The sequence below is a fragment of the Nitrosomonas sp. PY1 genome, from assembly GCF_022836435.1.
Taxonomy (GTDB): domain Bacteria; phylum Pseudomonadota; class Gammaproteobacteria; order Burkholderiales; family Nitrosomonadaceae; genus Nitrosomonas.
Map to the genome: position 1 here is coordinate 2,249,189 of NZ_BQXC01000001.1, position 115,343 is coordinate 2,364,531.

Annotated in this window: 103 protein-coding genes and 4 tRNA genes (1 of these 107 cut by a window edge); 46 read left to right on the plus strand and 61 right to left on the minus strand. The window is 43.7% G+C overall.

The features are described from left to right. Window positions 1-93: 93 nt before the first annotated feature. On the minus strand, window positions 94-693 hold the full coding sequence (locus W03_RS10455) for a hemolysin expression modulating protein (RefSeq protein WP_244073081.1): 600 nt from the start codon (window positions 691-693) through the stop codon (window positions 94-96). A 314-nt stretch (window positions 694-1,007) separates the two neighbouring features. On the opposite strand from W03_RS10455, the gene W03_RS10460 reads away from it, so the two are divergent. Next, a complete protein-coding gene (locus W03_RS10460; protein WP_244073083.1) occupies window positions 1,008-2,564 on the plus strand; it encodes an adenylyltransferase/cytidyltransferase family protein in 1,557 nt (518 codons plus the stop codon). 487 nt (window positions 2,565-3,051) lie between these two features. Next, window positions 3,052-4,527 carry a CARDB domain-containing protein gene (locus tag W03_RS10465; protein WP_244073085.1) on the plus strand — a complete coding sequence of 492 codons (1,476 nt, stop codon included), beginning with the start codon at window positions 3,052-3,054 and terminating at the stop codon, window positions 4,525-4,527. A gap of 71 nt (window positions 4,528-4,598) precedes the next feature. Here the strand turns inward: W03_RS10465 and W03_RS10470 are convergent, their stop codons facing one another. Next, on the minus strand, window positions 4,599-5,822 hold the full coding sequence (locus tag W03_RS10470) for an MraY family glycosyltransferase (RefSeq protein WP_279600094.1): 1,224 nt from the start codon (window positions 5,820-5,822) through the stop codon (window positions 4,599-4,601). Window positions 5,823-5,898: 76 nt separating this feature from the next. Here W03_RS10470 and W03_RS10475 point away from each other — a divergent pair, with 76 nt between their 5' ends. Beyond that, window positions 5,899-6,927 carry an IS1595 family transposase gene (locus tag W03_RS10475; protein ID WP_244070736.1) on the plus strand — a complete coding sequence of 343 codons (1,029 nt, stop codon included), beginning with the start codon at window positions 5,899-5,901 and terminating at the stop codon, window positions 6,925-6,927. Here W03_RS10475 and W03_RS10480 read toward each other — a convergent pair. From W03_RS10480 to W03_RS10515, 8 genes are all read right to left on the minus strand, one after another. Further along, a complete protein-coding gene (locus W03_RS10480) occupies window positions 6,924-7,328 on the minus strand; it encodes a hypothetical protein (protein ID WP_244073087.1) in 405 nt (134 codons plus the stop codon). The two genes, W03_RS10475 and W03_RS10480, sit on opposite strands and share 4 nt — an antisense overlap. 604 nt (window positions 7,329-7,932) lie before the next feature. Next, complete coding sequence (gene pgl / locus W03_RS10485) at window positions 7,933-8,622, minus strand: 6-phosphogluconolactonase (protein WP_244073089.1); 690 nt, start codon at window positions 8,620-8,622, stop codon at window positions 7,933-7,935. Window positions 8,623-8,631: 9 nt separating this feature from the next. After that, complete coding sequence (locus W03_RS10490) at window positions 8,632-9,279, minus strand: HAD family hydrolase (protein WP_309296103.1); 648 nt, start codon at window positions 9,277-9,279, stop codon at window positions 8,632-8,634. 2 nt (window positions 9,280-9,281) lie between these two features. Next, window positions 9,282-10,211, minus strand: a complete 930-nt coding sequence (locus W03_RS10495; protein ID WP_244073736.1) for an NAD(P)-dependent oxidoreductase — start codon at window positions 10,209-10,211, stop codon at window positions 9,282-9,284. An 11-nt stretch (window positions 10,212-10,222) separates the two neighbouring features. After that, window positions 10,223-11,158, minus strand: coding sequence for a phosphoglycerate dehydrogenase (locus tag W03_RS10500; protein WP_309296104.1), 936 nt, complete (start codon window positions 11,156-11,158; stop codon window positions 10,223-10,225). Continuing rightward, window positions 11,155-11,925, minus strand: a complete 771-nt coding sequence (locus W03_RS10505) for an HpcH/HpaI aldolase/citrate lyase family protein (protein ID WP_244073091.1) — start codon at window positions 11,923-11,925, stop codon at window positions 11,155-11,157. The genes W03_RS10500 and W03_RS10505 overlap by 4 nt, the downstream gene beginning before the upstream one ends. 16 nt (window positions 11,926-11,941) lie before the next feature. After that, entirely contained in the window at window positions 11,942-12,691 is a 750-nt protein-coding gene (locus tag W03_RS10510) for a 3-deoxy-manno-octulosonate cytidylyltransferase (protein ID WP_244073093.1), read from the minus strand. A gap of 211 nt (window positions 12,692-12,902) precedes the next feature. Then, window positions 12,903-13,316: an acyl-CoA thioesterase gene (locus W03_RS10515; RefSeq protein ID WP_244073095.1), complete on the minus strand. Its 414-nt coding sequence runs from the start codon at window positions 13,314-13,316 to the stop codon at window positions 12,903-12,905. A gap of 369 nt (window positions 13,317-13,685) precedes the next feature. Here W03_RS10515 and W03_RS10520 point away from each other — a divergent pair, with 369 nt between their 5' ends. Continuing rightward, window positions 13,686-13,973: a hypothetical protein gene (locus tag W03_RS10520; RefSeq protein WP_244073097.1), complete on the plus strand. Its 288-nt coding sequence runs from the start codon at window positions 13,686-13,688 to the stop codon at window positions 13,971-13,973. A 267-nt stretch (window positions 13,974-14,240) separates the two neighbouring features. After that, window positions 14,241-15,074 (plus strand): ferritin-like domain-containing protein, encoded by an 834-nt coding sequence (locus W03_RS10525; protein WP_244073099.1) that lies wholly within the window; start codon window positions 14,241-14,243, stop codon window positions 15,072-15,074. A gap of 5 nt (window positions 15,075-15,079) precedes the next feature. On the opposite strand, the gene metW is transcribed toward W03_RS10525, so the two are convergent. From metW to W03_RS10555, 6 genes are all read right to left on the minus strand, one after another. Further along, entirely contained in the window at window positions 15,080-15,694 is a 615-nt protein-coding gene (gene metW, locus W03_RS10530) for a methionine biosynthesis protein MetW (protein ID WP_244073101.1), read from the minus strand. 18 nt (window positions 15,695-15,712) lie between these two features. Continuing rightward, window positions 15,713-16,840 carry a homoserine O-acetyltransferase gene (locus tag W03_RS10535; protein WP_244073103.1) on the minus strand — a complete coding sequence of 376 codons (1,128 nt, stop codon included), beginning with the start codon at window positions 16,838-16,840 and terminating at the stop codon, window positions 15,713-15,715. Between the two features lie 73 nt (window positions 16,841-16,913). After that, the gene (gene ptsP / locus W03_RS10540; RefSeq protein ID WP_244073104.1) at window positions 16,914-18,641 is read right to left on the minus strand and encodes a phosphoenolpyruvate--protein phosphotransferase; all 1,728 of its coding nucleotides are present in this window, start codon (window positions 18,639-18,641) and stop codon (window positions 16,914-16,916) included. Beyond that, window positions 18,638-18,907, minus strand: coding sequence for an HPr family phosphocarrier protein (locus tag W03_RS10545; RefSeq protein WP_244073106.1), 270 nt, complete (start codon window positions 18,905-18,907; stop codon window positions 18,638-18,640). Before W03_RS10545 ends, ptsP begins: the two co-directional genes overlap by 4 nt. Beyond that, window positions 18,897-19,301, minus strand: a complete 405-nt coding sequence (locus W03_RS10550; protein WP_244073108.1) for a PTS sugar transporter subunit IIA — start codon at window positions 19,299-19,301, stop codon at window positions 18,897-18,899. The genes W03_RS10545 and W03_RS10550 overlap by 11 nt, the downstream gene beginning before the upstream one ends. 120 nt (window positions 19,302-19,421) lie before the next feature. Continuing rightward, window positions 19,422-20,708, minus strand: a complete 1,287-nt coding sequence (locus W03_RS10555) for an HlyC/CorC family transporter (RefSeq protein ID WP_244073110.1) — start codon at window positions 20,706-20,708, stop codon at window positions 19,422-19,424. A 290-nt stretch (window positions 20,709-20,998) separates the two neighbouring features. On the opposite strand from W03_RS10555, the gene zapD reads away from it, so the two are divergent. Then, on the plus strand, window positions 20,999-21,754 hold the full coding sequence (zapD, locus tag W03_RS10560) for a cell division protein ZapD (RefSeq protein ID WP_244073112.1): 756 nt from the start codon (window positions 20,999-21,001) through the stop codon (window positions 21,752-21,754). 119 nt (window positions 21,755-21,873) lie between these two features. Then, window positions 21,874-24,639: an FxSxx-COOH system tetratricopeptide repeat protein gene (gene fxsT, locus W03_RS10565; RefSeq protein WP_244073115.1), complete on the plus strand. Its 2,766-nt coding sequence runs from the start codon at window positions 21,874-21,876 to the stop codon at window positions 24,637-24,639. A gap of 147 nt (window positions 24,640-24,786) precedes the next feature. Here fxsT and W03_RS10570 read toward each other — a convergent pair whose 3' ends face one another. From W03_RS10570 to W03_RS10600, 7 genes are all read right to left on the minus strand, one after another. Then, window positions 24,787-25,347: a DUF4437 domain-containing protein gene (locus tag W03_RS10570; RefSeq protein ID WP_244073117.1), complete on the minus strand. Its 561-nt coding sequence runs from the start codon at window positions 25,345-25,347 to the stop codon at window positions 24,787-24,789. Between the two features lie 309 nt (window positions 25,348-25,656). Next, window positions 25,657-26,451: a class I SAM-dependent methyltransferase gene (locus tag W03_RS10575; protein WP_244073119.1), complete on the minus strand. Its 795-nt coding sequence runs from the start codon at window positions 26,449-26,451 to the stop codon at window positions 25,657-25,659. A gap of 2 nt (window positions 26,452-26,453) precedes the next feature. Beyond that, window positions 26,454-27,728, minus strand: coding sequence for a cytochrome c (locus tag W03_RS10580; RefSeq protein WP_244073121.1), 1,275 nt, complete (start codon window positions 27,726-27,728; stop codon window positions 26,454-26,456). Next, window positions 27,725-28,447 carry a cytochrome c4 gene (locus W03_RS10585; RefSeq protein ID WP_244073126.1) on the minus strand — a complete coding sequence of 241 codons (723 nt, stop codon included), beginning with the start codon at window positions 28,445-28,447 and terminating at the stop codon, window positions 27,725-27,727. The genes W03_RS10580 and W03_RS10585 overlap by 4 nt, the downstream gene beginning before the upstream one ends. A 344-nt stretch (window positions 28,448-28,791) precedes the next feature. Then, the gene (locus tag W03_RS10590) at window positions 28,792-29,319 is read right to left on the minus strand and encodes a hypothetical protein (RefSeq protein ID WP_244073128.1); all 528 of its coding nucleotides are present in this window, start codon (window positions 29,317-29,319) and stop codon (window positions 28,792-28,794) included. A gap of 772 nt (window positions 29,320-30,091) precedes the next feature. Next, entirely contained in the window at window positions 30,092-32,209 is a 2,118-nt protein-coding gene (locus W03_RS10595) for an AAA family ATPase (RefSeq protein ID WP_244073129.1), read from the minus strand. Window positions 32,210-32,403: 194 nt separating this feature from the next. Next, a complete protein-coding gene (locus W03_RS10600) occupies window positions 32,404-33,453 on the minus strand; it encodes a Fic family protein (RefSeq protein ID WP_244073131.1) in 1,050 nt (349 codons plus the stop codon). 207 nt (window positions 33,454-33,660) lie between these two features. Between W03_RS10600 and W03_RS10605 the strand changes: the two genes are divergently transcribed. Next, window positions 33,661-36,057 (plus strand): fatty acid cis/trans isomerase, encoded by a 2,397-nt coding sequence (locus tag W03_RS10605; RefSeq protein ID WP_244073133.1) that lies wholly within the window; start codon window positions 33,661-33,663, stop codon window positions 36,055-36,057. A gap of 91 nt (window positions 36,058-36,148) precedes the next feature. On the opposite strand, the gene W03_RS10610 is transcribed toward W03_RS10605, so the two are convergent. Further along, window positions 36,149-38,500, minus strand: a complete 2,352-nt coding sequence (locus W03_RS10610) for a heavy metal translocating P-type ATPase (RefSeq protein ID WP_279600074.1) — start codon at window positions 38,498-38,500, stop codon at window positions 36,149-36,151. 603 nt (window positions 38,501-39,103) lie between these two features. Here W03_RS10610 and W03_RS10615 point away from each other — a divergent pair. After that, window positions 39,104-40,207, plus strand: a complete 1,104-nt coding sequence (locus W03_RS10615; protein WP_244073134.1) for an ADP-ribosylglycohydrolase family protein — start codon at window positions 39,104-39,106, stop codon at window positions 40,205-40,207. A 58-nt stretch (window positions 40,208-40,265) separates the two neighbouring features. Here W03_RS10615 and W03_RS10620 read toward each other — a convergent pair whose 3' ends face one another. Both W03_RS10620 and W03_RS10625 read right to left on the minus strand, forming a co-directional pair. Beyond that, window positions 40,266-41,156 (minus strand): DUF5677 domain-containing protein, encoded by an 891-nt coding sequence (locus W03_RS10620; RefSeq protein WP_244073136.1) that lies wholly within the window; start codon window positions 41,154-41,156, stop codon window positions 40,266-40,268. Between the two features lie 355 nt (window positions 41,157-41,511). Beyond that, complete coding sequence (locus W03_RS10625; protein WP_244073138.1) at window positions 41,512-42,570, minus strand: TIGR02281 family clan AA aspartic protease; 1,059 nt, start codon at window positions 42,568-42,570, stop codon at window positions 41,512-41,514. A 235-nt stretch (window positions 42,571-42,805) separates the two neighbouring features. Here W03_RS10625 and W03_RS10630 point away from each other — a divergent pair. The 7 genes from W03_RS10630 (at window position 42,806) to W03_RS10660 (ending at window position 47,288) form a co-directional block, all read left to right on the plus strand. Further along, window positions 42,806-42,882: transfer RNA gene (locus W03_RS10630), tRNA-Arg, on the plus strand. A 99-nt stretch (window positions 42,883-42,981) separates the two neighbouring features. Then, entirely contained in the window at window positions 42,982-43,581 is a 600-nt protein-coding gene (locus W03_RS10635; protein WP_244073140.1) for a riboflavin synthase, read from the plus strand. Between the two features lie 28 nt (window positions 43,582-43,609). Then, the gene (gene ribBA / locus W03_RS10640) at window positions 43,610-44,722 is read left to right on the plus strand and encodes a bifunctional 3,4-dihydroxy-2-butanone-4-phosphate synthase/GTP cyclohydrolase II (RefSeq protein WP_244073141.1); all 1,113 of its coding nucleotides are present in this window, start codon (window positions 43,610-43,612) and stop codon (window positions 44,720-44,722) included. A gap of 60 nt (window positions 44,723-44,782) precedes the next feature. Beyond that, a complete protein-coding gene (gene ribH, locus W03_RS10645; RefSeq protein WP_244073143.1) occupies window positions 44,783-45,268 on the plus strand; it encodes a 6,7-dimethyl-8-ribityllumazine synthase in 486 nt (161 codons plus the stop codon). After that, window positions 45,261-45,770 carry a transcription antitermination factor NusB gene (gene nusB, locus W03_RS10650; RefSeq protein WP_244073145.1) on the plus strand — a complete coding sequence of 170 codons (510 nt, stop codon included), beginning with the start codon at window positions 45,261-45,263 and terminating at the stop codon, window positions 45,768-45,770. The genes ribH and nusB overlap by 8 nt, the downstream gene beginning before the upstream one ends. A 5-nt stretch (window positions 45,771-45,775) precedes the next feature. Next, entirely contained in the window at window positions 45,776-46,744 is a 969-nt protein-coding gene (gene thiL, locus W03_RS10655; protein WP_244073147.1) for a thiamine-phosphate kinase, read from the plus strand. Further along, window positions 46,728-47,288, plus strand: coding sequence for a phosphatidylglycerophosphatase A (locus tag W03_RS10660; RefSeq protein ID WP_244073149.1), 561 nt, complete (start codon window positions 46,728-46,730; stop codon window positions 47,286-47,288). The genes thiL and W03_RS10660 overlap by 17 nt, the downstream gene beginning before the upstream one ends. A gap of 102 nt (window positions 47,289-47,390) precedes the next feature. Here the strand turns inward: W03_RS10660 and W03_RS10665 are convergent, their stop codons facing one another. The 3 genes from W03_RS10665 to W03_RS10675 all read right to left on the minus strand — a co-directional run bounded on the left by W03_RS10665 (window position 47,391) and on the right by W03_RS10675 (window position 50,563). Then, window positions 47,391-48,071, minus strand: coding sequence for an OmpA family protein (locus W03_RS10665; RefSeq protein WP_244073151.1), 681 nt, complete (start codon window positions 48,069-48,071; stop codon window positions 47,391-47,393). Window positions 48,072-48,155: 84 nt separating this feature from the next. Next, the gene (gene mutL / locus W03_RS10670) at window positions 48,156-50,000 is read right to left on the minus strand and encodes a DNA mismatch repair endonuclease MutL (RefSeq protein WP_244073153.1); all 1,845 of its coding nucleotides are present in this window, start codon (window positions 49,998-50,000) and stop codon (window positions 48,156-48,158) included. A gap of 179 nt (window positions 50,001-50,179) precedes the next feature. Continuing rightward, window positions 50,180-50,563, minus strand: a complete 384-nt coding sequence (locus tag W03_RS10675; RefSeq protein WP_244073162.1) for a calcium-binding protein — start codon at window positions 50,561-50,563, stop codon at window positions 50,180-50,182. Between the two features lie 422 nt (window positions 50,564-50,985). On the opposite strand from W03_RS10675, the gene W03_RS10680 reads away from it, so the two are divergent. The 4 genes from W03_RS10680 (at window position 50,986) to W03_RS10695 (ending at window position 55,880) form a co-directional block, all read left to right on the plus strand. Then, the gene (locus W03_RS10680) at window positions 50,986-51,939 is read left to right on the plus strand and encodes a S49 family peptidase (protein ID WP_244073163.1); all 954 of its coding nucleotides are present in this window, start codon (window positions 50,986-50,988) and stop codon (window positions 51,937-51,939) included. A 194-nt stretch (window positions 51,940-52,133) separates the two neighbouring features. Further along, window positions 52,134-53,381 carry a lipoprotein-releasing ABC transporter permease subunit gene (locus W03_RS10685; RefSeq protein WP_244073165.1) on the plus strand — a complete coding sequence of 416 codons (1,248 nt, stop codon included), beginning with the start codon at window positions 52,134-52,136 and terminating at the stop codon, window positions 53,379-53,381. Further along, window positions 53,374-54,072 carry a lipoprotein-releasing ABC transporter ATP-binding protein LolD gene (lolD, locus tag W03_RS10690; protein ID WP_244073166.1) on the plus strand — a complete coding sequence of 233 codons (699 nt, stop codon included), beginning with the start codon at window positions 53,374-53,376 and terminating at the stop codon, window positions 54,070-54,072. Before W03_RS10685 ends, lolD begins: the two co-directional genes overlap by 8 nt. A 98-nt stretch (window positions 54,073-54,170) precedes the next feature. Then, the gene (locus W03_RS10695; RefSeq protein ID WP_244073167.1) at window positions 54,171-55,880 is read left to right on the plus strand and encodes an ABC transporter ATP-binding protein; all 1,710 of its coding nucleotides are present in this window, start codon (window positions 54,171-54,173) and stop codon (window positions 55,878-55,880) included. 129 nt (window positions 55,881-56,009) lie between these two features. Here the strand turns inward: W03_RS10695 and W03_RS10700 are convergent, their stop codons facing one another. From W03_RS10700 to adk, 5 genes are all read right to left on the minus strand, one after another. Further along, entirely contained in the window at window positions 56,010-59,267 is a 3,258-nt protein-coding gene (locus W03_RS10700) for an Ig-like domain-containing protein (protein ID WP_244073169.1), read from the minus strand. 314 nt (window positions 59,268-59,581) lie between these two features. After that, complete coding sequence (locus W03_RS10705) at window positions 59,582-60,718, minus strand: hypothetical protein (protein ID WP_244073171.1); 1,137 nt, start codon at window positions 60,716-60,718, stop codon at window positions 59,582-59,584. A gap of 305 nt (window positions 60,719-61,023) precedes the next feature. Next, window positions 61,024-63,084 (minus strand): sodium-translocating pyrophosphatase, encoded by a 2,061-nt coding sequence (locus W03_RS10710; RefSeq protein WP_244073173.1) that lies wholly within the window; start codon window positions 63,082-63,084, stop codon window positions 61,024-61,026. Between the two features lie 222 nt (window positions 63,085-63,306). After that, complete coding sequence (locus W03_RS10715; RefSeq protein WP_244073175.1) at window positions 63,307-64,566, minus strand: 6-phosphofructokinase; 1,260 nt, start codon at window positions 64,564-64,566, stop codon at window positions 63,307-63,309. 146 nt (window positions 64,567-64,712) lie between these two features. Continuing rightward, window positions 64,713-65,366, minus strand: a complete 654-nt coding sequence (gene adk, locus W03_RS10720; protein WP_244073739.1) for an adenylate kinase — start codon at window positions 65,364-65,366, stop codon at window positions 64,713-64,715. Between the two features lie 219 nt (window positions 65,367-65,585). Between adk and recA the strand changes: the two genes are divergently transcribed. The 3 genes from recA to alaS are packed head-to-tail and all read left to right on the plus strand — an operon-like array spanning window position 65,586 to window position 69,724. Further along, window positions 65,586-66,617, plus strand: a complete 1,032-nt coding sequence (gene recA / locus W03_RS10725; RefSeq protein WP_244073177.1) for a recombinase RecA — start codon at window positions 65,586-65,588, stop codon at window positions 66,615-66,617. Then, window positions 66,617-67,087, plus strand: coding sequence for a recombination regulator RecX (gene recX / locus W03_RS10730; RefSeq protein ID WP_244073180.1), 471 nt, complete (start codon window positions 66,617-66,619; stop codon window positions 67,085-67,087). Before recA ends, recX begins: the two co-directional genes overlap by 1 nt. Window positions 67,088-67,126: 39 nt before the next feature. Beyond that, window positions 67,127-69,724 carry an alanine--tRNA ligase gene (gene alaS / locus W03_RS10735; protein WP_244073190.1) on the plus strand — a complete coding sequence of 866 codons (2,598 nt, stop codon included), beginning with the start codon at window positions 67,127-67,129 and terminating at the stop codon, window positions 69,722-69,724. Window positions 69,725-70,015: 291 nt separating this feature from the next. Here the strand turns inward: alaS and W03_RS10740 are convergent. The 3 genes from W03_RS10740 to hemF form a co-directional block, all read right to left on the minus strand. Next, window positions 70,016-70,092, minus strand: a tRNA-Met gene (locus tag W03_RS10740). Between the two features lie 283 nt (window positions 70,093-70,375). Next, window positions 70,376-71,623, minus strand: coding sequence for a dicarboxylate/amino acid:cation symporter (locus W03_RS10745; protein WP_244073192.1), 1,248 nt, complete (start codon window positions 71,621-71,623; stop codon window positions 70,376-70,378). Between the two features lie 40 nt (window positions 71,624-71,663). Next, window positions 71,664-72,560 (minus strand): oxygen-dependent coproporphyrinogen oxidase, encoded by an 897-nt coding sequence (gene hemF, locus W03_RS10750; RefSeq protein ID WP_244073194.1) that lies wholly within the window; start codon window positions 72,558-72,560, stop codon window positions 71,664-71,666. Between the two features lie 279 nt (window positions 72,561-72,839). Here hemF and aroC point away from each other — a divergent pair, with 279 nt between their 5' ends. The 6 genes from aroC (at window position 72,840) to W03_RS10775 (ending at window position 75,974) form a co-directional block, all read left to right on the plus strand. Next, window positions 72,840-74,006: a chorismate synthase gene (gene aroC / locus W03_RS10755; protein ID WP_244073196.1), complete on the plus strand. Its 1,167-nt coding sequence runs from the start codon at window positions 72,840-72,842 to the stop codon at window positions 74,004-74,006. Window positions 74,007-74,202: 196 nt separating this feature from the next. Beyond that, a tRNA-Arg gene (locus tag W03_RS10760) sits at window positions 74,203-74,279 on the plus strand. 82 nt (window positions 74,280-74,361) lie between these two features. Further along, window positions 74,362-74,437, plus strand: a tRNA-Phe gene (locus tag W03_RS10765). A gap of 394 nt (window positions 74,438-74,831) precedes the next feature. Continuing rightward, window positions 74,832-74,966, plus strand: coding sequence for a hypothetical protein (locus W03_RS13405; RefSeq protein ID WP_279600075.1), 135 nt, complete (start codon window positions 74,832-74,834; stop codon window positions 74,964-74,966). Between the two features lie 112 nt (window positions 74,967-75,078). Beyond that, complete coding sequence (locus W03_RS10770) at window positions 75,079-75,252, plus strand: hypothetical protein (RefSeq protein WP_244073198.1); 174 nt, start codon at window positions 75,079-75,081, stop codon at window positions 75,250-75,252. A gap of 347 nt (window positions 75,253-75,599) precedes the next feature. Then, window positions 75,600-75,974, plus strand: coding sequence for a hypothetical protein (locus W03_RS10775; RefSeq protein WP_244073200.1), 375 nt, complete (start codon window positions 75,600-75,602; stop codon window positions 75,972-75,974). Window positions 75,975-76,090: 116 nt separating this feature from the next. On the opposite strand, the gene W03_RS10780 is transcribed toward W03_RS10775, so the two are convergent. The 5 genes from W03_RS10780 to W03_RS10800 form a co-directional block, all read right to left on the minus strand. Next, entirely contained in the window at window positions 76,091-77,473 is a 1,383-nt protein-coding gene (locus W03_RS10780) for an NAD(P)(+) transhydrogenase (Re/Si-specific) subunit beta (protein ID WP_244073202.1), read from the minus strand. After that, entirely contained in the window at window positions 77,474-77,782 is a 309-nt protein-coding gene (locus tag W03_RS10785; protein WP_244073204.1) for an NAD(P) transhydrogenase subunit alpha, read from the minus strand. A gap of 105 nt (window positions 77,783-77,887) precedes the next feature. Further along, window positions 77,888-79,015 carry a Re/Si-specific NAD(P)(+) transhydrogenase subunit alpha gene (locus W03_RS10790; protein WP_244073205.1) on the minus strand — a complete coding sequence of 376 codons (1,128 nt, stop codon included), beginning with the start codon at window positions 79,013-79,015 and terminating at the stop codon, window positions 77,888-77,890. A gap of 246 nt (window positions 79,016-79,261) precedes the next feature. Continuing rightward, window positions 79,262-79,723 (minus strand): Fur family transcriptional regulator, encoded by a 462-nt coding sequence (locus W03_RS10795; RefSeq protein WP_244073207.1) that lies wholly within the window; start codon window positions 79,721-79,723, stop codon window positions 79,262-79,264. 78 nt (window positions 79,724-79,801) lie between these two features. Continuing rightward, a complete protein-coding gene (locus W03_RS10800; RefSeq protein WP_375792720.1) occupies window positions 79,802-81,202 on the minus strand; it encodes a M16 family metallopeptidase in 1,401 nt (466 codons plus the stop codon). A 92-nt stretch (window positions 81,203-81,294) separates the two neighbouring features. On the opposite strand from W03_RS10800, the gene ftsY reads away from it, so the two are divergent. The 4 genes from ftsY to rpoH all read left to right on the plus strand — a co-directional run bounded on the left by ftsY (window position 81,295) and on the right by rpoH (window position 84,865). Continuing rightward, window positions 81,295-82,320 (plus strand): signal recognition particle-docking protein FtsY, encoded by a 1,026-nt coding sequence (gene ftsY / locus W03_RS10805; protein WP_244073209.1) that lies wholly within the window; start codon window positions 81,295-81,297, stop codon window positions 82,318-82,320. 28 nt (window positions 82,321-82,348) lie between these two features. Then, entirely contained in the window at window positions 82,349-83,002 is a 654-nt protein-coding gene (gene ftsE / locus W03_RS10810; protein WP_244073211.1) for a cell division ATP-binding protein FtsE, read from the plus strand. Next, window positions 82,999-83,907: a permease-like cell division protein FtsX gene (gene ftsX, locus W03_RS10815; protein WP_244073213.1), complete on the plus strand. Its 909-nt coding sequence runs from the start codon at window positions 82,999-83,001 to the stop codon at window positions 83,905-83,907. Before ftsE ends, ftsX begins: the two co-directional genes overlap by 4 nt. Window positions 83,908-84,010: 103 nt before the next feature. Beyond that, window positions 84,011-84,865, plus strand: a complete 855-nt coding sequence (gene rpoH, locus W03_RS10820; protein ID WP_244073215.1) for an RNA polymerase sigma factor RpoH — start codon at window positions 84,011-84,013, stop codon at window positions 84,863-84,865. Window positions 84,866-85,077: 212 nt separating this feature from the next. Here rpoH and W03_RS10825 read toward each other — a convergent pair whose 3' ends face one another. Next, the gene (locus W03_RS10825) at window positions 85,078-86,022 is read right to left on the minus strand and encodes a LysR family transcriptional regulator (RefSeq protein ID WP_244073217.1); all 945 of its coding nucleotides are present in this window, start codon (window positions 86,020-86,022) and stop codon (window positions 85,078-85,080) included. 129 nt (window positions 86,023-86,151) lie between these two features. On the opposite strand from W03_RS10825, the gene W03_RS10830 reads away from it, so the two are divergent. The 3 genes from W03_RS10830 to W03_RS13410 all read left to right on the plus strand — a co-directional run bounded on the left by W03_RS10830 (window position 86,152) and on the right by W03_RS13410 (window position 87,688). After that, on the plus strand, window positions 86,152-87,021 hold the full coding sequence (locus W03_RS10830) for a pirin family protein (RefSeq protein WP_244073220.1): 870 nt from the start codon (window positions 86,152-86,154) through the stop codon (window positions 87,019-87,021). A gap of 45 nt (window positions 87,022-87,066) precedes the next feature. Then, complete coding sequence (locus tag W03_RS10835; RefSeq protein WP_244073222.1) at window positions 87,067-87,450, plus strand: DoxX family protein; 384 nt, start codon at window positions 87,067-87,069, stop codon at window positions 87,448-87,450. 103 nt (window positions 87,451-87,553) lie between these two features. Next, on the plus strand, window positions 87,554-87,688 hold the full coding sequence (locus W03_RS13410) for a hypothetical protein (protein WP_279600076.1): 135 nt from the start codon (window positions 87,554-87,556) through the stop codon (window positions 87,686-87,688). Between the two features lie 164 nt (window positions 87,689-87,852). On the opposite strand, the gene glmS is transcribed toward W03_RS13410, so the two are convergent. The 13 genes from glmS to hrcA form a co-directional block, all read right to left on the minus strand. Further along, entirely contained in the window at window positions 87,853-89,703 is a 1,851-nt protein-coding gene (gene glmS / locus W03_RS10840; protein ID WP_244073223.1) for a glutamine--fructose-6-phosphate transaminase (isomerizing), read from the minus strand. 54 nt (window positions 89,704-89,757) lie between these two features. Next, a complete protein-coding gene (gene glmU / locus W03_RS10845) occupies window positions 89,758-91,152 on the minus strand; it encodes a bifunctional UDP-N-acetylglucosamine diphosphorylase/glucosamine-1-phosphate N-acetyltransferase GlmU (RefSeq protein ID WP_244073225.1) in 1,395 nt (464 codons plus the stop codon). 243 nt (window positions 91,153-91,395) lie between these two features. Further along, window positions 91,396-91,818, minus strand: a complete 423-nt coding sequence (locus tag W03_RS10850) for a F0F1 ATP synthase subunit epsilon (protein ID WP_244073227.1) — start codon at window positions 91,816-91,818, stop codon at window positions 91,396-91,398. Window positions 91,819-91,836: 18 nt separating this feature from the next. After that, complete coding sequence (atpD, locus tag W03_RS10855) at window positions 91,837-93,216, minus strand: F0F1 ATP synthase subunit beta (protein ID WP_244073229.1); 1,380 nt, start codon at window positions 93,214-93,216, stop codon at window positions 91,837-91,839. A gap of 29 nt (window positions 93,217-93,245) precedes the next feature. Beyond that, on the minus strand, window positions 93,246-94,130 hold the full coding sequence (atpG, locus tag W03_RS10860; protein ID WP_244073231.1) for a F0F1 ATP synthase subunit gamma: 885 nt from the start codon (window positions 94,128-94,130) through the stop codon (window positions 93,246-93,248). 3 nt (window positions 94,131-94,133) lie between these two features. Further along, on the minus strand, window positions 94,134-95,675 hold the full coding sequence (gene atpA, locus W03_RS10865) for a F0F1 ATP synthase subunit alpha (protein WP_244073233.1): 1,542 nt from the start codon (window positions 95,673-95,675) through the stop codon (window positions 94,134-94,136). A gap of 11 nt (window positions 95,676-95,686) precedes the next feature. Beyond that, the gene (locus tag W03_RS10870; RefSeq protein WP_244073235.1) at window positions 95,687-96,223 is read right to left on the minus strand and encodes a F0F1 ATP synthase subunit delta; all 537 of its coding nucleotides are present in this window, start codon (window positions 96,221-96,223) and stop codon (window positions 95,687-95,689) included. Beyond that, on the minus strand, window positions 96,223-96,699 hold the full coding sequence (locus W03_RS10875) for a F0F1 ATP synthase subunit B (protein ID WP_244073237.1): 477 nt from the start codon (window positions 96,697-96,699) through the stop codon (window positions 96,223-96,225). The genes W03_RS10870 and W03_RS10875 overlap by 1 nt, the downstream gene beginning before the upstream one ends. A 53-nt stretch (window positions 96,700-96,752) precedes the next feature. Then, window positions 96,753-97,037: a F0F1 ATP synthase subunit C gene (atpE, locus tag W03_RS10880; protein WP_244073238.1), complete on the minus strand. Its 285-nt coding sequence runs from the start codon at window positions 97,035-97,037 to the stop codon at window positions 96,753-96,755. A gap of 57 nt (window positions 97,038-97,094) precedes the next feature. Continuing rightward, a complete protein-coding gene (gene atpB, locus W03_RS10885; protein ID WP_244073239.1) occupies window positions 97,095-97,904 on the minus strand; it encodes a F0F1 ATP synthase subunit A in 810 nt (269 codons plus the stop codon). A 37-nt stretch (window positions 97,905-97,941) separates the two neighbouring features. After that, window positions 97,942-98,316, minus strand: coding sequence for an ATP synthase subunit I (locus W03_RS10890; protein WP_244073241.1), 375 nt, complete (start codon window positions 98,314-98,316; stop codon window positions 97,942-97,944). Window positions 98,317-98,469: 153 nt separating this feature from the next. Next, a complete protein-coding gene (hemH, locus tag W03_RS10895; protein WP_244073242.1) occupies window positions 98,470-99,555 on the minus strand; it encodes a ferrochelatase in 1,086 nt (361 codons plus the stop codon). Window positions 99,556-99,638: 83 nt separating this feature from the next. Further along, window positions 99,639-100,658 (minus strand): heat-inducible transcriptional repressor HrcA, encoded by a 1,020-nt coding sequence (gene hrcA / locus W03_RS10900; protein WP_244073244.1) that lies wholly within the window; start codon window positions 100,656-100,658, stop codon window positions 99,639-99,641. A 260-nt stretch (window positions 100,659-100,918) separates the two neighbouring features. On the opposite strand from hrcA, the gene W03_RS10905 reads away from it, so the two are divergent. The 5 genes from W03_RS10905 to W03_RS10925 all read left to right on the plus strand — a co-directional run bounded on the left by W03_RS10905 (window position 100,919) and on the right by W03_RS10925 (window position 106,313). Further along, the gene (locus W03_RS10905) at window positions 100,919-101,791 is read left to right on the plus strand and encodes an NAD kinase (RefSeq protein ID WP_244073246.1); all 873 of its coding nucleotides are present in this window, start codon (window positions 100,919-100,921) and stop codon (window positions 101,789-101,791) included. Window positions 101,792-101,812: 21 nt separating this feature from the next. Further along, on the plus strand, window positions 101,813-103,504 hold the full coding sequence (gene recN / locus W03_RS10910; RefSeq protein WP_244073248.1) for a DNA repair protein RecN: 1,692 nt from the start codon (window positions 101,813-101,815) through the stop codon (window positions 103,502-103,504). Window positions 103,505-103,876: 372 nt separating this feature from the next. Further along, on the plus strand, window positions 103,877-104,878 hold the full coding sequence (locus W03_RS10915; protein WP_244073250.1) for a zinc-dependent alcohol dehydrogenase family protein: 1,002 nt from the start codon (window positions 103,877-103,879) through the stop codon (window positions 104,876-104,878). Window positions 104,879-105,000: 122 nt separating this feature from the next. Continuing rightward, window positions 105,001-105,795, plus strand: coding sequence for a thymidylate synthase (locus tag W03_RS10920; protein WP_244073252.1), 795 nt, complete (start codon window positions 105,001-105,003; stop codon window positions 105,793-105,795). Then, complete coding sequence (locus W03_RS10925) at window positions 105,792-106,313, plus strand: dihydrofolate reductase (protein ID WP_244073254.1); 522 nt, start codon at window positions 105,792-105,794, stop codon at window positions 106,311-106,313. The genes W03_RS10920 and W03_RS10925 overlap by 4 nt, the downstream gene beginning before the upstream one ends. A gap of 83 nt (window positions 106,314-106,396) precedes the next feature. Here the strand turns inward: W03_RS10925 and W03_RS10930 are convergent, their stop codons facing one another. From W03_RS10930 to apbC, 3 genes are all read right to left on the minus strand, one after another. Then, window positions 106,397-107,575 (minus strand): type III PLP-dependent enzyme, encoded by a 1,179-nt coding sequence (locus W03_RS10930; RefSeq protein WP_244073255.1) that lies wholly within the window; start codon window positions 107,573-107,575, stop codon window positions 106,397-106,399. A gap of 421 nt (window positions 107,576-107,996) precedes the next feature. After that, entirely contained in the window at window positions 107,997-108,563 is a 567-nt protein-coding gene (gene dcd / locus W03_RS10935; protein WP_244073257.1) for a dCTP deaminase, read from the minus strand. Window positions 108,564-108,599: 36 nt separating this feature from the next. Then, on the minus strand, window positions 108,600-109,688 hold the full coding sequence (apbC, locus tag W03_RS10940; RefSeq protein ID WP_244073259.1) for an iron-sulfur cluster carrier protein ApbC: 1,089 nt from the start codon (window positions 109,686-109,688) through the stop codon (window positions 108,600-108,602). 119 nt (window positions 109,689-109,807) lie between these two features. Between apbC and metG the strand changes: the two genes are divergently transcribed. From metG to W03_RS10955, 3 genes are read left to right on the plus strand one after another with little or no spacing between them, the layout of a single operon-like run. Further along, window positions 109,808-111,922 carry a methionine--tRNA ligase gene (gene metG, locus W03_RS10945; protein ID WP_244073260.1) on the plus strand — a complete coding sequence of 705 codons (2,115 nt, stop codon included), beginning with the start codon at window positions 109,808-109,810 and terminating at the stop codon, window positions 111,920-111,922. A gap of 22 nt (window positions 111,923-111,944) precedes the next feature. Continuing rightward, complete coding sequence (locus W03_RS10950) at window positions 111,945-112,301, plus strand: DUF4440 domain-containing protein (protein WP_244073263.1); 357 nt, start codon at window positions 111,945-111,947, stop codon at window positions 112,299-112,301. Between the two features lie 37 nt (window positions 112,302-112,338). Next, the gene (locus W03_RS10955) at window positions 112,339-113,088 is read left to right on the plus strand and encodes a YggS family pyridoxal phosphate-dependent enzyme (RefSeq protein ID WP_244073264.1); all 750 of its coding nucleotides are present in this window, start codon (window positions 112,339-112,341) and stop codon (window positions 113,086-113,088) included. Here the strand turns inward: W03_RS10955 and W03_RS10960 are convergent. Together W03_RS10960 and W03_RS10965 are read right to left on the minus strand one after the other, a co-directional pair. Then, window positions 113,067-113,681, minus strand: coding sequence for a hypothetical protein (locus W03_RS10960; RefSeq protein WP_244073266.1), 615 nt, complete (start codon window positions 113,679-113,681; stop codon window positions 113,067-113,069). The two genes, W03_RS10955 and W03_RS10960, sit on opposite strands and share 22 nt — an antisense overlap. Window positions 113,682-113,721: 40 nt before the next feature. Next, complete coding sequence (locus W03_RS10965) at window positions 113,722-114,261, minus strand: glutathione peroxidase (protein ID WP_244073268.1); 540 nt, start codon at window positions 114,259-114,261, stop codon at window positions 113,722-113,724. A 165-nt stretch (window positions 114,262-114,426) separates the two neighbouring features. Here W03_RS10965 and W03_RS10970 point away from each other — a divergent pair, with 165 nt between their 5' ends. Both W03_RS10970 and W03_RS10975 read left to right on the plus strand, forming a co-directional pair. After that, the gene (locus tag W03_RS10970) at window positions 114,427-115,266 is read left to right on the plus strand and encodes a neutral zinc metallopeptidase (protein WP_244073269.1); all 840 of its coding nucleotides are present in this window, start codon (window positions 114,427-114,429) and stop codon (window positions 115,264-115,266) included. Between the two features lie 74 nt (window positions 115,267-115,340). After that, window positions 115,341-115,343, plus strand: the beginning of a protein-coding gene (locus W03_RS10975; RefSeq protein ID WP_244073278.1) for a tellurite resistance TerB family protein. Its footprint extends 801 nt past the window's final position; only the first 3 of its 804 coding nucleotides appear in the window; its start codon is at window positions 115,341-115,343; the stop codon falls past the right edge of the window.

Consider the following 115,343-nt stretch of genomic DNA (forward strand, 5'->3'; position numbering starts at 1 on the left):
CAAAGGTAATTGCCGTCACAAAGAATCAAGGAATCAAGAATACTAGGACTAAAAAACTCTAAATCAACAGAGAGTTTATCGTTGCAGATAAATCTAAATATTAAAAACAATCATATCGGCGGTTATGTCCTCAAACTTCACGCCCACCAATTCAATCGAAGCAGCAGATCCAAAATCAAAACGGGTACCAGCTCCATCGCTTGTAGTCCCGCTGATGCCAGTGATGTAAGGAACTAAATCCGATAATTGATCAATACCCTCAATATGGAAAGACAGCCAATCTTGTCCAATTGTGAAATCACTGATTCCAAAATGTCCTAACGCATAAAAATCAAACGTGTCATTACCGTCACCACCAGTTAATCGATCGTAACCATAACCTGCACGTAGGGTATCGTTACCACTGCCGCCATACAGTTTTTCCGTACCTTCTCCGCCATCCAAGTCATCGTCACCATCATCGCCTTTTATGATGCCATTCCCTAGACCTTCTTTCAATGTATCGTTACCGCCACCCCCCACTAGTTCGTCATTGCCAGAACCGCCTTCCAAAAAATTCTCAAACTCATCGCCCGTGATGAGTAGATCGTTCGCTGTAAACCCGGCAGACCCTAATCCCTCAAAAGGTATCCCTTCTATATATTTGATAGATCCTGAGCTTAAGTTAGGGCGCTGTACTTGAGTAATCGCCATAGTATTTTCTCCTCTAAATTCTCGGTTGCAGCCAAACTATTTTTCCATAAAAAAGAACTAAACTGCGTTCAACTCAGTAAGCAAAAGTAATCTCTATTGAATTGCGCATCCAGCTTCGATGGCATTGATCGACAACCGAGCGATATAATTAATCGGTATAAGTGCTTCACGTATATATTTTTGCTACGTAAATTTCTTCCCATCGAATAATAACAATAATGAGAATTATTACCATTATAACACAATATTGATTAAGATACAATGTATGTTAATCGCGCAAAAACACAATCTACTGCCATTTAAAATTTAACGCCATGAATGACAAACTGAAGGATTCATTACTTGAAGCAAGAAATTTGATTGCAGATGGAAAATATAACGATGCGAATAATATTTTAGTGCCTTTAAAGAAAGAGCATCCTGATTCCATTGATGTTGCGCGCATGTGGTGCGCTCTGGCCATGCGTACCGATCGCATCGCAGAGGTTCTTATCGATGCAAAAAAAATATATGCACGGGCACAAAGTGATTTTCATAAAGCGCAGTGGGCGCACATACTGGGTACAGCCAATTTTTTATCGTTGGATTTACCGACCGCACAGGTACGCTTCATAGACTCCATCAACCACTTACTAGCCTATGCAAAATCCGGCAAAGTGCCTCGCCAACAGGAAAACTCTCAACTGATCGATAACGACGGAATAAACGGAGGCAATATTTTTGCGTCTGGAAAAGCGGAAGCATTGCTGTGGAAAACCTGCGCAGAGCTTGCCAAACAGAATGTTCCTGCATTTCCGTTTGCCGGTACATTATTGGGTCTGGTTCGCAATGGCCGTTTACTCGATTTTGACAAGGATTTAGACATTGCCATTTGGATGGAATACTGGCCTGCATGTTGTAACGTCCTAGAACAAACTGGCTGGGTCAAAGTACCAATGCGTATTCAATATTCAAATTATCAGGATTATGTTCATTCTGAACTGGGTATCACCTTAGACGTTTGCGGTCTACAAAAACACTCATCCACAAATACAATTACCGGTGGATTCTCTTTACCTAACCATCCACCAGAGTACCAACGTGTTTCAGTTTTCCCCTTTTTCGATTTGACACAATATGCTACCGATCATGGCACCGCGTGGTTTCCACAACAACCCGAAAAAATCCTCACGGCATTTTATGGTGACTGGCGCACACCGAATCCACATTGGGATACGGTTGTTTCAGCACGTAACTTACAAAAATTCTCCTTATTGATACGCTGCTACGCTTATCATCGAATGGCGCAATATTGGCTCACCGGAGATCTAGCAAAAACATGGTGTTATGCACATCAGATCACACTTAAAGACCCCGATGATGTGCTGGCATTACGTACTCGACAATGGATGGAACAAGCAATGAATCGCTTGAATCGAGAAATTCCAATTTGGCCAAGGAACCGGCTACAAAAACGCGTTTATACTCGCATGGTAGCTGACCTATTTCATCCTGGACACATCAATTTTTTACAAGCAGCGCGGGCATTGGGCACGCATTTAACCGTTTGCGTGGTTTCAGATCAGCGTGTTCTGGAAAATAAAGGAAAACTCCCCGTGATGAATCAAGCGGAACGCGCTGCAGTTGTTGCAACCTGTCGGCATGTCGATGCTGTCACGACAGAAACACCCAGCGACGTCAGTTTAGAGTTTATGCAACAGCATGGATTTAATATTTATACTTTTGCCTGTGCCACAGAACGAGAAAGGAGCAATAAATACGAGCTTTGCAAAACGTTACCCGCTGACATGATTCATGAACTTCCTTATACACCCGATATCTCGACCACAGATATCATCCGTCGCGTCGTATCTAGCAACGATAATAAATAATACTCATAAATTAAATAATTAACCTCTATTACTTGGCGTATTAGTTTTGCATCACCACTTTCCTTCATAGACTTAATTTCTAAAAAACATTTCCGTATATTTGAATATCATCAGAAAAACAATTCAAGTTTATCCAAAAACCATTTCCCATCATTTGTATGAATCGACAAAATTAGTAATTGAGTGACAATTACCGTCTATTTCTAACAATTCCAATCTGCACAATAACTCATCACAATAATTCGATATGCTATTTCGGTTAACCATCACCCTTGAGTAATAAGGCGCTTCATCACAGCCAAAGAAACACCAAGAACATCACTCAACCAATTGATATCTAATAATTTTAAGTTATTAGATAAAAGCTAATCTCTCAAAAAATCACACGATCCATTCTGCTCGCTTTCTACTTGGCATGATTAATGCATTTAGTTAATCGATAAAAAAATTATCTCAACTACTTGTCATTAATCAGATTGGAGGAATCATGAAAAAATACAATTTATGGCTGCTAGCAGGACTGATAAGCGGATCCATTATGCATGCAACAGTTGCAGCGGAAACCAAATCAATCGGACCTAAGCCCATTATCAGCACGGACATCGCCAAAGGTACGTTATTTGTAAAACCGAATGGAACTGGCACGACCTGTTCGCTAGCACTTCCATGTGATATTTGGAATGCTGTGCTGAAAGCAAAGGCTGGGGATGTGGTATTCTTACGAGGTGGTACCTATAGTCTTTACAAAAACCTAAGACTCTCGAATACCGGCACGGCCACAGCACCTGTAATATATGAAAATTATCCGGGAGAACTAGCGGTATTTGATGGAAGCCAACATGCAAAGGGCACAAATATCTACATAGGTGTTAATGGTCGATTTGTACATGTACGCGGAATTGAGATTAAGAATATGCCTGTTAAAGGGATTTGGGTTAACGGATCAGACAATTTAGTGGACGGTGTGTATGCGCATCATAATGGTCTAAGCGGTATTCAAATTACGACCTACGGGGATGGTACTGGAGGTGCGAGAAATACCATTCGTAACAGTACTTCAGCTTACAATTCTGGGGTTGGCATTTATGATTCCATGTATAGCAACGGAGGAAACTCTGACGGTATTGCGGTTTCCACCGGAATAGACAACCGCATTGAGAATTGCTTGGTGCATCACAACTCTGATGATGGTATCGATACCTGGATGTCAGTCAATACCTATGTCGGATATAGCATCGCGCATTCAAACGGTGCGGGTGACGGGGATGGCAATGGCATTAAAGGTGGCGGTGTTTATCCAAGTGCCAATACAGTTGTTGATCATAATATTGCTTATTCCAATAGAGCCAGAGGTTTTACGAACAATGCCGGTGTCAACGTTAGGTTTACCCATAATACTTCATGGAATAATAAGATGGCCGCTTTTGCTTTTGATCCCCATACCATTGTTGATAAAAATATTGCGGTGGCAAATGTTATAAAATGGGGTACTGGTATTGAGCAAGATAACTCATGGCAGCGCGCTGGAAACGTTGTTTTTGTCAGCACAGACAGCGGCTCAGCAGACTTTCTAAAACCCGCCATTAATGGAGAATTCGAAGATATCGGAGCTCTGGTCAACGCTGAAATTTATCGCCCTGCACAAACCCCTGATCTTGTTATCTCACAAATTTCATATAGTAACGGTATCTTTACTGCCATAGTGAAAAATCAAGGCACAGGGGATGTTCCTTCAGGTATTACCATTGGTGTTGGATATTTTGTTGATGGTCAATGGAAAACATGGGGAGGAGTATGGGGCCCTTTAGCTGCAGGTGAATCAGTTACGATAGGCACAAAAGGAGGCTCTTACGTAATCCCCAGCGGAACACACACAATCACAGCTTATACCGATGATCAGAATAAAATTCCAGAATCGAATGAAAATAATAACAAGCTTTCAAAAACACTCACGTTACCCTGATGTCTAGGAAATACATCCAGTGAGATAGCATCAAAAAAAGGAATTGGGAAGGATTTTCATACGCAACAATTCTACGGCATATGAAGATACTTCCCTTTCTCAATATAACTATCAGAGTCATTTTCCTGTCGAGTATGAAATGGGTTATTATTTTTCCCTAGTGCAGTTACTTCAAATGTCAAAGCCTGTGGACCTAAACTGCGTCGATCTACTTGTCGCGATTCCCCAAAAGGACTTCCATTACTATAAACCCTGAGATCGGAATCTCTATTACGCGCACAAAGACGACGCAATAGAATACCTTGCTTTTCCTCTAAACTAAGCTGTAACGACGAAATCCTCTGATTTAGTTTATCCTCCGAAAGATAGTCATCTTTAGTAAGCCAAATATTAAGCGTAATGGCAAAATGCTTGCCGAAATCACGACGCACTGATAATTGTTCAAACACTCTTATGGAAAAATTAGAATTAGAGCCCAATTCTTCATTCATTATTCTTGCCATCTTTTCGGTTTCATTCGCAGTAAAAAAACCAGAGAAAGTTCCATCACTTGCTGCCGGTGCGCGCCCCAACCGTGTTCTAAGTAAAATACGCAGAAAACGCACCATAGATATAAATCGCCATGGATGCAATGTTAGATAGAGATAGCCCGAAAACATTAAAACAAAACCCAGTAGCATCCAATTTTCACTAACACCAAAATACAATCCCAATAAGCCTATTAACCCGAAGAAAATATGTAAAATTACAATAAGAGCAATAATTTCCGTAACAAAGAAACCTGACTTTAAGAATAAATGATGCAAATGCAAATGATCCGGCATAAAAGGTGATTTTCCCAGAAACATTCTACGCAACATAACACTAACGGTGTCCAAAAGAGGAATAGCAAAGAGCCATGTCGCAGTGATTGGAGTCATTGCCGGTGTTGGACCCTGTGAAAGATCAACAAGCAGCCAACATAGCACTAACCCGACAAGCATGCTACCGTTATCACCCAGAAAAACGCGCGCACTACGCTTTGAAGCATAGCGCAGGTTGTGATACAAAAATCCCGACAAACCACCTGAGAGTGCGCAAACCAGTAAAAGATCATCCTGATTACCGGCTTGAAATGCCACAATCCCTATTAGTACTAAGCTTGCTAGAGAAATAGATCCCGATAATCCATCCATACCATCAATCATGTTGATCGCATTGATTCCACCGATTAATGCAATTACAGTAAAAATTACTGCAATCCAGTGAGGTAATTGAAGAAGCTCATCTGAAAATAAATGGCCGAGTGAATGAATAACCCGTGCTTATCCGGTTGTCTCCCAAGCCCACTACCGGTAGTATGTTGAGCATCTGCGCCAACCTGAGGTGGTCATGGTTATCGACGTGCTTGAGCGAGACGATTTGCCGTTCCCTCGCTCGCTTCCTGATTTTCAGCGACTGTTCCCGAACGAAGCGGCCTGCGCGGCCTATCTTGAGCGCGCCCGATGGAGCGACGGATTCGTTTGTGACTACTGCGGCACACTCGGAGAGCCTTATCGCTTCGCCAATCGCCCCAGCGTTTGTCGGTGCCGTCACTGCAACCGAGACACGAGCCTCACTGCGGGCACCGTCATGGAACGCACCCACACACCTCTCTCCGTATGGTTCTGGGCAGCCTACTTGGTTGCCAGCCAAACACCCGGTATGTCTGCTGCCCAATTCCAGCGGCAACTCGGGCTGTCGCGTTATGAGACTGCTTTCCAGATTCTCCACAAACTGCGGGTCGGCATGGTGCGTCCCGACCAAGATCGGATTGGTGGCAACCCCTTCGATGCCGTCGAGGCCGATGAAACCTACGTCGGAGGACGTACTCGCGGCAAGGGTCGAGGCGTTCACGACATGGTTCTCGTCGCCGGTGCGGTCGAGGTTAAACAGCGCAAGCACGGTGGCAGCCTCAATAAGCGGAGGACTGGGCGTTACGCCGGACGTGTTCGGCTCGCTGTGGTGCCAGACCGCAGTGCCAAATCGTTGGGCGGTTTCATTGAGCGCGTCGTTACGCCAGGCGCCACCATCATTACCGATGACTGGAGCGGCTACGCGGCGCTTGAAAAGCGAGGGTATCTTCATACCGCCGTTGCGGAACGTGGCGACATGCAAGTTGCCGAAACTTTTCTGCCCATCATTCACCTCGTGTTCTCCAATCTCAAAACATGGTTACGTGGCATTCACCACGGCGTCAGCCCGCAACACCTGCAAGCCTATCTCAACGAATTCACGTTTCGATTCAACCGCCGTTTCTACCCTTTCAACGCATTCCGTTCCCTGCTTGGCATTGCTGGTGATGTCACTGCGCCGACGTATGCTGAACTTTATACAAAAAAATCACGGCCCACTACTACATCTAGCTACCTTGGGAGTTAACCGGATAAGCACGGAATAACCATATCTCCATTCATAACTATAACGAGCGCAACGCCACCTTGCACAACAAAGCGAAATTTATAAGAAAGCCTAATCGTATCGTCTATAAACCCAGTGACAAATAAAATGGTCGCACAAATACCCAACACTATCCATTTAGATGAAGTTTCGGCTTCTATCGGATAAAATACCAGCAACACAAATAATAAAACCGTCAATAATCCTATACCACCGACAAAAGGGGTATTTGCCTCATGAAGCTTATGCCCGTCTCCGGGACGATCCACTATTCTAAAGATGCCTACAAGATGAGTAGCGACATGAATAGTTATCGCAGATGTAATTGAGCAAAATAGAAATAGTGAAAACAATTCCAGAACACCAAGATTGTCCATATTCATTTCAGTGCTTCCCTTTTTATTAAGGTAAAGATTTTATGATTTTTTCTTGTTTAAGGAAATCTTTTCAATATTCACTAACAGGCCCCTCTTACTTTAAACATAAGAAATTGATTAATATAATATATATTTGACGCTCTCAAAGAAACATGATGAACACCAGAGCTTGAGTAGCATAATTGAATATTATTAATATTTAGTGACTTCTTTACTTCTGATAATTTCAATTTGAAGATACTCATTTCATTCAATACGTAATGATTTTTTTGAAAAAATTTAAGACTCGATTCTGAGTCGAATGGAAAAACATGGGGCTTTCTTTGGCAGTAACTTCAACGCAACTCTTATCACACAGAATGTGATCAATTAATTTCATTTAAATTCCAATTAACAATGATAGTTGCATTATTAAGATGCACGATAGTAAATTTGGTCTAACAAAATACGACGAGTTACCTGAAAACGAATCATAGTAAAAAAAGAATACAAATTAGAAAAACAAAACAAAACAAATCGGAATCCTACCAGAATTTTTACACATAAGATCCCTAAGGAACCTGAAAAACACAAACGCAAACCTATGATTTGTGTTTTTCCACGAATACGTTTAGTCTTTCGTCGTAAAAATATCTATTTGTGAGCGTGCGTATTGCAATAGCCGTGCAATCGGCAGTTTTGAATCAATATCTTCACTCAACTGATTCAGTAACTGTTGTTTAGCTTTGCCAACAACAACTAATGCAATGTGGTTGCTTTGCCCTAATAAGGGTAGTGAGAGACTCACTCGAAGCGATGGAGCAATAGGAGGAGCAACGGCCACACAATGCTGCGTTGCGAGCAAATCGAAATGCATGCCGGGAAATAGAGAAGCAATATGCCCATCTTTGCCCATCCCCAAAACTGTGAGACTGGATGGTTTCGGTAGCTTGCTCAAGCGTTGATTGATAGTCTTTACCGCAGTAAAAGGATTATCGTGATCTGTCTTAAGGCCAATAAAAGATGTGTTTTGGGGTAAATAATTCAGAAAATGCTTTTTCACCAGATTCTCATTGGATTGCTCATCGGTTACATCGACCCAGCGCTCATCGCTGAGTGTAATGACAATCCGTTCCCAAGATAAAGAACGTTTTGCTAAATTAGGCAGATATTCGCGTGGTGTATTCCCGCCAGGCACAACGAGGGAAGCAAGCGATTTTTCTCGAAGTGCTCCTTCCAAAACATCACTGGCATACTCAGCAAAAGCTTCACTCAGCTGTTTCATGCTAGAAAAATCGTGCCGTTGCGGTGAAAATTTCATCTTTATTTTTCAGATAACCAACTCACGTAAATCTGGAACAGTTTCAACATGCGCCGGAAAAGGACTAAGCTCCCCTGGAAAAACGCGCCCCAGAAAAACGGTGTTGTTCGCCGCAGCGCCCTCATAATCCGTCATGGCATCACCGATTACAAGCACGTTCTTAGGGTGAAGCGCATGCTTAATTAAAATTTCCGCAATAATATTTTTTTTTGATTCTGGTGAACCACGTACTTCTTTGAAATAAGAATTCAGCCCGCGGCGCTCTACGATAACCTTTAATTCATTTTCTGGTGTACCAGAAGCAATAAATAATGGAATTTTCTTGGCTTGCTGCCTTATTAGCTCGATTGCTCCCGGAACGCCCTCGGCTGCAATGACTGCTTCAACAACTAATTCAGAAAAACGACTATCCAGTTGTTTTTCTTCGACTTCTGTAAGGGGGGGCTTATTAAGATAGTATTCTTGGAAGTATCTAAATTTATGATAGCGCGATACGCCACCGTTTTGCATGTGAAACTCCACTACTTTGGTAACGATATCTTCACCATAGGATCGATACAAGTTTGCAAAAGCCTGTGTTTTGATTTTACCCGATTCCACCACCACGCCATCAAAATCAAAAATAATTGCCTGCCAGTCGAAACGCTGCATGCTCATGACTAAGCCTTATTATCTGTCAGGCTTGGTAATGAATCATCAGATTCATCCCCATGATGCAATTCCTGATGAATTTCGCGTAAGCAGTCCAATAAACCCTGACCAAGGTCAACATGCTCATTCAACACTAACTTACGACCAATACGCGGATGAAAAGTATACGGTGTGATCTCGTAATGATGCACCACATTAGCTTCATCAAAATGCAGTTCTACCGACCACGGCAGGATTTCCGAAATCATCGTCATAACATCCTTGATACGCATTTTCTCTTGCCCGGTCAATATTAGGTGCCGATTAGCAAATTCAGGCGCCAAGACTTGTACACTCATACGAGCAGCATCTTCCACATGAATGTATTCACGCATGGCCTCACCACTGCCTTTGTAAGTAATTGAGTGATTTTTAACCGCTTCAAACAGCATACGGTAAATACCGTTACGCTTATCGGCGCGCCTTCCATACAAGGAACCGTAGCGCAGTATGTTGTAATCCAAACCGTAACGTTCGTGATAAGTTTCCGTGAAACGTTCGGCAGCTTGTTTACTGGCTCGATAAAATGAACCGGACTCAGAATACACATACACGCTGCTGGCAAATACAAATCGACGCGCACCAGCAATGCGAGCGGCTTCTAATACATGCATATTACCCAAAACATTAATAGTTACAGTAGGAATCGGCTTGTTGTGCGCTTCGTCAATATCTGCAATGGCGGCAAAATTATAAACAATAGAACAATCTTTTGCGGCCTCGATCACTTGATCAAGATCCATAATATCGCCGATAATCATTTCCTGATCAGGCTTTAGATAGGGTGATGCACTACGATCAAAAAGCCGCACTTGATAACCCGCGGCAGACAAAACGTCAGCCACATGACTCCCCAGAAAACCGCTAGCGCCGAATACAATGACTCGCTCGTTAGCTATCATTTTATTGCTCATTGAATAGCACTCATTTTAATGAGCTCCTGGAAAAGATTTTCTGCAGCTTCAATTTCCATACGTTGCCGGGATTCTCGAGCAAGTGAACCGACATGCGAGGTCAAGATAATATTATTGCAATTATTCAATTCACCTGTGTAAGGTTCTTGCTCAAATGTATCTAACGCAGCCGCGCTAACTCTGCCACTATTGAGCGCTTCAGCCAATGCGCACTCATCAATGAGTCCTCCTCGTGCCGCATTGATAATCATTGCTTCGGGTTTCAATGACGCGAACGCTTTTTTGTCGAGCAAATGGTGTGTTTGCGGCGTATAGGGCAGATGTAAAGTAATGATATCCGCAGAGCTCAGTAACTCCTCTAACGATACCAATGCGATCCCCTGCGGTACCTGTGTAACAAATGAATCATGTGCGATCACCTTGGCCTCAAAAGCCTGGCACAGCTTAGCAACACGGCGACCAATATGACCAATACCAACAATACCCACTGTTTGTGCCGCTAGCAATCGGCCTTGTAGCCTTGGCCATTCGCCTTTACGCACCACCTGATCGATCGAATTGATTTGTCGCAATAACGACAACATCAACCCCATGGTAAGCTCTGCAACAGCCTGAGCTGGTGCTTCTGGCGTGTTCAACACAGCAATTCCGTGTTTCTGTGCAGCATTCAGATCAACACTATCCAATCCAGCACCACAACGAGAAACAACCTTGAGTGTCGGGGTTGCTTGAAAAACACGCTCAGTCAGCGGTTCGATACCGGCAATCAAGCCAATTGCTTCACCATGCAGCAATTCGATGATCTCATCTTCCGACAGTTTACGTCGGTGCGGATTGGTGACAATGCGAAAACCTTTTTGTATCAGTTGCTGCAATGGTAAATTATGATCGATATCGAACGAAGAAGTAGAAATAACCAGTGTTTTCATCATTTTTTCAGTGTTGCGCGAATACTCTGTAAATGTGTTCGGCAAATCGAATCCAAAATCCGGATATCCAGACTGTAACCAAGAAAATTAAACCCCGCTTGAATACGTTGCTGTAGCGCTTGTGGATCTGGTTCAATAACATGAATACCCCCCGCTTTTTTGGCGCGATGCCCCGCTTGCATAACCTGAGTAATCGCTGCCTGCACATCGGGATGATTAAGATCGCCTGGCCGCCCCATCGAGCCCGACAAGTCATAAGGTCCAATGATATATCCATCCACGCCGGGCACAGCAAGAATGTCATCAATCGCTTTGACTGCATCGACATGCTCGATCATGACAATAACAACCGCATTATCCTCCAACCATTGTCGATAAGATTGAAAGCTATTGCCATAACCCTGTGCGCGAGCCAAGCCGACACCGCGCTGCCCACGTGGCGGATAATATACACCACTGACAGCAGCCTCAGCATCTGCGGCGGATTTAATCATAGGTACCATGACGCCAGTAGCGCCGGCATCCATAACACGTTTGATCAAATCCGGATGATTAGAAGTCAAGCGCACGATAGCTGGGCACTGCTTGCCATCAAGCGCCTGAATGAGCGCCTGCACTTCGCTCAGTTCGAGCACGCTATGCTCCGTATCTAGTACTATCCAGTCAAAACCGGCCGCAGCCATAATCTCGGCGATCGAAGAATGTCCTAACGTAACCCAAGACCCTATTGTCAACTCGGATCGATTCAAGCGTGATTTTAGTGACGACATAGAAGGCTCCAAAAAACTAATATTGCGATAACAAAGGGTCACCACTCATAAGCTTCTCGACTTTCTGTAAATCTGCCAGAGTATCGACCGCTTGCGTGTTAAACTCGGTATGAACCATTTTAACCGAAAGACCATGTTCTAATAAACGCAGCATATCAATAGATTCAAGCTGCTCCAATGGGGTCGGCGACAAGTTTGTATATTGAAACAATACCTCTCGGCGGAATGGAATGATGCACACTTGTTTGTAGACCTCTGTACTGGCGAAACCCGATTTCGCCAATGATGGAATTGGACGGCGAGACATATACAGTGCATCGTTCTGTCTATTCATGACCACTTTAATCGTATTGAAATCCATGTAATCCGCTTCGTTATCAATTTTACATACCAAATTTACGCAACCCAATTCAGGATCGTTTCCAAATGGTGCAATCGCCGCGTCAATCATATCTGGATGCGTCATGGGTTCATCGCCTTGCACCATCACAATCAAATCCGCCTCCAATTTTTCAACGGCTTCAGCAACGCGATCACTGGCGCGTTCATGCGTATCAGCTGTCATGATCACTTGCGCGCCGAACTCCTGTGCAACTTGGCGAATTTCTTCATCGCATGTGGCAATATACGTTGCATTCAAGGATTTGCTCATTGCAACTCGTTTATAGATATGCTCAATCATGGGGCGCCCCAAAATCTTGGCAATTGGTTTTCCTGGGAAACGCGAAGAACCCATACGGGCAGGTATGACAGCAATTGTTTTCATGAGAATAAAGTACGAAGAATGTGTGAGAATACAAAAAATTGAACCAAAATAATTTCAGGAATTATCAGGTTTTTCCCCCGGTTTGAGCAATAACTTTATTAAGAATGCTGTCAATTTTTCATAAGTTCATGCTACCGATAACACGATCGTCATAACAGCGTCATGAAAATCATGACTCATCCATAGCGCTCTAGATCATTCCTATAAGGAATCATCTATCTTTCGGCACCTCTCTCGGTTTTCCTTGGTTATCAACCGCCACATAAGTCAGTACTGCCTCTGTAACCTTGATGCACACCTCGCTGGCACCTTCACGTACGCCTCGCTGCGCATACACTTCAACGCTTACGGTAATTGACGTGCGACCTATCTTTTGAATATCCGCATAGAAGCTGACAATATCACCCACAAAAACAGGTTGCCTAAATACGAAGGAATTGACCGAGATCGTTACTACCCGACCGCAAGCCCGTCGAATTGCAGGAATAGTTCCTGCCGTATCGACCTGAGACATAATCCAGCCACCGAAAATGTCTCCCGCAGCGTTAGTATTCGCTGGCATCGGTACAGTACGCAAAACGGGTTGTTTATCGGGTAAACATACATGCAATGATGAGTCGGTCATAGTATTATAAATATCAGTTAGTTAGTTTGTCGAAAAACACCCTAGGTATAAGCAATTTGAGCCAAAAACCACCTCAACCTCAGATAAAAGCTACTTTGCTATCCTGATACATTTGGCATTTTGCTATTAATGTTCAGCACCTTTATTTTGCGCGTCTAGCCTAGGATTAGAGGATAGATTGATTTGCAATAAGCTGAAATTTTACCATGCCAAACTCTTTCTGTGCTTGCATCGGTGCAATCCTGCTTTCGGTCAAGATACAAATCCGATATGCTAAACTAGACATTAGAGAGTAGTATATTTTCCACGCCTATCAATAGGATAAAGATAGAATAGATTTTGTTTTAGTTATACACAAGGAGAATAAAAATGAAAAAGATTTTGATTTTAGCTATGCTTCTTTTGTCTTATCCAGCGCTAGCACAACCGTTTATCGTAGACGCAGAAACGGGTGAATACTTAAGCAACATGGGTGTTGATGTGATGAATCCCAACTCGACAAACGATCCAATGGAGCAATACAATAATCCAACACCTCCAGATCCGATAAGCAATCCGATGGATAATTACGACACCCCCATGCTCCCTGGAAACACAGAGAACCCTTACGGCAGCGACAGCGATTACAGCCCTAGCTCAAAAGGCTACTATCGGTGATAGTATAAATTCTCCACCTATATATTCCCCAATCGTAAAGAAGATTTGTATCTGATTTATCGATTATTTACAGATCACAATTAGAGAATATGTAATGAAATAGTCTATTGGGATTTGTGCTCTGAATGCTAACAAGCAGAAAGATGCACCAAATGAAAGAGCCGCTATATGTGGCTCTTTTTATTTCTAAAATATAGTGCGTAAAATATGCGCAGCAAATTCAAAAAACAACTCGCCCATTAATTGACTCCGCATTCATCATTTGAAATGAAATCGTTATTTGAGATTGCTGAAGAATGCCTATTGGTCAGCGATATTCAGCGAAAAATTCACTTAACCCAACAAGCTTTTCAACTATGGCAAAACAATCAGTTATCGCCTGATTCGATGCTCCCACCCAGAGCTATTACTCAGCCAGGTCTTCCCAACAAACCTACCCTGGTAGCACCCGGTAAAGTACCGAGAAGACATTTAGGGACGCGAACTGGGCTAATTGCGCTGATTCACGCTATCGCCCATATCGAATTCAATGCAATTAATCTCGCCTGGGATGCGGTGTATCGTTTCCGCGGTCTACCCAAACCGTATTATCACGACTGGATTCAAATTGCCACGGAAGAAGCTCAGCATTTTCAGTTATTGCATCAACGATTGCTCGAACTCGGTAGCGATTATGGTTTATTGCCGGCTCACAATGGATTGTGGGATATGGCAATGCGCACAGCATCTGATCCGATGGTACGTATGGCGCTAGTACCGAGGGTTTTGGAAGCACGGGGATTAGATGTGACACCCCAAATGATCCAAAAGCTGCAACAAGTAGGCGACAAAAAAACAGCCACCATCCTTGAAGTCATTTTACGCGATGAAATCGGGCATGTGGCAATTGGATCACATTGGTTTAAGTACTTCTGCGAACAACGTGGATTAGATTCCGAACAAACTTTCCGCGAATTGCTTGATCGTTATTTCACCGGACAAATTGTCGGTCCGTTTGATTATCAAATCAGAATGCAGGCTGGTTTCAGTTTGAATGAGTTAAATACTCTGCAAAGTATCGCCAAGTCGAAGGAAAAACCACTCGGCACAACAATGACTTAACAATATTATTTTGAACGCTCAAAGCGATAAAAAGCTAGCATACCCATCAAATTTGGCAAGATGTGTACAGGGCTGTAATTACTCATGACACGACGTTCGATAATACGCGCATTGCACCGACGGCAAAGCTTCTCGAAATCATTCAAGGTGCACAAATGAATATTCGGTGTGTCATACCAGTGGTACGGTAACGCTTTTGATATGGGCATTCTACCCAAAACAACTTGTAAGCGATTGCGCCAGTAACCAAAATTTGGAAAAGAGACAATCCCCTGTTTTCCGACGCGCAACATTTCCTGAATAATATCCTCAGTATGGCGCATTGCCTGCAATGTCTGCGATAAGATGACATAGTCGAACGAATCTGATTCAAAACTCGACAAACCGGACTCCAAATCATTCTGAATAACATTAATTCCGTTATAAAAACAACTGAGTAAGTTTTTATCATTGATTTCTACGCCATATCCAAAAACGTTACGCGATTCACGCAAATAACGCAGCAATGAACCATCACCACAACCCAGATCGAGCACTTTCTTTCCTGGCTGAATCCATTCAGCAATAGCAGCCAAATCCGGACGTAAAGCAACGACTGAAAGGGAATGGGTGTCATTCATGACTTTTATATAGTCCGTCTAAACCGCAATATTGTTTAAGTAAGCGCGCACCAGCTCATGGTAATGATCGTTTTCCATGAGAAAAGAATCATGTCCTTGATTGGAAGCAATCTCTGCATAGCTTACGTTAAGATTGTTATCAAGCAATGCTTTGACAATTTCCCTCGAACGTTCTGGAGAAAAACGCCAATCCGATGCGAATGACAAAATCAGGAAACTCGCCTTAACGGCCCGGAAAGCGGCGCTTAAATCGCCATTGTATGCATCTGCAGGATTGAAGTAATCGAGTGCTTTAGTCATGAGCAAATAAGAGTTTGCATCGAACAAATCGGTAAATTTATCGCCTTGATAGCGCAAATAGGATTCAATTTCAAATTCCACATCATAATCGAATGAAAACTCATCTTTTCTCAGGCTGCGCCCGAATTTTGCCGCCATTGAGTCATTGGACAAATAAGTAATATGCCCAAGCATGCGCGCCAAGCGTAAGCCGCGTCGCGGTAACGTGTCATAGGCATAATAATTACCCCCATGAAATTCTTGATCAGTCAAAATCGCTTGTCGAGCAACATCGTTGAATGCAATATTTTGCGCGGTTAGATTTGCTGCTGCAGCGATGACCAAAGCGTGTCGCACTTTCTCGGGATAATCGAGCGTCCACTGCATTGCTTGCATGCCGCCCAGGCTTCCCCCTATGATAGCTGCAAATTGCGTGATCCCCAAATGCTGGGATAGCTTCTCCTGTGCTTCCACCCAGTCTTCTACAGTCACCACCGGAAAGCTGGCTCCGTAAGGCTTTCCTGTTTTACTATCCATGCTTGTCGGCCCAGTCGATCCATGACATCCACCGAGATTGTTCACGCCAATCACAAAGAAGCGCTTGGTATCAACGGGTTTGCCGGGACCCACCATGTTATCCCACCAGCCAAAGCTTTTATCTTTATCGGCATACACACCGGCAATGTGATGATTGCCCGATAGTGCATGACAAATCAGAATCGCATTGGATTTAGCTGCATTGAGTTCCCCGTAAGTTTCGTACACCAGATGATAACTATCCAGCATTGCACCGCTTTTTAATTGCAATGGCCTATCAATGTGAACATATTGAGGTGTTACCACACCCACCGATTTTGTATCTTGCATGAGATGATAGGAGAAACTCCGAAACAATGATTCCGTTTTAACTGAGCATTATAGCGTCAAAGATCTACTCAGACTAATTATTCAGCTTTGCTAACAAAGCCTTTATCTTGTCGGATCGATCAGCTTTAACGATCTTACACACTAATGGAGTGATATCGGGCATGTGGCTCTTTAGGATTTGATCCTTCACTGTCAATACCTGAGCCGGATACATAGAAAACTGCTGTAACCCAAGACCGAGCAAAAGACGCGTGAATCGTTTATCTCCTGCCATTTCCCCACAAACAGAAACTGGCTTATTAGCACGTTTTGCGCCTTTGATAATATGCGAGAGCAGCCATAAAATGGCCGGATGCAAAGGATCGTATAAATGGGCTACGGTATCATCGATACGATCAACAACCAGGGTATATTGAATTAAATCATTCGTACCAATCGATAAAAAATCCAATTTTCGCATAAAAATATTCAAACTCAAGGCTGCTGCTGGAATTTCGATCATACCTCCGACTTGAATCTGCTCGTCGAATGGAATTTTTTCGTCACGCAAACTGTCTTTCGCAACCTTAATCAAATTCACCGTCTGATCAATTTCTGCCGCATGTGAAATCATAGGAATCAGGATGCGCACATTACCATAATGCGAGGCCCGTAAAATAGCCCGCAGTTGCGTATGAAACATTTTCGGCTCAGCCAGGCTCATGCGGATCGCGCGCAGGCCTAGCGCAGGATTAGTTGCAACCTGTGCAGCATCATTAAGACTTTTGTCCGCGCCCAGATCATATGTACGGATGGTGACAGGGTGTTGGCGCATCTCTGTCGCAACAGTACGGTAGGCCTCAAATTGTTCATCTTCAGTCGGCCGATCATCGCGATTCAAAAACAAAAATTCACTCCGAAATAAGCCAACTCCAGTAGCTCCGCTCGCTTTAACTTGCTGCATATCTTCAGGTAATTCGATATTGGCATATAGCTCTACCGGCGTACCGTCAAGTGTAACTGCAGCAACACTTTTGAGACGGTTCAGCTTTTTCTTTTCTAATTCAAGCTGCCCTTGGCGCAAACGATACTCATCCAGAATCGACTTATCTGGATTAACAATAATAATTCCTTGCGTACCATCAACAATCAGATAATCATCTTCCAGCATCAACTGATGCGCATGATGCAGTGCCACGATAGAAGGGATATTCAGACTACGCGCCACAATCGCGGTATGTGAAGTCGGGCTGCCGAAATCGGTTAGAAACGCGACAAACTGATGCTGCTTATAATGCATCACATCCGCAGGACTCAGATCGTGCGCAACCAGAATGCTGTCGCCCGCATGTTTCGGCGCTACCGGCAAATACCCTGAATGCCCCATCATTGCTTTGAGCACACGTTCGACAACCTGCGTCACATCAGCTTTACGCTCACGTAAATAGGCGTCCTCGATTGCCTCGAATTGCGATATCAATACGTGCATTTGCTGTGACAATGCCCATTCTGCATTGCAATAGGTTTCTGCAATCATAGTATGGGCGGCTTCGGATAACGTCGGATCATCCAAAATCATCAAATGCAGCTCTAAGAATGCCGTAAATTCAGCGCGTGCCGGCCCGTCAGGAACCGATTTCTGCAATGTTTCAAACTCCTTGCGAACAACTGAAAAAGCACTATTCAAGCGCGCAATTTCTTTTTCAACCTGCTGACTAGGAACCAGATAATGAATGATCTCCAAAGCAGATGGCGCCGCCAAGTGCGCGTGCCCAATCGCTATACCTTCAGATACGCCGATACCCTGCAGGATAAAGCTCATTCACCCTCGCCAAAATAGTCTTCAATCAAGTCCGATAAGGCTACCATCGCTTCCACTTCGTCGTCGCCAATTGTCTCTAATTGTATGCGTGAGCCTTTACTAGCAGCGAGCATCATCACTCCCATAATACTTTTTGCATTGACACGACGGCCATTACGGGTCGCCCATACTTCGGATTTAAATTGACTAGCTAGCTTGGTAAGCTTTGAAGAAGCTCGGGCATGCAGCCCCAATTTGTTAATAATTTCGACTTCTTTAATTTGCATGATCAGAACCCGGATTGACATGAACCACACCCTGTTGTCCGCCGCTAAGCGCTTTTTCAACCACCACCGTCAAAGGCTCATGACGATAGGTCAAAACACGCACCAGCATAGGCAAGCTTGCGCCGGCGATACACTCCACTTTCCCTGCTTGCGTTAAACTCGTACCGACATTGCAAGGCGTAGCGCCATATATGTCACTGAGTACCAACACGCCTTCTCCACTATCCAATTCCCGAATCAATGCGCTTGCTTTCGCAGAAATAGCATCGGGTTGATCTTGTTTAAATACGCCCAAATGACTGAGTTGCGGCAATGGCATCCCCATAACGTGCGTAGCACAGCTAATCAAGTTCTCCCCCAGATTCTCATGGGTAATAAGTAAAATACCGATCATTTACGTTTAACAATTATGAAGATTATTTACGATACTAAAACTATAACAAGACAGCAGTATTTCACAAGGCAATTCGTTATTCAAAAATAACTAAGATATAACAAAGAAACAAACCAATCATCAGGATTCGGAATCATCTACTTTTGCATTGGTAAAAACGGGATAAATTTTGACGGTTTTAACGACACGGTTTTTGGTTTGGATAATTTCCATAGGATAATTAGCAATACTTAAGCTCACCCCCGCTTCGGGTATATCTTGGAAGTGCTCTACAATCAAACCATTGAGTGTTTTTGGCCCATCTAATGGAAACTGGAAATTCAATTTCCGATTTAAATCTCGCAACAGCGTACTTCCTTCGACAATGATACTACCATCCCCTTGCTTTAAAAAAGTACTCATCTGAGTCGGCGCTTGCGTAGTAAATTCACCGATAATCTCTTCCATGATGTCCTCTAAAGTCACCAGCCCCAGCCATTCGCCATACTCATCCACCACCAATCCGATACGCATCTGGTTTTCCTGGAATAATTGCAATTGAGAAAACAAACGCGTCCCAGAAGGAATAAAGTAGGGTTTATGAAGCACTTTCTCAATCATTTCCGCCGTAATTTTGCCATTTTGCATTTGATTTAATATCTTGCGTACATGAATAATGCCAGTAATGTTATCCATGCGCTCCCGGTACACCGGAAGCCGTGTATGGTGACACGTTAACAATTGGGTTTGAATAGTTTCATCATTATCACTGATATCAATGGCTTCAACCCGACTTCGCGGCACCATGACATCGTCGACTGTGATTGTTTCTAGATCGAACAAGTTCAACAGCATACTTTGATGCTTATGTTGAATAAAATACCCACCTTCCAACACCAAGGTTTTGAGTTCTTCGATACTGATTTTCTGCTCTAATTGATTTTTTTCCGGATTTAAACGAAACAGTATCAGTAAACCGCGCACAAACAAATTGACGAACCAGACAACAGGGTAACAAATGGTCAATAAAGGCGTTAACACATAGCTTGCAGTCAAGGCGATGCGCTCAGGATATGCTGCTGCGATTACTTTGGGTGTTATTTCACTAAAAATCAGAATAGCAAATGTTACCGCAACCGACCCCAAAAACAACGCTAAATCATTATGACCAAATAACATGGCAACAATAACTGCTACCAGTGTCGCTGAAGCAGTATTAAGCAGATTATTGCCCAGCAAAATAACGCCCAACAACCGATCCGTATGATTCAGTAGTTTGATGGTCAAACGCGCACCACGATGGCCTTGTTTTGCGAGATATCGCAAACGATAGCGGTTGATTGCCATCATGCTGGTTTCAGATAAAGAAAAGAAACCCGATAAAATGAGTAAAAAAACCAATGCCATAAGCATGGTATACAACGACATCTCTTCCAAGAAGCACCTTTATACTATAATAAGGCTGTTAGCATTGAAAACTACAATGAGCTACTATGAATGATCTATATTTTGGGTAGTTGCTACTGTTTGTCAATCATAATCAAAAAATCGACGAGCATGCAATATGAATCCTCAAAACTGAACCAGTGGCCTGCTAGATCATATCAGCAATCATTATAAGACCATGCGCTAATACCCGATATCTCATTACTATCTGAATGTTTTTGCTTTGATCAAGGCATCTGTTATCAACTTTTTGCTGGGAACAAGAATCTACTGTGATTTGTTACGAACATCCACTTAATGAGCGTATACGCACTTTACTGCGGCTTGAAAATTTATTTAGCAGAATTGATTTCTTTTTATCCAAAGATACCCCTATTGAACATCACGCTGCATTAATTGCCTTATTTGAAGTTCTAGAAATCACTACGCGCGCAGACATCAAATCCGATTTGCTACAAGAACTTGAGCGGCAAAAGCATCTTCTTGAAGCGCTGCGAAAAAACCCCAATGTTGATGAAGAAACGCTGAATATCGCACTAGGCAACATAAGGAGCACTTTTAGAGAAATGCTGGATTTGCCCGGCAAAGTTGGCGAGCATTTGCGTGAAAATGACTGGCTAATGTCCATCAAGCAACGCATGGTCATACCAGGCGGTTGCTGTGTTTTCGATTTACCCTTTTATCACTATTGGCTAAACCTCGACACCGAAAAGCGACGTCAAGATTTTAAAGTATGGTTGGGACCATTCCAACCCGTGCGCAATGCATTCGAGATCGTACTATATTTATTAAGAAAAAGCGGCAGGACGATAAAACTCACTGCTCATCAAGGCGTTTTTCAGCAAACAGGCGCAGAATATGCCGCCCATATGTTGAGACTCGATTTAAGTGAGGAACTTCCTTGCATACCGGAAATTAGCGCCAATAAATATGCTTTGAATATCCGCTTTATCTCGGTCAAGTCAACACAAAAAAATAAGACTTACGAAAATGATGTAGCGTTCGAGCTTACTTTTTGTAATTTGTAGAAGTAGCATTTGATGCACGTATTAGGGTTTTTTATTGTTTTAGTGGCGCACCAAGCAAGTGATTCAAATTCATTAAATTTTAAGAATGGGATTTTGCAAAGATCTCAAATTCGTAAAAAATGCCTCAGGTCAGTATTTTCATATCCACGGTTAGCGCTGAGTTTCACAGCTACCGAGATGCGTTGCGGCATGATCTCGACCGCCCCAACGTTACAGTCAAAGTGCAAGAAGATTTTATCGCTACCGGCACAGAAACTTTAGCGATGTTGGATGAATACATCAGTAGGTGCAATGCGGTGATTCATTTGGTAGGCGATATGACTGGCGCAATGGCGCAAGCGCCTTCTCTGACGTTTATTCGAGAACGTTATCCGGATCTCGCCGAACGGTTTCCGTCGCTTCAATCATTTCTGGCTCCGGATGCGCAAGCGCTTTCCTATACGCAATGGGAAGCCTGGTTGGCGTTGTATCATCGCAAGATGCTGATTATCGCTGCGCCCGAAGCCGGCGCGATACGTGATGAGCAATATGCGTTGATCGAAGCGCAGCGCAATCATCAACAGCAACACCTCGAGCGCCTAGCGACTGTGGAGCGCTATCCTGGAATCCGGTTTGCCAACGCAGATCAGCTATCGATAGCAGCACTGCGTTCTAAATTGCAGGAGATTCTTGCATCAGTAGCGCCACTCAAGAAATTCAGCAACCTTCTACTACTTAGCATCGGTGAATTGTTCAAAGGCAGAGCCGCTTTGTTGGACAAATTAAACCGTAGCCTAGGCTCCGTTCCCGATTCTGCTGATACGATGGTTGTCGCGCGTGTGTTGAGCGGGCTTGGCGGTATCGGCAAGACGCGCATCGCCATTGAATATGCGTGGTGTCATGCTAAGGAATATGCTGCCCAATTGTTTGTGAGTGCTAATAGTGTGGAGGCATTGCACCGCAATCTCGCTGGATTATGCAAAACTCTCGAACTGGAAGAGCGGTTCGAGACCGATGAGGGTCGGCAGCACGATGCTGCGCTGCAATGGTTGCAACAGCATCCGGGCTGGTTGTTAATTTTTGATAATGTCGACACGGAAGAAGTCGCCATTGCTGTTGAAAACTTGCTGCCGAAATTGTCTGGCGGCCACTTGCTGGTGACCAGCCGGCTGACTAACTGGAGCGGTAGTTTGGAGGTATTGTCCGTAGACACCCTATCCATCGATGCTGCTACCGAGTTTCTGTTGGACCGCACCGATACCAAGCGGCGCAAACAACCCGATGACCATGTGCAAGCCAGCGCGCTGGCGGAAACACTCGATGGCTTGGCTCTGGCATTGGAGCAAGCCGGTGCATATATCATGCATAACAGTCTTTCTTTTTCCGGTTATCTGCAGCAGTGGTCTAGTCAGCGTGAAATCGTGCTGACCTGGCATCAGGCACGCCAGATGCAGTATCCGACCAGTGTTGCCGTGACGTGGCTGACTAGCTTTGATCAACTCAGCGAATCCGCTCGAGAATTGCTGCAACATGTGGCATGGCTAAGCCCTGCGCCGATTCCGGAATCACTGCTTGAGGTACCGATACCGGATGGCCGGAATGAAGCCAATCCACTGACTGCGCTCGCCGAACTAGCGTCCTACTCATTAGCCACGCGTGCCACTGACAATCCAAGCTTCAGCGTACATCGCCTGGTGCAGGAGGTAACCCGCCGCCAGCTTGAAGATTCAACACATATCTGTCTAACCGAAGCGCTGCGATGGATCAATGCGGCTTTTATTGGATTCCCCCAAGACGTAAGAAACTGGCCTGTCCTCGATCCACTGCAACCGCATGTTCAGGCTGTAATCACATACGCTGATCAGGCTGGAATCGCAACACCGGTCTCGCGGCTGATGAATGATCTAGGTTTGATGTATTTAACTAAGTCACTCTATAAAGAAGCCGAACCGTTGATTCGCCGCGCGCTAGCCATCGACGAGGCGAGCTTGGGAGCGGATCATCCCAACGTCACCCGTGACCTCCACAATCTGGCGGTACTGTTTAAAGACACCGATCGCTTGACTGAAGCCGAATCGTTGATGCGGCGTGCATTGGTGATCAATGAAGTAAGTTTTGGGAAAAATCATCTCAATGTTTCCGTCATTCTCAGTGGCCTATCGCTAGTGCTTCAGAAAACCTATCATCTGGATGAAGCCGAATTATTGATGCGACGTGCACTGGCGATCATTGAGGCGAATTTCGAAAAGGATCACCCAATCATTGCCGACGCTCTCAGCAATCTGGCACAACTGCTTACTCAAATCAACCGCCCGACTGAAGCCGAGTCACTGATGCGGCGCGCATTGGCGATCGATGAAGCGAGTTTTGGAGAAAATCATCCCAACGTCGCACGCGACCTCCACAATCTGGCGCTATCACTTCAGGCAACCAACCGCCCGACTGAAGCCGAATCATTGATGCGACGAGCGCTAGCAATCGATGTGACAATCCTCGGGAAAGATCATCCTCGCGTCGTACACGGCTACAAAAACCTGGCGTCACTGCTTCAATACACTAACCGTTTGACTGAAGCCGAATTGCTGATACAACAAGCGTTGGCAATCGATGAGGCAAGCTTCGGAAAGGATCACTCCAAAATTACCCTCCATCTCATTCATCTAGCTATACTGTTTAAGGACGCCAATCGTCTGGCTGAAGCTGAATCATTGATGCGACTCGTTTTGTCACGCAATGAGGCGAGTTTTGGAGAAGATCATCCCAATACCGCCATTTGTCTCAACAACTTGGCGATAATATTTAAAGACACTAACCGCCTGACTGAAGCCGAACCGCTGGTGCGGCGTGCACTGGCGATATTCATCAAACGCCTGGGTGTGAACACCCCTATTCGCATACTGCCATGAGCAACTACACCGACTTGCTGCAGAAGCTAGGTATGACGGAGATGAAATTAAAACGAAACTATCGACGGAGTTGAAGTGTTGATGCGATATATAATCGCATCACTCGAACTGATATGCATTGAGGGATTCTTCCTACTCAGCGAGCGTTTAATGATTGCGAATTTCCGGCAATGGAATTTTCTCTACTTTCGGCATAGGGTGGAATTTCACTTCGAACGGCTTCTCATATCGAACATAGAACATACAAGGCTGATCCTTGCAGATCAATGCATGTGGCACATTTTCAGGTAAGCTGATGAAAGTCGGTGCTTTCATATCGACCGTATTGCCGTCAGCATTGACATAGCTGAAATCACCTTGAATCCACACATACGTTTCTGTAATGGGATGGCTGTGCGCCGGAAAAGTATAGTTTGCGGGTAGACGCACGACAGCCTCAGTCGGCTCTGTTTTGAAATCACCACGTAGAATCGCTATTTCCGCACCCTCTGGCACCTGATCCGATTTCATGGATTTCCAGGTGAGCCGACTGAAATCAATCAAGAGTTGTCCCGCGCCAAACGATAGCGGATTTTTATTACTCGCATCGCCATTTGCGGCAAGTGCAGATTGCGCAGAAAATAATGACACACTCAAAAAAGCCACAAGAAATACCCAACTAATCAACGAAGTGGAGGTATTGTAAAAGTCTCTGATTATTTTTTTCATCAACGAATCTCCAGAATTTTTAATCACAAAATTATTTTATAACATAACCGTTGCAAGACTATTCACTTTTGTTGCAGGCTCTTAAGAATCTGGTTGGCTATTGAAATCCAGATAAATTCTGATAACTTGATGCGTTTTCTGTAAAAAAACTAAAAGGCAAAAGTGTTCTGTAATACCAGATCCATCGCTATGGAATCGTTACCGTGCAAAGACCTCCTATAGTCTACCGGACAACCTGCTAGCTTGACTTTATGCTTTCGGATAATGCCAGCAAATCTTTTTTGAGTAATGGCACGACGGCGTTCAAATTTAGGGCTTTTCCGTTTCAAACAATATGGCTTGCATTGGATAGCGCATGGGATTTGAGCCATATTCTTTTTTAAACGCTTCTGTCAACGCCTCAGCAATCTCATCAGGATTAACGCCGCCGCGGTCTCTGATTTCAAAAAGGAGCGGTGAATACACCAGCGCGCGTGCAAAAGCAGATACATCGAGAATATCGTATTCATGACGCTGAACCGAAATCACTATGGGATCAAAGCCAATATGTATCAGTTGTTCTTTGAGTGGATCGATTTTGTGACAGGAAACGGGATCGAACAGAAATCGAGGTGTATCCGTCGGAAAGAATTGCGTTAAAACTTCAAAGCTTAGGCTAGCGAACGGATTGTACCGTTCCGAATCCCAGACACGGAAGAAATAACGGCCTCCACGTTTCAACACTCGGTACACTTCCCGAAATGCCGCTGCTTGGTCGAAGAACATGATTCCGAACTGGCAAACTACCGCATCGAACGCTTCGTCATTGAACGGTAGCGACGTGGCATCTGCATTTTGAAACATGACTTGCTCGCCGGAGAGAAACTTTGTACGCGCAAGATCCATCATCGAATCGCTGATGTCAATCGCAGTCAAATGCGCGTCTTTAGCTAGCAGGTTACGCAGATGCCGAGTGACAATGCCGGTACCAGCAGCAATCTCAAGCACATTGCGAGGCGATTGTTCTGCAATGCGCCGTGCGGTATCTAATCCGTAGTGATCGAAAAGTACGGGCCCCAGATCACGATCATAAGGAATAACGACTTCATCAACATAACCTGCCATAGCTAGTTCCCTCGGCTTCTATCGACGTCTTCCGGACTAACTAGGCTGCCGAGATTTCCCCACGCATTCCTGATATAAGACACTACCCAGGCAATTTCAGTATCTTGAATGAAATGTTGATAAGGTGGCATACCGTGAGGACGTGGATTACCGCTTGTTGCAGGAGGGTATCCGCCATACAGCACGCTGCGGATCGTGTTCAGCGGAGAACTCATGGTCACGCTGCGATTTCCAGCCAGAGGAGGATAAATTTTAGGTACGCCTTGCCCTGATTCACCGTGACAATCCTGGCAGTGCTGTTCATACACTTTCTCCCCGAGAGCCACATATTGGCGTACGTGTTCCGGCATTTTCGGAATTTTTCGTGGTGCTTCGTCACTGTCCCGCTTATCGCCCAGAGATTGAAGATAAACCGCTATCGAACGCATATCGTAGTCCGACAGATGTTGCAGACTTTGCCGGACGATCGTCGCCATAGGACCAGAAGTCACTGCGTGACTGTTGATCCCTGTCGACAGCAATTCGACGATATCATCGATTGACCATTCACCCACTCCGGCTTCCACCGGCGAGATCAGAGAAGGCGCGTACCAATGGGTTCCCATTATTTCTCCCCCAGTCAGCTTGTCATTCTGGCTTGCTCCCCATACATTACGGGAAGTATGACAAGCGTTACAGTGTCCGAGCCCTTGAACCAGATAATTACCTCGATTCCACTCATCACTCTTGGATTGGTCGGGTTGGTAAACACCTTCTTTGAAATACCATGTTCGCCATAGAAACAGAAGCGACTGATTATCGTAAGGTGAACGTATCGTATGTGATGGATTGGTCTGTACAACAGAAGGTAGCGAGCGCAAATAGGCAAAGATCGCATCGGCATCTTGCCGAGTAACCTTAGTATATTCAGTATACGGAAAAGCAGGGTACAGATAACGGCCATCCCTAGATTTGCCAAAATGCAGTGCCTGCCAGAAATCTTCCTCGTTCCAACGACCAATCCCCGTTTCATTATCCGGCGTTATATTCGGTGTAACGAATTGACCGAAAGGCGTATTCAACCTTCGGCCACCCGCATAGGGTTCACCCCCCCGTGTTGTATGACATCCCATACAATTGCCTGCAAGGGCAAGATACTCCCCGCGCTGAACTTGTTCTTCATTCGAATCAATCAGCGTCTGGGCCGATGCCATCTGTAGCATCGACAGCAAGCCACCCACAACAAAAATAATGACCCACTGCTTACTTGTAATCCCTACTTCATTCATACATTTCATTGCGTCACACCCTCACTCTCCGACAAGATACTCTGGCAGCGCTGCACCAGTTCCGGGGTAAGCACGTCCGCTCCGGCTAATTGCCCCGATACGGGCTGACCAGGCAACCACAACGCTATTGCATTGACTTCTTCCTGAGTTAATTTTTTGGCGATTTTCGACATGCAATCAGGCGTCTGTCCACGCATGATTCCACCATTGCGCCAGCCACCGAACTGTGCAGCCAAATAGGCATGGGGCAAGCCAAGCAACCCCGGAATATAGGGTCGCACTCCCATCAGTGCCTCTCCATGACAAGCACTGCATGCCGGAAGGTCGCGTGCGGGATCGCCGGAGTTAATCAGCGTTTCCACAGAACGGACTTCCGCGGATGACAGAGTGTGCACTACTGGTTCCGGATAAGTATAGGGTAAGGAAGCAAAGTACTGTGCAATTTCCAGCATATATTCGTCTGACATATTTTCAAGCAAAATAGCCATTGGCTGATAATAGCGCTTGCCATCACGAAAATTACGCAATTGATTGTAAAGATAACCGGCTGGTTTACCTGCAATACGCGGGAAATAAGCATCTCGATTAATTTTGTCAGCATCTCTATGACAGATGATACAAGCCTTTACCCGATCATCCAACGTATCAGGTTTTTCAGATGGCATCGATTCGGCAGCGCCTGCCAAACCCGAAAACATCGACAGTAAGATCAAAACAGAAAACTTCATTGACACGAAAATCCCTAAAAATAATCAAAATACTGGCAACGTTACGTTCAATTGTTCTCGTTGCAGCCTATACACGGGTGACAGTAACCTTCCAGATCTACTATTAAAACCACAAGATTTCACAATCTAACGATTCTCACGGTAACCATTCTACTCAATTACCGTTCTACCCGCTAACACCGTTCTATTTACTACACTTTCTTTCTCATTCTTTTGTTAGCTGCTGTTTCAATAAGAAATTGTGTAATTGACAAGAACCGTCAATAAAGTTTATCTCATATTATGCAACTTTGAATTCCGAAAGTTCCGCATACTGTCGATTACTTGCTTCAAGAAAACCTATCTTAATAAGGTTTACCTTCTACCATTAATGGAATCATTTTAGTAATTTCATAACGATCAAGAGCCCGGATTTTATTTTCTATTTGAATATACCGAACCGTTTTTACACCGGAAAGAACTTTGGCAAGTTTGGGAACGTACGATTGTTTTAGCTGAATTTCCGCTGTATCAACTTTAAATACCTCGTCAAGTAATTGCCTAGCTTTCTCATTGGTTAAAGTATTCGCATTGTAAATGATAGCGTATTCATTTATTACCTTAGCCAATTGATCGTTGATCTTCTGCAAATCTTTTTGGTAGGCATCATAGATTGGCCAAAAGCCCTTGGCTTCAGCATCTGTTAAATCCATATTCTCTGCAACCAATAATTTTTTGTCAGCACTAATTTTTTCTTGCAGGATCTTCATATTTTCACTCGCGCTATCCGCAAAAGCTGTGGATGCCGGAATCAAAACTACTGATACCAAAACAAAAATCAAAAAATTAAGATTTATTTTATTCACGATATTTGCCAAAGAAGCTATTTTCATTATTGATTATCCTTGTTATGTTTAGAATATTGAAATATAAAAGTAATTGAAGCTTTCCCTTTGCAATTTAAATCAGAGCATCTTTAACCCAGATAAAATCGCTGAAAAACCTTCATCATTTTACAAAGAAAAAAACTCTCGCAAAATACTTGTTTGAGTCGTATTTGATTTTCAGAAGGTTATGAATAAGAATCTACCGCATGAGTTGGTTCTTTCAGTTGGCGATAATATGTCATTTCAGATTCATCCGGTGAAATATTTCCAATTCGCTCTAATAACTGGCGATCATTGAATTAATTCACGCTCCCAAAATGGTAAATTCAGTTTCATCGATAGCACACCAGGAATCGCGATACTTGTTCAAATCAGCATACCTGATTGGAGCGACAGAAGACTGAAGGATGAATATACTGCCAAACCAGATACTGAAGATGCAAAAAACTCAAATGGAGATTATGTGGGAAATCTGGAAAATGGTAATGAGCAATTATCAAAGAGGATAAATCATTATATCAACCAAGTTTATGGTATTAGCAGGTATAACTTTCTGGGGTGACAAATTAAACCGTAAAGGGCGGCCAATTTAACCGGTATCAACATCCCTGATCCATCTCTGCACTTCTTACCCAGGTTCGCAATGTTTCCGCTGTACAGCCAATCTTCAATGCGATCGATTTGATTCTCTCCTCTCAAATCATTTTATCTCCGGAAAACCAGGGCGATTCAATTGTATGGTTACGCTTGGGGCAGGGAGAAGTGCTGATCCCCTAATTCAAGCGCTCTGCCCATTCCCTCCGAGCAGTCGGTCACATTCGTCGATAACATATTCAGGAATGCTTTCAAATTCGTGCGGATTCAACTGCATGACATATTCATTCTCAATGTGGTAGGACTCGTTGACGAATTTTGTGATGACATGATTGTCATGTGTTCCTCTGATGATACGGAATAGCTGTATTTTTTCATACCCTACCTGAGAGGCATAATATTTTGCCTTCATAGTTTCCGCGTTACTGACTTCCTGAATGAGCGCATCGTAATCAAAACCAGGAATTCGCGCCTTGATCTTGTTCTGCGCAGTATTCATTTCTTCAGCCGTCATCTCAACATCGTCATTTGTTAATCGCACTGTTGGGTTTTGCCGCCTCTTAAAAAGGCTCGCCAACAAATTATATTCCAAGCCTTTCTCGGCAAGAATTTCGTAGTAGCGACGCAAATAAATCAATTTAAGGATAGGGTCTGTGAGTCTGGCAATGTTCTCTTCACAGATTACAGCGAATGTCTTAATGTCTTCACTGCGTATCGGTATTTCCTTTACGTTTCCATTTTTTGACGTGAGGAATGAGGCTATTGAATGTGAGCTTTGAAATACTTTCGCCGTGCTTTTAATAGCGTCAATAGCTGGTTCGATGTCATGCGTTAGCATGATGGTTGTGCGGCCTTTCAGGCTTGCTTTTCCTCGAAACAATTCATGCAAGATCGCAAATTTTTTATTTTTATCGAACGATGAAATCGGATCATCAAGAACAACAATATCTGGGTTCTCTGATAGCATCTGGTGCATAAAAAGAACCAGTGAAAACGCATTCTTCTCGCCATAGCTTAGATGCTTTGACGCTGATTCAATGTGCTGATTTAGGTCATCATGTGTGAGCTTCATCTTATAAGAATCTGGCTCAGGCATGATCAATACAGAGTATTTGTACCCTGCCGATTTCAGAAAGTTATTTATGCTTTCCTGGTTATCATCAATCGTCTTTGCAATTTTTGCTTTGTGTTTGTTCACTCTGCCTTTAAGGGTTCCTACTTCTTTCAGCAGCTCTTCGAGCTGCGAGTTGATTGGATCAATCACCTTGCGTGTCTCTTCAGAATCCAATGTATCAATCATGCCAAGATCGATATTCAAGAGCTTAATTTCATCTTCAATCTTGTCCACATCACGCAACGTAAAAAACGAGATTGTGCGAAGCCCCTCTAACTTCTCGATTAGCGCATCAATGTTTCCTTTAAGTCCGCTCAGAAAACTTCTCTCTGGGGCTGTTAGCTCAATCTTTGCTTTGGTAATTTTATCAAGATTCTCCTGACACTTCTGGCTAAAGTATTTTCCCAATCGCTCTATAATCGCCTTGAGCGTATTCATGTGGCTTACAGATTTTTCATCATATTCCTTCGCCACAGCTAACGCGGTTTCCTTTTGCGGCCCTGGTGGAAGTGCCGTTGAGCAATAGGGGCAAGTGTCGCCCAGCTTAAGAAACTCATTGCCTTTAATTTGCCAACCTATCCATTTTGACGGATCAGGGCTTTTGATAAATGTTTCAAATGGCTTTAGTGAATCCGGTATATTTTCTATTTTGTTTCCTGAGCCGTATGCCTTAATTAGCTTGCTCGATTTTGGAAGCGACCCGTCTTTGTTGGGGGTGCCAAAAGCATCGCGTAGCTCTTTTAGGTCTTTGATTGTTTGTTCAATCTCAGCATTAGAAGAGAAAGTCTTTCTGATGCCTTCAAAAAGTTTTTCAATCTCAGTCATTGAATCCTGATACTCTTTTGTTTTTATAAAAATATCGAAGCTATTTTTTATGACTTCGTCCTGCTGAAATACAAATTGGTTTACATATTCTTCATCAAAAACAAGTGCCGAAGAAAGACCTTCGACGCCGCTAACCATTGGTTTTTCCGCATTCGCATTTCCCCTATTCTTAAACGGAACAAGTTGTTCTAGCGTTCCGTCTTTCCGGATTTCTGCGACAATAGCCTTGGCTATTGTGCTTTTTCCAAGCCCATTAGAGCCGAACTTGATATTGAGACTTCCTTTAACAAGTCTTATCTCAGCACACTTGATGCTGTTGCAGTTTTTTATGGTTACATGAAGGTTTTGGGCGGATTGTGTCATTTTCTGTTCCCTTTTTAGTTAAAACGAAAACTGCGCCTGCATTCGTTCATCAAGGAAGCGCAGCTTGCGCATAGTCCAGCATACCTCAGTCTACCAGGGATAGAACAAGCAGTCGTGTCACCATCCACCATTTCAAGACCGGCATTTAAACCTTCTTTTTGTGTCAAACATACCGACTTTAATTCTGATATCTCTTATGACTGTCTGTACCATGTAGATCGCCCACCGCCATGCCGGACAAGGAAGCCTTTTTCCACCAATGAGCCAAAAGTTGCCTTCAATGTGTTCGGGCTTGCGCCTGTCTCGCGCACCATATCGCGGGTCGCGACGCGGCCATGGTCACGCACATAATCCAGGATTTTGACGGCCAATTCGGGCAAGACGGCCAGGGCGTTCTTTTCGCGCTCCACTTTCGTGGCTAGGCGGCGCTTCTGCTGCTGCAAAGCCCGCATGAAAAACATAAGCCAGGGTTGCCAATTCGGGGCTTCACTGCGAATTGTGCCTCGGGTCTGACGCAAGGCGAGATAATACCCCTCATTGCTGTTCTCAATCACGCTTTCGAGCGACGAATACGGCACATAAGCATATCCGGACTGCAACAAGAGCAAGGTTGTGAGAATGCGGCTCAGGCGGCCATTTCCGTCCTGAAACGGGTGGATTTCAAGGAACACCACAACGAACACGGCAATCATCAGCAAGGGGTGAATGCGCTTCAGCTCACGGGCATCGCGCAGCCAGGTAACAAGTTCGGTCATCCAGCGCGGTGTATCGAACGGCGTAGCCGTCTCGAACACGATACCGACCATTTTTCCGTCTGCGTCAAAAGCGCTCACATCATTGCGCAGGGTTTTATATTCGCCCCTGTGCCGTTCGTCCTTTTCACTGTAGCGCAGAAGGTCGCGGTGAAGCTGTTTGATATGGTTTTCGGTGATGGGAATATCCTGCCAGGCCTGGAAAATCGTTTCCATGGCCTCGGCATAGCCAGCAATTTCCTGCTCGTCGCGTGTCTCGAATTTCTTGATTTCCAGCTTGCCAAGCAGGTGTTCAACCTCGCGGTCACTGAGCTTATTACCCTCAATACGCGTTGAAGAGCCGATGCTTTCAATCGTGGCGATGCGGCGCAGGGCATTCAACCGATCCGGTGCCAAAGTGCCAAGGGCGCGCCAGGCGCCCTTAAACTCGTCTATTTCAGACAGTAAGGCCAGTAGTTCAGGCGTTATTTGGATAGCGTCGGTTTTGATCATACCTGAATATATACCTGATTATGCCGGAATAGATAATTGCATTCCCGATCATAAAGGCATCGCTGTCAAAAATGGAATCTATGTGTTTAGGCAGCGAGTGGATTTGCAAAGGTTTCGTCAAATTTACGCAGTTGTGTAGCGATCTGTAATATGCTATAGATCGCACTGCGAAACGATTCGTTATTTAGTAAAATCTTCTCAATTTATTTGAATGATGTTTTTTTATTCATGCGAGCAGTTTATCCATATATACCCATCATAGCTTTGTTTTTTGTATTGTCTGCTTGTCAAAACTATCTAGATACGGTTTCTGGTAGCAATCAGATTCCTGCTCCCGCAGTACTGCCGGCACCTATTGAACGTGCGGTTTCTTATTCACAAGAAATTCGACCCATCGTCGAAGCAAAGTGTTTGTCGTGTCATAGTTGTTTTGATGCGCCATGCCAGCTAAAGCTAGAGAACGCCGAAGGGTTGTTGCGTGGCGCCTTTCGTGAGTCGATCTATGGCGGAGCGCGGACTGAGGCCATGTCACCAACCCGATTGGGCATTGACGAACTGACTGTTTCCGGGTGGCGCAAACGCGATTTTCATTCGGTTTTGCAATCTGACGATACACAATCCGAACCTTTGTTAGCGAGAATGATATCGTTGGCGAAACATTATCCCCTTCCTCCCAACAGTAAAATACCCGAATCGATTGAACTGGGCATCACTCGAAAAAATCAATGTGCTTCCAGCGAGAAATTTTCCGATTATGCGCGTGATTATCCATACGGAGGCATGCCTTTTGCAGTTACCGGTCTGAGCGATCAAGAATATGCACTACTGGCCGGATGGGTCAAACAAGGCGCGGTGATTACCGATGAGCCCATTACGCTTACCGATGATGAGAATGAGTCACTCCAGCAGTGGGAGTCGTTTTTCAATCGCGACGATAATCGCGGTAAGCTAGTGATGCGCTGGCTGTATGAGCACTTATTCATGGCAACGCTGTATTTTCCGGATTTGAATGGAGATCTGCGTTTTTTTGAGATGGTCCGTTCATTGACGCCGCCCGGCAGGGAAATCATTCCGATCCCTACCGTATTTCCCAATGACGATCCTGAGCAACCGTTTTTTTATCGTATACGCCCGATTTCCGGCAGCATTCTGCACAAGCGACGAATTCCGTATCCGCTTAGCCAGGCTAAGCAACGCCGCATCGATGAATTATTTTTCAGCCAGGATTGGCCGTTGGAAGACTTACCGGGGTATAGCTATGCTGAACGGGTGAATCCGTTTGCAACGTTTGCGGCTATTCCGGCACATGCCCGTTATCGCTTCATGCTGGACAATGCTGAATATTATGTGCGAAATGTCATACACGGGCCGGTATGCCGCGGCCAGATCGCCACCGATGTGCTACGCGACCGTTTCTGGGTTTTATTCCAGAACCCGGAATCCGATCCTTTTGTCACCGATAATGCCTATCAACATCAAGCTATCCCGTTATTGGAGATGCCTGGACAAAACGACGATCTGCTAGCGATGGATACAGAATGGTTTCGGTATCTCGAGCATCACAACAAGTATTTGGCGCAGCGCCGCAGTCAGTATGTATTGCAATACCCCGATGGCGCATCGCTGGATCATGTCTGGAACGGCGACGGTCGAAATACCGATGCGTTACTAACCATTACCCGTCACTACAATAGTGCCTCGGTTGCCAGGGGACTGATCGGAGATATTCCTCAAACGCTATGGCTCATGGATTATCCGCTGTTGGAGCGCACTTACTACATATTGGCGGTAAATTACAACGTGTTCGGCAATGTCGCGCATCAACTGTTGACCAGACTGTATTTCGATCTGATCCGCAACGGTTCGGAACAAAATTTTTTGCGCTTCATGCCTAATGGTCAACGCACGGCCATTCTACATGACTGGTATCAAGATTCGGGTAAATTGAAATTTGGCATTTTTTACGAAGACGTGGACGACACATCACCTTCGGCGGAGCGTTTCACAACTGAAAACCCAAAGCGGGAGCTTGCATCGCGGTTGCTCCAACGTTTTGAATCCGTTAATGCAATGGCAAGCGATCCTATCAATCGTTGTCAATTGATGAACTGTATCCGCCCAGATCAGCCACTTTGGATACAAAAAGCAGATCGGGCGTTGTCTACCATTGCAGCCCGCCCGGCAGCCGACCTGGCTGGCATAAACCAATTACCGGAAGTAACATTCGTGCGAGTCAAACATGATCAAGACAAGCGTACGGTCTATACGTTGTTGCGGGATCGTGCGCACAGCAACGTTGCATTTATGCTGGGCGAGGAATTGAGATACCAACCTGAAAAAGATCGTCTAACAATATACCCCGGCATTATCGGCAGCTACCCGAATTTCATTTTTGATGTACCTGACTCGGATATCGAAGAATTTACATTACTACTTGGTGCAGCCAAAAAAGAGAAACACTTCGAACATATTGTGAGCACATGGGGAGTACGGCGCACGCATCCGCAATTCTGGGAAATTTTGCATGATGTCACCGACTGGCAAAAAGAGCGCGAGCCTCATATAGCAGGTATTTTTGATATCAATCGCTATGAAAATTTTTAAATCGGAAAAGCAAATAATGTGCTAAGTACCTTCAATGTTTACTGTTATCCAGAGTGATCATTATCTCGGATCACCCCTTTTCTGATATCAGCTACAACTTGACTGCACGCAACCGCAATGCATTCCCGATTACACTGACCGAAGAAAGCGCCATTGCCGCCGCAGCAAAAATCGGCGACAACAAGATACCGAAGAATGGATACAGTACCCCGGCCGCGATCGGTATACCAGCAGCATTGTAGATAAAAGCGAAAAACAGGTTTTGGCGAATATTACGCATGGTTGCTTCGGATAAGCGTCGTGCTCGAACAATACCCAGCAGATCACCGCGAAGCAAGGTTACACCCGCGCTTTCAATCGCAACATCGGTACCCGTACCCATGGCAATACCAACGTCAGCGGTAGCCAAAGCCGGAGCATCGTTGACGCCATCCCCTGCCATGGCGACTACTCGTCCTTGCTCGCGCAACCGTTTTACAATCGCCGCTTTCTGGTCGGGTAACACTTCCGCTTCCACTTCATCGATACCCAGTTGCCGAGCGACTGCTTCAGCCGTAATACGGTTGTCTCCGGTCAGCATGACAATACGGATGCCATCGGCATGCAAAGCATCGATAGCGGCGGGTGTCGATTCCTTTACCGGGTCGGCGATGGCGACAATACCGGCAATCGCTCCATCGATTGCCACGAAGATCACTGTTGCTCCATTCTGACGCAGCTCATCGGCTTGCGTTTCCAGCACCTGGGTATCGATATCCAGTTCTGCAAGAAACTTGGTGTTGCCCAAAACAATCCGATGACCATCGACATTGCCGAGTACGCCTTTGCCAGTGGGTGAGTCAAAATCGGTTGCCTTAGTCAACCCAATCGAGCGCTCTTTGGCTGCGGCTACGATAGCGGCAGCCAAAGGATGCTCGCTTCCTTGTTCCAAACTGGCCGTGAGGCGCAATAACTCAGCTTCGTCGATCTCGCTGGCAGTATGAATTTCCGTAACGCGAGGTTTGCCTTCGGTCAATGTACCGGTCTTATCAATCACGATCGTATCGATCTTTTCCATACGCTCCAATGCTTCGGCATTTTTGATCAAAATACCCTCGGTCGCGCCCCGTCCGACGCCAACCATGATTGACATCGGCGTCGCCAGACCCAGCGCGCATGGACAAGCAATGATTAGCACGCTAACGGCTACGATCAAGGCATAACCCATAGCTGGCGGTGGTCCCCAAACAGACCAGATGGCAAAGGCAAGCACGGCGACCAGAATGACTATCGGTACAAACCAGCCGGCCACGATGTCTGCCAGGCGCTGAATCGGTGCACGTGAACGCTGTGCTTCCGATACCATGCGAACGATCTGCGCCAGCATGGTATCACGCCCAACTTTTTCTGCACCCATGACAAAGCTACCCTGACCGTTGATGGTACCGCCAATCACCTGGTCTCCGGGTTGCTTGCGAATCGGCATGGATTCCCCAGTCACCATCGACTCATCGATATTCGAATTGCCTTCGATTACTTTACCATCGACGGGCACCCGGTCGCCGGGACGAACTCTCAAGCGATCGCCCGCTACTACCTGATCCAGATTAATCTCCTCTTCCCTATCGGCATCGACAAGGCGGCGGGCAGTCGTCGGTGACAAATTAAGCAAGGCTTTGATCGCGCCAGAAGTACGCTCGCGCGCACGTAATTCCAGCACCTGACCCAATAACACCAGCACAGTGATAACCGCTGCGGCTTCGAAATAAACTGCGACCGACCCATCGCTGCTGCGAAAAACATCAGGAAAGAGATCAGGCGCAACGGTCGCAATAATGCTATAGATCCATGCCACGCCGGTTCCCATCGCAATCAATGTGAACATATTCAGCGCGCGATTCTTGATCGATTGCCACCCACGCACGAAGAACGGCCATCCTGCCCACAGGACAACCGGTGTCGCCAATGACAGTTGTATCCAATTGGAAGTCTGCGTGGATATTAGGTGCGTAAGTCCGATTAAATGACCGCCCATTTCCAAAATAAAAACCGGCATAGCTAGCACTAGGCCAATCCAGAAACGACGAGTCATATCGGCGAGTTCCGGACTAGGCACATCATCAAGCGACACTTCCGCTGGTTCCAATGCCATGCCGCAAATCGGACAACTTCCCATACCGATCTGCCGAACTTGTGGATGCATCGGACAAGTATAGATAGCGTCGGATGGGGAATCATCGATTGAAGTCTTTCCTGACAAATAGGTAGCGGGTGCAGCCACGAATTTATCGTGACAATGGGCAGAACAGAAATAGTAACTCTGTTCATCATGCTCAGCGCGATGCTTCGCTGTATGTGAATCCACCGACATACCGCAAACGGGATCGATCGCTATAGCACGGTGATTCGCGTGATGGTGATGGTTGTGGTCATGCTGCTTATGTTCGTGATGTTCGTGCGCCATAACTTGAAATCCTTTTCGTTTAGAACGAGTGATTCGGTACTTTTGCAGTCGATCGTATCTTGATACTGATAGTCAATCGCAAACGCCAACCATTAGTTGGACCTATTAAAAATATAAATATCCAGAATTAAATAGGTTGTCAAGCTGTTAAAACCTGTGGCGCCAATATTTGAAGCAATTATTGAGCATTGATGACCGCTATTTTTCTTAACTATGCGTCACGACTGATCAACAGAAAATGTTATTTTTAACCGCGCGAAGTTTCAATCAATTAAAACACGTAAGGCGTATCATGATCCGTGAAATACTTTGCAAAAATGGGGAAAAACTCATTGGCATCGCCGCTTTAGTATGAGATGGATTGAATTAAAAGCAAGCGCTATCCCGGCCTGGAATTTTCGGATATGCTGAAAGAAATTGAACTTGAGAACATTCAAATTCACCAAGCTTTCAGCTACTATAATCTTATCTGTAAGAATTCTGGTGTTGTTTACGGTATTCCGAGAAATACAGTAAATAAATACATACAAAACCCACCAAGCCTCGGAAATTTACTCCGAAAACAATATCCATCCGCAGTTCAAAAATTGAATAAGGATCATCATGACGAACACAATCACACAAGAAGAACGCGTCACCGGCGCCATTATGGGTGCTTTTATCGGTGATGCCCTGGCTCTCGGCCCTCATTGGTATTATGATCTCGCTGAACTTCGGCGCGACTATGGGGAATGGATTACTGACTACACCGACCCCAAGCCTGGTCGATATCATAGTGACCGCAAGGCAGGCCAACTCTCTCAAGCAGGCATCATCCTCACTCTTATGCTTGAATCTCTCGTCGAACATGGCGGATATCATGAAGCGGATTTTTGCCGCCGAATGGATGGGGAGTTGTTTCCGTTTCTCGACGGTACACCGATGAATGGACCGGGCGGCTACACCAGCCAATCCATCCGGGAAGCATGGCGCCGCCGCGTAGAGCAAAAATTACCTTGGGGACAAACCGGCGGGCACGCGGATGACACGGAAGCAATTGAGCGCACGCTGGCGCTGGCGGTTCGCTACGCATTTCGGCCTACTGAGCTTGCTACCATAGTCGCAAACAATACTCGCCTGACCCAAACCGATGACACCGTAATCTCAATGACCGTAGCCTATGCAGCGGTGCTAGGTATGTTAGTGCAAGGGCATGCATTAGATAAAACATTATCTGGAAAATTAATGCGATTGGTAAAAACTGGAAAGCTGCCTTTTCATGCCGTTACTTTTGGCGATTTTCAACCGCCTAACCCGGGTGACCCTGATCCTCCCCGTGCCGGGCGATTCGCTTCTCCCGATGCTTTGCTCACGCCATCCTATATGGCTGAAGCTGCGGCAGACGCAAATATTCGCATAGAACCGGCGTGGAAAGTGTCGATTGTGTATGGCATGCCCTGCGCCATTTATCATCAACTTCCCGCTGCCTATTATCTTGCCGCTCGTTTCCAAAACGATTTCGAATCCGCCGTGCTTCATGCGGTCAATGGTGGTGGGCAGAATCAAGCACGCGCCATTCTTACGGGTGCGCTTGTAGGCGCCCAAGCAGGCTTTTCCGCCATTCCGAAGCGATTTCTCGATGGCCTGGAAGATTTGGACAAACTCGAACAGCTTGCTACCGCTCTTGCTTCACAGGTAAACGATGACAAAGAGGCCATCAAAAATTGATAGCGTTGTTAAGCGGGGTGCGCAGCGCCAATTGCACAGGTCCGTGTTGATCGATGGGTTAGCCGGCATTCTTGGCAACCAGGTACGCCTCGTGCGCATTCGAGGCAGCATGATTCCTCTTATCTAGATCAGTGAGCCCGTCAAGTACCGGGCGAAGACTCGAATGATCAAATAGCTCGGCGTACTCGATTAGCGTTTTGGTGATCAGATAAGTGAGGCTGTAAATAGCTTGTGGGCGGGGTTGCATGAATTCGAGCTTTGGTCGAAAAATTCCCGGTGAGTCACACTCAAGGTGATAGTGCAGGAGATCCTGCCAGCCGCCATGCACATTTCGGGACGGACCTCCGAAGATTGCGAGGTAAGCCTCCCCTAACCCCACATCTTTCGCTTTCTCAAATAGATTTTTGTCACCCCAGTTTTGAATCCTCCTTGCCGGAAGCTCTTCTTCTGTTACGAGGGAGTTCTCGAATGTTCTTGTTATTGAGCGGAGCATGCGTTCTTCAATCGGAAGGATCTTCCCTGCGCGAACATTGATGTTGGACTTTATCTGGCCTGCGAGTTTCTTCTCGTGCTGTAGAGAGTATGCGATATAGGAGCGGATCAGTTCAGGAGAAGACTCTCGGATCAAATATCGTAGGTTGATGACGCACTCGGCAAACAATCGAACCAATACTGAGAGCATTTCCTCACGGTACTCAATAGATTCCTCCATCGCGAATCGCATGAGCTTGAACATGCGGACCAAATGACCGCCGAGAACCGCTTGTTCAACATTCCACGCCTGTGTAGGCCCGACCGAAACGTTCGCCAGAACGCAGACACAGCTGGCGGCCTCACGAAAGAGATTGAATGCCACGCCGAAGTGCTGACCTTCCCGAGTAAACGAATCAAGCTCGGCTTTGTCTATTCGTGTTCTTTCAATATCGGCAAGAGTGAATTCGAGTGACACGGTTGCTGCCGGCTAACGTAATGTATAAGACACCTTATCCGATAATCTGTTAAACAATGTCGAGTAATCTTGCTTATTGGCAATAATCATCATGATAACATTGATTTATATTCTAACAAATAATCGATGGCTCAGGAAAATACGACATTATTGTCTGCTAAAAAATTACTGATTCGAGTATAGGAAAGAACTCGTTTCAAGCATTACAGTATGAGTACGGGAAACCGCGATGCACGGGCACCGAATTTATCTTGACGGAATGATTTTGAGCGATCCCAAAACCAAAATATTTCTCAACCAAATTTCCAGTCACGCATGAATCGAGGGCAGAAGTCTTCTCCACCCGAGAATGCCCTTAGCGTGTAGAAATTCTCATGGTTCGGTCGACCTGCTCAAGATGAAAATTGCGCAACACATTCATGCCTAAGAGCGGGTTCCCAGGCAGATTCGGCATGACCATGACTTCCACGTTGGTCAACCTGAATTCCCCGAAGGTGACTTCAGGCACAATGGCTTTACAAGCGCTGACGATACCATTTGCGGTCGTCATTTTCTGGTTCGTGCACTTTTGTATACCCGCACGTGACGCAATCTCTGCTGATACCGATACAACGGTTGCTCCAGTATCTATCATGAACACGACAGGCACTCCATTGACAGTTCCCGAGCTAAAATAGTGGCCATCGCGTGTTTGCTGTAGATCAAGCTTTCCATTACCAATGACTTCCAACGGTTGCTCTAAATGCTGAAGATCTATCGGTAACATATTGTAAGCAAGATCAAGCCGGACAGGGCGAATACCCGAACCGCTGAACTGCATCGAGGTCGTTGCGTCAGCATTCACTGAAATTCCACCTTCTACTGTCACAGTAGCTCCGTCAGAAAAACCCGTTTCTAGGTTACACCAACTGGATCCCAGCAAAACTTGCATGCCATACTGACCAACCGGTACAGCGATTTGACTGGAATTTCCTGTTGCAATCGATAGCGCCAGAAGTTTTTTAGCGTTCGCTGAATCAAACAGTATCGCCACCATGGGATGATCATGTTTATTTTCTATTCTCAATCCCGAGTAAAGCACATCGGTTCTATTGATCGCTAATGGATCAAATAGGTAAGTTGCCCCATTCGGCGGCAACAATCCACACGCTTGCGGTATCAGTTTTTTGGAATCCGCATACTGAGCAGTTTGAGAATTGAGTTCCAACAACGACTGATAACGTTGGAAAATTACCAGAAAAACCAGTCCTATAAAGACCCAAACCAGAGTAATCCCAAAAAAACGTTTCCATGATAAATCGGGTAAACTGCTTGTGGATGATTTCCGATTGCCTCTATCATTCTTGCTGGTAGGGTTCACGCGATAGTGGCCTCGATCTTGTAATGGTTTCTCTTTCATAAAAACTCTACTCATTCACTTGAATTGAAACGCACATTTGATTACGACCATATTCTTCAGATTATTGAAAAAATCTTCAATTGGAATAAATACCAAATACGCTGAAACAACATTAGGCAATCATTACCTTCATTTCTGTAGGTCCTGATAGGGAACAGCATACAAACTTATACGAGCAGCACGTTGGACGTAAGTTTCAAAAGCAGCTATCCTGTGCACTTTTTCCGAGTTAACGCATCGTTTATTCATCGCGCCCATAGCTCAGCTGGATAGAGTACCGCCCTCCGAAGGCGGGGGTCGCACGTTCGAATCGTGTTGGGCGCGCCATTTAAGAGTGGCTTCATGGGTTGATTTAAATCATTTCATTGTTATATTAAGTCTGAGTATGACTTCATATTGCGATGATTTTTATTCACATCAAATTAAATGTTTACCGGAATTATACAAGCTACTGGAAAAATAACCGCTGTCCATACATCCAACGCAACGGCTGAAGGCGATCTAGCATTAACGGTCGACCCCGGAAACCTTGACCTGAGCGATGTAAACTTAGGAGATAGCATTGCTGTCGACGGTGTTTGTTTAACGGTTAAATCTTTGGCCAATCAACGCATTCATTTTGATGTTTCTGCAGAAACACTGCGCTGCACACATGGATTAAATTGCGTTGATAAGACAATTAATTTGGAAAAAGCATTACGTTTAGCCGATCGATTGGGTGGCCATTTAGTCAGCGGCCATATTGACGCAATCGGTATTGTCACTCGATGTATACCAGCGGGAGAAAGCGTTACACTGGATGTTGAGGTTCCCAACGCAATCACACGCTTCTTGACACACAAGGGGTCTGTTGCAGTAAACGGCGTCAGCTTGACAATCAATCAAATGACTAATGATATCTTTTCAGTAAATCTGATTCCACACACCCTGATGGTTACCGCATTAGGCCAGTTGCAACCAGGTTCACCAGTCAACCTGGAAACAGATATGTTGGCACGCTATGTTGCAAGATTACTCAATCTATAAACGAAATTAAAAATATACATTAGAAAAAATGAGCATTAGCGCTATTGAAGAAATTATTGCCGACATCAAACTCGGTAAGATGGTCGTGTTGGTCGATGAAGAAGATCGCGAAAATGAGGGAGACATCGTACTTGCCGCAGATTTTGTCACACCCGCAGCCATCAACTTTATGGCAACACATGGTCGCGGGCTAATTTGCTTAACGCTCACCGAAGAACATTGCAATCAATTGGATTTACCCTTGATGGTAACAACCAACCGGTCTCCTTTGGGAACCAACTTTACCCTCTCCATTGAAGCAGCCGAGGGTGTTACTACAGGAATTTCCGCGGCAGACCGCGCCAGAACCGTACAAGTAGCTGTGCAAAAAAATGCAAAACCCAAAGATCTTGTACAACCGGGGCATATTTTTCCGCTCATGGCGCAAAAGGGCGGTGTGTTGGTGCGCGCAGGCCACACCGAAGCTGGTTGCGATTTGGCCAAAATGGCTGGCCTCACTGCGGCTTCGGTCATTTGTGAAGTCCTGAAAGATGACGGCAGCATGGCAAGAATGCCCGATCTCATCACTTTTGCGCACAAACATCAACTTAAGATTGGCACAATTGCCGATTTGATTCAGCATCGCAACCAAACCGAATGCCTGGTCACACGCGTTGCTGAGCGCACCATTCAAACTTTACATGGGTCATTTCAATTAATTGCCTATCGAGATGATATCTCGCTTCTAACACACTTAGCGTTGGTCAAAGGCACCATAAACCCTGCGCACGAAACCCTGGTACGTGTCCATGAACCATTGTCTGTCATTGATTTTCTCGATATTGAAGACGACTCGCATTCCTGGAATATCTACACTGCAATGAAAATGATTGCTGAGGCAGGATGTGGCGTTATTGTTCTGATGCACCGCCGGGATAATCCGATAAAACTAGCTGAACGCGTTGAATCGAAAAATGAACACCCTCGATCCTTCAGTAATAAAATGGATTTGCGCCACCACGGAATTGGTGCACAAATATTAAAGGACCTGAATGTTGGAAAAATGCGCTTGATGGCGACTCCTCGAAAAATGCCTAGTGTCACTGGATTCGGTTTAGAAGTTTCCAGTTATGTGGAAACTCACAACAAAGATAACCTTTGATTCATGCTGAAAGTATTATAATGGTGGCAAGTATCAATCACTGCAACTTAAGGAGTAAACATGCCTTTTTACGATGACATTCCCGAAATTGAACCTACTCTAGAAGGTAGCGATTTACGAATGGGTATCGTCATGAGTCGCTTTAACTCGGATATTGGCGAAGGATTGCTGAGCGCCTGCATTACAGAACTTAGAAATAACGGTGTACAAAACCATAATATACTACTTGCAACAGTACCCGGCGCCTTGGAAATTCCTTTGACGCTTAAACGCATCGCCCTAACCAATCAATTCGACGCCTTCATTGCACTCGGCGCAGTAATTCGGGGTGACACCTATCATTTCGAAATCGTAGCGGATGAGTCTGCCCGAGGTTTAATGGCGGTGCAATTGGAAATAGAAATTCCCATTGCCAATGGAATTCTCACTACCGATAACGAAGATCAAGCGATCGCACGTATGCACGAAAAAGGCACGGAAGCTGCAAAAGCTGCGCTGGAAATGGCCAATTTGCAAATCAAGATTGATGAATTACCTTATGAATAACTTGCAATCGGATTCGAGTACTAACAAAAACGACAACAAAACCAAAAAACCGAAAAGCCGCCGCAGAATCGCGCGTGAGTTTGTAGTTCAGGGCTTGTATCAATGGAAAGTTACAGGCGAAAGCGCAAGTTTTATTGAACAACAGCTACGCGAATCCCCCGAATTCATTCATGTCGATGAAAAGCATTTTTCTAAAGTTCTGCGAGGCTCAATTGAGAACTTCGAGTTATTGAATTCGCATATTCAACCGTACCTAGATCGCGCCTTGCATGAACTGAGTCCGGTAGAGTTTGCTATTTTGTTACTGGGCGCATATGAATTATCGTATCATCCCGAAATTCCTTACAAGGCGATCATCAATGAAGCCATTGAATTAGCAAGAACTTATGGTGGTATCGATGGACATAAGTATGTCAATGGAGTCTTAGACAAGCTAGCGATTAAACAACGTGCCGTAGAAATAGCTGCGCAGAAATCGGAAATGAAACAACCGCTCACTTAATTCCAGTGATTTCAGAATTCGACATTATCGATCGCTTTTTCCAGAAACCTACCTATAATGGGATCGTAGGGATCGGTGATGATGCCGCCATTATTCCAGCTTCACAAAATACTGAGTTTGCAATTTCGACCGATACATTGGTGTCCGGTAAGCATTTCTTCCCAGATGCCGATCCTTATAAACTGGGCTATAAATCTTTAGCCGTTAATCTCTCCGACATGGCCGCGATGGGCGCCAAGCCGCGATGGGTATTGCTTGCATTAACATTACCCAAGCATCTGGTGACACACGATAATGCTTGGCTATCCGAATTTAGTCGGGGTTTCTTCGATTTAGCAAACACTTATCAAGTCGAATTAATCGGTGGCGATACAACCGCTGGACCTTTGAATATCAACGTGCAAATCATCGGTGAAATCATACGAGGCAAGGCCATCCGCCGTAACAATGCGCAAGTGGGTGATGATATTTGGGTATCCGGTCAATTAGGCAGCGCATCACTGGCATTAAAGCATGAATTACAGCAAATTACTTTAACACCAGAAGAACTTTCACAGTGCTTACCCGCATTGCTCATGCCCTCAGCTCGGATTACGCTAGGGCAACGGTTGGTTAATCTGGCGCACAGCGCCATTGATATTTCCGACGGATTGGTAGCCGATTTGGGGCATGTTTTAAAAAATTCTATAGTAGCCGCGCGCATTAATCTCCATGATATTCCTTGCTTACCGATTATTAAAAGTAACCTGGCACAACCGCTATTCAGAGAGTGCCTATTATCAGGCGGAGATGACTACGAGCTGTGCTTTACCGCATCCGAAAAAAACCGTAACGCAATTGAATCACTTGGAAAAGAATTAAATTTACCGCTCACACGTATCGGTAAAATTCTGGTGGGGCATCAATTAGTCATCAAAGATCACCAGGAAAAATTAATTTCACCGGACATCAAGGGATATGACCATTTTATCTGATGCTGAACAAACTGAACGTCACTCTCATTCTGGACACTCACCAGTTTTTAAACCCAACCTATCGCTAGTTCTTAGCCACCCGGCCTTTTTCATTGCTTTTTCTGGCGGCGCGGGTTTATTCCCGTTCGCGCCAGGCACGATAGGCACTTTAGTTGCATTCCCTCTATTTTGGCTAATCAATGAAGTACTTTCTCCAGTATATTTTCTATTAGTCATCGATATAATGTTTATCGTCGGTATCTGGGCATGCGGTTTGACAGGTAAAGTACTGGGTGATCCGGATCATGGCAGCATGGTATGGGATGAAACAGTGGCATTTTTGTTAGTGCTTTTTTTCATTCCCGATGAATGGCAGTGGCAATTAGCTGCTTTTATCCTGTTCCGTTTCTTCGATATTGCAAAGCCCAATCCGATTCGCTATTTCGATCAACACTTACGCGCTGGCTTCGGTGTAATGTTTGACGATCTTGTTGCAGCATTTTTGACTCTGCTATGCTTTGCTGGATGGAAAACATGGATACTACCGATAATTACTTCCGGTTAAGCTGCTATATCAGAACCATAGAAATAACTGCACAATCTAATACCGGACTAGGCAGTTGCACCAGTCCGGTATTGCGCGCACATCCAAGCAATTCTTATTGATTTATTGCTGTGGCGGCGCTACAGGCGCTCCACTCGGTGGCGGCTGAATTTCTGAAACGAAGATCTCCACCCTGCGGTTTATTGCTCGATTAGCTGGCGTATCATTGGCGGCAATAGGCTCACGGGAACCTCTTCCGTCAATCTGAATACGATTGATTGCAACGCCACGCCCTACCAAGTAATCACGCGTGCTAGAGGCACGGTTAACCGATAAAGGATTATTGACCGCATCGCTACCGGTATTATCCGTATGACCGATAATCGTTACTACAGTATTGGGATTATTGTTCAAACTGGTAGCAAAATTATCCAATATCGGTTGTAGACTCGGTTTAATATTTGATTTTCCTGAATCAAAAGAAATGTCACTAGGGATATTGAGCTTGAGGCGATTATCAGCGGTTTTAGAAACTTCCACGCCAGTACCGGCGGTAGCTGCCTCCATTTGTTTTTTTTGCTCTTCCATTCTTTGTGACCATAAATAACCAGCCCCGGCCCCCAAGATAGCACCAGAACCCGCACCAATTGCAGCGCCGTCTCCACCGCCTATGATTGCACCCAATGCGGCGCCAGCGCCAGCTCCTAACGCGCTTCCCGTCAATGTTCCTGATTGTGTGTTGCTCATCGAAGCACATCCAGTTAACGATAACAAAACAAGCGTCGTCAAAATTCTTTTTTCCATGCACATCCCCTTTGATAAGAAACAGGAAACATACTTTAACAGAAGAAATAAGAAATTCAATCTTTGTCTTTTAAATTAAGACGCCTACTTTCCACGCATAAACATTTTATCCAATTCGGCCACAGTAATTTCGAACCAAGTGGGTCGGCCATGATTACACTGATCCACGCGTTCGGTTACTTCCATTTCACGCAACAACTGATTCATTTCTTCAATGGTAAGCTTTCGATTAGCGCGAACAGCACCATGGCAAGCCATCGTAGCCAAAGTTTCATTACGCCTGGCAGTCAATACTTGACTCGCGCCATAATCCCCAATTTCCTTTAATAGATCATGAGCAAGCTGGACGATATCGGCATCACTCAGTATTGCAGGAATTTTACGAACAACCAAAGCTGTAGGAGAAAATGGCGCAATTTCAAAACCCAATCGATCAAACAAATCAACATTTTCTTCAGCCAAGCTCATTTCAACGCTACTGGCATGAAATGTAACGGGAATCAATAAAGATTGCGTCGGTACTACCTGCTGATCAAATACACTTTTAAGTTTCTCGTACATGACGCGCTCATGCGCCGCGTGCATATCGACCACAACGAGTCCTTGTTTATTCTGAGCCAGAATGTAAATTCCTTGCAATTGCCCCAACGCAAAACCCAATGCAAAGCTTTCCTCCTTTACTGAAGCCACAAATGAATTCAGTTCGCCCGTGGTCTTTGCTTCGTCTAATAACTTATCTTTTTCACCTAAATATAACGATGGGTCAGATGATCGATTATCGTATATCGATTGATAAATTTGCTCCGGTTGAAATAGTTGTCGCGGCCTATTGTCATGACATAACAATGAATAGTTTGACAATGATGAACCAGCATGGCTTGTACCGCTGACATCTCGATGCTTGAGGCCGATCGCAGTATCAGTATTTTGTTTTTTTTGTGTGTTTGGTACTGATAACGCTTTATTAATTGTATGAAAAATGAATTGATGTACCGCGCGGGGTTCTCGAAAACGCACTTCAGTTTTAGTCGGATGTACATTTACGTCGACCATTTCCGGATCAATTTCCAGAAACAATACAAAAGCCGGATATCGATCAAGATGTAAGATATCGCGATAGGCCTCACGTAAAGCATGAGAAATCAGTTTATCGCTGACAAAACGCTTATTTACAAAAAAATATTGCGCTTCTCTGGAAGAACGAGCATAAGCCGGTAGTGCCACCATACCCTGCAACTGAATCGCTTCAGATTTCTCATCCGCCCAAACGGCACATTGCGCGAACTCTTCCCCAAGTATCGCGGCAATTCGTTGAGCAGGCGTAGCTGGATGTAATAAACGCCGTGTCTTACCGTTATGCTGTAAGAAAAACTCTACTGACGATGCAGACAGGGATATACGTTTAAAAACCTCATCGCAATGCGAAAATTCTGTCGCCTCAGATTTAAGAAATTTTCGGCGCGCGGGAATATTGAAGAATAAATCACTGATAGTTAATGTAGTGCCCATGGACAACGAAGAAGGCGCCACGGGTGAGACTGAATCTCCATCGACATGGATCTGCCAAGCATAATCATCCCCATGTTGATAACTTGCCAGCGTCAAACGTGAAACAGCCGCAATACTTGCCAATGCTTCACCACGAAAACCAAGACTAGCGATCTTATGCAAATCATCCAGGGTGCTAATCTTGCTGGTACTATGCCGCATTAGCGCCAGGGCCAACTCATTTTTCGCGATACCAATTCCATTATCAATTACACGGATTTGTTTAACGCCCCCCTGCAATAGCTGCACATGAATTTTCTGAGCTCCTGCATCCAGACTGTTCTCCAGAATCTCTTTCAGTACTGAAGACGGTCGTTCTACAACTTCACCGGCCGCAATCTGATTGATTAACAGATCTGGTAACAACTTAATACTAACCATCAAAAAATAGTGACGCTATCCATGCTCGGTTACAAATAAAAATGCTGCTTTATTGAATGTGTAATTAAAATACCGCAGGTGAGCATACACTCACCCACTTTGAGATTCTGGAAAATTAAATCAATTTGATCTGCAAAGCAATAACCAATTTTGTTATTACTTCATATTGAAATGGGACTTTATTTGCTTACTTCTTTGCTCGAATCATCATGTTTATGGTCACCAGCATCGCTGTGTTTATGCTCACACTTTCCATGCTCATGGCCTTTCTTCATATGATGCATTTCTGATTCATCTAAGAAACCATCTTTATTTGTATCCATCTCACTAAACTTGTTTTCATGATATTTGATAAATTCTTCTTTACTGATTTTATTGTCTTTGTTAAGGTCGATCTTCGACATTTTTTGACTACATTGTTTGTGATGATGACCATCAGAATGCTTATGCTCTTGCGGTTTTGGCGGCGCAACTTCTTTTTCAGAAACTGCAAAAGCAGTACCAGAGATTAGAAAAAAACCACAAAAAATAATCGATAATAACGAATTGCTTTTCTTGAGCATGATGTCACCCTTTGATAAAAATTAAATTGTATTATAAGAAATAGCAGTCCAAAGTACTCATTCAGTGTAGCGTTTCGAAACAATTCTTACAACATGGGTCATCTATTGTTAAGTAAATGAACGAAAACTTCAAACCACATGGCATTGGAAAAGATACCGACGCAAATAGTTCTATCCAAAATAAATCTAGATCAAAAATAAAACAAAAAACAACCTGAACTCGTCAATATAGAGTTCTTTTGATATGAGAAAATAACAAACTGATAGCAGTAACTCTGGAACACTTTGTTTAATACGAACAAGAAATAATGCTTGATATTAATACTGCTGATAAAGCGGTTGTTTTTTTGCTATGACTGAATGAAATAATACCGCTCTTAACGATCGCTATATAACAACAATCAACCTTAAATGAAATTTATATGAACGAATCAGAACTAAAAAATAAGCCAGATAATTGGGAAAAAAATTTATTGGAAAACCTTGCATTATCGTCCTTGCGTGAACAACGCCGTGCTCGTTCATGGGGGATATTTTTTAAAACCCTAATCTTTATCTATCTTTTCATAGTTCTTTTTGCTGCGCTTGGTTGGATCGAAGAAGGCACCGTGCGATTGCCTGACAATCATACGGCTCTCATTGAATTAAAAGGAGTGATTGCTGCTGACACCATGAGTAGCGCGGATAAGATCATTACAAGCTTGCATGCAGCATTTAAAGATAAAAATACTAAAGGCGTCGTGCTACGCATTAACAGTCCCGGAGGCAGTCCTGTTCAGGCCGGCTATATCAATGATGAAATCCGCAGGCTACGTATTAAATATCCTGAAATACCACTGTATGCTGTTATTTCTGATATCTGCGCCTCTGGAGGTTATTATGTTGCGGTAGCTGCAGACAAGATTTTTGTCGACAAAGCCAGTTTAGTTGGTTCAATAGGCGCTCTTATGGATGGATTCGGTTTTTCCGGAACACTGGAAAAATTGGGTGTCGAAAGACGGTTACTAACTTCAGGAGAAAGCAAGGGATTTCTTGATCCTTTCTCACCACTTGACCCAGCACAAAAAAAATATGCCGAATCGCTATTGAAAGAAATCCATGAACAATTTATTACTGTGGTCAAACAAGGCAGAGGCGAGCGTTTAAAGGATCATCCGGAAATATTCAGCGGTGTTGTGTGGACCGGGGAAAAAAGTATTGAACTTGGTGTAGCCGACGCTCTCGGCAGCACTGAATATGTCGCTCGGGAAATTATCCAAGCTGAAACACTGGTAGACTATAGCCCACGGGAAGGCTTCTCCGATTTTTTCAGTAGACAACGCTTTGGGCAAACCATGATGGAATTTTTATCTGGCTCTGAATGGTTTCTAAGATAGCAACTTTGGATAGCTGCAATGCGTTTAACCACTCAGCTATCCATATTGATTACTGTACCGATTAACAGCCATTCCTCTTCATGATGCATTCTGCAAACCACCCGGTTGATGTATCTTAACAGTCAGTTTATTTGTTATAGCGCATATAATTGTGGCAAACTGCGCAAGTACATTAATCGCGGGCATATTATTTCGTGTTTCTATATGAATTCTTCATTGGCTTACGTTATTTACGCGCCAAAAAACGCAATCATTTCATATCATTTATTTCCCTGATCTCGTTAATGGGGATCACTTTGGGAATGGTTGCGTTGATAACAGTCATGTCGGTTATGAATGGCTTCCAGAAAGAAATCCGGGCCCGCATCCTAGGCGTTGCCTCACATGTACAGATTGGCAGCATCACTGGTCATTTAGAACACTGGCAACAAACATCGGAAGAAGCTACCAAGCACCCGGCTGTAGAAGCCGCCGCGCCTTACATTGCCGGACAAGGCATGCTATCTCACAACCAGGCAGTACAAGGCGTAATGGTACGCGGCATCCTACCAACCACGGAAGATAAAGTCGTCGATTTTTCCAAAACAATGGTGGCCGGAACTCTAGAAGACTTGGAGCCAGGTAAGTTTGGCATCATCATCGGAGCGGATTTGGCACGCACATTAGGAACTTTTGTAGGCGACAAAATCGTACTCATTTCGCCACAAGGTCAAATGACACCTGCCGGTATTTTGCCACGTTTAAAGCAATTTACTGTCGTGGGTGTTTTTGAAGTCGGACACTTCGAATATGATTCGGGTTTAGTACTGATTCATCTGTTTGATGCTCAAAAACTTTATCGTATGGAAAACAATAGTGTTACAGGGGTACGATTAAAGCTTAATGATTTATTTCAAGCCCCAAAAGTTGCCGAAGAATTACCATCCATACTTACCATCGATAGCTATATCACAGACTGGACCAAACAACACACGAATTATTTTCGCGCGATTCAAATTGAAAAACGCATGCTGTCACTAATTCTCGCGCTTATTATCGCTGTCGCAGCATTTAATATCGTATCGACACTTGTAATGGCAGTAACCGACAAGCAATCGGATATCGCCATTTTACGAACCCTGGGCGCGAGCCCGCATAGCATTATGAAAATCTTCATCATACAGGGTACTTTTATCGGGGTTTTTGGCACCATACTCGGCGTTACGGGAGGTTTATTGCTAGCATATAATGTCGGTGAAGTCGTAGCCTTCATTGAGTGGCTGTTCAATGTGCAATTCTTGTCGCGCGAAGTTTACTACATCAGCAAAATACCTACCGATCCGCAAATCGGTGATATTATGACTGTCGCGATTACATCATTTACACTCAGCTTATTGGCTACCCTATACCCTAGTTACCGTGCCTCCAAAGTAAACCCAGCAGAGGCATTACGCTATGAATGATCCGGTTATTGATTGCCAAAATATCTACAAAGCTTTTTCGCAAGGCGATCAAATTGTCGAAGTATTAAAAGGGGTTCAATTGACCGTCACTAAAGGTGAAATTTTAGCAATTGTTGGCGCATCAGGATCTGGAAAAAGCACATTGCTACATATACTGGGAGGACTCGATACACTCACCAGCGGCAACATTCAGATTCTTGGGCAGAATATCGCAACCATTGATGAAGTGAAAAGGTGCCAACTGCGTAACGCTTCTCTAGGATTTATCTATCAATTCCATCATCTATTGCCCGAATTCACAGCGTTAGAAAATGTTGCGATGCCGCTCCTAATCCGTAGATTGCCCAAACAAGAGGCTTATAATCGCGCAGCCGATATTCTGCAGCAAGTCGGATTAGCGCATCGATTGACGCATACCCCTGGTGAATTATCGGGAGGCGAACGTCAGCGCGCAGCCGTAGCACGTGCGCTCGTAACACAACCCGCTTGCATTTTGGCTGACGAACCAACCGGAAATTTGGATCGTCGCACCGCAGAAGCGGTATTTGATTTAATGCTCGAATTGAACCAAAAAATTAATGCCAGTTTAATTATTGTCACACACGATCTACGCTTGGCTAATCGAACACAACACGTCAAGCAGTTGGTCGATGGTGTGCTCTATGATATCGAATCTGCATCATTAAACTAATTGATTACTACAAATTAATCAGATTTATAAGGTAATATCTTTGTTTCAAAATTGATCGTAAGCTAACTTCGCTTCGTTTACTACTCGTTTGCTGTTCTATGCGTACCTTATTTACCTACATTATGGTTTTTCCACGTCGTAGCGCGTTCGTTCTGATTGCGTTATTGATCGCGGGAGTCGCCGAAGGATTAAGTTTAACCGCCCTGCTACCCCTATTATCGATCGCCATGGGTGAGTCCAGTCAGACAGGTGAATCCAGTAGCATTGGTAAATTCATGGAACAAACCTTGCGTGATATCGGTATTGAACCCACGATTGATACCATTCTGATCATTATCGTTGGCGGTATGTTCTTTAAGGGATTGGTATTATTACTCGCGAACCGGCAAGTGGGTTATACCGTTGCACACGTTGCAACCGTGCTTCGTCTGGATCTCATTGAAGCCCTACTGACCAGTCGCTGGCAATATTATCTCAAACAACCGGTTGGATCATTAGCCAATTCTGTCGCAACCGAAGCGTATCGTGCAGCGAATGGCTTTGAACATAGCGTTAATGTGCTGGCACTTGCCATTCAAGTATTCGTCTATGCAATTGTGGCGTTGTTTATATCTTGGGAAGCGACACTGGCCTCATTGGTAATTGGCCTAGTCTTGTTAATCGTACTCAACCGACTCGTCACCGCGACACGCCGTGCAGGCACTAAACAAACGCAATTATTGCGCGATCTATTGACATACCTATCGGATGTTTTGAGTTCAGTCAAATCATTAAAAGCAATGGCGCGTGATAATGTAGCAGATGCCATTTTGCACGAACAAACCCAATATTTAGAAAAGGCCACTCGACGCGAAGTTATGAACCGCGCAGCACTAACAGCGCTGCAAGAACCAATCCTGGCTGCATTAACCGCAAGCGGTTTGTATATTGCATTGGTTGTATGGCAGCTCTCTTTACCAGAAGTAATGCTGATGGTTTTCTTATTAACTCGAATACTTGGATTACTCAACAAAACACAGCGGCGCCACCAGCAATTGGCTGCCCAAGAAAGCGCCTACTGGGCATTGCGCAAAGCGGCCGAAGAGGCGCGTGCAGCGGCGGAAAGAGCTACTGGAATAATAAAGCCGACCCTACAAAAAGGAATCTCGCTACAGCACGTCAAATTTAATTACGGTCAAAAAACAATTTTCAAGGACTTAACAATAGAAATACCCATTAATACGTTTACCGCTGTTATGGGTCCTTCCGGTGTTGGTAAAAGTACATTGTTGGATCTGCTATGCGGATTAACAGAAGCGCAGTCTGGTGAAATCAAAATCGATGATGTATCGATACACGATATTAATTTGCGCCAGTGGCGGCATATGATCGGCTACGTATCACAAGATACTATTTTACTACATGACACCGTCATGAATAATATTCTGGTAGGAGAATCGACGCTAACCGCTGTTGATGCCGAACGGGCGTTACGTCAGGCTGGTGCATGGGATTTTGTCAATTCTTTGCCAGAGGGATTGCAAACCATCGTTGGAGAAAGGGGAGGATTACTCTCCGGCGGTCAAAGACAGCGTATTGCAATCGCGCGTGCTTTAGCGCACAGCCCATCTTTTTTGATTCTTGACGAACCTACGAGTGCGCTAGATCCGGAAAGTGAAAAAACAATTTGCGGAACACTCCAAAAACTGGCAGAAAATCTCACAATCATCGTAGTTTCCCATCAGCCCGCTGTTATTAACGCCGCTGATCGCGTTTTCATTCTTTCCAATGGGGTAGCGGAACCATTATCTACGGCGCTCTCACACTGATCTCATCAAGTTTACGAGCAATCGAAAACTTACTTCGCGCACCTGTTTCCCGTAGCAAAATCAAGGGGAATCGCAAGTTAAAATCCTATCACTTGCTATCACTTGGGATGTGGTTTCCAAATTGCGTCCTTACGGAACTTCAATCGCTCGTGTAAATTTGTTATTCGTTTCATTCGACTCGACAAAACGATTCATGTCATCAACTTGCGCAGCAATCGAGTGACTTCCATTAGGTATTATGTATGCGTCGCCTTTTGTACCAATCGTTGCGGTAGCACCAGCTGCCAATGGCCCCCATATCGATCCCCAAGTTTTATTTTTACCATCAACCGAATAAGCCACTCCAACTGTTACGCCTGCAGGAGTGGCTGTGCCTCCTTGATTCTTCACTGTACTGGTGAAAATACCGTCAGCATAGGATAACTGCGTAACGACCACATCGGGAAGAAGGCTTGGATTGGTATTATTGACCGTTACATTGATGCTCGCACTGGTTGCCGTATTCCCATCCGTATCCCGTGCAATCGCCGTAATCGTATGTTGCCCATCTGTAACAGAAGTGCTGTCCCACGGAATACTGTATGGTGCGGTGGTATCCTCTGCACCAAGATTATTTCCATCCAGCTTAAACTGCACACCTGCGACACCAACATCATCCGACGCATTGGCAGAAACTGTTACCGACGTACCTGCGACAGTAACGCCCGAAATCGGCGCAGATAATGAGACAATTGGCTGGGTATTATTGACGGTAATCGATTGAGAAAATTTATTATTTGTCTCGTTTGATTCAGCGAAACGATTCACATCATCGACATGCGCTGTTATGGCGTGTGCGCCATTCGGAATAACATAAGCCCCTCCTTTAGTACCAATCGTAACAGAAGCACCAGCAGCCAAAGGACCCGCTACCGACCCCCAGGTTTTAAACTCCCCGTCTACCAAATAACCGACACCAACACTGACACCTGCAGGAGTAGCCTCAGTACCTTGATTCTGTACAGTACTGGTGAAAATACCGTCAGCATAGGAAAGCTGCGTAACAACCACATCAGGAAGAGGAGTAGATGTACCGTTGCTTACCGTGACAACGATAGAACTTTTTGAAGTATTACCGGCATTATCCCGAGCAACCGCCTCAATAGTATGAGGTCCATTGGTAACTGCAGTACTATCCCAATCAATTGAATAAGGCGCTGTAGCATCTTCGCCAAAAGGATAGCCACCCGTAACTGAGAATTGCACGCCAGCCACACCCACATTATCCACTGCATCAGCCGATAATGTGACTGACGTTCCTGAAACAGTAACGCCATCCGCAGGAGCTGTGATTGATATGGTAGGTGGCGTGGCATCCGTTATACCTCCAGTTACTCCCTGAGATAATTGATTGTTACTGTCATTAAGCTCCGCAATCTTCTTACCATCATCTACATACGCAGTTGCTGTAAATGTTCCATTAGGGATGAAATAAGGATCCCCTTTTGTACCAATCGTTACAGATGCTCCCGCAGCCAACGGCCCCCATACACCGCCCCAAGTCCTCCAAACATTATTAACAGAATATCCAACACCTATGGTAACTCCAGCTGGAGTTGCGGCGGTACCTTGATTTTTTACCGTACTCGTAAAAATACCGTTAACATAGGAAAGTTGCGTCACGACCAAATCAGAAAGAAGGGTACTATTATTGATTGTTATATTAACACTTGAGCTCGTCGTCAAATTCCCGTCTGTATCTCGTGCAACAGCGGTAAGTATATGCTGACCATCGGCCATGGTCGTACTATCCCATACGATACTGAAGGGTGACGTGGTATCTTCTACGCCAATATTAACGCCATTCAATTTAAATTGAACTCCTGCCACACCTATATTATCCGATGCTTGTGCAATAATATTGACCGAAGTGCCTGCAACAGTCGCATTATTTTCTGGCGAAGCTAGCGATACAATTGGTAAAGCGCCAGTGTCAATTTTGATAAATTTAGCAATGGATGGAACTCCATTTCCATTTAAAATGAAAAGCATATAGTAACCGGGCGGCGCAATATTAGGACTGCTGGGAGCTGTGATGTTGAGTCCATCCGTAGTTACTGAAAAATTGAGCTCATTAATCACTTGCCCCATATTAAAAGCATGTGTCACCGAACCGATTCTCAGTACCGTAACTTTAGTAATAGAAGCAGCATCTGGCGTATTAATAGAAAATGACGTGCCATACGCTACGCCAGAAGGCGCAGAGGTAATGGTGGGTCGGACCCCTTTAAATAGATAAGGCGGTGAATATATTTCAATTTCTGGATGATTATTACCACCGGCACTAAAGATTCTTCCATCTGGCAAAAGTAGCGCCGTAGAGTGATAAATACGTGGAATACCTGTGCTACTTGCCAGCGTTGTCCATTGCTCGGTAATCGGATCCCATAATTCAGCTGCATCGACATGTCCCGCCGGATCGTTAAATCCACTTGCAGAAGTACCACCCGTAACTAAAACCTTGCCATCCGGTAATAATGTTGCATTGACATGGCGTCGCGGAAATTGCATTGGATCCACGTTACGCCAACTCGGTGATGATTGATTGAGATCAATCACTTCGGCCGAACTTTTGGGTGGTGCTTGATCTCCTCCCATTACCAATATCTTACCCGGCGCATACATGACGGCGGAACCGTAGTCACGATACCCTCCCGCTCTTGTCGCCACAAAACTCCATAAGCCTGTACCAGAAGTATTCAGATAACGCGTTGTAGGGGAAGAACCTGCATAAAATACTTTGCCATTCGGCACCAAAAACATTCTTGGGTAATCATCTAGTTGAATTTGAGCACCAGTTAGATTACGCCATGTTCCCGTTGTTACTTCAAATACTTGCGGCAATGTATTGACGCCAATGGTAGTATCAATATCACCGGAAATCGTAAGCACATCACCATTTGCCAGAACCGTAGTTGTTGGATACCAGCGCCCCGCATTCATATTGGGCAATACAGTCCAGGTATCAGTTAAGTAATTATATTTCGTAGCATTGGGTAATCCTACAAAATTGGAAATATGCCCACCTGCTAAAAACAGCGAACCATCCGCTAATGATACATGCCCCACACAAAAAAGATCGTAACCCGGCTTCGCTAAGCTGGTTAAACTATTATCAACGGAATCCCAAGCTCTAGGATCATCACCCGATATCCCATTATCACCCGGCCATATCATGACCTTTCCGTTAGGCAACAAATTCGCATGCACTGGAAAATACGGCAGTGATGGCGTAATCAGATGCCACTCACCAAGTGTGTCAGATGTAGCCTGAGCTGTAGTGGCAATTCCACCAGCAATCAAAGTAATAAAAGCAAAAAAAATAGCAACCAAAACGCTTCTAAACATACCGCAACAACCTACTCAAATGAATTTCTTTCAATTTATAATCTGCTTGGAAAATTGCTATAATGTCCCTATGGTTCGTAGCGGATAATAATAAGCAAAGTACAGTTGAGAAATATCAGACTGATCAGACTGAATACATACTGTGCCACCACGGTCAAAATAGCAAGAATAACTGCAAATATAGCCACTTAGCCATAATCCCCATTAAAACAATAGTGCTCCAAAGAGAAGCTTAAAACGTAGGGACAATTCTTGTGCTTCCTCAGGAAACATCTACTTCTAGCCTAATTAATAAATGCCATTGATTCTCGAACTTAATTTAATAATGTATTATTATCCAATCTAAAAATTCGAAGCGGTATTTGCTCATCATGCAAATGCCTCTCAGGGTTCATGGATTCATCATAACCAATTACACTGATGTCTCCTTTGGAATTAATAGCAATTGCGTGAACCACCACAAAACCGGAATTGGCAGGTAGCAAATTATTCAGATCCATCATTCCATCTTTACTTGTCCATATAAATGCATGTTCGCTACTATTTCCGCCTTCTGAATAACCCACCACATCACCTTTAGTATTAATACCTAAAGCCTTACTTGATACTCGACCGGTAAGCACACCGAGATCCTTGATCGCCCTTTCTCCTTTTGGCCAAAGCACGGCACGATGCTTCTCTGCGTCACCAGAAGTTCCAACAATGTCACCTTTATTATTGATATCAGCAGGCACACTCCAAATATCGCCTGGAAGCATTCCTAAATCAGTCACACCTTTCCCCGATGCGCTTTTCCACAGCACGGCGCGATGCCCAGAATTAAAATCACAAGTACCAGCGATGTCCCCAGCGTCATTGATGACAAGCGCCCGGCATGCATTGCTATCTTGCAGTTTTTCCAATACTTTCACTTTACCCGCAGAATCCCACGTTACTGCCCTGATTCCGCCAGCACCACTCGACCACCCCACCACCTGCCCCAAACCGTTCACAGTGATAGCCGCACTACTATTATCACCGGATGGCAACTCCAAAAAAACACTACTATTCCCGATCGAACGATAAGCTCTCATACCGGTTTCGGTGTTTGCCGAGCCGACGACTTGGTTGTCGTCATTTATACCGAGAGCAACGCTATAATCGCTATTCGGACGAGGTTGCACAATACTACGTTCTCCTCCATCTTCCCAAATAGCTCCCTTAGGGCCACTCCGCCCGCTCCTCTTAATGGTTCCAACAATATCTCCACCTTCGTTAGCCGTTCGCACGACATGTGTTGCTCCTAACGGTAGTTCACCGATTTGTTTAATCGTATAAGAAGCTCCGGCAGCCTGACTCGGATTAGCAATAATCCAAGAGACTCCAGAAAGAAATAATGGTGTTAGGACGATTTGGAAAAGTAATACTGAAAAAAATGTATCGAATCTTTCTTTTCTACGAAGTAAGAACATGATTGGAACACTTATTTACAATGGATTAGACATGGTGCAGTAACGACTTTTTAGCAATGCTCTTGCAAAGTTTTCTTTATTAGTTCAACCACCTGACCTGTTTTACTAACTAAATTTCTCAAAATTGCGACTCTTCATCTTCATGTACTCATAGTCTGTTACAAAACAATAATAATGTCAAACGATGTCATACATAGGGAAATCTTGTACGATCAAAAGCACATTTGCTATTTAAGAGCGAGTCAAATAAAAGGCACAAAAAAAAAGCACGTCATGATCATGACGTGCTTTTTTAATTAAAAATACTACAGTAGCGGTATGATTAATAATGCAACGATATTGATAATTTTAATCAGTGGATTAATTGCAGGTCCGGCGGTATCTTTGTAAGGATCTCCCACTGTATCGCCCGTTACCGAAGCTTTGTGAGCATCGCTACCTTTACCACCAAAATGGCCATCTTCAATGTATTTTTTGGCGTTGTCCCAAGCACCGCCGCCAGTAGTCATGGAAATCGCAACGAACAAGCCAGTCACAATCGACCCCATTAATACGCCACCAAGCGCTTGAGGGCCCAAAATGATGCCCACCAATAATGGAACCAATACCGGTAGCAACGAAGGATTCATCATTTCCTTAATTGCTGCTTTAGTCAACATATCAACCGCTTTTGAATAATCCGGTTTACTGGTTCCTTCCATGATGCCTGGAATTTCTTTAAATTGACGACGCACTTCAACCACCACCGATCCAGCCGCACGACCCACTGCTTCCATCGACATTGCACCAAATAGGTAAGGAACCATACCCCCGATAAACAAACCAATGATAACCATGTGATTCGACAAATCGAAAGTTAGCACATGCTCAGCATGCTCCAAAGCGTGTGTATAGTCAGCGAATAAAACCAGTGCAGCCAAACCTGCCGAACCAATCGCATAACCTTTGGTTACTGCTTTGGTAGTATTTCCAACTGCATCCAGAGGATCAGTAATCGCTCGCACAGAATCAGGCATTTCTGACATCTCAGCGATACCACCCGCATTATCAGTGATCGGACCATACGCATCCAATGCAACGATGATACCCGTCATCGACAACATAGCTGTCGCTGCAATCGCGATTCCATATAAACCTGCCAACGCATAGGCCAATATGATGCTCAAGCAAACTGCCAATACAGGTGCGCCTGTTGCGCGCATTGAAACACCCAAACCCGCAATAATATTAGTCGCATGTCCTGTTGTTGACGCTTCCGCAATGTGCTGTACTGGATGATATTCAGTCGATGTATAGTATTCGGTAATGACTACCATCAAACCGGTTAGAATCAAACCGATTGCCGCTGACAAAAATACGCGTAAGATCAACATGCCACCAGTAATATCCGTACCATCAACAGTCAACGTCATGCCGCTCATAAACCAAATGGTAATAGGCAGATAAGCTAGCAAAGCAATTCCACCGGCAACCGCTAATCCACGGTACAAGGCATTCATAATGGTACCGCCATCACGCATTTTGACATAGTAGCAGCCAACAATCGATGCAACGATTGACACTGCCCCCAACATCAATGGATAAGTCACCGCACTAAGCGCATCGGATGTAAACAACAAAGCACCCAGAATCATGGTAGCAATGATAGTCACCGCATACGTTTCGAATAAATCGGCCGCCATCCCTGCACAATCACCCACGTTATCGCCTACGTTATCCGCAATCACTGCGGGATTACGTGGATCATCTTCAGGAATACCCGCTTCGACTTTACCCACCAAGTCAGCGCCTACGTCAGCACCTTTAGTAAAAATACCACCACCCAAACGAGCAAAAATCGAAATCAATGAACCGCCAAATGCAAAACCGATTAAAGGTTTAATAATATCGCTGACAGCCATGTCAGAACCAGCAGCATTATCAAATAGCATTGCGGTGTATCCAGCAACACCCAGCAAGCCCAGTCCCACTACCAACATACCGGTAACTGCACCGCCGCGGAAAGCAATCGCTAACGCCTCATTCAGTCCAATGGTCGCAGCCTGTGCTGTACGAACATTCGATTGTACTGACACATTCATGCCCAGAAAACCAGCCGCGCCAGATAGAAAAGCTCCGAGTGCAAAACCAACGGCTGTATCCCAGCCCAATGCAAGCCACAAAGCAGCAAATAAAACGATGCCCACAATACCAATTGTAGTGTACTGACGCTTCAGGTATGCAGATGCACCTTGTTGAATTGCTAGTGCAATTTCTTGCATACGCTGATTACCGGTCGATTGAATGTAAATACCCCTGATCCATACACCACTGAATACAAGGGCCAAAATCGCACTCAATATTGCGATAGTTAAACCAATAGACATAAAAAGCTCCAATTAAAGTCAGACCACATAAAATAATATGCAGAATCTTGGCCTAAAAATCCCACATTATTAAACACTTGCTAAAATTTAAGAATGCAAGAACGTATTTTATCCGTTCTTGCGTTCAACGTACATGAAATTTAACGAATTTAGATTTGATTTGCTATCTAGTCAGCGTTCCTAAGTTGATGCCGTATTGAATAATCATGCCTACTATCACGATTAAAGCTTGAATTCCGCTAATTTCTTAGCAACCGCAACACTTTTGAGTCTTACATAATCGGGCAAACCGTCTTTATAGGGCGGATAATCCTCACCCTCGATAAGCGGTAACAAATAATCGCGACAAGCTTGACTGATACCAAAACCATCTTCGCTAATATAGTTTGCCGGCATCATTTTTTCCACATTGGCTACTTCAGACAATTTCGCCATACCCACCGACCACTTATAAGGCTTGTTAGACTCACGAACAATCGTTGGCATGACCGAGTTATGTCCCGCAAGCGCATACTCGACCGCAGCTTTACCCATCGCATATGCCTGTTCCACGTCTGTTTTTGATGCAATATGACGCGCGGCACGTTGCAAATAATCTGCAACCCCCCAATGAAATTTCAATGACAAGCCTTCTTTGATAATATTCGCCACGACCGGGGCAACACCACCTAATTGCGCATGACCAAAAGCATCACGCAATCCTTGGTCTGCAAGAAAATTGCCATCCTCGCCTTTGACTCCTTCTGACACAACAACTGAACAGTAGCCATATTGCTTCACGTAGTGATCTACTTTGGCAAGGAATTTTGCTTTATTGAATGTAATTTCTGGAAATAGAATAACGATCGGGATTTCACAATCTGGACTGGATGCCAAACCACCAGCAGCCGCAATCCAACCTGCATGACGCCCCATGACTTCCAAAACAAAAACTTTGGTCGAAGTTTTAGCCATACTTGCCACGTCAAAACTCGCTTCACGTGTGGATACCGCAATGTATTTCGCAACGGAACCAAAGCCTGGACAGCAATCAGTAATCGGCAAGTCATTATCCACCGTTTTGGGAACGTGAATCGCTTGTATCGGATACCCCAACGTATCAGCCAACTGTGATACTTTCAAACAAGTATCTGCAGAATCACCACCGCCATTGTAGAAAAAATAACCGATATTGTGCGCTTTGAAAACCTCAATAAGCCGTTCGTATTCACGCCGATTCTGCTCCAAGCTTTTGAGCTTGTATCGACACGAACCAAACCCACCGGATGGTGTGTATCGAAGCCCTGCAATAGCAGCGGCAGACTCAGCATTGGTATCGATTAAATCCTCCGTAAGCGCCCCGATAATACCGTTCCGACCAGCATATACATTAGCGATCTTATCCGAGTGCTGACGGGCTGTTTCCAAAACACCCGCAGCAGAAGCATTAATGACAGCCGTAACGCCACCGGACTGCGCATAAAAAGCATTTTTACTAGCCATATTGTCTCCCTGACTGATTAAATTACAAGTGGATTAAGTTATAAGTTTTCTAAGCCGCACGCTCGCTTGAATATTAAACAACCTGATGTTACTCGTTTGATTACTCTTTATCTTTTGATCGCACGAATTAAAACCAGATGAGTTGGTTATTTGAGTACTGAGAAAATCTGATCACGAATCTTTTCGACTGCGCCTGTTCCAGCTATTTTGATATAGCGGGGCGCATGCTGATCGCCAGAAGCTGCCCACTGGGAATAATAACTGATTAAAGGCTCTGTTTGCTGATGATAAACATCCAGTCTTTTTTGGACGGTTTCCTCCTTATCATCATCACGTTGAATCAATAATTCCCCAGTAACATCATCATGGCCGGGTGTTTTGGGAGGATTAAACGCCACGTGATAGGTACGTCCTGAAGCTGGATGCACTCGACGCCCAGACATCCGTTTGATAATCTCTGCATCTGCCACATCAATCTCAACGACATAATCAATTGGCACGTTGGCCGCTTTCATCGCATCAGCCTGTGGGATGGTGCGTGGAAAACCATCAAAAAGAAAACCTTTGATGCAATCAGGTTGCGCAATACGTTCCTTGACCAAATTAATAATAATGTCATCCGAGACCAAACCGCCGGCATCCATGATTTTTTTAGCCATGATGCCTAACTCAGTACCTTCTTTGACCGCATTACGTAACATATCGCCCGTAGAAATTTGTGGAATACCAAAGTGTTCCTTAATATAATTGGCTTGCGTCCCTTTTCCAGCACCGGGACCGCCTAATAAAATGACTCGAATGGCCCATCTCCTTTTATTTTTTTAATTTAAACTAGCAGAATTGAACGACTATTTTCTGTCAGCTAACTCAACAACATCATGCGATTATATCGTAGGCAAACCAGATACTCGAGTTTTTTGCCACATTATTTTCTGGCAAAATTAACTAAGCATATGGTAAGTCAAACTGCCATCTCACAGGTTATGCGATAATTCAAACGACTTTTTACAGGAAAAATCATGGACGAAAACAGAAGCAAAGCGCTAGATGCAGCCCTATCACAAATTGAAAAGCAATTTGGTAAAGGCTCCATCATGCGATTAGGTGCAAATGACGTAGCCTATGATATACAAGTCGTTTCTACCGGCTCCTTGGGGCTTGATATTGCACTGGGCGTCGGTGGGTTACCACGGGGTCGGATTATCGAAATATACGGACCCGAATCATCAGGTAAAACAACGCTGACTTTACAAGTCATTGCCGAAATGCAAAAAATCGGGGGAACTGCTGCTTTCATCGATGCGGAACATGCACTAGATCCGCAATATGCACAAAAGATTGGCATTAATGTTAAGGAACTGCTGATATCGCAACCGGACAATGGCGAGCAAGCGCTAGAAATCGCTGATATGCTGGTACGCTCGGGTTCCGTTGATATCATTGTAGTGGATTCGGTAGCTGCGCTAACTCCCCGCGCGGAAATCGAAGGAGATATGGGTGATCCGCAAATGGGATTGCAAGCTCGTTTGATGTCACAAGCCCTCCGCAAGCTAACCGCCAACATCAAGCGCAGCAACACCATGGTCATTTTCATTAATCAAATTCGCATGAAAATTGGCGTGATGTTTGGCAATCCTGAAACGACGACTGGCGGCAATGCGCTAAAATTTTATGCCTCAGTACGACTGGACATCCGTCGAACCGGATCGATCAAAAAAGGTGAAGAAGTAATCGGTAACGAAACACGTGTCAAAGTTGTTAAGAATAAAGTCGCGCCCCCTTTTAAGCAAGCCGATTTCGATATTCTATATGGCGAAGGCATTTCGCGTGAAAGTGAAGTGATTGAATTGGGGGTTCTACATAAAATCATCGACAAAGCAGGTGCTTGGTATGCTTATAAAGGTGAAAAAATAGGCCAAGGCAAAGACAATGTACGGGATTATCTAAAAGAACATCAAGAACTTGCGCAAGAAATCGAACAAAAAATTCGCACGTTGGTGGGAATCACAGAACCGACCGTTCCGAGCAAAAATAAAGCTACTGACGAATAATGGCTGGCAATGATAAAGCAACCTTAAAAACACGCGCACTACGCTATCTGGCGCGACGAGAGTACTCGCGGCAAGAATTAACACAAAAACTTTCAGCTTATGCGAGTTCTATTAAAAAAGAAGAACTTACAACAGTATTAGATGATTTGGAGCAAAGAGGATTTTTGTCAGCACAACGTGTGATTGAACAGATCACCTATAATCGAAGATCACGGTATGGAAGCCAACGCATCATTCAGGAATTAAAATCCAAAGGCATTGATGCGCAATTGATCAATGATGTATTGCCAACGTTGAAGGCCAATGATGAAGAAACCGCTTTAGCCATCTGGCAAAAAAAATTCGGCAGATTGCCGACCACTGCCGAAGAACGCGCCAAACAAATGCGGTTTATGTTGAACAGAGGATTCTCGACAGAAATCATTCGGGAAGTTCTGGCACGCGCCAGTGACTCGATAAGCAAACACTAGTTATCATCAATTCCAATTTAACGATCAGTAAAAATTACTATGAATAGTAGTGAAATAAGACAAAGATTTCTCGATTTTTTTGCCTCCCAAGACCACGCGATCGTACCATCCAGCCCGCTTGTTCCTAATAATGATCCGACATTATTGTTTACCAACGCAGGGATGGTGCAGTTCAAAGATGTGTTTCTGGGGCAAGACCAGCGGCCGTATGTCCGCGCTGCAAGCTCGCAGCGCTGTGTACGGGCTGGCGGAAAACACAACGATTTAGAAAATGTCGGCTATACCGCACGGCATCATACTTTCTTTGAAATGCTCGGTAATTTCAGTTTTGGCGATTACTTTAAGCATGACGCAATTCACTACGCTTGGCGCTTCTTGACACAATCTTTGCAGATTCCGCAGCAAAAGCTCTGGGTAACGGTTTATGCGGAAGATGACGAAGCAGCCAATATTTGGTTAAACGAAATCGGTATTGAACCTGACCGCTTGGTTCGTATCGCAAGTTCCGATAATTTTTGGCAAATGGGCGATACCGGGCCATGCGGACCGTGTTCCGAGATTTTTTACGATCACGGTCCAGAGGTCACAGGAGGTCCGCCGGGATCCGCTGATGCGGATGGCGATCGCTACATTGAAATTTGGAATCTCGTATTCATGCAATACAATCGCGACAGCGAAGGCGTCTTGCACGCTCTACCTAAGCCTTCTGTAGATACCGGCATGGGATTAGAACGAATCTCAGCGGTCATGCAAGCCGTTCATAGCAACTATGACATTGATCTGTTCCAATATCTCATTCAAGCTGCTGCGCGCGTAACCAACACAAAAGACCTAACCGACAATTCACTTAAAGTCATTGCGGACCATATCCGCGCATGTTCATTTTTAATCACGGATGGGGTTATTCCAAGCAGCGAGGGACGCGGCTATGTATTGCGAAGGATTATTCGACGAGCAATTCGTCATGGCTATCGACTCGGTCAGAAACAACCTTTTTTATATCAATTAGTTGAAGATCTCAGCCAAGTCATGGGACAAGCTTACCCAGAACTAAGCACAGCAAAATCCCGAGTTGCCGAAGTGCTGCGACAGGAGGAAGAACGCTTCGCGGAAACCATAGAAAATGGTATGCAGATCCTTGAACATGCACTTAGCCAACCAATCAAAATACTCGATGGCGAAACCGCATTCAAGCTTTATGATACTTTTGGCTTCCCACTCGATTTAACTGCTGATATTGCCAGGGAACGCAACATAAATGTCGATCACGCCGCTTTCGAACAGGCCATGACACGCCAACGCGAGCAAGCCCGCGCCGTGAATAAATTTACCATGCAGGAAAGTATTCGTTACAACGGGAATCAAACTACGTTTCGTGGATACGATACATTACAACAACAAGCAACCATACTGGCTTTATATAAACAAGGTACCTTAGTTGATCAAATCGAAGCAGGCGACGAAGCCATAATCGTACTGGATGAAACGCCTTTTTATGCGGAATCGGGCGGTCAAGTGGGCGATAGCGGTGAAATTTTCAGCGCAGACGGCTTGTTTATCGTCGACGATACCCAAAAGATACAAGCAAATGTGTTTGGACATTATGGACAACTACAACAAGGGCGATTAATCACCGGCTCCCAAATATCAACCAAAGTCAATGCAGCAATACGTGCCAACACAGCTAACAATCATTCGGCAACACATTTGCTGCACGCCGCTTTACGTAAGATTCTGGGAACGCATGTTACGCAAAAAGGCTCTTTAGTCAACGCGAATCGCTTACGTTTTGATTTTTCCCACAACGCACCGTTGACGCATGATGAAATTCGCGATATTGAACGCATAGTCAATGATCAGATTCGCATTAATTCAGTCGTATCGGCCTCCAGTATGGCATATGATGACGCCATTAAGTGCGGCGCAATGGCGTTATTTGGAGAAAAATATTCCGACGTTGTCCGAGTGATCGGCATGGATAATTTTTCCATCGAACTCTGCGGCGGTACGCACGTAACACAAAGTGGACAAATCGGTTTATTTAAAATCACAATGGAATCGGGCGTTGCTGCAGGCATTCGCCGCATTGAGGCCGTGACCGGAAAAACAGCCATAGATTACATCCAGCAACGCGAAACACAGCTATTAGAAATAGCGCAGACACTAAAAATCAACCCTCAGGAAGTTACGCAAAAAGTTGTGCAAATTTTAGAGAATGTACGTCAAACCGAAAAAGAATTAGCACGCTTAAAAAGCCAATTGGCAAATGCACAAGGTGATGATTTGATGTCGCATATTCAGGAAATGGATGGCGTTAAGGTACTGGCTGCAAAACTGGACAATGCCGACAGTAGAGTTTTGCGAGAAACACTTGATCAACTCAAAGAAAAACTCAAATCCTGCGTTGTCGTATTAGGATCGACTACCGATGATAAAGTCACCTTGATCGCCGGCGTTACTTCCGACTTGACACAACACATCAAAGCGGGTGAATTGGTAAATTTTGTTGCACAACAAGTGGGAGGAAAAGGAGGAGGACGAGCCGATATGGCACAAGCAGGAGGATCTCAACCGAATCAGTTACCCGCTGCACTTGCCAGTGTTTATGATTGGGCAAAAGAAAAAAGAAAATTTTAGCTGTGACCTTGCTCTGTAAAAATATATTTCAACTCTTAACTAAGGCTACTAAAGAGACCAAGTAATGAAAGTGGAAATAATCAGGAGAGCATCGTATATACACTGGAATGCGAATAAGTACAAAATTGAGAGCGGTACAGTCGATTCAAGGTGATCAAAAACACGACTAGTAGGAAAATTTCAATGCTGACGAAATTTCCTGAAAGAGGATTTGTCAGATTTGTCAGTTCATCCCGTAAAGCTGAATTTTCTGAAAGCCGCATGAAACGGCAAATCTCAGCAAGGATAAGCTGGTTGCGGGGGCAGGATTTGAACCTACGACCTTCGGGTTATGAGCCCGACGAGCTGCCAGACTGCTCCACCCCGCGTCAGAACAGGAAGTATAACACAAGCTAATCTATACAGGTCAATCAAAGTCGCTTGTTCCTTACGATTCTCGATAAAACCAACGAAAACTTAGTGCTACGACAAAGTTATCCGACTATGCTCATGTTCGTTGTGTTAAATATATCCGAGAATAGTTTTCACACTCGGCGGAACCGTCCGCTTTATAGGGATAAGAAGAGTAAATGGCTGAAAGCAGAATTTAATCTGATAGGTACTTAACGGACAACTGCACGATCTGACCTGACTCAAGCCAGCACACTTCACTTATTCGTTTGGCTTATCTTCACTGATCCATTTTTGCACCACCAAACTTCCCACCAAATCTCCTTCCACATTCACCGTGGTGCGAAAAGTATCGAGTATTCGATCAACCGGTAGCAAAATAGCAATCGCCTCAACCGGCAAGCCAACCGATTGCAATACCAAAGCCATCGTTACCATGCCGGCACTGGGAATACCGGGCGCCCCTATTGATGCCATCATAGCGGTGAGAAATACAATCATTTGTTGCAGCAGGCTAAGCTCAATACCCACGAGATTGGCAACAAACAGGGCGGCGACTGCTTCATAGAGTGCCGTACCATCCATATTCATGGTAGCGCCCAGTGGAATTACAAAACCCGCTACATCCCGTTTGACGTGCAAATATTGCTCAGCGCAGTGCAATGTAACAGGTAGTGTTGCCGCGCTAGAACTGGTGGCAAAAGCAGTAATCAATGCTTCTCGCGCACCCAACCAGAACTTAATAGGCGTCATGCCGGTAACCAGATAGAGAATCAGCGGAAGAACCACCACGCCGTGCAATAATGTAATACCGATTACAACCGCTATAAACTTGGCCATGGTTGTCAATAAGCCGGTATCGTGCGTAGCAACAAGCTGCATTAATAATGCCATGATGCCAAAAGGTGCCAGACGCATGATCCATCCCACCAATATCAATATCAACCCGAGAAACTCCTGCATTAGCAACGGAATATTGCGATAACGCTCGCCCCCCACTACCAACGCAATACCCAACAATAAAGCAAATATCACCACCGAGAGCACATTGTCTTGCGCCAGTGCGGCGATCGGATTTTGAAATAGCGAATGCAAAAAATGAGCGAAAAATTCAGGTAGCGACATCTGCGTTGCCTGAAATCCCTGCATGACATCCTGAAACATCGTAATTTGTAGTCCACTACCGGGTTGCAATAAATTGGCGGCCGTTAATCCCAACACAATAGCAAGTACCATGGTTGAAAAAAAGAAAAACAGCGTTCCCTGCCAAACACGATTCATTTGTTGATGTGAACGTAAATTGGCCACACCAACCACAATCGACGTAAAGACTAGAGGAATCAGTACCATACGCAACAAATCGATGAACAATGCGCTGACCAGTTTGGCTACATACAAACTGTTTTGTATCACGCTTGATTCTTGATCCAACATTGAAAACCAAAAGCCCAACAAAATGCCTAATACAGTACCCAACAAAATTTGAGTATTCAGTGATATTTTACTCACAAATTAATTCCCATTTTTTATCCTAAAGTAATAGAAGCCATTACACCCAATCCTTTCCAATCAGGAAATCTTCGTATAATTTATTCTCAGCGCTACCCATGACTGGTTTCCAGTCATAGCGCCATTTGACGATCGGTGGCAAAGACATGAGAATCGATTCCGTACGTCCACCGGTTTGCAATCCGAATAACGTCCCACGATCCCATACTAGATTAAATTCTACATAGCGTCCACGTCGGTAGGCTTGAAAATCACGTTCACGCTCACCGTAGGAAGTATCTTTGCGCTTCTCCAATATTGGACGGTATGCAGGTAAAAAATGCTCGCCAACACTACGCGTTAGATTGAAGCAAGCATCAAAATCAGGTTGATTTAAATCATCAAAGAAAATACCACCAATACCTCGTGGTTCCTTGCGATGCTTCAAGTAAAAATATTCATCGCACCACTTCTTTAAACGAGGATAATAATCGTCACCAAAAGGTTGCAAAGCGCTTTTGCAAACATGATGAAAATGAATCGCATCCTCTTCAAAACCATAGTACGGTGTTAAATCCATTCCACCACCAAACCACCAGACGGGCTCCGCGCCTTCCTTGATGGCCTCAAAAAAACGTACATTCATGTGTACAGTAGGAGCATAAGGATTATGCGGATGCAACACTAATGATACACCCATCGCTTGAAACGAGCGACCTGCCAATTCCGGGCGTGCAGCCGTAGCGGATGCAGGCAATCCAGCGCCATGTACATGCGAGAAGTTAACGCCACCACGTTCCAGCACATTTCCTTCTTCGAGTACGCGGCTAATACCACCACCACCTTCCGGCCGATCCCATTGATCGCGTTTAAATGTTTTGCCGTCTACTGCTTCCAGCCCTTTTACGATATCATCTTGCAGTTTTATGAGAAACTCTTTTACCTGTGGTGTATTCATATAAGATCCTGATATTAATTTTTGTTGATTACAGAGATATGCTTCTAAATGATAAGAAAACTTGTTTTTATGTTATGAAATAATCTTTTTAGAATGATTTATGGCAGTAATTTATACTGGAAGTAAAAAATGCATTTTGCATTTTACTGGTATATAGAGATAACACGATAAGACAATTTCATCATTGATCTGAAACAATCTCAAGAAGATTAAGCCATCTTTGTTTAATTGAAAATATCGATGATAGTTTCCCAATAAATTTGTTTAAGAGAACTTAGAATGTCTGGTAATACATTAGGAAAGCTTTTTTGCGTTTCTTCTTTTGGCGAATCACATGGTCCGGCGATTGGTTGCATAGTGGACGGATGTCCACCTGGGCTAGCAATCTCGACGGGAGACATTCAACAGGAATTGGATAGGCGTAAACCCGGCACATCTCGACACGTGACACAACGCCGAGAATCGGATCGAGTAGAAATTTTGTCCGGTGTATTCGAGGGCTTAACTACCGGTACACCGATTGCATTATTAATTCGCAATGAAGACCAACGCAGTAAAGATTACAGCAAAATCATGGATGTGTTTCGTCCTGGTCACGCGGACTATACTTATTGGCAAAAATACGGTATCCGCGATTATCGAGGCGGTGGGCGTGCATCAGCACGTGAAACCGCCGTACGCGTAGCAGCCGGCGCCATTGCAAAAAAATGGCTGCGAGAAAAGTTTTCAATCAATATTCGAGGTTATTTATCGCAACTGGGGTCTATCGAAATACCTTTCAAACAATGGGATGACGTCAATCGTAATCCTTTCTTTGTAGCGGACAATAGCTACGTTACACAATTAGAAAGCTTTATGGATCAATTGCGCAAATCGGGCGAATCGGTCGGAGCCAAGATTAGCGTTGTTGCAGAAGGAGCGCCTGTCGGATGGGGAGAGCCTGTTTACGATCGTTTGGATGCAGAAATAGCCTATGCGATGATGGGTATCAATGCAGTAAAAGGCGTTGAAATAGGCGCTGGATTTTCTTGTATCACACAAAAAGGTACAGAGCATTCGGACGAAATAACACCGGACGGATTTTTAAGCAATAATGCCGGAGGTATACTGGGCGGCATTTCAACTGGACAAGATATTACTGTCAATATTGCAATCAAACCAACATCCAGTATACGTTTAGAAAGACGCTCAATCGACAAGAACGGAGCGCCTGTCATTGTCGAAACACATGGTCGGCATGATCCGTGCGTAGGTATTCGCGCCACCCCGATTGCCGAAGCCATGCTTGCATTGGTGTTAATAGATCATGCATTACGTCATCGCGCACAAAATACCGATGTGTGTTGCACAACACCTAAAATACCTGGAAAAACAATGACTCATTACCAGAGTCCGAATATTCAGGCGCCTATAAAAGAAGACCCGGAGCCGGAAGAAGATGTTTAAGGTATTGTAATAAATGGAACATGATACGCTCAATATTAAGGCGCCAGGCCAGCAGAAGCAATTCATCATGAATCTATCAAGATTGAATTGGCTTGATATAACGTAAAAAATATAACTTTGAATCCTTTTATTGCTGCAATCTGATGATATAATCTCCCCCGCTGGTTGAAAAACCGGAACGAAATGATTATATTGAGCGCCCGTAGCTCAGTTGGATAGAGTACTTGGCTACGAACCAAGGGGTCGTGGGTTCGAATCCTGCCGGGCGCGCCACGAGTACTATCATATATAAAACTACCAATGAAAGCTTATCCAATTTTCATTGGTATTAACAAGCAATGCTTATTTAGTAGATGGCCAAGTAGCTCAGTCGGTAGAGCAGAGGACTGAAAATCCTTGTGTCGGTGGTTCGATTCCGCCCTTGGCCACCAAAATTCAACGCCCAATTGTTCTCAGTTGGGTGTTTTCATTTAAATCTCCCGCAGGACATGCGAGATCGCTGCCTCAGTCATCACAATCTGTTGTAGCTTGGGCTATCCAGGGTAATCACGACTCTATCCTCTGTCCCAAATCTTTTACTCGACAAAGTGCTCAAGGTCGACGACCAGACCCCTGGCCTCGCTCATCGTGGCAAAACGTTGGTGATTCTCACAGATAGCGCAAGCGTCAGGAGCCTCCTGTCATGCCAAACTCAATAGGCGTTTTGACATAGAAAACCTGCACATTCTCATCTCGCAAGCGCGCGAACAAACAATCCGCTTCATCGACGGTCACCGCCATGGTGACCTCTAGCAGCTGGCCTGCCAGTTCGAAGAAATGCGAGGAATGAATGCGGCCCGCGTGCCCGTAGCCTTCAGTCGCCGCTATCAACGGTCGCACCGTTTAAGCCTAGCCGCCTGGCTTCATGAAGCAGCCATTCACCAAGAGGCGTGCCGTCATGCTTGCGATCCTGCAGTGTAAAAAATGTTAGTTGATAGCCTTGCATATTTGTCTCCTGAATGAAAGTCGCTTGAATGCAGCAACTGTTCCAAATCCGATCAAGGTCATCAGCAGTAAACCGTCCAGGAACAAGATGTCAGCAACGTCGATGGAGATAACCTCCGATCAGCTTGGTGGCTACGGTATCCCGCAGTATGGCAGTAAACAGGGTGTTGATGATAGACCTCGAGCCACCGTATATGGCTCCCAACGAGGTACCGATGCCGATGATAGGTATGGAATGAGCATGCCATTGATATCGATTTAAAATTGACCGCCCATTACAGTCGGAAAATGACCAGATGAATCACTCCGGGTTTGCCGGAGATTTTTTAGTTTGAATCAAGTCACATTAACCGACTCCAATAATCGGCGTAGCGCAGTCTATCGATAGTCGGGAATGCACGAAAACCGCCAAAATCCACTCTCGGACGCCAACATCGTATATAATCATGTTCATGACGACCTCGCTCGCAAGGTAGGATAGTTTCCAGCAGCGAAAAACCTCCCGAGCGCCTTTTTCATGCATGACTTCCGCACAAAGCTGGTGTATGAAAATCCGATTTACATCAAGCACAAAATCCTCTACTGGAATAAGCTCGAAATCAAATAATCATGAAAATTGAACTTGCCGTGAATGGTACGCTGATGAGAGGTTTAGCGTTAAACCACAATCTACTTGAATTAGGTGGCGTATTTGTGGAAGAAGCCTTAACCGCTCCTTTCTATCGCCTTTGGTCCATTAACGATCAACACCCGGCAATGCAGCGCTGCGCAAAGGGTAAACAAATATCCTTGGAAATATGGAGTATAAGCTCATCCAATATTGGTGAATTGTTAAACCGCGAACCGATCGGACTCTCCGTTGGAAAAATTCTCCTGGCTGACAATCGTGAAGTATTGGGAATCCTCGGAGAATCTTATCTATGCGAAGGAAAGCAAGAAATAACTCATTTTGGGGGATGGCGAGAATACAAGGGACTGCGTTAAATATTCGACAATAAAAAGTTTGCCAGGGGTTAATAAAAATCGAGGCTGCATAGATTAACCTAACAACCAAGTTAATTTACTACAACCCCATAGAACAAACATATAAGTACCATCCGCTATAACGCTTTAACCATATTTTCAACCATTTTCTTGGCATCGCCAAAAATCATCATGGTTTTGTCCATATAAAACAGATCATTATCAAGACCAGCATAACCTGCGGCCATACTTCTTTTAACTACCATTACAGTTCGAGCTTTATGCACGTCAAGAATTGGCATACCATAAATTGGGCTACCGGGTACATTTGCGGCTGGATTAACCACATCGTTTGCACCCAAAACAAGCACTACATCGGTATTCGAGAAATCGCTGTTAATTTCTTCCATTTCTAAAACTTGCTCATAAGGAATTTCCGCTTCAGCCAGTAAAACGTTCATATGTCCAGGCATGCGCCCAGCCACTGGATGAATTGCAAAACGTACGTTCACGCCTTTTTTATGCAGTTTTTCTGCCAATTCCTTTACGGCATGCTGCGCCCGTGCAACAGCCAAACCATACCCCGGCACAATAACCACGCTATCAGCATTACCCATCAGAAAAGCAGCATCTTCTGCACTGCCGCTGCGATAGTTTTTTTGAGCACCGTCAGTCGCCGCTGCTACGGCACCACCATCGCTACCAAAACCGCCCAATATGACCGACAGGAATGGACGATTCATTGCCTTACACATGATGTAGGACAAAATAGCACCGGAACTACCCACTAACGAACCCGCAATAATTAGCATCGGATTTCCGAGTGAAAAACCGATACCTGCTGCCGCCCAGCCTGAATAGGAATTCAGCATGGAAATGACAACAGGCATATCCGCTCCACCAATAGGGATGATGATCAAGAAACCTAGTACAAAGGCAATTCCTGTCATGACAGCAAAAGCCGTCCAGTTGGTAGTTTCATCGAAGAAAAACCACAAACCGAAGCCAATCATGGTAATAGCCAACAACAGATTAAATAGATGCTGTCCAGTGAAAACAATCGGAGTTCCACTCATGCGGCCGGACAATTTCAAGAACGCAATCACCGAACCAGACCAAGTCATAGCACCGATAAAAGTCCCTAAAAACAACTCTAGTTTGCTTCCTTTAGGCAAAACTTCTGGCAATCCGAACGAAACCGGATTGTTTACTGCAGTGATAGCAATAAATACAGCCGCCAAACCAACGAGCGAATGCATGAAGGCAACTAATTCCGGCATGGCAGTCATTTGCACGCGCTGAGCCACAATCGCTCCAATCACGCCACCAATCGCGATACAACCTAAAATCAAAGCCCAGTTCTGGGTCAATGTGAGCGTAATGCCAATGGCAATTGCCATGCCCACCATACCAAACAAATTACCACGACGCGCAGACTCAGGCGAACTCAATCCTTTAAGCGAAAGTATAAAGAAGACCGAAGCAACCAAATAGGCAAGTGCTACTTCATTAGCTGACATTTATGCGTTTCCTTTTTTATCTTTTTTCTTGAACATTTCCAGCATACGTTGGCTCACCAGAAAACCGCCGAAAACATTAATCGACGCCAGTGTTACTGCAACCGCGCCGAGCCAGGTACCCCAATCTGTTTCCGCTGGTCCTGCGGCCAGCATAGCACCTACTAAAATAATACCGGATATTGCATTGGTAACCGACATCAAGGGTGTATGCAATGCGGGCGTCACATTCCATACCACGTGATAACCAACAAAAACCGCTAAAACAAAAACTGTCAGATTAATAATAACTGGATCAATTTCACCAATCATAATGACTCCTTAAAAATTCGATCACTGCCATTCAATCGCAATGACAAAGATACATCTTGAATATCAATATATTGCACGTTCCACTATCGATTTAGTGATAGTTCATCAGGATTTGATAACGACTTCACCGTCAGCACAAACCAAGGTGCCGGAAATAATTTCATCGTTTCGGTCAATTTTAAGTTGACTACTTTCCTGATCCAACATTAGATTAAGAAAATTCATGACATTTCTTGCGTACAAAGTGCTGGAGTCGGCCGCAACCAAACCAGGAATATTGGCAACCCCTATCAAGTGTACGCCATGCTTAAGCACCGTTTTATCCAATTCAGACAAAAGACAATTACCTCCTGCTTCAACCGCCATATCAACAATCACAGAACCGGGTTTCATAGCCTTCACGGTGTCTTCTTTTACAAGCACAGGTGCTGGACGACCAGGAATCAGTGCCGTGGTAATGATGATATCAGCAGCGATCGCTCGTTCATGCACTAACTCACCTTGGCGACGCTTGTAATCGTCTGACATTTCAGTTGCATAACCGCCAGCAGTCTCTGCTTTGGCTTTTTCTTCATCACTCAAAGCCACTTCAATAAATTTCGCTCCCAAGCTTTCAACTTGTTCTTTTGCTGCTGGCCTAACATCGAAGACCTCCACCACCGCACCCAATCTTTTGGCGGTTGCAATCGCCTGCAAACCTGCCACACCAGCACCTAACACCAGTACTCGAGCTGCCTTGACAGTACCTGCAGCAGTCATCAGCATGGGAAAAAACTTTTGATACACGTTCGCAGCCAGAATAACCGCTTTATAACCCGCTATGTTGGCTTGAGATGATAAGACATCCATACTTTGAGCGCGAGAAATCCGTGGCAACTTTTCCAAAGCAAATGCTGTCAACCCATGTTTGGCCAATGCTTCAATCCCATCTTTTTGATGCGGAGACAAAAGACCGATCAATAAAGCGTTTTTACGCATCATCGCAAGCTCATGTGGCTCTGGCCCTTTAACCTTCAATACGATATCCGATTGTGAATAGAGCTGATTCGCATCATCAACAATAGTAGCGCCAGCTTCTCGATAGGCCGAATCAGTGATGCTGGCATTAATGCCAGCCCCTGTTTGCACCAATACTTTATAAAGGCCTTTGGCAGTAAATTTTTTGATAGTTTCCGGTGTGGCAGCCACACGCGTTTCTCCCCCGCGAATCTCTGCGGGTATGCCTATATGCATGGATTATTTCTCCTCTTTTGCCAATCTGCAAAATTCCTACGGTGAATAAATTTGTGGATGAATTATAAATCAATTTGTGCAGGATGCCATTAATATGGTTAGAGTACTGTGGGTTAGAAACCACAAACAGATCACTCCGCACTGACTAAGTAGTAAGTTATACAAACTCCTATCTTAGTTTCTAGCGTAGTCACTTCCGGCTTCAAGCAAAGAAACCATCATCCACCGTCAATCTATCGCAATTGATTAAACCAATTTTTGGCAGTGTTCGCAAACACCATGCAATTCTAACTGCTGATGAGTCAACTTAAATCCCGTGTTTTGAATACTTAATGCCAACTCATTCATAATGTGTTTTTTAATTCCAATTTCCTTAACACTACCACATTGATCACAAATCAAAAACTGTGGGGTCTCATGTTGATGGTCACAGGTAATATGTTCACATGACATATATTGACCTGCTGTTTCGAGTTTATGTACCAATCTTTCGTGAATCAAAAAATCGAGCATACGATACACCGACATAACCGGAAGCGCTTCGTTAAAGTGAAAGCGATATTTTTCGGCGATTTCATAAGCAGAAAGCGGTATCGTTGATTCCAACAAAATGGTTAACACATTTTTACGTTTATTGGTAAGCTTGACACCCGCCAAAGAGCATGCCTCTTGGGATTTCTTGATAATCTGATCAATATTAGCAGGCATGCTTTAGATTAATCTCTCAAACAATCTCTATGAGGCAAAAAGAATCATAAGCCATAAAAATCTTAACAGAACATATCACTAATGCCTTAATCCGCTTGGGATCGTAGCAGGCTTTTTCTGATCCAAGGGTTGAGGATCCAATACTGCAACAGTTAAATTGTCTTCTATGAGATATTTTTTTGCAACTTCACGTATTTGCTCGGTAGAGACCATTTTAATTTTCTCTAACAAAACGTCAATATCACGATAAGACAATCCAGTGCTCTCAAACCGGCCTATTTGCATCGCTTGCGAAAAAATCGAATCACGTTGATAAACATGGCCCGCAATCACCTGCGCTTTAACCCGCACCAATTCTTCTTCGGTGACTCCCAATTTGATAATTTTTTCAATTTCATCACGCAGAGCTTGTTCCAATTCTTCAATGGTTTTTCCTATTCGCGGCACAGCACTCAAGAAAAACATGCTTGGACCACGAGATATTGCGCTATAGCTAGCATCTGCAGAATTTGCGATTTGATCTTCACGAACTAACGTCTTATTCAATCGAGCAGAAGCATAGCCATCCAAGATACCTTCCAATACTTCCAACGCATAAGGCTCCCAATCAGAAGCGGTATTTTTAATCGATGGAACATGATAACTCATAATAAGATAAGGTAATTCCGCCGGTGCTTTGACAATAATTCGCTTGGTACCTTGTTGTACTGGCTCCACTTGAGGTTTGCGTGCATTCAGCAATGGAACATTACTGGTTTTAATCGCACCATAATTTTGTTGGGCCAAATGATAGACTGCTTTTGCATCGACATCCCCAACCACTACTAAAATTGCATTGTTCGGCGCATACCATCGGTTATACCAGTCTTTAGCGTCCTCTACACGCATGTTCTCTAAATCATCCATCCAACCGATAATTGGATTTTTGTAAGGATGCGATTGAAAAGCCATCGCCATCATTTTTTCAAATAACAAAGCCCTCGGTTGATCGTCCGTACGCAGCCTTCTTTCTTCCATTACCACTTTGATTTCTTTGGAGAACTCTTCCTCTGTAAGAACGACATTGCGCATGCGATCCGATTCGAGTTCCATGGCCATGGGTAAGCTATTTTTATGGAGTTGTTGATAGTAACCGGTATAGTCGTAGCTAGTAAAAGCGTTTTCTCGGCCACCAGCAGCCGCTATTTTTCTTGAGAACTCACCACCAGGAAACTTCTCGGTTCCTTTGAACATCATATGTTCAAGTACATGCGCAACACCTGTGAGTCCGTTGACTTCATCAATACTGCCAACCTTGTACCAGATCTGCGAAACGACAACTGGCGCGCGATGATCTTCTTTAACGATTAATTTCAATCCGTTATCTAATAAAAACTCATGCGGATTACTCCACGCTGAAAATGTAAAAAGAAATGCGCACAAGCCCGCGCTCAATAACATAAAAAATCTTGAAAAAGCAATACAGTATGCAGATTTCATTTTTACTAACCTAAGTGTGAATAAACAGAATAAAATTGTGCTTTCGCTTACTTACGAGCAATCCATAAAAATATTTTGTAGAGCCTACCAGAATGTTTAGCTTTTTTAAATCCAAAAAAAATTCCGAAGAAACAATTGAAAGCCCAGCTATACAAACGGATGAATCTAATCTAACACAACCAGATTCGGTTAGTTTTGCAGATAAGCTAAAAAAAGGCTTGGCACTCACTCGGAAAAATCTTGGAAAACAATTATCCACTTTGTTTGGTGGTGGCAAGATTGACGAAGCACTGTTCGAGGAACTAGAAACTATTTTGTTGACTTCGGATGTTGGTATCAACGCAACACAGCTATTATTGGAAGATTTACGCAAACGTGTAAGGCGCGATGGATTAACTGATTCCAATCAATTGAAACTAGCGCTCAAAGAATCACTTATAGCGATGCTAGGGCCATTGGAACAACCATTTGATACCAGTATGCATGCTCCCTTTGTCATTATGATTGCTGGTGTCAACGGTGTTGGCAAAACGACCTCAATAGGGAAGTTGGCTAAATATTTTCAGGCCCAGGGCAAATCAGTTTTATTGGCAGCGGGAGATACCTTCCGTGCCGCAGCGCGCGAACAGCTAATGGCTTGGGGTGAAAAAAACAATGTCACCGTGATAGCACCGGATAATGATCCAGATAAAAAAAGTGACCCTGCCGCAGTAATCTTTGACGCGGTTAATTCGGCAAAAGCGCGCGGTATTGATATTGTATTAGCGGATACTGCAGGACGTTTAACAACGCAATTACACCTCATGGAAGAAATCAAAAAGGTCAAACGCGTTATTGCCAAGGCAATGCCCGATGCACCACATGAGGTGTTACTCGTATTGGACGCCAATACGGGTCAAAATGCAATTACGCAGGTTAAAGCATTTGATGAAGCCTTGAACGTGACTGGCTTGGTATTGACGAAACTTGACGGAACCGCTAAAGGTGGCGTGGTGGCTGCCATTGTCGGGCAATATTCTCAGAATCCGCCGGCACTAAGGTTTATCGGTGTGGGTGAAGGATTAAACGATTTAAGGCCATTTAATGCGCAAGTCTTTGTAGATGCACTGCTTGATTGATAGCGATGTATCATAGATAAGACCTTGTATGATTACTTTCAAAAATGTCTCCAAGCGCTATCCCAATGGGTATGTTGCGCTCAATAATATCAATTTATCGATAAATGTTGGGGAAATGGTATTTCTGACAGGTCATTCAGGCGCGGGAAAAAGCACCTTATTGAAATCAATTGCTGCCATAGAGCGCCCAACATCGGGAATCATTACGATCAGTGGACAAAATATTGCACAACTCAAATCCAGCGCAATTCCCTTTCTACGCCGCAAAATTGGCATCGTATTTCAGGATCACAAACTACTTTTTGATCGTAGCGTCTTTGATAACATTCTACTACCGCTACAAATCAGTAATTTTGATACTCAAACTGCAGCCAGCCGTGTACGCGCCGCATTAGACAAAGTTGGCTTACTAAAAAAAGAAAAAGTCATGCCTATCACACTATCCGGTGGCGAAAAGCAGCGTTTATGCATCGCGCGGGCCATCGTTCATCGTCCGGCCATACTAATAGCCGATGAACCGACGGGAAATTTAGATATTGCCTATGCACGCGACATCATGGCGATGTTTACCTCTTTTCACCAAGTGGGGGTAACCGTGATAATTTCAACGCATGATGCTTCTTTACTGGAAAATACACAGCATCGTGTTTTGTCACTAGCACACGGAAGCCTGCTAGCATGACTCGTGTCTGGCTGATGCAACATTGGTTCGTTTTTGTGGCAACGTTCAAGCGATTGCTTGCGACACCAATTACTTCACTACTGAGTGTCATCATCATGGGAGTCACACTCAGCGTGCCTGTAAGCATTTATGTACTAGTTGAAAATTTACAGGCAATCGCGAACGAAAGAAATAGTCCGCAGATGAGTATTTTTCTAAAGAATGATGCCGAACAAGCTGATATCGATAAAATTAGACACGACTTAGAGCAGTATCCACAGATTATAGAATTAGAATTCATCACAAAGGATATTGCCTTGCAACAACTTTTAGAAAAAAGTGAATTGCCGGATATTGCAATCAATTTACCACGCAATCCGTTACCTGATGCTTTTGTGATTACTCTTAGCAAAAATACTTTAGAAAGCTTAAAACAATTACAAGAAGATCTGAAAGGCAAATCAGAAATAAAACATGTTCAATTTGACTCTGCGTGGATTGAGCGATTCAGCGCACTGCTTGAGTTAGGCTATTCCATTATTTTAATGATTACCATGATTTCCAGCGTTGCAATCATCGCGGTAATGTTTAATACCATTCGCCTGCAAATAGCGACCAAACACGATGAAATCGAAATATCCAAGCTGATTGGCGCAACCGACTCGTTCATTAGACGTCCTTTTCTTTATTTCGGTGCGTTACAAGGGCTCGCAGGGGGCGTGATCGCTTGGTTAATCGTATTACTGTTATTCCATTTAATCAATGAACAATTGGTATTGTTCTTACGTTTCTATGAAATGGAATTTTTGCTGGAATCACTCTCTACAGAAAATGGCCTGAGCTTATTGTTTTTTTCAACCTGGCTAGGTTGGCTGGGCGCACGTTTATCTGTGTCAAATCATTTGTGGCGAATAGAACCGCAGTAACTAAGGCTCTTAACGAAACTTTTAAAAATTTTAGCACTCACATGACAGAGAGTGCTAACATAAGCTATAAATAACAATTTTGTGTCAATAGGAGATTATCATAATGACGAATGCTTTAGTATTGCCGGAAATGGGTAGTAGCATTGAAAGCTATATTCAGTCAGCTAATTCTTTTCCTATCTTATCTCAAGAAGAGGAAACAAAACTAGCTCGACTTTTGTGGAATCACGATGATATTAAGGCAGCACAAAAATTAATTTTGTCACATTTACGTTTTGTGGTTGCCATCGCACGTGGCTACAAAGGATACGGTCTGCCTCAAGCAGACTTAATTCAAGAGGGAAATGTCGGCTTGATGAAGGCAGTTAAACGCTTTGATCCTGAAAGAGGCGTCCGTTTAGTATCATTTGCCGTACATTGGATTAAAGCTGAGATTCATGAATTCATCATGCGTAACTGGCGATTAGTAAAAATAGCGACCACTAAACAACAACGTAAATTATTTTTTAATCTACGCAGCATGAAAAAAGGCCTTGATTCCATGAATCCGCAAGAAGTAGATGAAATGGCCGAGCAGCTCGGAGTTAAATCAGAAGAAGTGATTGAAATGGAAAAACGCTTCAATGGTTCAGATATTTCATTGGAACCACTGTCCGATGAAGCGGATGACGATGCCACCTTCAGTCCTATTCATTATTTGACAGACGAATTGGAACCTTCCGGCATTCTGGAAGAAGAACAGCTTTCGATGATGCGTGAATCAGGATTACAGAAATCTCTCGGATGCTTGGATGACCGAAGCCGCCGCATTATCGAAGCCAGATGGCTGAAGGAAAAAGAAGATACAGCGACATTACACGACCTTGCTGAGGAATTTGGCGTATCGGCAGAGCGTATTCGTCAAATTGAAACCAAAGCGTTACAAAAAATGCGTACGACAATGGCAGCAGACGCTTAACAGAAAAATTACAAGCTTGCTGATAAATAGCTGACGAATTGTCATTGTTTACCAGTAATCTCACTAATTTTTCTATATCATTCTGATTCTTAATGAAGAACTCGACTGCTTACAGTAGAGTTCTTCGCAAATGCTTAATTCGGCCATATGCTTCATGCTATCACAGTGGAAGCTTCTCAATGTTGATTAGCCACAGCATGTTTTGTAATACTTTAAGCGACACGATCTCCGGTCTTTTTTTCACCTTGCAAACACACGTCCCAGTACGGCGTCCCTTCAAACCGTTCAATCAGAAAATCGACCAATGCCCTGACGCGTTGCGACAAATGCCTGGTCTGCGGATAAATAGCATAAGCAGTCAGTTGTGGCGCGTGAAATTCAGTCAATAGCGGAATCAATGCGCCACGCTCGATTTCCTGGTAGACAATGAACGTCGGCAGTAATAGGATCCCTAAGCCGGCAACGGCGGCATCCCGAAGGAATTCCCCATTACTGGCTTTTAAGTACGGAACAATTTTGACGCTAGTCAACTGTCCATCGCCATCGTATAAATCCCACTGATCGAAATTGCTGATTAGGTTATACACCAGGCAACGGTGATGAATGAGTTGCTGCGGTGTTTGTGGCACCCCCATATGTTCGAGATACGCAGGACTGGCGCACATCACGGCTTGAATTGACGACAGCCGGCGTGCAATCAGGCTGGAATCCGGCAGGTTGGCGATACGAATGGCCAAATCGAAACCTTCGGTCAGCAAATCGACTTGGCGGTCATTCAAATCCAAATTGAATTCAATGTCTGGATGCAGGTGTAAAAACTCATGAATGGCCGACCCCAAATGCAGCAAACCAAAACTCAATGGCATAGCCACCTTCAAGCTACCTTTTAGCGAACCATGAAACTGTGACATGGCGTGTTCGGCTTCAAGAACGTCTTCGAGAATACGCACACACTGTTGATAAAATGCGCGCCCGGTATCGGTCAAATTCATCTGCCGAGTAGTGCGGTGAAATAATTCAACACCAAGGTGCTCTTCCAATTCTTTTAAACGGCGGCTGACTACAGATTTCGCCACATTCATGCGATCCGCCGCGGCACTGATGCCGCCAGCTTCAACCACATGCACAAAAGCATTCATATTTTCAAATCGATCCATCGAGCACCTTTTATTAAAAATTCGAGAACAATAATTTCTCATTTAGATACTTTATTCACATAAAGAGAACCATGATAATAACTCCAGACGCATTTATCAAAACAAACTATTTTTTTCAAGGAGAACATCATGGATACAGCATTCATCAACACCGCACGATTGATTCCCGCCGAAGCAGTACGGGAAGGCGCGGGTGTTACCGTGCATCGCACCATCGGTGGCCCTGCATTACGCAATTTCGATCCATTTTTATTACTGGATCACATCAGTAGCGACAATCCGAACGACTATATTGCCGGATTCCCGTCTCATCCACATCGTGGATTTAGCACGTTCACCTACATGATCGATGGCTTGATGAAACATCAGGACAGCATGGGCAACAGCGGTGTCCTCGGGCCTGGATCGGCACAATGGATGAAAGCGGCGAGCGGTATTATTCACTCTGAGATGCCAGAACAGCAAAACGGCTTATTGCGTGGCTTTCAATTGTGGATTAACTTACCTTCCATGAGTAAAATGGATCAACCGGAATATCAAGAGTTCCCAGAGGATGCATTTCCCATTGTAGAAACGCCAAACTATCGGTTAAAAGTCTTAATTGGCCACTATGCCAGAGCCCAATCGCCGATTGAAGATAGCTTGACTGAGGTGGTCCATTTCGATGTTCAGGTTAATCCTGGCAAACAGTTTCATCATGTTTTTTCTGCGGACAATAACAGCTTTGCGTATGTCTTTGAGGGAACTGGGCATATCGATACGCAGCATATATCAACACATTCATTAATCGTTTTTGACTCCGAGGAAAATATATTAGACTTTGTCGCTGGATCCGAAGGTGCGCGTATGATTGTCGCAAGTGGCAAACCCATAGAAGAGCCGATCATGCGCCATGGTCCGTTTGTCATGAACACACGGGAACAAATTGATCGAGCCATGCGTGATTTTCAAACCAACGATTTTGTGCGTAACCGTGCTTGGATAAATCGTAAATCATAATGCTTACTACAATACCCTTATCAAACATTAAAAAGGACATTTAAAATGGAAAAAATAACACAAGTCGTTGCAAGAATAATGTTGGGTCACCTATTTCTCATTGCCGGTTGGCAGAAAATAGGCGGTTATGAGGGCACACAAGGCTACATGGAATCGGTAGGAATACCGGGCATGCTGCTGCCGCTGGTAATACTATTAGAACTCGGAGGAGGGCTAGCCGTTATCATCGGATGGCAAACCAAGCTGACCGCGGCTGCGCTTGCACTGTTTTGTATTGCCACGGCGGTACTCTTCCATCACAATTTTTCTGACCAAATGCAAGCCATCCTGTTCATGAAAAATTTTGCGATTTCCGGTGGATTGATGCTGTTGGCGGTTTACGGCGCAGGTGCTTGCAGCTTAGATAATCGCCGTCCGAAAACCGAATAATCCAGCGTTATGAATCTTACGACTTCGGTTGACAATTTTGATAAATTGAATTGTTTTCAAGGAGTCGTTGATGAATCTACAAGCGCAAAGAGATACTTTTTAAATGGAAGCAGGGCTTTATGCGGTACCTGGAAGACATGGGTGTGCGATACGCTTGCATCAAGCCCGGAACACCTCGACTAAATGGCAAGATAGAACTTCGCATGGTACTGACCATGCGGAAGTTTCCAGCTATTAACATATACCATGATGTTGACCCGCATGCCGAATTAACCAAATGGGAAGTTTCTACAATTCACCGATCTCATGGAGGCTTGAGAGGAAAAACTCCTTATGAGCGTTTAATCGAAAATCAGATAATTATTTCAGTCTGCCGAAGTTATTTCCATCACAATTCGAGCATTACTCAACCGTTACTGCTTTCGCCAGATTGCGCGGTTTATCAACGTCGGTTCCTTTTTCTAAAGCCACATGATAAGCCAACATTTGTAGCGGAATCGTGTGAAGTATGGGGCTTAGCAAACCCGCATGCTCGGATAACCGAATTACATGAATATTCTTACTTTCTTCAATGTGCGAATCAGCATCAGCAAATACATAGAGTTCTCCACCGCGCGCATGAACTTCTTGCAGATTTGATTTGAGCTTACCGAGCAATTGATCATTAGGCGCAATTGTAACGATTGGCATTTCGTTATCCACCAAAGCAAGCGGACCATGTTTCAGTTCCCCGGCTGCATAAGCTTCGGCATGAATATAAGAAATTTCCTTAAGCTTTAACGCCCCTTCCATCGCAATAGGATAATGAACACCTCGCCCGAGAAACAGCGCATGGCGCTTTTCTGAAAATTTCTTTGCCCAAGCTTTTACTTGCGGTTCAACTTGTAAAGCATGCTGCAATGCTACTGGTAAGTGCCGTAATGCTGCGATCATCTGCTGCTCGATGTCTGCGGATAAACTGCGATGAAGCTTTGCTAAGGTTATAATTAATAACAATAATGATGCAAGTTGCGTGGTAAACGCTTTCGTCGATGCCACGCCAATTTCCGGTCCTGCACGCGTTAAAAAACGCAAATTAGTTTGCCGTACAAGTGCACTCTCAGGTACATTACAAATTGCAAGGCTATATTGATGCCCAAGCTTTTTTGCATAATTCAATGCTGCCAAAGTATCCGCAGTCTCTCCGGATTGCGAAATACCGATAACCAATGTATTCGGATCTGCAATTGGATCTCGATAACGATATTCACTGGCAATCTCAACGTTACAAGGCATTCCGGCTACTGTCTCAAACCAATATCGTGCGACCAAGCCAGCATGATAACTGGTACCACAAGCTAAAATCAGAATGCCTTTTGTTTGAGAAAATATTTCCTTTGCTTCGCTACCAAATAGGTTAGGAGAAATTGATTGGGCATTGAATACCATCTCTAAAGTATTACCCACTGCACTCGGTTGCTCAAATATTTCTTTTTGCATGAAGTGCGCATAAGGCCCTAACTCAAGTGATTCGTTGGATAAATGACTTTCGTGAATCAAGCGTTCAACTGGCTCACCTAAATGATTGTTTAAACAATTTACAATACGATAACCATGAGTGTTGATTTCAGCTACATCACCTTCTTCCAAATAAATAATTTTACGTGTTGCCTGCAACAAAGCAGAAGTATCCGAAGCAATATAATTACCATTCTCCCCCACACCTATCAGTAAAGGAGCGCCGTTTCGCGCAACGATAATCCGCTCCGGATCAGTTTCTTCCATCACGGCAATGGCATAAGCGCCATGTAATTCAGTCAGCGATAAGCAAACTGCTTTGAATAAATCCTTTTCTTGCTCAAGCTTAAAAGCGATCAAATGAACAATGACTTCGGTATCAGTATCCGATAAAAATTCATAACCATGTTTTTTGAGTTCAGTGCGTATATCCTCATGATTCTCGATAATTCCGTTATGTACTACCGCAATCTTGGATTTTCTTTCAGAAAAGTGTGGATGCGCGTTACGCTCTGAAGGCTCTCCATGCGTTGCCCAACGGGTATGTGCAATACCAGAAAAACCTTGCTTATCGCTGTTTGCTGCAAGCTTGCTCAACTCAGCTACACGACCCTGGGTACGGACTCTATCCAACAAACCATTTTTTGTTACAACGAATCCCGCTGAATCGTAACCACGGTATTCAAGACGTGATAATCCTTCTAATAATATTGGTACGACATTTACTTTAGCGATTGCACCAACTATTCCACACATGTCCTGCCTCCTGGCTCCAATTATTTTTATTGAAAAAACAAAAAACCTTCTTCTCTATTTATTAGCCTTCTTTACAGGACGTTTCCACCCAGAAATACTGACTTGCTTCGATCTCGCTAAAGTCAATGTATTCTCAGGAGTATCCTTAGTAATCGTTGATCCAGCACCAATTGTAGAACCTTTCGAGATTCTAACAGGTGCAACAAACTGTGTATCCGATCCCACAAAAACATCATCTTCTATGATGGTTTGATATTTATTAGCACCATCGTAGTTACATGTAATGGTTCCAGCGCCGATATTGACACCTTTTCCTATAATCGAATCACCAATATAGCTGAGATGATTTGCTTTAGTTCCTAACGCAATTTGACTATTTTTTACTTCGACAAAATTGCCAATATGAACTTTACTAGAAAGTTTTGTACCAGGACGTATCCGCGCGTAAGGACCGATTCTGCAATCATTCGCAATTTCCGTATCTTCAATTAAGCTATATGGGTGAATATGAGTATCAGCAGCGACAGTAACATTCTTTAGTATACAGTTGGCGCCAATCTTTACACCCTTACCAAGCACTACGTTACCCTCAAAAATGCAATTTACATCAATTTCCACATCAGATTCACAGGAAAGGCTGCCACGTATATCAATTCGACCCGGATCGATGAGCTTTACACCCTGTTCAAGTAGTTCGTTAGCACGTTCTCCCTGATAAATTCTCTCTAATTCAGCTAGTTGTCGTTTGTTGTTGACACCCATCACTTCCCAAGTATTGAGGGGTTGAGCAGATGCTATTTCAATACCAAGTTTTGCTGCCATACCGATAACATCGGTCAAGTAGTACTCTTGCTGCGCATTACTATTTTTCAGTTCAGGTAACCATTCATGCAAATACTGATTAGGAATCAACATAATCCCAGTATTAATTTCACGAATAGCTAATTGTTCATGATTGGCTTCTTTTTGTTCTACGATCGCCGTAATACCTTTTGATTTGACATCCCTAACAATACGCCCATATCCTGTTGCATCAGGTAGTACTGCAGTCATGAGAGCACATTGCTCGTTTTTTGTAGCTTGTATTAATTTTTCCAGCGTAGCTATATTAATTAAAGGTACGTCACCATAGAGCACCAGCGTTTGCTCTTCTTTATCGAGATGTGGCAAGGCTTGCATCACAGCGTGCCCTGTACCTAGTTGCTGCTCCTGGGTTATCCAAATTAAATCATCGTCTAGAATCGCTTTCCTAACCGCTTCACCACCATGGCCAATTACAATGCAAATTTTATTAGGAAGTAACCGCCTAGCAGTATTAATCACATGCTGTAACAATGAATTTCCTGCCAGGGTATGTAACACTTTTGGAAGGATGGATTGCATTCGTTTTCCAGCTCCAGCCGCTAGAATGACGATATTGAGCTTATTCGAAATAGATGTGGATTTCATATGATCAATCTTAATAAATTACCTGTGGAACAAAATTCTCATCGTAAGCAGTGGGATATTGATCGCACAATCCTTCTCTTCTGATTTTCAATCAGCTCACGCTTTCAGAAACAGAAAATTAAACGCACCAAAGCATTAAAAGTTTACCAATGAAAAACTATTATAATATTACTGGCAGATTAATTAAGACATAAAAAAAGCGACTTATGTCGCTTTTTTTCTTAGAAAGAAAGCAAATAAGTTTTAATGCTTACGCTTTCTCAGATTATCAATTGCTGCTAATTGTGCCACAGCTTCTACTAATTCCGCTTGAGCCTTAGCATAATCTATATCGGAATCACGATTTTTCAATGCTTCTTCAGCAGCTTTCTTCGCCTCAATTGCCTTCGCCTCATCTAAGTCATGACTACGAACTGCAGTATCAGCCAATATTGTCACTACATCCGGTTGCACTTCGAGCATACCACCTGAGACATAAATGAGTTCTTCATCTTTCAATTGCGCCTTAATACGCACCATTCCAGATTTGATTCGAGTCAACAGTGGAGTATGTCTCGGATAAACTCCTATTTCTCCCATTTGAGCGGGAGCCACCACAAATTCAACTGGGCCTGAATAAATCGACTCTTCAGCACTTACAATATCAAGGTGAAAAACGGTACCCATGATCACGACTCCCTTCCTTTATTGAAGCGTTTTAGCTTTCTCTACTGCCTCTTCAATGCTACCAACCATATAGAATGCTTGCTCTGGAAGCTCGTCGTATTCACCTTCAACAATACCCTTGAAGCCCTTAATAGTATCTTTAAGTGAAACATATTTCCCTGGAGATCCGGTAAAGACCTCAGCTACGTTAAAAGGCTGAGACAAGAATCGTTGAATCTTACGAGCCCGACTCACAGCCAATTTATCTTCAGCCGACAACTCATCCATACCTAAAATAGCAATAATATCCCGCAATTCTTTATAACGTTGAAGCGTTTGTTGCACAGCGCGAGCTGTATTATAGTGTTCCTCACCTACCACTTGCGGATCTAATTGTCGTGATGTCGAATCCAAGGGATCAACGGCCGGATAAATCCCCAAGGATGCGATATCGCGCGACAATACAACCGTTGCATCTAAGTGTCCAAAAGTTGTTGCTGGAGATGGATCCGTTAGATCATCGGCAGGTACATAAACTGCTTGTATGGATGTAATCGATCCAGTTTTGGTTGAAGTAATTCGTTCTTGTAAGCGCCCCATTTCCTCTGCCAACGTTGGTTGATAACCAACAGCCGAAGGCATACGACCCAACAACGCTGACACTTCGGTTCCTGCTAGCGTATAGCGATAGATATTATCCACAAAGAATAGAACATCGCGACCTTCATCACGGAAAGATTCCGCCATTGTTAAACCTGTCAACGCCACACGCAACCGGTTTCCAGGTGGCTCATTCATTTGCCCATATACTAACGCCACCTTATCAAGAACCTTAGAGTCTTTCATTTCATGATAAAAGTCATTACCTTCTCGTGTTCGTTCGCCAACACCAGCAAACACAGAATAACCACTATGCTCAATAGCGATGTTTCGAATTAACTCCATCATATTTACTGTCTTGCCAACGCCCGCACCACCAAACAGACCAACCTTACCGCCTTTGGCAAAAGGACAAATCAAATCAATTACTTTAATTCCTGTCTCTAATAGCTCAGTCGATGCAGATAACTCATCAAAGGCAGGAGCCGGACGGTGTATCGACATACTATGCTCCGAACCGATATCTCCCATTTCATCAATTGGACGCCCCAAAACATCCATGATACGACCAAGTGTTTTAGTACCGACGGGAACTGTAATTTGCTCACCGGTATTCTCAACTATCATACCGCGACGTAAGCCATCAGAAGAACCTAATGCAATAGTACGCACGACACCATCACCCAATTGCTGTTGCACTTCCAATGTGAGTTCGGATCCTTCCATTACCAGCGCATCATAAACTTTGGGAATCGATTCACGCGAAAACTCCACATCAATGACTGCACCTATACACTGAACAATTTTTCCTTGACTCATTATTGTTTCCTAAAATTTCAAAATTTTTTTTAAACGGCAGCAGCGCCACCGACAATTTCGGACAATTCTTTTGTAATCGCCGCTTGTCGAGATTTGTTATAAATCAATGTTAATTCATCTATAACGTTTCCAGCGTTATCCGAAGCAGCCTTCATAGCCACCATTCTCGCAGATTGCTCTGAAGCCATATTTTCAGCAACAGCTTGATAAACGATAGCCTCAATATACCGAATCATCAGATCATCAATAACCGGTTTTGCTTCTGGCTCATAAAGATAATCCCATGTAACTCTCGATGTGTCATCCTCTTTTTTACCGCTATGAATACGTTCATCAGTCAAAGGAAGAAGTTGCTCCATAACAGGCTCTTGCTTCATAGTATTAATAAAGCGATTATAATAAATGAAGACTCGATCAAAGCGATCTTGCGTGTAACCATCTAGCATTACTTTGACTGCCCCGATAAGTCTTTCCATATCAGGTGTATCGCCCAGACCAACAATCTGCGAAATAACGGTCGCATTGATACGACTCATAAATCCTAAGCCTTTGTTACCTATGCAACAGACTTCGATTTGCTCGCCCTCTGATTGCCAAATCTTCATTTGATTGAGAGCCTTGCGCAAAACATTAGTATTCAATCCACCACAAAGCCCTTTATCCGAAGTAACAACAATAATTCCAACTCGTTTAACGGTATCTCTTTCTATCAAGAACGGATGGCGATACTCGGTATTCGCACCGCTCATATGCGCAGCAACGTTACGAATTTTCTCTCCATAAGGTCTAGCCTTTTTCATACGATCTTGAGCCTTCCGCATTTTTGACGCCGCTACCATTTCCATAGCACGCGTGATTTTTTGCGTATTCTTTACACTCTTAATCTTATTACGTATTTCTCTACTGCCAGCCATGACTTAGTAAGTTCCGTTTTGCTTGAATTCTTGAATTGCCGCATTTAGTTGCTTTTCTGTTTCCGCATCCAGTTCTTTATTTTTTTCGATTTTCTCTAAAATTGCACCGTGTTGACTGCGAATATAGCTTTTCAATGCAGACTCAAAAGCCAAAGCACGCTTCACTTCGACATCATCATAATAACCGTTATTAATGGTAAACAATGTAAGCGCCATTTCCGATACGCTCAAAGTAGCATACTGCGGTTGCTTCATCAGTTCAGTTGCCATTTTTCCGCGTTCAAGTTGTTTTCTGGTCGCCTCATCCAAATCCGATGCAAATTGTGCAAATGCTGCCAATTCTCGATATTGCGCTAATGCCAAGCGAATACCTCCACCGAGCTTTTTAATAACCTTAGTCTGCGCAGCCCCTCCCACACGAGAAACTGACACCCCCGCATTAATTGCAGGGCGTATGCCGGCATTAAATAAATCCGTCTCTAAAAATATTTGTCCATCGGTAATCGAAATGACATTAGTAGGAACAAATGCAGTCACGTCTCCGGCTTGCGTTTCAATAATAGGCAAAGCGGTAAGTGATCCTGTTTTACCCTTTACTTTACCATTGGTCGCCTTCTCAACATAATCAGTACTTACGCGGGCAGCCCTTTCAAGCAAACGCGAATGCAGGTAGAAAACATCACCTGGATAAGCTTCTCGTCCGGGTGGACGTCTTAATAATAATGAAATTTGACGATAAGCCCAAGCTTGTTTAGTTAAATCATCATACACAATCAGCGCATCTTGACCTATATCGCGAAAATATTCACCCATTGTACAGCCCGAGTAAGGTGATATAAATTGCATTGCAGCAGACTCAGATGCTGTCGCTGCAACCACGATGGTATATTCCATAGCGCCATGTTCTTCGAGTTTCCGAACCACATTTGCAATTGATGAAGCTTTTTGACCGACCGCAACATAGATACACAACATGTTTTGGCCTTTTTGGTTAATAATCGCATCAATTGCTACCGCAGTTTTTCCTGTCTGCCGATCACCGATAATCAACTCTCGCTGTCCACGTCCAACCGGCACCATCGCATCGACAGACTTCAAACCTGTTTGCACAGGTTGATCAACCGATTTCCTCCATATTACACCGGGAGCAATTTTTTCAATCGGCTCAGACTTCACCGCCGTTATTGGACCTTTTCCATCTATCGGCTGCCCTAAAGCGTTAACAACTCTCCCCAACAAACCTTCCCCTACTGGAACTTCTAGAATACGTCCAGTACACTTAACAACATCGCCTTCACGTATATGTTCATAGGCACCCATGATAACCGCGCCCACTGAGTCACGCTCAAGGTTAAGTGCCAGACCATAGGTATTTCCCGGGAACTCTATCATCTCTCCTTGCATCACATCTGAAAGACCATGAATTCTGACGATACCATCTGTAACAGATACTACCGTTCCCTGTGTACGGATCTCCGCTGTATCGGCGAGTCCTTCAATCCTTTTTTTAATCAGCTCACTGATTTCGGATGGGTTTAACTGCATTTCATTAACTCCTAGCTTTTAAGGGCAACAGTCATAGCTTCAAGTTTACCTCGAACAGATGCATCGAAAACTTCATCACCAATTTCAACCTTGATGCCACCTATTAACTCTGGATCAATACTTACTTTTGGTTCAATCTTGCAATTAAATTTCTGTTCAAGGTCATCAATTAATTTTTTTAATTGCTTCGCATCTATCTCAAAGGCACTAGTAATTTTAGCCTCTAAAATACCTTCATACTGCGCCTTCAATTGTTCATATAGTTGACTAATTTGTGGCAATATCGTTATTCGCTTGTTTTCCGCAAGCAGCGTAAGAAAATTATGCGCTTCGTTATCAAAATTGCTTTTACCGATATCGAAGAATAACTTGCTAATTTGTTCTGCTGATACTCTCGGATTATCAATAAGCATCTTGATTCGCTTATCTTCAGCAATCTTCGCAGCAAATTGCAACATTTTAGACCATTGCGATAGATTCTTATTTTTCAGCGACAGCTTATAAAGCGCTTCTGCGTATGGTCGCGCAACCGTAATCGCTTCAGCCATTATTTTCTCAAATCTTTTTCTAGCGAACCGAGCATATCCGCATGAGCCTTGATATCCACTTCGCGACGAAGTATTTTTGCAGCACCTGCAACAGCCAATTCTGCTACATGTTTGCGTAAGATTTCCTTGGCGCTGTATACCTCGTGCTCAATATCCGCCTTTGCCCCAACAATTATCCGATCGCCTTCTTCTTTCGCGACTTTCTTCGCCTCTTCAACAATTTCTGTAGCTCGTTTTTCAGCTTGCAGTATTATTTCCGTAGCACGTTGTTTTGCATCTTTCAAAATATCGGAAGAACGCTGATTCGCCAATTCCAATTCATGTCGCCCGCGCTCTCCTGCCGCCAATCCGTCAGCAATTGTCTTTTGGCGCTCTTCAATAGCGCGCAGCAACGGCGGCCACACATACTTAACCGTAAACCAGATAAATATTGCGAAGGCCATTGCTTGCGAAATTAAAGTAAAATTAATATTCATAACAAGCCTTTATGATATCTAATACGTATAACTTGTAGCAAAACAATACACAATTACTGAGCAACAGATTGAATAACCGCTAATAGTGGATTACCAAACGCAAAAAGCATTGCCAAACCCACAGCGATAATGAAAGACGCATCAGTCAAACCCAGTAATAGAAAAACCTTTCCTTGTAGCGTTGGTATCATTTCAGGTTGACGAGCCGCTCCTTCTAAAAATCGACTACACATCACTCCAACCCCAATACAAGCACCTGCTGCCCCAAGTCCGATCATTAAGCCAATACCTATACCTGTATATGCCTGAATCATTGCCAAATACTGCAAATTCTCCATTTTAATTTCCTTTAGTAATTAAGGTTAATAATAATTTGTAACGATTGAACTTTAAAATTAATGTGATTCATGCGCCATAGATATATATACAACAGTTAGCATCATGAAAATGAATGCTTGCAAAGTAACAATTAAAATATGAAATATTGCCCAGCCAGCTCCAAGTAAGGTACCGAATATTGTTCCGCTTATTCCAGTTGCAGCCCACATACCTAGCAATAAGAAAATGATTTCGCCTGCATAAATGTTACCAAACAAACGCAATGAGTGTGACAAAGGTTTAGATACATATTCAATGAAATTAAATAATAAATTCAATATCCAGAGAAGCGGGTTTTTTCCAAAAGGCGTACAAAATAACTCGTGCAGCCACCCACCAAGCCCCTTTACTTTAACATTAAAGAAAATCATCAAAAACCAAACCGACAATGCCAGCGCAAAAGTTGTATTGACATCAGTCGTTGGAACTGTCCGCCAGTTATGTAATCCAAACACATGTTCATAAATCCACGCCATGATATCGATAGGCAGAATATCCATGGTATTCATCATTAATACCCAAATGAATATTGTCAAAGCGGTGGGCGCAACAAATACACTGCGATCTCCATGAAACGTATTCTTGACTTCGTTATCAATAAACTCGACCGCAAGCTCAACAAATGCTTGCCGTTTAGAAGGGACTCCTGGAGTTGCTTTGCGCACGACCAGCCATATAAACCCTAAGCTGATCACGCCCAATATTACCGACGTAATCAATGTATCAACGTGCAATACCCAAAAAGACCCTTCCTTAATTTGGAAGGTAAGATTAGTAAGATGGTGATCTATGTAGGACGTTGGAGTTAGTTCTGTATTTGATGCCATAAAAAAACAATTTGCTCGATACTAAATTTTATAAAGATTATTTCTCATTAACCACAAATAATGCAACGCTATGCAACAATACCGTCAACACGAAAACTCCTATGAATACAGTTGGGATAACACTCAAGTAGAATTTAAATATTAGCCATAGCAATATCACAATAATACTAATCTTAAGTATTTCCGCTTTTAGGGCTGTCTTAATTATTTCACCCGGCAAAAATCCTTGATGATTAGAAACGATCAGACCAAATACCATACCCGATACAAAATTAACTCCACCACCCAAAATTGCAGATATTGCTCCATGCATCCCAAGCCAATATCCAAAAATAATTGCTGCTACCAGGATGAAAAGAATCTGTATTCTTAATACAACCGCAAGAGGCTTATTCTTAACAATTTTAAGCATATTCTATTTCATTATTGATAGAAATAGCTCAATCATATTTTCGTGTCTTTTGTTGCCTAAAATATGGACGGCGATGTTAGCCTAATTTAATAAACCCGTCAATCGAACCGTTCAAATCTTAAATTGCAACCTTAGATGAAAATAGCCAAACATTTAATCTTTAGCGCCCAGTTGTAATGCAAGCTTACGTGATAATTGTAGCGATTCCTGTAGTGGTTCCAAATTGTCCCAACCAGCTAAATGCTCGCGCGTTATGTCGACCAGCGCTTGAATCCAATCCGCGCGCTCATTAAGACAAGGAATGTAGTGAAACTCCTTTCCACCAGCACGAATAAAAAGATCTTTGCCTTCCATCGCAATTTCTTCAAGTGTTTCTAGACAATCCGAAACAAACCCAGGGCACACCACATCAACTCGCCCAACCCCATGGCCCCCAAGTGCAATTAACGTATCAGACGTGTAAGGCATCAACCACTGCGCTTTGCCAAAGCGTGATTGGAAGCAGATCTGATATTGATTACTCGCTAATTGCAATGCTTCTGCTAATAACCGACCCGTCTTTTGACAATAGCAATGATAGGGGTCGCCTTTATCCAAATTTGCACGAGGCGTGCCATGAAAGCTGATAACCAATTTATCAGGCTGACCGTATGATGCCCAATAATCACGAATATTTTGCGCCAAAGCGGCAATATAACCTGGATAGTCATGATAATGCTTGATTGTACGAAGAGCAGGTTGATTACGCATCTTTGCTAGTGCAGTAAAAACACCGTCAATCGCCGCAGCCGTGCTACTGGCAGCATATTGAGGAAATAATGGCAAAATCAATATACGATCACAACCTTGCTGCTGCATTTTCTCCAGCACCGCTGCAATTGAAGGTTCGCCAATATTCATGGCATACTCAACCAAAGGAGCATTTTTGTAATGCGCTTGCAGCGCTTTGCGCAAAAGCTTGGTTTGGCGCTCGGTATGGACTTTCAATGGCGAGCCTTCTGGCAACCAGATTTTAGCGTATTTTTCGGCGGATCTTTTGGGCCTAAATGGCAGAATGAATCCATACAATATAGGCCACCAGATTACTCTAGGCACTTCAATTACGCGTGAATTACTAAGAAATTCTTTCAAATAAGGTCGCAACGCTTCTGCAGTTGGTGCATTCGGTGTTCCCAAATTGACCAACAAAACACCTATTTTGGAAGCATCACCGTGACAATAAATCGATTTTGAGTTCATGAATAAAATAGACTAATCATATAAAAAAGGCGATCATCGTTAAATGATCAAGAGCATTTTCGAACAACCCGCAAAAAACAGGTTTAATGTTGCGATAATCCGCTCGATAGGAGCTTCGCTGTAATATCAACGATCGGAATTACACGTTCATAAGCCATACGCCTCGGACCAATAACGCCAACAGTACCGACAATTTCTCCATCAATCTCATAGGGTGCAGCGATCACACTGAATTCTTCCAAAGACGCGACGTCCGACTCACCGCCGATAAATACTTTTACGCCATGAGCTTTTCGGCTTAATTCGAGCAATTGCAATAGCTTTGTCTTGCGCTCGAACAATTCAAATAGCTTTTTTAGTCCCAACAAGTTTTCAGTTAAATCATTTACTTGAAGCAGATTCCGTTCTCCAGCAACCACAACCGCTTCACTATTTTCATTCGCTGCGCTACCGCTCACTTCAATTGCTGCACTCATTAAACTAAACAACTCGCCACGCAATTGTTTGAGTTCAGTATCTAAACGACCACGAATTTCATCCAGCGTACAACCCGCATAATGCTGATTAATGAAATTCCCAGCTTCGATCAAGTCTGCCTGACTATAAGGTGTTTGAGTAAAGATAATTTTGTTTTGCACATCCCCCTCCGGGGTTACAATAATCAATAATATGCGTTTCTCAGACAGCGCCATAAATTCGATATAACGAAATACCGCACCTTTATGTTTCGGCGTAATCACCAAGCCGGCAAATTGTGTCAGCTCGGAAAGCAGATGCGATGCAGCATTAATGAGACGAGATGGATTATCAGGATGCAAATGACTTTCCAAGTGATTTAATTCGGTCCTATCTAAAGTCTGCACAACCAGTAGTGTATCCACAAAAAAACGATAGCCTTGGACTGTTGGAACACGACCGGCTGAAGTATGTGGGCTAGCAACCAAGCCCATTTCTTCAAGATCGGCCATAACATTTCGGATTGTTGCAGAACTCAGATCTAAGCCGGAAAATTTAGACAAGGTACGCGAACCCACCGGTTGTCCTTCGTGGATATATCGCTCGACCAATGTTTTTAGTAGTATTTGCGCACGTTCATTTAGCATAGGGTTATTTTACATCAACAAGGCTGTTTTATTACTCTGATATAGCGTATGGATACAGGCTTTTAATCTTTCTATGTTAGACTTTTAAAAATAAAATCATCTGTTTGATGGAATCACTAACATGGGTATCTACATCCAAAAAAACAATTCTATATTCGAATTTCTTAGTCACAGTCGAGACCACGAAATTCATGTTAACGGTAAGTTCATTAAAATTAATAAAACAAAAACAAACCTGAATCTGATACAGCACTCTGCACATGAACTCCACATTTGAAACCATTGCGTTAATCGGCAAGTATAAGAAACACGAAATTACGGCTCCGCTGTTGAAACTTGCTAAATACTTAACCAATAAAGGGCATCAAATTCTTATTGATCAACTGACTGCCTCACAGATTGTTGCCAGAGCCTATGCAACTTTGCCACTTGAAGAGATTGCTCAACAGGCTGATCTCGCCATTGTAATTGGCGGCGATGGCACCATGCTGAATATCGCCCGCAAGCTTGCGCCATACGATGTACCCCTAATAGGAATCAATCAAGGAAGATTGGGGTTTCTTACCGACTTATCGTTAGACAATATGTTTGTGATATTAGATGAAATATTAGCCGGTCAATTTGAAACTGAAGAACGTATGTTGCTCTCAGCACAGGTCACTCGTGCAGGAATCAGTAAATTCGATAGCCTTGCTTTTAACGATGTGGTGCTACATCGCGGCGTTAGTAGCGGCATGATTGAGCTTGAAGTCAGAATCGACGGTGAATACATGAACACTTTACGCTCAGATGGCTTAATTATCGCAACGCCAACCGGTTCCACTGCATACGCATTGTCTGCAGGCGGGCCGATTTTGTTTCCTAGCTTGAATCTTATCACATTGGTACCGGTATGCCCGCACATGCTCAGTAACCGCCCAATCGTAGTCAGTGCTAATGCGCACATAGAAATCAACATGCGTAGCTCGATAAGCATTGGAATTAACTGCGATAGTCACGCCTATTTCGACCTAAAGCAAATTGATCGCATTAGCATCAAGCGCCATCCTCAAACGGTTCGATTGCTGCATTCGACTAATCACAGCTACTATCGCATGCTTAGGGAAAAGCTTGGTTGGAGCGAATTTCCTTGATCTACTTTTGATCACAATCGTATGCTCAAGCATCTTAGCATTCGCGACTTCGTTATTGTCGATCACATCGAACTGGAATTTTTATCAGGCTTTACTGTATTAACCGGTGAAACCGGTGCTGGCAAGTCCATTTTAATGGATGCATTGATGCTTGCGCTTGGTGAGCGCAGTGACATTCAACAAATACGTCCAGGCTGCGAACGCTCAGAAATCAACGCAGTTTTTGATATTCAGTCACAACAGAATCTTATCGACTGGCTCAACGGCAATGATTTACAAGGTGATCCTGGAGTATGCTTGATGCGGCGAATTATTGATATCAATGGGCGCTCCCGCAACTATATCAATGGACATAACGTCACCCAACAACAATTACGCATAGCTGGAAGTTTTCTTGTCGCCATCCACAGTCAACATGCGCACCAATCGCTGCTGCATCGTGACGCGCAACGTGAACTACTAGACGCCTATGCGCAATGCGAAGATTTGCTAAGCACTGTTCGAGATACTTATCAAAACTGGCAAACCATTTTGCAACAAAGAATTTCTGCGGAACAATCACTCATAGAGTCCCAAGCCAAGCGTGAGCAAATCGAATGGCAACTGCAAGAACTATCCGAACTGAACCTAACTGCTGAAGAATGGCAAAATCTACAATCTGATCATGCTCGGCTTTCTCATGCTGCGGCTTTACTGTCAGCCGCTGAAAATGGTATCGAGCAACTCTCTGAGAACGAGCACGCCGCATTCTCGCAAATTAATGCCGTATGCAGCCAATTACGACAATTACTGGAACATGATTCGCAATTGAACGAAATTGTCGATTTGCTCGATTCAACCACTATTCAATTACAAGAAAGCATTTATGCTTTAAATGATTACCGTCAATCACTGGATCTTGACCCACAACTGCTACTGAATGCCGAGCAACGCTTATCTACCATTCATAATCTGGCGCGAAAATTTCGCTTACCCCCAGAAGAACTGCTTCAATTTCAAACCACATTGAAGGAGCAACTTGAAACACTCGAAGCCGGATCAAATATCGAAAAACTAAAAACATCGGAAGCGGAAGCACAATCCATTTATCTACAGCAAGCAAAAATGCTGAGTATCGTTCGTGCCAAAGCAGCAGAATCGCTTTCGAACAATGTCACGACCGCTATGCAAACGCTGGCTATGAACGGTGGACAATTCACAGTAGTTTTGACTCCTTTGCAAGCAGGTAACTCCACTGGCTTGGAGCAAATCGAATTCCATATTGCCGCACATAAAGGCATGCCACCACAACCACTGAGTAAAGTTGCCTCTGGCGGTGAATTATCACGTATCAGCTTAGCCTTACAAGTGATTGCCAGTAAAGCCATCAAAATACCCACACTAATTTTTGACGAGGTCGATGTCGGTATCGGCGGCAAGGTCGCTGAAATAGTTGGTAATTTACTTAAAAAATTGGGACAGAAACGGCAGGTTTTATGCATTACGCACTTACCACAAGTTGCAGCGGCAGGCGATCAGCAATGGCAGGTTATAAAAGTGCAAGGCCCAGGGAAAAACCAACCCATCTTAAGTGAAATTAGTAGCTTGGACCAACAGCAGCGCATAGAAGAAATTGCGCGCATGCTGGGAGGTATTACAATCACCGAAACTACGCGTCAACACGCAACAGAAATGCTGCGCAATGGCTCATCGATTAAAATCAAGCATTCATAGTCCGTAAATGAAGCAATTAAAATCAATCGAAACGACATTCAAACACTGGTTGCTACACTGCTTAACTCCATAGCAATGGATCTGACGTCACAATTATGTTTTAAAACAGTTGTATTGAAATACCGACTATGAGTTCGAATATGATATAACCCGTCGCATCCATTATGCACCGGTATCGGATGCAGCAGCCCCCCCCGGCGTATTCAGGATTGCTGTTGTTTGGTATCATCTGAAATGGTGGGCTAAGTGATGAATCGGCAGAGCATGGTGAACTCGAGTCTGTAAGTGATCACTCACACTCCACCAAATAAACCATTAAGTACGCAAGAAATTTATTTGTGAAATCACTCATATAAGCTAAGGCACACAATCATGCATGCTATCTTTTTTCACAGCGGTGGCCATAGTGATGTTTTGCAATATGGAAATACGCTCTCCCCTCAGCATTGCAATGATCATCAGGTTCTGGTTCGCATCAAAGCTGTCGGCATCAATCCAATTGATATCAAAATACGGACAGCACCCGATCGATTTCCGGTGACTTTCCCGGTTATTCCCGGTTGCGATGGCGCCGGGATCGTTGAATCAGTCGGCACACAAGTGCAGCATTTCAAACCAGGCGATGAAGTGTATTTTTCTCAACCCGGATTTAATGGTCGCCAAGGTAGCTACGCTGAATATGTATTGGTCGACGATGATTTGCTTGCGCTCAAACCACGCAGCCTCTCATTTGAGCAGGCCGCAGCAGCACCGCTGGTTTTGATCACGGCTTGGGAAGCATTGCACGACCGCGCCAACCTACATAGTGAACAAACTGTTTTGATTCACGCGGGCGCTGGTGGTGTCGGACACGTGGCGATTCAATTAGCAAAATTGGCCGGCGCTCATGTGATCACGACTGTTAGCAATGATCAGAAAGCAAACTATGCCAAGCGCTTAGGTGCGGACCACGTAATCAATTATTGTAATCAAGACGTCATTGCTACGGTACTAGACAGAACAAACGGTAAAGGTGTAGATATTGCATTCGATACGGTTGGATCGAACGTACTACAAAGTTGTTTTAGTTGTATCAGGCCATATGGTGATATCGTGACGATCCTACAACCCACCAGTGATATAAATTGGAGTGACGCACGGTTGCGCAATGCACGATTCAGCATGGAAATGATGTTATCGCCTGTTTTGCTGGAGCTATCAGAAGGAAAATCACATCAAGCTGAGATACTACGCCAGTGTGCGCAGTTGTTTGATGCCAATCAATTAACCATTGAAGTAGCAAGCGTTTTCAATCTATCGGAAGCTGCTGACGCACAACAATATTTAGAGCAAAACCATCCTATTGGAAAAATAGTTTTGACGATTCCGTCATAGTTCAATATAAGCACTATAACTTTTTTTGATCGGAGCTGCTCACAAGCAATTAAGTAGCCTTAAAAAATACAGCAAATTTGTTAACTTCTTAATTTTTTCTTATAAAAGAAAGCCACATATATATGCGACAATATTTGGAGTTAATGCAACACATTCTTGATCATGGGTGCACAAAATCTGATCGTACCGGTACTGGCACGTTATCAATTTTTGGCTACCAAATGCGGTTTAACTTGAATGATGGCTTTCCTTTAATAACAACCAAGAAGTGTCACGTTAAATCAATTATTTATGAATTGCTCTGGTTCTTGCGTGGCGATACGAATATTCGGTACTTAAATGAACATGGCGTAACAATTTGGGATGAGTGGGCTGATGAGAATGGAGATTTAGGCCCAATCTACGGACATCAATGGCGATCCTGGGGCACTGCAAACAAAAGCAAAATCGATCAAATCCAGTTGCTCATCGAGCAAATAAAAAACACCCCGGATTCCAGACGCATGTTGGTTTCCGCTTGGAATGTAGGCGAACTGCATCAAATGAAATTAGCACCTTGCCATGCGCTTTTTCAATTTTATGTTGCCGATAACCGGTTATCTTGTCAGCTTTATCAACGCAGCGCAGACGTATTCCTCGGCGTGCCCTTTAATATTGCATCCTATGCTTTATTGACGCTCATGATTGCGCAGGCTTGCGACTTACAACCTGGAGATTTTGTTCACACCTTTGGCGACGCACATTTATACCTGAATCATTTGGAACAAGCCAGAGAACAGTTAACGAGAGAACCAAGATCATTGCCGACCATGACACTCAATCCTGAGCGGCGAAATATTCTAAAGTTCGATTTCGAAGATTTTGTTTTAACGGATTATCACCCACATCCGGCAATTAAAGCACCAATCTCCGTATGAAATCACCATTTCTATCTTTATTAGTAGCAATGTCCAAAAACCGGGTTATTGGTAAAAATAACCGACTCCCGTGGCACTTACCGGAAGATCTCAAACACTTCAAAACGCTTACCATGGGACACCCCATCATCATGGGGCGAAAAACCCATGAATCGATTGGAAAAGTATTACCAGGAAGAACCAATATTATTGTCACTCGACAAAAAAACTATACTATCCCAAGCGCGATTGTAGTTGATTCGATTCAAAGTGCTTTTGCTGCAGGATTCGAAAAAAACTCAGCAGAAAATGAAGCTTTTGTGATTGGTGGTGAGGAAATTTTTCGTCAAACTTTAGCGTTTAGCCGACGCATTTATCTCACTGAGATACAGAAAAAATTCGATGGCGATACTTTTTTCCCTGAATTAAATTCACAAGAATGGCATGAAACAGAGCGCACGATACACTTCTCTGAGGGTATCGATCAGCTAGAATATCATTTAATCACTCTCGATCGAAAAACGCCCTCTTCCATTTAAACAGTACAGTACGTGTATTTATTCTCTTTTATCAGAAGATAACAGAGCGACAATGACATCATCGCTCTGTCTTTCATATGTTTTCAGATAACTTTTACGTCAGGCAACGGAAATCCGTTGAAATTACTCGCATACGCGGTTGTGTAAGCTCCGGCATTAGGAATATAAATAAAATCCCCTTCTTGCATATCGCTTGGTAGCATCATATCGTGAACGAGTACATCCACTGAATCGCATGTAGGTCCAGCAACAGACCAAGGGATAGGATTTCCACTACGATCTGTAATGATTTCATAGCGCAAACCTTCGGTAATTTCAATTACGCCACCAAACATACCTGCATCCCAATACATCCATTTCTTACCGTTTCGAGTTGCGGTTCCTACAATACGGCAAATGAAATAAGCCGAATCCGATACCAGATAGCGGCCAGGTTCTGCCATAATACGAATACCATCCGGTAAATCAGCAATGGCTTCATTTATGACATCGGCGATAGCTTCAATGGAAGGAATAGGCTTAGTATGGCGTACTGGATAACCGCCACCGATATTCAGTAACCTTGGTTTCAGTCCCATTGTCTTCATGTCATCAAAAACTTTTTTTGCACGCTCAATGCCGACTCGCCAGTTCTGGGGATTACGGCATTGCGAACCCACATGAAACGTCACTCCGACCAAATCTGCTCTCAATTTTGAAGCTTCTTGAATGATCTCATGGATATCGCCGAGATGCGTTCCAAATTTTCCAGCTAAAGGCCAGTCGCTACCAATATTGGGTGTATCTATGCGCAGATACATTTTTGCATCCGCTTTGACACTCACAATTTTTCGCAGCTCTTCAACACTATCAATCACAAACCATTCGACGCCTTTGGCAGCTGCATATTCAAGATACGCACGAGATTTCATTGGATTGCTATAAAATATTTCCTGGGCAAGCACACCAAGCTCCAACAACAAATCAAGCTCAGCAATTGAAGCAATTTCAAATCCTGCTCCTTCTTCAATTAATATTTTTAACACACGTCGATCAGGATTGGCTTTTACCGCATAATGCGGATGTACCCGTGGCATTGCGGCTTTAAATCGTTGTGCTTTATTGCGAATAATACTGCTGTCAACCAGCAAGAATGGTTTTTGATAACCTTTTTTTAATTCATCCTGAACATATTTAAAGTCCAGGCTGATTTCTGAGTGCGTATCAAACAAAACTTCGGCAGATGAGCTTGTTTTTTGCAGCGTAGATGGAAATGCGTACATTGAGGTCTTCCTTGTAAAAATGGCTACGTTTCAGGAATATGGATATTGACTAAATCTGCTGAAGCAAAAAAGCTCTTGATATTTCTCATGATGACCCCCTTATTTCAAAATAGATAGTACTACTTTTGTTTGCGCGCATTACGGTCCCGGTATAAACGCAAATCAAACGCTTTCAGTCTGAGAACAAGATTCGACGCAAACAACCTTTAAAAACAAAGCCCCACTAGTTGACGCTCTTGTTAACGGAAAATTTTGATAAAAACTGATACCAAAATTTTCTACCTAGGCATGTTACATTTAATTTCGACACTGGTATTAACGTAATATTTCTTCATTCTGGAAAATTGGTTTAAATAATCTCCATCGAGACAGGCTTTCCTATAGCTTCCCCTCAAAATTTCTACAGTAGTCAATTATTAGACTATATTTTTGGCAGCGTAACACCGTGTTGCCCCTGATATTTTCCACCACGATCTTTATAAGATATTTCGCATACCTCATCCGACTCAAAAAAAATTACTTGCGCAACACCTTCATTGGCATATATTTTGGCGGGTAATGGTGTTGTGTTAGAAAATTCCAGAGTGACATACCCTTCCCATTCAGGTTCGAATGGTGTGACATTGACAATGATCCCGCAGCGCGCATAAGTGGACTTGCCAAGACAAATCGTGAGTACATTACGTGGGATGCGGAAATATTCCACAGTGCGCGCCAAAGCAAAAGAATTGGGCGGAATAATACAAACATCATTCTTGACGTCTATGAATGAATTGGAGTCAAAATTTTTTGGATCGACAATAGTAGAATTGATATTGGTAAACAACTTAAATTCGTCAGAGCAGCGAATATCGTAACCATAGCTTGAAGTACCATAGGAAACGATACGTTCACCGTTATTTTGTCGAATTTGATCAGGTTCGAAAGGCGCAATCATACCTTGCTCAAGCGCCATTCTTCGTATCCATTTATCTGATTTTATGGTCATTTTTATCTTATATTTTACTAAATACTAAAAATCCAGCTAATCGTTTTCCATAATGATCTCTGCAAACAGCGCCGAATGATCTTCTGCGTATTCAGCCACTTTGGCTGCAATGCGTCTGGCTATCAATCGATAAGCTGCTGCAATAGCTCCATCGGGCTCAGCAACAACGCTTGGTTTTCCCGCGTCAGTATATTCACGTATTTTGATATCAAGCGGTAATGAACCCAATAATTCCACATTGTAATCGTGGGACATTTTTTCGCCGCCCCCGGTACCAAAAATTGGTTCTGTATGACCGCACTTCGAACACGTATGCGTACTCATATTTTCCACCACGCCTAAAATTGGAATTCCAACTTTCTCAAACATTTTTAGCCCTTTACGCGCATCAAGCAAAGCGATATCTTGCGGTGTCGTCACAATTACGGCACCCGTTACTGGTATTTTTTGCGCTAACGTTAACTGTATATCGCCAGTTCCTGGAGGCAAATCAATAACCAAATAATCCACATCTTTCCAGTTAGTGTCATTAAGCAACTGTTGTAATGCCTGGGTAACCATTGGGCCGCGCCACACCATTGGTGTTTCCGCATCGATTAACAATCCGATAGAAATGGCTTGAATGCCATGCGCCAAAACAGGCTCCATGGTTTTTCCATCTAAGGAATCAGGATGCCCAGTAATGCCCAACATTTGTGGTTGTGACGGGCCATAAATATCGGCATCCAGAATTCCCACCGAAGCGCCTTCAGCTGCCAATGCCAATGCTAAGTTGACAGCCGTAGCGGACTTTCCCACCCCTCCTTTGCCTGAAGCGACCGCAATGATATTTTTTACACCGGGGATCAGCTTCACACCTTGTTGCACATTGTGGGGAATAATCTTGCTGCTCACGGTAACCTGCACATTCCCAATGCCCTCTAATGTTTTTAGTACGCTCACAACTTGCTGTTCAACATCGTTTCGAACACTGTTAGAGGGATAACCCAATTCTATTTCAACCCAAACATTGTTTTGATCAATGCGAATATTTCGGACAGCTTTTGTTGCTACATAATCTTTACCGATTGTTGGGTCAATCGTTTGATTGAGAAGCGATAATATATCTTGTTCAGAAATTGCCATAACGAACCTCTTTGCATCTTTTATGCATGTCAATAATAAAGTAGCTGATGGTAACAAATATCGAGATTGGCTTATACAGTTTGTTACAATGAAGGTTTTTTATTGTGTGGGTAGGGTTAATGAACAAACGAAGGATTCTGGTCACTTCAGCGCTTCCATATGCCAATGGCAGTATTCACCTGGGTCACTTGGTGGAATATATTCAAACGGACATCTGGGTGCGCTTCCAGAAAATGCGTGGGCATACGGTATATTATGTATGTGCGGATGATACGCATGGCACCCCTGTAATGCTACGTGCGGAAAAAGAGGGAATTACCCCCGAAGCGCTGATTGCACGTGTTCAGAAGGAACACTTGAGCGATTTTAATGGATTTCATATCCGATTCGATCATTATCACAGCACACACTCACCCGAAACGCGATCTTTCTCCGAGGCTATCTACCACAAGCTCAAGCAAATAGATTTGATTTCGATTCGGGCGATTGAGCAATTGTACGATCCCGTTAAAAACATGTTTCTGCCTGACCGGTTTGTCAAGGGAGAATGTCCCAAATGCAATGCCAAAGATCAATATGGCGACTCATGCGAAGCGTGTGGCGCGGCATATGCACCAACGGAATTAAAAAATCCTTATTCGGCTGTTTCAGGTGCTAAGCCAATACAAAAATCCTCTGAGCATTATTTTTTCAAATTATCCGATCCGCGCTGTGTAGATTTTTTACGTCGCTGGACACGTGAATCCGATCATTTGCAACCGGAAGCTGCAAACAAGATGCTCGAATGGTTAGGAAATATAGGAGAAAACAAGCTTTCCGATTGGGATATTTCACGCGATGCACCCTATTTTGGTTTTGAAATTCCCGAAGCACCTGGTAAATATTTTTATGTTTGGTTGGATGCACCGATTGGTTACATGGGTAGCTTCAAATACTTATGCGAACAAAAACAAATAAATTTTGATGAATTCTGGCAAAAAGATAGCAGGACTGAACTGTATCATTTCATCGGCAAAGATATTTTATATTTTCATGCACTATTCTGGCCCGCCATGCTGGAAAACTCAGGTTATCGTACCCCCACCAAAATTTTTGCACACGGCTTTCTCACTATCAATGGAGAAAAAATGAGCAAGTCGCGTGGCACTTTCATTACCGCTGAAAGCTACTTAAAGCAAGATTTGAATCCCGAATGGCTACGCTATTATTACGCAGCAAAACTGAATGGCACGATGGAAGATATCGATTTGAATTTAGAAGATTTTATCGCGCGCGTAAACTCCGACTTGATTGGTAAATTTATCAATATTGCGAGCCGCTGTGCCGGTTTTATTACCAAACGCTTTGACGGCAAATTAGTCGGTGGGACACAGTATCAGCAGTTACGAACAATCATTGACGAGCACTTTGCTACTTGGCGACCAGCACAAATCGAACATGCATTTGAGGAACGAGATTATGCCGCTGCAATTCGACAAATTATGAAATTCGTTGATGCAGCCAATGAAATGATTCATCAACTTGCGCCCTGGGAAATGGCCAAAAAACCGGACCAAGATGATGCGTTACACCGTGCATGCAGTTTAGGTATTCAATTATTCTACCTGTTGTCACACTATATGAAACCCATCATACCCAGCACCGTAGAAAAAATTGAATCTTTTCTTAATTGCAAGCCGCTGACTTGGCCAACCTTATCGGCAGAGCGATCAGTTTCAGCATTATTGTTACCCGAAGGACACATGATTAACCCTTATCAACACTTGATGATCCGTATTGATGCCAAACAAATCGATGCTTTGATTGCGGCCAATAAGCAAAGCCTATCGGTCGGTGACAAACCAGGAAATATCGGGCAATCTGAGCAAACCAAGAAAACATCGCAAGCTTTTGTACCGATTGCCGAAACCATTTCTATCGATGATTTTAGTAAAATAGATTTGCGTGTTGCCAGAATTGCTGATGCAGAACACGTTCCAGGAGCGGAAAAGTTATTGAAGCTAACGCTAGATCTGGGTCATGAACAACGTACTGTTTTTGCCGGCATTAAATCGGCCTATGACCCGCAGCATCTCAAAGGACGTTTAACCGTTGTGGTCGCAAATCTCGCACCGCGTCAAATGAAGTTCGGTTTATCAGAAGGCATGGTATTAGCTGCAGGGGGAAACCATCCGGGTGAGTTGTTTATTCTTTCACCAGATTCTGGTGCACAACCCGGAATGCGTATTAAATAAAACCCTCATGAAATCGCAAGATATGACAGAGTGTATTCAACAGCTCGAACTGAAACTATTACATCATGATTGGACAGAAAACCCCAAGTCGCTTGATCAATTGCTATCTGCTGATTTTGAAGAAATCGATACCAACGGTATTATTCACTCGAGAAGTGAGGTTATTCAATGGCTATTACACAAAAATAAAGCCATTCGATGGTCACTAGATAATTTTCGAATCAAATTGTTAACCCAGGATTGCGCACTGGCAATTTATACTGCATCCAAGCACCAAGACTCGGCCTATATCAGAAATGAATCAATCCGATCATCGATTTGGCAGTATCAAGACCAGCAGTGGAAAATGATATTCCATCAAGCGTCTAGTAAAAGTTAGACAAAAAACCCCGAAGTTCGGAACAGGAGAAATTTTAATGGATACCACTCAAGAACAGCAATTTAATGAAATCAAGCATAATTTGGCAACTGTCAAACAACGTATCGTAGATACCTGCCAAAGGATAGGTCGCGATCCTGCCAGCGTACGATTGCTTCCGGTAACTAAAACAGTTCCTGCAGAAAAATTGCGGCTAGCTTATGCCGCAGGTTGCCATGAAATGGGCGAAAACAAAATTCAGGAGGCCCGTGAGAAATCCGAAGCACTGAATGATCTTGACATCAAGTGGGCCGTAATCGGTCATTTGCAAACAAATAAAGCCAAGTATTTAGCACGCTTTGCCAATGAGTTTCAGGCATTAGATAGCCTTAAAGTTGCAGCAGAACTCGATAAAAGATTACAAAATGAAGGCCGTGCAATCGACGTCTATGTGCAAGTCAACAGCTCAGGTGAAGAGAGCAAATTTGGTTTACCGCCAGAAGCGGTACGGGACTTTGTCAAAGAACTACCTAACTATTCGTCGTTACGCATCAAGGGTCTTATGACGCTGGCGATTTTTTCTTCCGACCATGATCGGGTACGAGAATGCTTTATCAAAATGCGCGAAATTCAAGCAATGCTTCGCCAAGAAGCACCTAGCGGCTTATCATTTGATGAATTATCCATGGGTATGTCCGGCGATTATGAATTAGCGATTGAAGAAGGTGCAACTGTGGTTCGCGTCGGTCAAGCGATCTTTGGTAAACGACCATTGCCGGACAGCCATTATTGGCCTGGATTAGGTTGAATCCTATCTATTTGATCGCGAAATGGCTCAATATCAAGCAATACACGAAAAATAAGCGCTTCTTCTTCAACTAAAACGTTTTTTTGAATAATGGCTTGGCATGTCGTTATCTGTTGTTGTACATTTTGTTTTTTCAACCGCAAACGAAATGTCTCACTATCTTCCTGTGTGAACACCCCCAGAATCCTATTTCGGACTAAGATTTGAACGTTACTATCACATGGTATGAGGTGGGCTGTTAACAAAAAAACTTCGACGTGTCCTTCACTGCGAATTTGAAAAGATTCATGATTCGTTTGAATGTCATGTATTAATTGATGGATGTCATCTGAATAAAGCTCTCCGGATACTCCGCAATCAAATTTTTTTCTTTCCGGCCACGCAAAATAAGTTTTAGTTTGATCAATTGTAACGCAATGGTCCATGCGTTGACTGCCCTGCCAAGATACCTCCTGATTGGCAATTTTATTTTTTGAAAAATAAAGGATGGCCGCGGCACAGACGGTTACGGGAATAATGAAAGTCTCATTGATGCCTGCTCCTGCAATCAATCCCATTGATAGCGACAATCCTAAAATAGCCAGCAGACTCATGCAAATTCTGCAATCAAGTATCCAATAATTAGTCTAAATTTTACCGCTGCAAGGCGCTTTCAATAGTCGCAATCATTTCTTTATCGAGCGGCTTAGTGTGAGGACTAAATTGCATGATGAACTGACCATCGCGCCCGATCAGATACTTGTGAAAATTCCACTTCGGATAGGTTCCAGACAATTGTGCGAGTTGTACATAGAACGGATGTGCATGTTCTTTTTTTACAGGTGTTTTTTCAAACATCGGAAACTTAACATCATAAGTCAAACGACAGAAATCCTGTATTTCTGCTTCAGTGCCTGGCTCTTGCCCCATAAAATCATTAGATGGAAATCCCAGAACCACCAAACCTTGTTGTTGGTATTTTTCATATAACTGCTCCAGCCCTTCATATTGCGGTGTATAACCGCATTTGCTGGCTGTATTGACGATCAATAATACTTTACCTGAAAATTCCTGGCATAGATTGACCGTTTCCGATGACGCAAGACGTCGAAAATTTTGATCGAGTAAATTACTTTTACAACCCCAAGCAGAAAACGACAAAAAAGTCGCTACGAGTGTCAAGAGAATACGCATAGTGCCTCCTTAAATAATGAATTCACAAATGTGGGGGAAATAGGAAATATATTGCCAACCAAAAGAATTCACCGCCACAAGTTGTAGTTTTAATTAAACCACACAAACATTTCAATCTGATATGATAATCCGAAATTATTAAGCAATAATTGCTGTAGGAGATGTATGCTTTGGCGAGGAAGAAGGCAAAGTAACAACGTTGAAGACAGGCGCGGTCAGTTCGCGCGTGGTGGCACTGCGATTGGTGGCGGAGGCATTATCATAGCATTGATTGCGGTATTTGTTTTTGGACAAGATCCTCTCGTGGTGTTGCAAAGCTTACAACAGCAAGATGGATCGATCTCAAGATCTGAGTCTTACCAACCTAGCGATCAAGAACAAGAAATTTTCAAATTTGTCAGTGTCGTTTTGGCAGATACGGAAGATACCTGGGGTCAAATTTTCCAAAAAGCCGGACAAATCTATAAACCACCAAGCTTAGTTGTCTTTACTGATATGACGCCTACTGCATGTGGAACTGGGCAAGCTGCATCCGGCCCATTTTATTGCCCGGGCGATCAGAAAATTTATCTCGATTTGAGCTTCCTAGAACAACTACAACGCATGGGTGCCAGTGGTGATCTGGCAGTGGCTTATGTCATTGCACACGAAGTAGGACATCATGTGCAGACTTTGACAGGCGTTTCGCACAAAGTGCGAGATCTGCAAAGTCAATCGTCTCGGATTGGCGCAAATGCGATCCAAGTTAAAATGGAACTGCAAGCTGATTGTTTGGCTGGTGTGTGGATACAATACACGCAAAAAAGAACACAATTCCTAGAAAAGGGAGATCTAGCAGAAGCTATGCAAGCTGCCGAGGCAGTTGGCGACGACAATATTATGCGCCAAGCTGGTATTCCACCTCGCCGTGAAGCATTTACCCATGGCTCTGCCAAAGATCGAATGAATTGGTTAAATCGTGGACTTCAGGCAAAAGATTTAGACGATTGTGAGACGGGTATTTGATACAAAAAGAATGAAAATAATTGCAATGTTTACGTTCTGGAATATTTTAAGTTTTTAATTCAAAGGAGTATAAAATG

What these genes read in the sequence shown, in the direction of transcription:
- W03_RS10460 (WP_244073083.1), top strand. Translation starts at nt 1,008, where the DNA reads ATGAATGACAAACTGAAGGATTCATTACTTGAAGCAAGAAATTTGATT.
- W03_RS10665 (WP_244073151.1), bottom strand. Translation starts at nt 48,071, where the DNA reads ATGGAAAAAAGAATTTTGACGACGCTTGTTTTGTTATCGTTAACTGGA.
- W03_RS13405 (WP_279600075.1), top strand. Translation starts at nt 74,832, where the DNA reads ATGAATGCGGCCCGCGTGCCCGTAGCCTTCAGTCGCCGCTATCAACGG.
- W03_RS10830 (WP_244073220.1), top strand. Translation starts at nt 86,152, where the DNA reads ATGGATACAGCATTCATCAACACCGCACGATTGATTCCCGCCGAAGCA.
- W03_RS10515 (WP_244073095.1), bottom strand. Translation starts at nt 13,316, where the DNA reads ATGACCGACTCATCATTGCATGTATGTTTACCCGATAAACAACCCGTT.
- ribBA (WP_244073141.1), top strand. Translation starts at nt 43,610, where the DNA reads ATGAGCATTAGCGCTATTGAAGAAATTATTGCCGACATCAAACTCGGT.
- W03_RS10555 (WP_244073110.1), bottom strand. Translation starts at nt 20,708, where the DNA reads ATGTCGTTGTATACCATGCTTATGGCATTGGTTTTTTTACTCATTTTA.
- ftsE (WP_244073211.1), top strand. Translation starts at nt 82,349, where the DNA reads ATGATTACTTTCAAAAATGTCTCCAAGCGCTATCCCAATGGGTATGTT.
- W03_RS10680 (WP_244073163.1), top strand. Translation starts at nt 50,986, where the DNA reads ATGAACGAATCAGAACTAAAAAATAAGCCAGATAATTGGGAAAAAAAT.
- atpD (WP_244073229.1), bottom strand. Translation starts at nt 93,216, where the DNA reads ATGAGTCAAGGAAAAATTGTTCAGTGTATAGGTGCAGTCATTGATGTG.
- W03_RS10930 (WP_244073255.1), bottom strand. Translation starts at nt 107,575, where the DNA reads ATGTACGCATTTCCATCTACGCTGCAAAAAACAAGCTCATCTGCCGAA.
- W03_RS10610 (WP_279600074.1), bottom strand. Translation starts at nt 38,500, where the DNA reads ATGGCGCACGAACATCACGAACATAAGCAGCATGACCACAACCATCAC.
- W03_RS10790 (WP_244073205.1), bottom strand. Translation starts at nt 79,015, where the DNA reads ATGCATATAGGCATACCCGCAGAGATTCGCGGGGGAGAAACGCGTGTG.
- W03_RS10520 (WP_244073097.1), top strand. Translation starts at nt 13,686, where the DNA reads ATGAAAAAGATTTTGATTTTAGCTATGCTTCTTTTGTCTTATCCAGCG.
- W03_RS10970 (WP_244073269.1), top strand. Translation starts at nt 114,427, where the DNA reads ATGCTTTGGCGAGGAAGAAGGCAAAGTAACAACGTTGAAGACAGGCGC.
- hemH (WP_244073242.1), bottom strand. Translation starts at nt 99,555, where the DNA reads ATGAACTCAAAATCGATTTATTGTCACGGTGATGCTTCCAAAATAGGT.
- W03_RS10800 (WP_375792720.1), bottom strand. Translation starts at nt 81,202, where the DNA reads ATGAAATCTGCATACTGTATTGCTTTTTCAAGATTTTTTATGTTATTG.
- ftsX (WP_244073213.1), top strand. Translation starts at nt 82,999, where the DNA reads ATGACTCGTGTCTGGCTGATGCAACATTGGTTCGTTTTTGTGGCAACG.
- W03_RS10505 (WP_244073091.1), bottom strand. Translation starts at nt 11,925, where the DNA reads ATGTCGTCACTAAAATCACGCTTGAATCGATCCGAGTTGACAATAGGG.
- metW (WP_244073101.1), bottom strand. Translation starts at nt 15,694, where the DNA reads ATGAATGACACCCATTCCCTTTCAGTCGTTGCTTTACGTCCGGATTTG.
- W03_RS10535 (WP_244073103.1), bottom strand. Translation starts at nt 16,840, where the DNA reads ATGCAAGATACAAAATCGGTGGGTGTGGTAACACCTCAATATGTTCAC.
- W03_RS10635 (WP_244073140.1), top strand. Translation starts at nt 42,982, where the DNA reads ATGTTTACCGGAATTATACAAGCTACTGGAAAAATAACCGCTGTCCAT.
- W03_RS10550 (WP_244073108.1), bottom strand. Translation starts at nt 19,301, where the DNA reads ATGATCGGTATTTTACTTATTACCCATGAGAATCTGGGGGAGAACTTG.
- atpE (WP_244073238.1), bottom strand. Translation starts at nt 97,037, where the DNA reads ATGGAGAATTTGCAGTATTTGGCAATGATTCAGGCATATACAGGTATA.
- W03_RS10545 (WP_244073106.1), bottom strand. Translation starts at nt 18,907, where the DNA reads ATGCAAATTAAAGAAGTCGAAATTATTAACAAATTGGGGCTGCATGCC.
- W03_RS10500 (WP_309296104.1), bottom strand. Translation starts at nt 11,158, where the DNA reads ATGATGAAAACACTGGTTATTTCTACTTCTTCGTTCGATATCGATCAT.
- W03_RS10795 (WP_244073207.1), bottom strand. Translation starts at nt 79,723, where the DNA reads ATGCCTGCTAATATTGATCAGATTATCAAGAAATCCCAAGAGGCATGC.
- fxsT (WP_244073115.1), top strand. Translation starts at nt 21,874, where the DNA reads ATGCCTCAGGTCAGTATTTTCATATCCACGGTTAGCGCTGAGTTTCAC.
- W03_RS10890 (WP_244073241.1), bottom strand. Translation starts at nt 98,316, where the DNA reads ATGCTTAAAATTGTTAAGAATAAGCCTCTTGCGGTTGTATTAAGAATA.
- W03_RS10575 (WP_244073119.1), bottom strand. Translation starts at nt 26,451, where the DNA reads ATGGCAGGTTATGTTGATGAAGTCGTTATTCCTTATGATCGTGATCTG.
- W03_RS10700 (WP_244073169.1), bottom strand. Translation starts at nt 59,267, where the DNA reads ATGTTTAGAAGCGTTTTGGTTGCTATTTTTTTTGCTTTTATTACTTTG.
- W03_RS10780 (WP_244073202.1), bottom strand. Translation starts at nt 77,473, where the DNA reads ATGTCAGCTAATGAAGTAGCACTTGCCTATTTGGTTGCTTCGGTCTTC.
- W03_RS10675 (WP_244073162.1), bottom strand. Translation starts at nt 50,563, where the DNA reads ATGCTCAAGAAAAGCAATTCGTTATTATCGATTATTTTTTGTGGTTTT.
- W03_RS10465 (WP_244073085.1), top strand. Translation starts at nt 3,052, where the DNA reads ATGAAAAAATACAATTTATGGCTGCTAGCAGGACTGATAAGCGGATCC.
- W03_RS10825 (WP_244073217.1), bottom strand. Translation starts at nt 86,022, where the DNA reads ATGGATCGATTTGAAAATATGAATGCTTTTGTGCATGTGGTTGAAGCT.
- ftsY (WP_244073209.1), top strand. Translation starts at nt 81,295, where the DNA reads ATGTTTAGCTTTTTTAAATCCAAAAAAAATTCCGAAGAAACAATTGAA.
- W03_RS10600 (WP_244073131.1), bottom strand. Translation starts at nt 33,453, where the DNA reads ATGATCAAAACCGACGCTATCCAAATAACGCCTGAACTACTGGCCTTA.
- W03_RS10585 (WP_244073126.1), bottom strand. Translation starts at nt 28,447, where the DNA reads ATGAAGTTTTCTGTTTTGATCTTACTGTCGATGTTTTCGGGTTTGGCA.
- W03_RS10770 (WP_244073198.1), top strand. Translation starts at nt 75,079, where the DNA reads ATGTCAGCAACGTCGATGGAGATAACCTCCGATCAGCTTGGTGGCTAC.
- W03_RS10660 (WP_244073149.1), top strand. Translation starts at nt 46,728, where the DNA reads ATGACCATTTTATCTGATGCTGAACAAACTGAACGTCACTCTCATTCT.
- glmS (WP_244073223.1), bottom strand. Translation starts at nt 89,703, where the DNA reads ATGTGTGGAATAGTTGGTGCAATCGCTAAAGTAAATGTCGTACCAATA.
- W03_RS10525 (WP_244073099.1), top strand. Translation starts at nt 14,241, where the DNA reads ATGAAATCGTTATTTGAGATTGCTGAAGAATGCCTATTGGTCAGCGAT.
- W03_RS10850 (WP_244073227.1), bottom strand. Translation starts at nt 91,818, where the DNA reads ATGGGTACCGTTTTTCACCTTGATATTGTAAGTGCTGAAGAGTCGATT.
- W03_RS10925 (WP_244073254.1), top strand. Translation starts at nt 105,792, where the DNA reads ATGAAATCACCATTTCTATCTTTATTAGTAGCAATGTCCAAAAACCGG.
- W03_RS10510 (WP_244073093.1), bottom strand. Translation starts at nt 12,691, where the DNA reads ATGAAAACAATTGCTGTCATACCTGCCCGTATGGGTTCTTCGCGTTTC.
- recN (WP_244073248.1), top strand. Translation starts at nt 101,813, where the DNA reads ATGCTCAAGCATCTTAGCATTCGCGACTTCGTTATTGTCGATCACATC.
- hrcA (WP_244073244.1), bottom strand. Translation starts at nt 100,658, where the DNA reads ATGCTAAATGAACGTGCGCAAATACTACTAAAAACATTGGTCGAGCGA.
- hemF (WP_244073194.1), bottom strand. Translation starts at nt 72,560, where the DNA reads ATGAATACACCACAGGTAAAAGAGTTTCTCATAAAACTGCAAGATGAT.
- W03_RS10695 (WP_244073167.1), top strand. Translation starts at nt 54,171, where the DNA reads ATGCGTACCTTATTTACCTACATTATGGTTTTTCCACGTCGTAGCGCG.
- glmU (WP_244073225.1), bottom strand. Translation starts at nt 91,152, where the DNA reads ATGAAATCCACATCTATTTCGAATAAGCTCAATATCGTCATTCTAGCG.
- W03_RS10870 (WP_244073235.1), bottom strand. Translation starts at nt 96,223, where the DNA reads ATGGCTGAAGCGATTACGGTTGCGCGACCATACGCAGAAGCGCTTTAT.
- W03_RS10705 (WP_244073171.1), bottom strand. Translation starts at nt 60,718, where the DNA reads ATGTTCTTACTTCGTAGAAAAGAAAGATTCGATACATTTTTTTCAGTA.
- W03_RS10875 (WP_244073237.1), bottom strand. Translation starts at nt 96,699, where the DNA reads ATGAATATTAATTTTACTTTAATTTCGCAAGCAATGGCCTTCGCAATA.
- nusB (WP_244073145.1), top strand. Translation starts at nt 45,261, where the DNA reads ATGAATAACTTGCAATCGGATTCGAGTACTAACAAAAACGACAACAAA.
- W03_RS10920 (WP_244073252.1), top strand. Translation starts at nt 105,001, where the DNA reads ATGCGACAATATTTGGAGTTAATGCAACACATTCTTGATCATGGGTGC.
- W03_RS10915 (WP_244073250.1), top strand. Translation starts at nt 103,877, where the DNA reads ATGCATGCTATCTTTTTTCACAGCGGTGGCCATAGTGATGTTTTGCAA.
- W03_RS10955 (WP_244073264.1), top strand. Translation starts at nt 112,339, where the DNA reads ATGGATACCACTCAAGAACAGCAATTTAATGAAATCAAGCATAATTTG.
- W03_RS10835 (WP_244073222.1), top strand. Translation starts at nt 87,067, where the DNA reads ATGGAAAAAATAACACAAGTCGTTGCAAGAATAATGTTGGGTCACCTA.
- W03_RS10595 (WP_244073129.1), bottom strand. Translation starts at nt 32,209, where the DNA reads ATGACACAATCCGCCCAAAACCTTCATGTAACCATAAAAAACTGCAAC.
- W03_RS10625 (WP_244073138.1), bottom strand. Translation starts at nt 42,570, where the DNA reads ATGAGTAGAGTTTTTATGAAAGAGAAACCATTACAAGATCGAGGCCAC.
- W03_RS10455 (WP_244073081.1), bottom strand. Translation starts at nt 693, where the DNA reads ATGGCGATTACTCAAGTACAGCGCCCTAACTTAAGCTCAGGATCTATC.
- metG (WP_244073260.1), top strand. Translation starts at nt 109,808, where the DNA reads ATGAACAAACGAAGGATTCTGGTCACTTCAGCGCTTCCATATGCCAAT.
- W03_RS10950 (WP_244073263.1), top strand. Translation starts at nt 111,945, where the DNA reads ATGACAGAGTGTATTCAACAGCTCGAACTGAAACTATTACATCATGAT.
- recA (WP_244073177.1), top strand. Translation starts at nt 65,586, where the DNA reads ATGGACGAAAACAGAAGCAAAGCGCTAGATGCAGCCCTATCACAAATT.
- W03_RS10715 (WP_244073175.1), bottom strand. Translation starts at nt 64,566, where the DNA reads ATGGCTAGTAAAAATGCTTTTTATGCGCAGTCCGGTGGCGTTACGGCT.
- W03_RS10785 (WP_244073204.1), bottom strand. Translation starts at nt 77,782, where the DNA reads ATGATTGGTGAAATTGATCCAGTTATTATTAATCTGACAGTTTTTGTT.
- W03_RS10480 (WP_244073087.1), bottom strand. Translation starts at nt 7,328, where the DNA reads ATGAATATGGACAATCTTGGTGTTCTGGAATTGTTTTCACTATTTCTA.
- recX (WP_244073180.1), top strand. Translation starts at nt 66,617, where the DNA reads ATGGCTGGCAATGATAAAGCAACCTTAAAAACACGCGCACTACGCTAT.
- apbC (WP_244073259.1), bottom strand. Translation starts at nt 109,688, where the DNA reads ATGGCAATTTCTGAACAAGATATATTATCGCTTCTCAATCAAACGATT.
- dcd (WP_244073257.1), bottom strand. Translation starts at nt 108,563, where the DNA reads ATGACCATAAAATCAGATAAATGGATACGAAGAATGGCGCTTGAGCAA.
- W03_RS10570 (WP_244073117.1), bottom strand. Translation starts at nt 25,347, where the DNA reads ATGAAAAAAATAATCAGAGACTTTTACAATACCTCCACTTCGTTGATT.
- ptsP (WP_244073104.1), bottom strand. Translation starts at nt 18,641, where the DNA reads ATGAGCTTTATCCTGCAGGGTATCGGCGTATCTGAAGGTATAGCGATT.
- W03_RS10905 (WP_244073246.1), top strand. Translation starts at nt 100,919, where the DNA reads ATGAACTCCACATTTGAAACCATTGCGTTAATCGGCAAGTATAAGAAA.
- W03_RS10960 (WP_244073266.1), bottom strand. Translation starts at nt 113,681, where the DNA reads ATGAGTCTGCTGGCTATTTTAGGATTGTCGCTATCAATGGGATTGATT.
- lolD (WP_244073166.1), top strand. Translation starts at nt 53,374, where the DNA reads ATGAATGATCCGGTTATTGATTGCCAAAATATCTACAAAGCTTTTTCG.
- atpG (WP_244073231.1), bottom strand. Translation starts at nt 94,130, where the DNA reads ATGGCTGGCAGTAGAGAAATACGTAATAAGATTAAGAGTGTAAAGAAT.
- W03_RS10475 (WP_244070736.1), top strand. Translation starts at nt 5,899, where the DNA reads ATGGTTATCGACGTGCTTGAGCGAGACGATTTGCCGTTCCCTCGCTCG.
- atpB (WP_244073239.1), bottom strand. Translation starts at nt 97,904, where the DNA reads ATGGCATCAAATACAGAACTAACTCCAACGTCCTACATAGATCACCAT.
- W03_RS10710 (WP_244073173.1), bottom strand. Translation starts at nt 63,084, where the DNA reads ATGTCTATTGGTTTAACTATCGCAATATTGAGTGCGATTTTGGCCCTT.
- W03_RS10615 (WP_244073134.1), top strand. Translation starts at nt 39,104, where the DNA reads ATGACGAACACAATCACACAAGAAGAACGCGTCACCGGCGCCATTATG.
- W03_RS10580 (WP_244073121.1), bottom strand. Translation starts at nt 27,728, where the DNA reads ATGAAATGTATGAATGAAGTAGGGATTACAAGTAAGCAGTGGGTCATT.
- ribH (WP_244073143.1), top strand. Translation starts at nt 44,783, where the DNA reads ATGCCTTTTTACGATGACATTCCCGAAATTGAACCTACTCTAGAAGGT.
- rpoH (WP_244073215.1), top strand. Translation starts at nt 84,011, where the DNA reads ATGACGAATGCTTTAGTATTGCCGGAAATGGGTAGTAGCATTGAAAGC.
- W03_RS10775 (WP_244073200.1), top strand. Translation starts at nt 75,600, where the DNA reads ATGAAAATTGAACTTGCCGTGAATGGTACGCTGATGAGAGGTTTAGCG.
- pgl (WP_244073089.1), bottom strand. Translation starts at nt 8,622, where the DNA reads ATGAAATTTTCACCGCAACGGCACGATTTTTCTAGCATGAAACAGCTG.
- W03_RS10490 (WP_309296103.1), bottom strand. Translation starts at nt 9,279, where the DNA reads ATGAGCATGCAGCGTTTCGACTGGCAGGCAATTATTTTTGATTTTGAT.
- W03_RS13410 (WP_279600076.1), top strand. Translation starts at nt 87,554, where the DNA reads ATGGAAGCAGGGCTTTATGCGGTACCTGGAAGACATGGGTGTGCGATA.
- mutL (WP_244073153.1), bottom strand. Translation starts at nt 50,000, where the DNA reads ATGGTTAGTATTAAGTTGTTACCAGATCTGTTAATCAATCAGATTGCG.
- aroC (WP_244073196.1), top strand. Translation starts at nt 72,840, where the DNA reads ATGTCTGGTAATACATTAGGAAAGCTTTTTTGCGTTTCTTCTTTTGGC.
- W03_RS10965 (WP_244073268.1), bottom strand. Translation starts at nt 114,261, where the DNA reads ATGCGTATTCTCTTGACACTCGTAGCGACTTTTTTGTCGTTTTCTGCT.
- alaS (WP_244073190.1), top strand. Translation starts at nt 67,127, where the DNA reads ATGAATAGTAGTGAAATAAGACAAAGATTTCTCGATTTTTTTGCCTCC.
- W03_RS10590 (WP_244073128.1), bottom strand. Translation starts at nt 29,319, where the DNA reads ATGAAAATAGCTTCTTTGGCAAATATCGTGAATAAAATAAATCTTAAT.
- atpA (WP_244073233.1), bottom strand. Translation starts at nt 95,675, where the DNA reads ATGCAGTTAAACCCATCCGAAATCAGTGAGCTGATTAAAAAAAGGATT.